The 110,685-nt window shown below is 70.3% G+C and carries 114 protein-coding genes, 1 tRNA gene and 1 pseudogene (1 of these 116 only partly in view); 59 read left to right on the top strand and 57 right to left on the bottom strand.

Annotated features, from left to right (window positions below; all coding sequences use genetic code 11):
- The 9 genes from C470_RS03285 to C470_RS03245 all read left to right on the top strand — a co-directional run.
- A protein-coding gene (locus C470_RS03285) for a LeuA family protein (protein WP_449271927.1) crosses the window boundary here: on the top strand, nt 1-310 show its 3' end. Its footprint begins 872 nt before the window's first position; 310 of the gene's 1,182 nt are visible here — the last part of the coding sequence; its start codon lies off the left edge, out of view; it ends in the stop codon at nt 308-310.
- A gap of 388 nt (nt 311-698) precedes the next feature.
- Nucleotides 699-2,504, top strand: a complete 1,806-nt coding sequence (ilvB, locus tag C470_RS03280) for a biosynthetic-type acetolactate synthase large subunit (protein WP_008365251.1) — start codon at nt 699-701, stop codon at nt 2,502-2,504.
- A complete protein-coding gene (ilvN, locus tag C470_RS03275; protein WP_008365250.1) occupies nt 2,501-3,208 on the top strand; it encodes an acetolactate synthase small subunit in 708 nt (235 codons plus the stop codon). Before ilvB ends, ilvN begins: the two co-directional genes overlap by 4 nt.
- A 33-nt stretch (nt 3,209-3,241) precedes the next feature.
- Nucleotides 3,242-4,300: a ketol-acid reductoisomerase gene (gene ilvC / locus C470_RS03270; protein WP_008365249.1), complete on the top strand. Its 1,059-nt coding sequence runs from the start codon at nt 3,242-3,244 to the stop codon at nt 4,298-4,300.
- A 70-nt stretch (nt 4,301-4,370) separates the two neighbouring features.
- Complete coding sequence (gene leuC / locus C470_RS03265) at nt 4,371-5,792, top strand: 3-isopropylmalate dehydratase large subunit (protein WP_007344478.1); 1,422 nt, start codon at nt 4,371-4,373, stop codon at nt 5,790-5,792.
- Complete coding sequence (gene leuD / locus C470_RS03260; protein ID WP_004596284.1) at nt 5,789-6,445, top strand: 3-isopropylmalate dehydratase small subunit; 657 nt, start codon at nt 5,789-5,791, stop codon at nt 6,443-6,445. The genes leuC and leuD overlap by 4 nt, the downstream gene beginning before the upstream one ends.
- Nucleotides 6,442-7,440 (top strand): isocitrate/isopropylmalate family dehydrogenase, encoded by a 999-nt coding sequence (locus C470_RS03255; RefSeq protein ID WP_008365248.1) that lies wholly within the window; start codon nt 6,442-6,444, stop codon nt 7,438-7,440. Before leuD ends, C470_RS03255 begins: the two co-directional genes overlap by 4 nt.
- 94 nt (nt 7,441-7,534) lie before the next feature.
- On the top strand, nt 7,535-7,909 hold the full coding sequence (locus tag C470_RS03250) for a DUF555 domain-containing protein (RefSeq protein ID WP_004596280.1): 375 nt from the start codon (nt 7,535-7,537) through the stop codon (nt 7,907-7,909).
- Between the two features lie 69 nt (nt 7,910-7,978).
- Entirely contained in the window at nt 7,979-8,518 is a 540-nt protein-coding gene (locus C470_RS03245) for a CBS domain-containing protein (protein WP_004596278.1), read from the top strand.
- Nucleotides 8,519-8,552: 34 nt separating this feature from the next.
- On the opposite strand, the gene C470_RS15995 is transcribed toward C470_RS03245, so the two are convergent.
- The 4 genes from C470_RS15995 to C470_RS03230 all read right to left on the bottom strand — a co-directional run bounded on the left by C470_RS15995 (nt 8,553) and on the right by C470_RS03230 (nt 12,396).
- The gene (locus C470_RS15995; RefSeq protein ID WP_007344477.1) at nt 8,553-8,693 is read right to left on the bottom strand and encodes a hypothetical protein; all 141 of its coding nucleotides are present in this window, start codon (nt 8,691-8,693) and stop codon (nt 8,553-8,555) included.
- Nucleotides 8,694-8,798: 105 nt separating this feature from the next.
- Nucleotides 8,799-9,869, bottom strand: a complete 1,071-nt coding sequence (gene purM, locus C470_RS03240; RefSeq protein WP_008365247.1) for a phosphoribosylformylglycinamidine cyclo-ligase — start codon at nt 9,867-9,869, stop codon at nt 8,799-8,801.
- 80 nt (nt 9,870-9,949) lie between these two features.
- Complete coding sequence (locus C470_RS03235) at nt 9,950-10,624, bottom strand: peptidase M50 (RefSeq protein ID WP_008365246.1); 675 nt, start codon at nt 10,622-10,624, stop codon at nt 9,950-9,952.
- Nucleotides 10,621-12,396: a TraB/GumN family protein gene (locus tag C470_RS03230; RefSeq protein ID WP_008365243.1), complete on the bottom strand. Its 1,776-nt coding sequence runs from the start codon at nt 12,394-12,396 to the stop codon at nt 10,621-10,623. The genes C470_RS03235 and C470_RS03230 overlap by 4 nt, the downstream gene beginning before the upstream one ends.
- A 128-nt stretch (nt 12,397-12,524) precedes the next feature.
- On the opposite strand from C470_RS03230, the gene C470_RS03225 reads away from it, so the two are divergent.
- The 3 genes from C470_RS03225 to C470_RS03215 all read left to right on the top strand — a co-directional run bounded on the left by C470_RS03225 (nt 12,525) and on the right by C470_RS03215 (nt 14,334).
- Complete coding sequence (locus C470_RS03225) at nt 12,525-13,232, top strand: ArsR/SmtB family transcription factor (RefSeq protein ID WP_008365242.1); 708 nt, start codon at nt 12,525-12,527, stop codon at nt 13,230-13,232.
- Between the two features lie 67 nt (nt 13,233-13,299).
- Nucleotides 13,300-13,767 carry a bifunctional nuclease family protein gene (locus C470_RS03220; RefSeq protein ID WP_004596266.1) on the top strand — a complete coding sequence of 156 codons (468 nt, stop codon included), beginning with the start codon at nt 13,300-13,302 and terminating at the stop codon, nt 13,765-13,767.
- A gap of 84 nt (nt 13,768-13,851) precedes the next feature.
- Complete coding sequence (locus tag C470_RS03215) at nt 13,852-14,334, top strand: acyl-CoA thioesterase (protein WP_004596264.1); 483 nt, start codon at nt 13,852-13,854, stop codon at nt 14,332-14,334.
- 7 nt (nt 14,335-14,341) lie between these two features.
- Here the strand turns inward: C470_RS03215 and C470_RS03210 are convergent, their stop codons facing one another.
- From C470_RS03210 to glpA, 14 genes are all read right to left on the bottom strand, one after another.
- Nucleotides 14,342-14,857, bottom strand: coding sequence for a GIY-YIG nuclease family protein (locus C470_RS03210; protein ID WP_007993784.1), 516 nt, complete (start codon nt 14,855-14,857; stop codon nt 14,342-14,344).
- Between the two features lie 37 nt (nt 14,858-14,894).
- Nucleotides 14,895-15,338, bottom strand: a complete 444-nt coding sequence (locus C470_RS03205; RefSeq protein WP_004596261.1) for a hypothetical protein — start codon at nt 15,336-15,338, stop codon at nt 14,895-14,897.
- Between the two features lie 99 nt (nt 15,339-15,437).
- Nucleotides 15,438-15,722, bottom strand: coding sequence for a DUF7545 family protein (locus C470_RS03200; RefSeq protein WP_004596259.1), 285 nt, complete (start codon nt 15,720-15,722; stop codon nt 15,438-15,440).
- A 96-nt stretch (nt 15,723-15,818) separates the two neighbouring features.
- Nucleotides 15,819-16,877 carry a metal ABC transporter permease gene (locus C470_RS03195; protein WP_008365241.1) on the bottom strand — a complete coding sequence of 353 codons (1,059 nt, stop codon included), beginning with the start codon at nt 16,875-16,877 and terminating at the stop codon, nt 15,819-15,821.
- On the bottom strand, nt 16,877-17,617 hold the full coding sequence (locus C470_RS03190; RefSeq protein ID WP_004596255.1) for a metal ABC transporter ATP-binding protein: 741 nt from the start codon (nt 17,615-17,617) through the stop codon (nt 16,877-16,879). The genes C470_RS03195 and C470_RS03190 overlap by 1 nt, the downstream gene beginning before the upstream one ends.
- Before the next feature lie 103 nt (nt 17,618-17,720).
- Nucleotides 17,721-18,725 (bottom strand): metal ABC transporter substrate-binding protein, encoded by a 1,005-nt coding sequence (locus C470_RS03185; RefSeq protein ID WP_049908555.1) that lies wholly within the window; start codon nt 18,723-18,725, stop codon nt 17,721-17,723.
- Between the two features lie 127 nt (nt 18,726-18,852).
- Complete coding sequence (locus tag C470_RS03180) at nt 18,853-19,338, bottom strand: YbaK/EbsC family protein (protein WP_004596251.1); 486 nt, start codon at nt 19,336-19,338, stop codon at nt 18,853-18,855.
- A 118-nt stretch (nt 19,339-19,456) separates the two neighbouring features.
- Nucleotides 19,457-20,182, bottom strand: a complete 726-nt coding sequence (locus tag C470_RS03175) for a ribosome assembly factor SBDS (protein ID WP_004596249.1) — start codon at nt 20,180-20,182, stop codon at nt 19,457-19,459.
- A 96-nt stretch (nt 20,183-20,278) separates the two neighbouring features.
- A complete protein-coding gene (locus C470_RS03170; protein ID WP_007344466.1) occupies nt 20,279-20,479 on the bottom strand; it encodes a DUF7576 family protein in 201 nt (66 codons plus the stop codon).
- A 104-nt stretch (nt 20,480-20,583) separates the two neighbouring features.
- A complete protein-coding gene (locus tag C470_RS03165) occupies nt 20,584-21,990 on the bottom strand; it encodes a CRTAC1 family protein (protein ID WP_004596245.1) in 1,407 nt (468 codons plus the stop codon).
- An 81-nt stretch (nt 21,991-22,071) separates the two neighbouring features.
- Nucleotides 22,072-23,109 carry a hypothetical protein gene (locus tag C470_RS03160; protein ID WP_008365237.1) on the bottom strand — a complete coding sequence of 346 codons (1,038 nt, stop codon included), beginning with the start codon at nt 23,107-23,109 and terminating at the stop codon, nt 22,072-22,074.
- 118 nt (nt 23,110-23,227) lie between these two features.
- Nucleotides 23,228-24,817 carry an anaerobic glycerol-3-phosphate dehydrogenase subunit C gene (locus C470_RS03155; protein WP_008365235.1) on the bottom strand — a complete coding sequence of 530 codons (1,590 nt, stop codon included), beginning with the start codon at nt 24,815-24,817 and terminating at the stop codon, nt 23,228-23,230.
- On the bottom strand, nt 24,814-26,193 hold the full coding sequence (gene glpB, locus C470_RS03150; RefSeq protein WP_008365234.1) for a glycerol-3-phosphate dehydrogenase subunit GlpB: 1,380 nt from the start codon (nt 26,191-26,193) through the stop codon (nt 24,814-24,816). Before glpB ends, C470_RS03155 begins: the two co-directional genes overlap by 4 nt.
- On the bottom strand, nt 26,193-27,962 hold the full coding sequence (gene glpA, locus C470_RS03145; RefSeq protein WP_004596239.1) for an anaerobic glycerol-3-phosphate dehydrogenase subunit GlpA: 1,770 nt from the start codon (nt 27,960-27,962) through the stop codon (nt 26,193-26,195). Before glpA ends, glpB begins: the two co-directional genes overlap by 1 nt.
- Before the next feature lie 380 nt (nt 27,963-28,342).
- Here glpA and glpK point away from each other — a divergent pair, with 380 nt between their 5' ends.
- The 4 genes from glpK (at nt 28,343) to C470_RS03125 (ending at nt 33,725) form a co-directional block, all read left to right on the top strand.
- The gene (gene glpK / locus C470_RS03140) at nt 28,343-29,881 is read left to right on the top strand and encodes a glycerol kinase GlpK (protein ID WP_008365231.1); all 1,539 of its coding nucleotides are present in this window, start codon (nt 28,343-28,345) and stop codon (nt 29,879-29,881) included.
- Complete coding sequence (locus tag C470_RS03135; protein WP_004596236.1) at nt 29,882-30,973, top strand: hypothetical protein; 1,092 nt, start codon at nt 29,882-29,884, stop codon at nt 30,971-30,973.
- Nucleotides 30,974-31,245: 272 nt separating this feature from the next.
- On the top strand, nt 31,246-32,418 hold the full coding sequence (locus tag C470_RS03130) for a Cdc6/Cdc18 family protein (RefSeq protein ID WP_004596234.1): 1,173 nt from the start codon (nt 31,246-31,248) through the stop codon (nt 32,416-32,418).
- A gap of 626 nt (nt 32,419-33,044) precedes the next feature.
- On the top strand, nt 33,045-33,725 hold the full coding sequence (locus C470_RS03125; protein ID WP_008365229.1) for an HAD-IIB family hydrolase: 681 nt from the start codon (nt 33,045-33,047) through the stop codon (nt 33,723-33,725).
- A 114-nt stretch (nt 33,726-33,839) separates the two neighbouring features.
- Here the strand turns inward: C470_RS03125 and C470_RS03120 are convergent, their stop codons facing one another.
- Both C470_RS03120 and C470_RS03115 read right to left on the bottom strand, forming a co-directional pair.
- Nucleotides 33,840-34,502: an HAD family hydrolase gene (locus tag C470_RS03120; RefSeq protein WP_008365228.1), complete on the bottom strand. Its 663-nt coding sequence runs from the start codon at nt 34,500-34,502 to the stop codon at nt 33,840-33,842.
- A 108-nt stretch (nt 34,503-34,610) separates the two neighbouring features.
- Nucleotides 34,611-34,895 (bottom strand): ribonuclease P protein component 4, encoded by a 285-nt coding sequence (locus C470_RS03115; RefSeq protein WP_004596228.1) that lies wholly within the window; start codon nt 34,893-34,895, stop codon nt 34,611-34,613.
- A gap of 144 nt (nt 34,896-35,039) precedes the next feature.
- Between C470_RS03115 and C470_RS03110 the strand changes: the two genes are divergently transcribed.
- From C470_RS03110 to C470_RS03090, 5 genes are all read left to right on the top strand, one after another.
- On the top strand, nt 35,040-35,234 hold the full coding sequence (locus C470_RS03110) for a methytransferase partner Trm112 (RefSeq protein ID WP_193365826.1): 195 nt from the start codon (nt 35,040-35,042) through the stop codon (nt 35,232-35,234).
- Nucleotides 35,235-35,362: 128 nt separating this feature from the next.
- Complete coding sequence (locus C470_RS03105) at nt 35,363-35,944, top strand: DUF7524 family protein (protein ID WP_004596223.1); 582 nt, start codon at nt 35,363-35,365, stop codon at nt 35,942-35,944.
- Between the two features lie 109 nt (nt 35,945-36,053).
- Nucleotides 36,054-36,242, top strand: coding sequence for a hypothetical protein (locus tag C470_RS03100; RefSeq protein ID WP_004050211.1), 189 nt, complete (start codon nt 36,054-36,056; stop codon nt 36,240-36,242).
- A gap of 21 nt (nt 36,243-36,263) precedes the next feature.
- Entirely contained in the window at nt 36,264-36,701 is a 438-nt protein-coding gene (locus tag C470_RS03095) for an RNA-binding protein (protein ID WP_004596217.1), read from the top strand.
- 124 nt (nt 36,702-36,825) lie between these two features.
- Nucleotides 36,826-38,274 (top strand): FAD-dependent oxidoreductase, encoded by a 1,449-nt coding sequence (locus tag C470_RS03090; protein ID WP_008365223.1) that lies wholly within the window; start codon nt 36,826-36,828, stop codon nt 38,272-38,274.
- Nucleotides 38,275-38,298: 24 nt separating this feature from the next.
- On the opposite strand, the gene C470_RS03085 is transcribed toward C470_RS03090, so the two are convergent.
- The 4 genes from C470_RS03085 to C470_RS03070 all read right to left on the bottom strand — a co-directional run bounded on the left by C470_RS03085 (nt 38,299) and on the right by C470_RS03070 (nt 41,134).
- Nucleotides 38,299-38,757 carry a hypothetical protein gene (locus tag C470_RS03085; RefSeq protein ID WP_008365221.1) on the bottom strand — a complete coding sequence of 153 codons (459 nt, stop codon included), beginning with the start codon at nt 38,755-38,757 and terminating at the stop codon, nt 38,299-38,301.
- Complete coding sequence (locus C470_RS03080) at nt 38,754-39,248, bottom strand: phosphopantetheine adenylyltransferase (RefSeq protein WP_004596212.1); 495 nt, start codon at nt 39,246-39,248, stop codon at nt 38,754-38,756. The genes C470_RS03085 and C470_RS03080 overlap by 4 nt, the downstream gene beginning before the upstream one ends.
- A gap of 75 nt (nt 39,249-39,323) precedes the next feature.
- Nucleotides 39,324-39,959 (bottom strand): winged helix-turn-helix domain-containing protein, encoded by a 636-nt coding sequence (locus tag C470_RS03075; protein ID WP_008365220.1) that lies wholly within the window; start codon nt 39,957-39,959, stop codon nt 39,324-39,326.
- Nucleotides 39,960-40,054: 95 nt separating this feature from the next.
- Nucleotides 40,055-41,134, bottom strand: a complete 1,080-nt coding sequence (locus tag C470_RS03070; protein WP_007344454.1) for a glutamate--cysteine ligase — start codon at nt 41,132-41,134, stop codon at nt 40,055-40,057.
- Between the two features lie 420 nt (nt 41,135-41,554).
- Between C470_RS03070 and C470_RS03065 the strand changes: the two genes are divergently transcribed.
- Nucleotides 41,555-42,658 (top strand): sulfite exporter TauE/SafE family protein, encoded by a 1,104-nt coding sequence (locus C470_RS03065; RefSeq protein ID WP_008365219.1) that lies wholly within the window; start codon nt 41,555-41,557, stop codon nt 42,656-42,658.
- Between the two features lie 26 nt (nt 42,659-42,684).
- Nucleotides 42,685-43,122: a universal stress protein gene (locus C470_RS03060; protein ID WP_008365218.1), complete on the top strand. Its 438-nt coding sequence runs from the start codon at nt 42,685-42,687 to the stop codon at nt 43,120-43,122.
- 158 nt (nt 43,123-43,280) lie between these two features.
- Here C470_RS03060 and C470_RS03055 read toward each other — a convergent pair whose 3' ends face one another.
- Both C470_RS03055 and nth read right to left on the bottom strand, forming a co-directional pair.
- Nucleotides 43,281-43,835, bottom strand: coding sequence for a DoxX family protein (locus C470_RS03055; RefSeq protein ID WP_004596207.1), 555 nt, complete (start codon nt 43,833-43,835; stop codon nt 43,281-43,283).
- A 157-nt stretch (nt 43,836-43,992) separates the two neighbouring features.
- The gene (nth, locus tag C470_RS03050; protein WP_008365217.1) at nt 43,993-44,676 is read right to left on the bottom strand and encodes an endonuclease III; all 684 of its coding nucleotides are present in this window, start codon (nt 44,674-44,676) and stop codon (nt 43,993-43,995) included.
- A gap of 145 nt (nt 44,677-44,821) precedes the next feature.
- Between nth and C470_RS03045 the strand changes: the two genes are divergently transcribed.
- From C470_RS03045 to trpG, 6 genes are all read left to right on the top strand, one after another.
- Nucleotides 44,822-46,105, top strand: a complete 1,284-nt coding sequence (locus C470_RS03045; protein ID WP_008365216.1) for a tRNA pseudouridine(54/55) synthase Pus10 — start codon at nt 44,822-44,824, stop codon at nt 46,103-46,105.
- A gap of 112 nt (nt 46,106-46,217) precedes the next feature.
- The gene (locus C470_RS03040; protein ID WP_008365215.1) at nt 46,218-46,919 is read left to right on the top strand and encodes a universal stress protein; all 702 of its coding nucleotides are present in this window, start codon (nt 46,218-46,220) and stop codon (nt 46,917-46,919) included.
- A 149-nt stretch (nt 46,920-47,068) separates the two neighbouring features.
- Nucleotides 47,069-48,121, top strand: coding sequence for an anthranilate phosphoribosyltransferase (gene trpD / locus C470_RS03035; protein ID WP_008365214.1), 1,053 nt, complete (start codon nt 47,069-47,071; stop codon nt 48,119-48,121).
- Nucleotides 48,121-48,765: a phosphoribosylanthranilate isomerase gene (locus C470_RS03030; RefSeq protein WP_008365212.1), complete on the top strand. Its 645-nt coding sequence runs from the start codon at nt 48,121-48,123 to the stop codon at nt 48,763-48,765. The genes trpD and C470_RS03030 overlap by 1 nt, the downstream gene beginning before the upstream one ends.
- Nucleotides 48,762-50,495: an anthranilate synthase component I gene (gene trpE / locus C470_RS03025; protein WP_008365210.1), complete on the top strand. Its 1,734-nt coding sequence runs from the start codon at nt 48,762-48,764 to the stop codon at nt 50,493-50,495. The genes C470_RS03030 and trpE overlap by 4 nt, the downstream gene beginning before the upstream one ends.
- Nucleotides 50,492-51,085 carry an anthranilate synthase component II gene (trpG, locus tag C470_RS03020; RefSeq protein ID WP_004596186.1) on the top strand — a complete coding sequence of 198 codons (594 nt, stop codon included), beginning with the start codon at nt 50,492-50,494 and terminating at the stop codon, nt 51,083-51,085. Before trpE ends, trpG begins: the two co-directional genes overlap by 4 nt.
- Nucleotides 51,086-51,097: 12 nt before the next feature.
- Here the strand turns inward: trpG and C470_RS03015 are convergent, their stop codons facing one another.
- From C470_RS03015 to C470_RS02990, 6 genes are all read right to left on the bottom strand, one after another.
- Nucleotides 51,098-51,730: a MogA/MoaB family molybdenum cofactor biosynthesis protein gene (locus tag C470_RS03015; RefSeq protein ID WP_008365209.1), complete on the bottom strand. Its 633-nt coding sequence runs from the start codon at nt 51,728-51,730 to the stop codon at nt 51,098-51,100.
- 43 nt (nt 51,731-51,773) lie between these two features.
- Nucleotides 51,774-52,190 (bottom strand): DUF7124 domain-containing protein, encoded by a 417-nt coding sequence (locus tag C470_RS03010; protein ID WP_008365207.1) that lies wholly within the window; start codon nt 52,188-52,190, stop codon nt 51,774-51,776.
- Between the two features lie 113 nt (nt 52,191-52,303).
- Nucleotides 52,304-52,519 (bottom strand): hypothetical protein, encoded by a 216-nt coding sequence (locus C470_RS03005; protein ID WP_049897510.1) that lies wholly within the window; start codon nt 52,517-52,519, stop codon nt 52,304-52,306.
- Between the two features lie 92 nt (nt 52,520-52,611).
- Nucleotides 52,612-54,807 (bottom strand): PAS domain S-box protein, encoded by a 2,196-nt coding sequence (locus tag C470_RS03000; protein ID WP_007344445.1) that lies wholly within the window; start codon nt 54,805-54,807, stop codon nt 52,612-52,614.
- 105 nt (nt 54,808-54,912) lie between these two features.
- On the bottom strand, nt 54,913-56,151 hold the full coding sequence (locus tag C470_RS02995; RefSeq protein ID WP_004596180.1) for an NAD(P)/FAD-dependent oxidoreductase: 1,239 nt from the start codon (nt 56,149-56,151) through the stop codon (nt 54,913-54,915).
- Between the two features lie 142 nt (nt 56,152-56,293).
- The gene (locus C470_RS02990) at nt 56,294-56,872 is read right to left on the bottom strand and encodes a DUF1684 domain-containing protein (RefSeq protein ID WP_004596177.1); all 579 of its coding nucleotides are present in this window, start codon (nt 56,870-56,872) and stop codon (nt 56,294-56,296) included.
- Nucleotides 56,873-57,032: 160 nt separating this feature from the next.
- Between C470_RS02990 and C470_RS02985 the strand changes: the two genes are divergently transcribed.
- The 3 genes from C470_RS02985 to C470_RS02975 all read left to right on the top strand — a co-directional run bounded on the left by C470_RS02985 (nt 57,033) and on the right by C470_RS02975 (nt 59,318).
- A complete protein-coding gene (locus C470_RS02985; protein ID WP_004596175.1) occupies nt 57,033-57,629 on the top strand; it encodes a DUF6149 family protein in 597 nt (198 codons plus the stop codon).
- Between the two features lie 123 nt (nt 57,630-57,752).
- Complete coding sequence (locus tag C470_RS02980; protein ID WP_004596174.1) at nt 57,753-58,769, top strand: AI-2E family transporter; 1,017 nt, start codon at nt 57,753-57,755, stop codon at nt 58,767-58,769.
- Between the two features lie 36 nt (nt 58,770-58,805).
- Complete coding sequence (locus C470_RS02975) at nt 58,806-59,318, top strand: TspO/MBR family protein (RefSeq protein WP_008365205.1); 513 nt, start codon at nt 58,806-58,808, stop codon at nt 59,316-59,318.
- Here the strand turns inward: C470_RS02975 and C470_RS02970 are convergent.
- Nucleotides 59,315-59,944, bottom strand: coding sequence for a GNAT family N-acetyltransferase (locus tag C470_RS02970; RefSeq protein WP_004596172.1), 630 nt, complete (start codon nt 59,942-59,944; stop codon nt 59,315-59,317). The two genes, C470_RS02975 and C470_RS02970, sit on opposite strands and share 4 nt — an antisense overlap.
- A 72-nt stretch (nt 59,945-60,016) precedes the next feature.
- Here C470_RS02970 and C470_RS02965 point away from each other — a divergent pair, with 72 nt between their 5' ends.
- Entirely contained in the window at nt 60,017-60,592 is a 576-nt protein-coding gene (locus C470_RS02965) for a class I SAM-dependent methyltransferase (protein WP_008365202.1), read from the top strand.
- 452 nt (nt 60,593-61,044) lie between these two features.
- On the opposite strand, the gene C470_RS02960 is transcribed toward C470_RS02965, so the two are convergent.
- Nucleotides 61,045-62,505, bottom strand: a complete 1,461-nt coding sequence (locus C470_RS02960; RefSeq protein WP_049908561.1) for an ATP-binding protein — start codon at nt 62,503-62,505, stop codon at nt 61,045-61,047.
- A 226-nt stretch (nt 62,506-62,731) separates the two neighbouring features.
- On the opposite strand from C470_RS02960, the gene idi reads away from it, so the two are divergent.
- Both idi and C470_RS02950 read left to right on the top strand, forming a co-directional pair.
- Nucleotides 62,732-63,346: an isopentenyl-diphosphate Delta-isomerase gene (gene idi, locus C470_RS02955; protein WP_008365199.1), complete on the top strand. Its 615-nt coding sequence runs from the start codon at nt 62,732-62,734 to the stop codon at nt 63,344-63,346.
- 100 nt (nt 63,347-63,446) lie between these two features.
- Complete coding sequence (locus C470_RS02950) at nt 63,447-64,202, top strand: DUF2064 domain-containing protein (protein ID WP_008365197.1); 756 nt, start codon at nt 63,447-63,449, stop codon at nt 64,200-64,202.
- 44 nt (nt 64,203-64,246) lie between these two features.
- Here C470_RS02950 and C470_RS02945 read toward each other — a convergent pair whose 3' ends face one another.
- Nucleotides 64,247-65,473: a type I restriction enzyme HsdR N-terminal domain-containing protein gene (locus C470_RS02945; RefSeq protein ID WP_008365195.1), complete on the bottom strand. Its 1,227-nt coding sequence runs from the start codon at nt 65,471-65,473 to the stop codon at nt 64,247-64,249.
- 97 nt (nt 65,474-65,570) lie between these two features.
- On the opposite strand from C470_RS02945, the gene C470_RS02940 reads away from it, so the two are divergent.
- The 4 genes and pseudogenes from C470_RS02940 to C470_RS02925 all read left to right on the top strand — a co-directional run bounded on the left by C470_RS02940 (nt 65,571) and on the right by C470_RS02925 (nt 68,456).
- A tRNA-Ser gene (locus C470_RS02940) sits at nt 65,571-65,654 on the top strand.
- 446 nt (nt 65,655-66,100) lie between these two features.
- Nucleotides 66,101-66,764 (top strand): annotated as a pseudogene (gene sod, locus C470_RS02935) (superoxide dismutase).
- Between the two features lie 433 nt (nt 66,765-67,197).
- Nucleotides 67,198-67,545: a DUF5827 family protein gene (locus C470_RS02930; RefSeq protein ID WP_008365191.1), complete on the top strand. Its 348-nt coding sequence runs from the start codon at nt 67,198-67,200 to the stop codon at nt 67,543-67,545.
- Nucleotides 67,542-68,456, top strand: coding sequence for a hypothetical protein (locus C470_RS02925; protein ID WP_008365189.1), 915 nt, complete (start codon nt 67,542-67,544; stop codon nt 68,454-68,456). Before C470_RS02930 ends, C470_RS02925 begins: the two co-directional genes overlap by 4 nt.
- Before the next feature lie 22 nt (nt 68,457-68,478).
- Here C470_RS02925 and C470_RS02920 read toward each other — a convergent pair whose 3' ends face one another.
- The 3 genes from C470_RS02920 to C470_RS02910 form a co-directional block, all read right to left on the bottom strand.
- Nucleotides 68,479-68,961: a hypothetical protein gene (locus C470_RS02920; RefSeq protein ID WP_007344434.1), complete on the bottom strand. Its 483-nt coding sequence runs from the start codon at nt 68,959-68,961 to the stop codon at nt 68,479-68,481.
- A 66-nt stretch (nt 68,962-69,027) separates the two neighbouring features.
- Complete coding sequence (locus tag C470_RS02915; protein ID WP_004596162.1) at nt 69,028-69,375, bottom strand: 4a-hydroxytetrahydrobiopterin dehydratase; 348 nt, start codon at nt 69,373-69,375, stop codon at nt 69,028-69,030.
- Between the two features lie 77 nt (nt 69,376-69,452).
- The gene (locus C470_RS02910) at nt 69,453-69,917 is read right to left on the bottom strand and encodes a DUF7124 domain-containing protein (RefSeq protein ID WP_008365187.1); all 465 of its coding nucleotides are present in this window, start codon (nt 69,915-69,917) and stop codon (nt 69,453-69,455) included.
- A 76-nt stretch (nt 69,918-69,993) separates the two neighbouring features.
- Here C470_RS02910 and C470_RS02905 point away from each other — a divergent pair, with 76 nt between their 5' ends.
- Entirely contained in the window at nt 69,994-70,821 is an 828-nt protein-coding gene (locus C470_RS02905) for a BtpA/SgcQ family protein (protein WP_008365186.1), read from the top strand.
- A gap of 29 nt (nt 70,822-70,850) precedes the next feature.
- On the opposite strand, the gene C470_RS02900 is transcribed toward C470_RS02905, so the two are convergent.
- Genes C470_RS02900 through C470_RS15990 form a run of 5 tightly spaced genes read right to left on the bottom strand, consistent with a single transcriptional unit; the run spans nt 70,851 to nt 73,813 of the window.
- Nucleotides 70,851-71,963 (bottom strand): carbohydrate kinase family protein, encoded by a 1,113-nt coding sequence (locus tag C470_RS02900; protein ID WP_008365184.1) that lies wholly within the window; start codon nt 71,961-71,963, stop codon nt 70,851-70,853.
- Nucleotides 71,960-72,481 carry a nucleoside deaminase gene (locus tag C470_RS02895; protein WP_008365182.1) on the bottom strand — a complete coding sequence of 174 codons (522 nt, stop codon included), beginning with the start codon at nt 72,479-72,481 and terminating at the stop codon, nt 71,960-71,962. The genes C470_RS02900 and C470_RS02895 overlap by 4 nt, the downstream gene beginning before the upstream one ends.
- 24 nt (nt 72,482-72,505) lie before the next feature.
- Nucleotides 72,506-72,832 (bottom strand): hypothetical protein, encoded by a 327-nt coding sequence (locus C470_RS02890; RefSeq protein ID WP_008365180.1) that lies wholly within the window; start codon nt 72,830-72,832, stop codon nt 72,506-72,508.
- Nucleotides 72,833-72,850: 18 nt separating this feature from the next.
- On the bottom strand, nt 72,851-73,597 hold the full coding sequence (locus tag C470_RS02885; protein WP_008365179.1) for a hypothetical protein: 747 nt from the start codon (nt 73,595-73,597) through the stop codon (nt 72,851-72,853).
- 39 nt (nt 73,598-73,636) lie between these two features.
- Entirely contained in the window at nt 73,637-73,813 is a 177-nt protein-coding gene (locus C470_RS15990) for a hypothetical protein (protein ID WP_004596155.1), read from the bottom strand.
- 145 nt (nt 73,814-73,958) lie between these two features.
- Here C470_RS15990 and C470_RS02880 point away from each other — a divergent pair, with 145 nt between their 5' ends.
- The 4 genes from C470_RS02880 (at nt 73,959) to C470_RS02865 (ending at nt 79,637) form a co-directional block, all read left to right on the top strand.
- Nucleotides 73,959-74,912 (top strand): DUF7139 domain-containing protein, encoded by a 954-nt coding sequence (locus C470_RS02880; RefSeq protein WP_008365177.1) that lies wholly within the window; start codon nt 73,959-73,961, stop codon nt 74,910-74,912.
- A gap of 456 nt (nt 74,913-75,368) precedes the next feature.
- Nucleotides 75,369-76,289, top strand: coding sequence for a CehA/McbA family metallohydrolase (locus C470_RS02875; RefSeq protein ID WP_008365175.1), 921 nt, complete (start codon nt 75,369-75,371; stop codon nt 76,287-76,289).
- Nucleotides 76,290-76,356: 67 nt separating this feature from the next.
- Entirely contained in the window at nt 76,357-77,622 is a 1,266-nt protein-coding gene (locus C470_RS02870; RefSeq protein ID WP_008365173.1) for a molybdopterin molybdotransferase MoeA, read from the top strand.
- Nucleotides 77,619-79,637 carry a molybdopterin biosynthesis protein gene (locus tag C470_RS02865; protein WP_008365172.1) on the top strand — a complete coding sequence of 673 codons (2,019 nt, stop codon included), beginning with the start codon at nt 77,619-77,621 and terminating at the stop codon, nt 79,635-79,637. Before C470_RS02870 ends, C470_RS02865 begins: the two co-directional genes overlap by 4 nt.
- Here the strand turns inward: C470_RS02865 and C470_RS02860 are convergent.
- From C470_RS02860 to C470_RS02850, 3 genes are all read right to left on the bottom strand, one after another.
- Nucleotides 79,607-80,104, bottom strand: a complete 498-nt coding sequence (locus tag C470_RS02860) for a PaaI family thioesterase (RefSeq protein WP_007344423.1) — start codon at nt 80,102-80,104, stop codon at nt 79,607-79,609. The genes C470_RS02865 and C470_RS02860 overlap by 31 nt on opposite strands.
- 75 nt (nt 80,105-80,179) lie before the next feature.
- On the bottom strand, nt 80,180-81,154 hold the full coding sequence (locus C470_RS02855) for a hypothetical protein (RefSeq protein ID WP_008365170.1): 975 nt from the start codon (nt 81,152-81,154) through the stop codon (nt 80,180-80,182).
- On the bottom strand, nt 81,151-82,827 hold the full coding sequence (locus tag C470_RS02850) for a sensor histidine kinase (protein WP_049908548.1): 1,677 nt from the start codon (nt 82,825-82,827) through the stop codon (nt 81,151-81,153). The genes C470_RS02855 and C470_RS02850 overlap by 4 nt, the downstream gene beginning before the upstream one ends.
- 145 nt (nt 82,828-82,972) lie before the next feature.
- Between C470_RS02850 and C470_RS02845 the strand changes: the two genes are divergently transcribed.
- The 8 genes from C470_RS02845 to tgtA all read left to right on the top strand — a co-directional run bounded on the left by C470_RS02845 (nt 82,973) and on the right by tgtA (nt 90,767).
- Complete coding sequence (locus C470_RS02845) at nt 82,973-83,716, top strand: lipoyl protein ligase domain-containing protein (RefSeq protein ID WP_008365165.1); 744 nt, start codon at nt 82,973-82,975, stop codon at nt 83,714-83,716.
- A gap of 66 nt (nt 83,717-83,782) precedes the next feature.
- The gene (locus tag C470_RS02840; RefSeq protein ID WP_004596146.1) at nt 83,783-84,187 is read left to right on the top strand and encodes a 30S ribosomal protein S6e; all 405 of its coding nucleotides are present in this window, start codon (nt 83,783-83,785) and stop codon (nt 84,185-84,187) included.
- A gap of 10 nt (nt 84,188-84,197) precedes the next feature.
- A complete protein-coding gene (locus C470_RS02835) occupies nt 84,198-84,665 on the top strand; it encodes a DUF7112 family protein (RefSeq protein ID WP_004599787.1) in 468 nt (155 codons plus the stop codon).
- A gap of 75 nt (nt 84,666-84,740) precedes the next feature.
- On the top strand, nt 84,741-85,826 hold the full coding sequence (gene ahbB, locus C470_RS02830) for a siroheme decarboxylase subunit beta (protein WP_008365162.1): 1,086 nt from the start codon (nt 84,741-84,743) through the stop codon (nt 85,824-85,826).
- 31 nt (nt 85,827-85,857) lie between these two features.
- Entirely contained in the window at nt 85,858-86,529 is a 672-nt protein-coding gene (locus C470_RS02825) for a precorrin-2 dehydrogenase/sirohydrochlorin ferrochelatase family protein (RefSeq protein ID WP_008365160.1), read from the top strand.
- Nucleotides 86,526-87,866 (top strand): glutamyl-tRNA reductase, encoded by a 1,341-nt coding sequence (hemA, locus tag C470_RS02820; RefSeq protein WP_007344417.1) that lies wholly within the window; start codon nt 86,526-86,528, stop codon nt 87,864-87,866. Before C470_RS02825 ends, hemA begins: the two co-directional genes overlap by 4 nt.
- A 526-nt stretch (nt 87,867-88,392) precedes the next feature.
- On the top strand, nt 88,393-89,169 hold the full coding sequence (locus tag C470_RS02815; protein WP_007344416.1) for a Nif3-like dinuclear metal center hexameric protein: 777 nt from the start codon (nt 88,393-88,395) through the stop codon (nt 89,167-89,169).
- A 119-nt stretch (nt 89,170-89,288) separates the two neighbouring features.
- The gene (gene tgtA, locus C470_RS02810; RefSeq protein WP_008365157.1) at nt 89,289-90,767 is read left to right on the top strand and encodes a tRNA guanosine(15) transglycosylase TgtA; all 1,479 of its coding nucleotides are present in this window, start codon (nt 89,289-89,291) and stop codon (nt 90,765-90,767) included.
- A gap of 89 nt (nt 90,768-90,856) precedes the next feature.
- Here the strand turns inward: tgtA and C470_RS02805 are convergent, their stop codons facing one another.
- Nucleotides 90,857-91,189, bottom strand: a complete 333-nt coding sequence (locus C470_RS02805) for an uS10/mL48 family ribosomal protein (RefSeq protein ID WP_004596139.1) — start codon at nt 91,187-91,189, stop codon at nt 90,857-90,859.
- A gap of 172 nt (nt 91,190-91,361) precedes the next feature.
- Here C470_RS02805 and C470_RS02800 point away from each other — a divergent pair, with 172 nt between their 5' ends.
- From C470_RS02800 to C470_RS02790, 3 genes are all read left to right on the top strand, one after another.
- Nucleotides 91,362-91,808 carry a bis(5'-nucleosyl)-tetraphosphatase gene (locus C470_RS02800; protein WP_007344414.1) on the top strand — a complete coding sequence of 149 codons (447 nt, stop codon included), beginning with the start codon at nt 91,362-91,364 and terminating at the stop codon, nt 91,806-91,808.
- Nucleotides 91,809-91,890: 82 nt separating this feature from the next.
- Nucleotides 91,891-92,886: a DUF5787 family protein gene (locus C470_RS02795; protein WP_008365155.1), complete on the top strand. Its 996-nt coding sequence runs from the start codon at nt 91,891-91,893 to the stop codon at nt 92,884-92,886.
- A gap of 20 nt (nt 92,887-92,906) precedes the next feature.
- Nucleotides 92,907-93,116: a hypothetical protein gene (locus tag C470_RS02790; RefSeq protein ID WP_008365153.1), complete on the top strand. Its 210-nt coding sequence runs from the start codon at nt 92,907-92,909 to the stop codon at nt 93,114-93,116.
- Nucleotides 93,117-93,167: 51 nt separating this feature from the next.
- Here C470_RS02790 and C470_RS02785 read toward each other — a convergent pair whose 3' ends face one another.
- Nucleotides 93,168-96,260 (bottom strand): FAD-binding and (Fe-S)-binding domain-containing protein, encoded by a 3,093-nt coding sequence (locus tag C470_RS02785; protein WP_008365152.1) that lies wholly within the window; start codon nt 96,258-96,260, stop codon nt 93,168-93,170.
- 159 nt (nt 96,261-96,419) lie between these two features.
- On the opposite strand from C470_RS02785, the gene C470_RS02780 reads away from it, so the two are divergent.
- The 3 genes from C470_RS02780 (at nt 96,420) to C470_RS02770 (ending at nt 99,679) form a co-directional block, all read left to right on the top strand.
- Nucleotides 96,420-96,998, top strand: coding sequence for an LUD domain-containing protein (locus C470_RS02780; RefSeq protein ID WP_004596134.1), 579 nt, complete (start codon nt 96,420-96,422; stop codon nt 96,996-96,998).
- Nucleotides 96,995-99,274: an LUD domain-containing protein gene (locus C470_RS02775; RefSeq protein WP_008365147.1), complete on the top strand. Its 2,280-nt coding sequence runs from the start codon at nt 96,995-96,997 to the stop codon at nt 99,272-99,274. The genes C470_RS02780 and C470_RS02775 overlap by 4 nt, the downstream gene beginning before the upstream one ends.
- Nucleotides 99,275-99,364: 90 nt before the next feature.
- Nucleotides 99,365-99,679, top strand: a complete 315-nt coding sequence (locus C470_RS02770; RefSeq protein ID WP_004596132.1) for a PRC-barrel domain-containing protein — start codon at nt 99,365-99,367, stop codon at nt 99,677-99,679.
- Nucleotides 99,680-99,711: 32 nt separating this feature from the next.
- Here the strand turns inward: C470_RS02770 and C470_RS02765 are convergent, their stop codons facing one another.
- The 6 genes from C470_RS02765 to C470_RS02740 all read right to left on the bottom strand — a co-directional run bounded on the left by C470_RS02765 (nt 99,712) and on the right by C470_RS02740 (nt 106,223).
- Complete coding sequence (locus C470_RS02765) at nt 99,712-100,038, bottom strand: DUF5789 family protein (protein ID WP_004596131.1); 327 nt, start codon at nt 100,036-100,038, stop codon at nt 99,712-99,714.
- 46 nt (nt 100,039-100,084) lie between these two features.
- Nucleotides 100,085-100,501 (bottom strand): hypothetical protein, encoded by a 417-nt coding sequence (locus tag C470_RS02760; protein ID WP_008365145.1) that lies wholly within the window; start codon nt 100,499-100,501, stop codon nt 100,085-100,087.
- A gap of 116 nt (nt 100,502-100,617) precedes the next feature.
- Nucleotides 100,618-101,313, bottom strand: a complete 696-nt coding sequence (locus C470_RS02755; protein ID WP_007344408.1) for a hypothetical protein — start codon at nt 101,311-101,313, stop codon at nt 100,618-100,620.
- Between the two features lie 85 nt (nt 101,314-101,398).
- Nucleotides 101,399-101,971 carry a thioredoxin family protein gene (locus C470_RS02750; RefSeq protein ID WP_049908547.1) on the bottom strand — a complete coding sequence of 191 codons (573 nt, stop codon included), beginning with the start codon at nt 101,969-101,971 and terminating at the stop codon, nt 101,399-101,401.
- Between the two features lie 78 nt (nt 101,972-102,049).
- Nucleotides 102,050-102,994 (bottom strand): DUF368 domain-containing protein, encoded by a 945-nt coding sequence (locus C470_RS02745; protein ID WP_008365138.1) that lies wholly within the window; start codon nt 102,992-102,994, stop codon nt 102,050-102,052.
- Between the two features lie 85 nt (nt 102,995-103,079).
- Entirely contained in the window at nt 103,080-106,223 is a 3,144-nt protein-coding gene (locus C470_RS02740) for an oligosaccharyl transferase, archaeosortase A system-associated (RefSeq protein ID WP_049908546.1), read from the bottom strand.
- Nucleotides 106,224-106,341: 118 nt separating this feature from the next.
- Between C470_RS02740 and C470_RS02735 the strand changes: the two genes are divergently transcribed.
- Nucleotides 106,342-107,685, top strand: coding sequence for a sulfatase-like hydrolase/transferase (locus C470_RS02735; RefSeq protein WP_049908543.1), 1,344 nt, complete (start codon nt 106,342-106,344; stop codon nt 107,683-107,685).
- An 83-nt stretch (nt 107,686-107,768) separates the two neighbouring features.
- On the opposite strand, the gene C470_RS02730 is transcribed toward C470_RS02735, so the two are convergent.
- From C470_RS02730 to C470_RS15540, 3 genes are all read right to left on the bottom strand, one after another.
- Nucleotides 107,769-108,842: a glycosyltransferase family 4 protein gene (locus tag C470_RS02730; RefSeq protein WP_343122407.1), complete on the bottom strand. Its 1,074-nt coding sequence runs from the start codon at nt 108,840-108,842 to the stop codon at nt 107,769-107,771.
- A 213-nt stretch (nt 108,843-109,055) separates the two neighbouring features.
- On the bottom strand, nt 109,056-109,952 hold the full coding sequence (locus tag C470_RS15205) for a glycosyltransferase (protein WP_082226634.1): 897 nt from the start codon (nt 109,950-109,952) through the stop codon (nt 109,056-109,058).
- Nucleotides 109,949-110,491, bottom strand: a complete 543-nt coding sequence (locus C470_RS15540) for a hypothetical protein (protein ID WP_152418625.1) — start codon at nt 110,489-110,491, stop codon at nt 109,949-109,951. The genes C470_RS15205 and C470_RS15540 overlap by 4 nt, the downstream gene beginning before the upstream one ends.
- Nucleotides 110,492-110,685 lie beyond the last annotated feature (194 nt).

Here is a 110,685-nt window from a genome sequence, read left to right as displayed (position 1 = left end):
CGCGTTCGCCCACGAGTCGGGCATCCACGCCGCCGGCGTCATCGAGAACAGCGACACGTTCGAGACCGGCGTGATGACCCCGGAGATGGTGGGCGCCGAGCGCGAGTTCGTGCTGGGCAAACACACCGGCACGCACAGCGTGCGCAAGCACCTGGTGGAGGCCGGCTTCGACCCGACGGACAGCGAGGTCCGGAAGATCACGAAGCGGGTCAAGGAGTACGGCGCCGGCAAGCGGCAGGTGACCGCCGGCGACGTCGAGCGGTTCGCCGAGGAGGCGGGCGTCGCGCGCGAGGAGGAGGTCCGGGTCTGATGGCCTCCTCCCCGACCGGATCGCACCCCGAGCGACCGCGTTCGCGGTCGCGGGAGCACTCTGACCGGGGGCCGCGTCGAGGCCGCAGCGCCCGTCGCCGCGCGCCGCGCCGCGTTGCCCGACAGGAATTTATACCCCGGTCGCGTTGCTCCGGGCGAGATGCGACGGCACACCACGGCCGCGGCGCGCGCGAGCGTCCCGGGAGCCGTCGCGCCGATCATTGTAGGGGTATAACCCCCTACACCACCCTTTCCTCACCGACGCGACGCACCGCCGAACGCCGGCGGCCGGGCCGTTCCCCACGCGTGGAGCGTTCGCCCGTTCGTCCCGCGTTCGCAGCGACCGACACGACAACCCGCCAGATGCCACACCGCACACCACCACGACAATGAGCGACACAGCAGCACAGCCGCGATCCGACGGCGACGAGTCCGACGACTCGTCGGCCGCGACGGACGAGCCGACCGACCCGGACGAGGGACAGACCGCGGGCGCCGTCTCGACCGGCGCCGAGTCGGTCGTCGCCGCCCTCGAGGCCGCGGGCGCGAAGACCGCCTTCGGCGTTCAGGGCGGCGCGATCATGCCCGTCTACGACGCCTTGTACGACTCCTCGATCCGGCACGTGACGATGGCCCACGAGCAGGGCGCCGCCCACGCCGCCGACGCGTACGGCGTCGTCGCCGGCGAGCCGGGGCTCTGTATGGCCACCTCCGGCCCGGGCGCGACGAACCTCGTCACCGGAATCGCCGACGCCGACATGGACTCGGACGCCATGCTGGCGCTGACCGGCCAGGTCCCGACCGAGTTCGTCGGCAACGACGCGTTCCAGGAGACCGACACGGTCGGCGTCACCCGCCCCATCACGAAGCACAACTACTTCGCGGGCGGCGCGGACACCGTCGGCGACACCGTCGGCGAGGCGTTCGAGCTGTCGCGGGCGGGGCGACCCGGCCCGACGCTCGTCGACCTCCCGAAAGACGTCACACAGGACGAGACGGACCGGACCCCCGGGCCGGCGACGCCGCCCGCGGGCACCGACCCCGACCCGAACGCCGACCCGGACGCGGTCGAGGAGGCGGCGCGCGCCATCGAGTCGGCCGAGCGGCCCGTCTGCCTGTTCGGCGGCGGCGTCATCAAGGCCGACGCGAGCGCCGAGGCGCGGACGTTCGCCCGGAGCTACGGGATCCCGGTGACGACGACGATGCCGGGCATCGGCTCGTTCCCCGAGGACGACGACCTCTGCCTCTCGTGGGCGGGGATGCACGGTACCGGCTACGCGAACCTCGCGATCACCCACACCGACTGCCTGATCGCGGTCGGCACGCGGTTCGACGACCGGCTCACCGGCGGGATCGACACGTTCGCGCCCGAGGCCGAGGTGATCCACGTCGACATCGACCCCGCGGAGATCTCGAAGAACGTCCACGCCGACTACCCGCTCATCGGCGACGCCGGGCGCGTGCTGGACCAGCTGACCGCGGCGGTCCGCGAGGCGCCCGACACCGAGGCGTGGCGCGACCGCTGTGCCGAGTGGCGGGAGACGTACCCGCTCACGTACGCGACGCCCGACGACGAGCCGCTGAAGCCGCAGTTCGTCGTCGAGGCGTTCGACGAGGCGACCGACGACGACACCGTCGTCACGACCGGCGTCGGCCAACACCAGATGTGGGCCTCGCAGTTCTGGACGTACACGGAGCCCCGGACGTGGGTCTCCTCGCACGGCCTCGGCACGATGGGGTACGGCGTGCCCGCAGCGGTCGGCGCGCGCGTCGCGGCCGACACGATGGGTGAAGAGGACCGCGACGTGGTGTGTTTCGACGGCGACGGCTCCTTCCTGATGACGATGCAGGAGCTGTCGGTCGCGGTCCGCGAGGAGCTGGACGTCACCATCGCCGTGCTCAACAACGAGTACATCGGGATGGTGCGCCAGTGGCAGGACGCCTTCTACGAGGGGCGCCACATGGCCTCCGACTACACGTGGATGCCCGAGTTCGACAAGCTCGCGGAGGCGTTCGGCGCGCTCGGCCTGCGCGTCGACGACTACGACGAGGTCGCGCCCGCGGTCGAGGAGGCGCTCGACTACGACGGGCCGGCCGTGGTCGACTTCCACGTCGACCCCGAGGAGAACGTCCTGCCGATGGTGCCGAGCGGCGGCGCGAACGGGAAGTTCGCGGCCGCGGAGGACCAGCTATGAGCGGCGACGCCTCGGACGACGCGGCCGCCGCGGACGACTCGCGCGTGACCCCCGACGCCGACTCACGGCCGCTCCCGGGCGAACAGCCCGGGCCGGACGAGCGCGACCACCCCGAGGGCCGCCGGAACCTCGAGGGGATCCGGATCGACCCCGTGGTCGAGGCCGAGCACGAGTCGCGGCGCGCGGTCATCTCGGCGCTCGTCGAGGACGAGCCCGGCGTGCTCGCGCGCGTCTCCGGGCTCGTCTCCCGCCGCCAGTTCAACATCGAGAGCCTCACGGTCGGCCCGACGACCGTCGACGGCCACTCGCGGATCACGATGGTGGTCGAGGAGACGGACCCGGGCATCGACCAGATCGAAAAGCAGATGGCGAAGCTGAAGCCGGTGATCTCGGTCGGCGAGGTCGCCGGCGACGCGGTCACCTCCGAGCTCGTCTTACTGAAGGTCGAGGCCGACGACCCCGCCGCGGTCCACGCCGTCTCCGAGATGTACGACGGCCGGACGGTCGACGCCGGCCCGGAGACGATCACCGTCGAGCTCACCGGCGACAAGGCGAGCATCGACAACGCGATCGGCGCCTTCGACCGGTTCGGCATCGTCGAGATCGCGCGGACCGGGCCGACCGCCCTCGCGCGCGGCGACACCCCCACGGCGCCAGGAGAGAAACCCGGAACGGCCGGCGAACCGACGACGCACGACGACTGACACGCGGACACACAGAAACCCTACACCATACACATGACCGAAGACGACACGCAGACGTTCAATTCGACGGTATACTACGACGACGACGCGGACGAGGAGGCGATCGCCCACAAGACGGTGGCCGTCCTCGGCTACGGCTCGCAGGGCCACGCGCACGCGCAGAACCTCTCCGAGAGCGGGGTCGACGTGATCGTCGGCCTCCGCGAGGACAGTTCCTCCCGGAGCGCCGCCGAGAGCGACGGGCTCCGCGTGGAGACCCCCGCGGACGCGGCCGCCGAGGCCGACGTGGTGAGCGTCCTCGTCCCCGACACCGTCCAGCCGGACGTGTACGAGAACGCGATCGAACCCAATCTCGACGCGGGCGACACGCTGCAGTTCGCCCACGGGTTCAACATCCACTACAACCAGATCCAGCCGCCCGAGGACGTGGACGTGACGATGGTCGCGCCGAAGTCGCCGGGCCACCTCGTCCGCCGGAACTACGAGAACGACCAGGGGACGCCCGGCCTGCTCGCGGTGTACCAGGACGCGACCGGCGACGCCCACGACGAGGGGCTCGCGTACGCGGCCGCGATCGGCTGTACCCGCGCCGGCGTCGTCGAGACGTCGTTCCGCGAGGAGACGGAGACCGACCTGTTCGGCGAGCAGGCCGTCCTCTGTGGCGGCGTCACCTCGCTCGTGAAGCAGGGGTACGAGACGCTGGTCGACGCCGGCTACTCCCCGGAGATGGCGTACTTCGAGTGTCTCAACGAGCTGAAGCTCATCGTCGACCTGATGTACGAGGGCGGGCTCGGCGAGATGTGGGACTCCGTCTCGGACACCGCCGAGTTCGGCGGGCTCACGCAGGGCGACGTCGTCGTCGACGAGCACGCCCGCGAGAACATGGAGGAAGTGCTCGAGAAGGTCCAGAACGGCCAGTTCGCCCGGGAGTGGATCGCGGAGAACCAGGCGGGACGCCCCTCCTACACCCAGCTCCGGAACGCCGAGAAGAACCACGAGATCGAGGCCGTCGGCGACGAGCTGCGCGGGCTGTTCGCGTGGGAGGAGTCGGGAGACGAGGAAGAGGAGGAGAGCGCCGAGGTGACCGCCTGATGGGCGTAGGCGGCGGCGCGAACCGAACCGACGAGACCGCTCGGTCTGCGTGCTACGCGGGTGAGTCCCGATGAGCGAGGGGACCCTGTACGACAAGGTGTGGGACCGCCACAAGGTGACGCGGCTGCCCACCGGACAGGACCAGCTGTTCGTCGGGCTCCATCTCGTCCACGAGGTGACCAGCCCGCAGGCGTTCGGCATGCTGAAAGAGCGCGGACAGGAGGTCGCGTTCCCGGAGCGCACCCACGCGACGGTCGACCACATCGTGCCAACGGGCAACCGCGACCGGCCCTACCGCGACGAGGCCGCCGAGAGCATGATGGCGGAGCTGGAAGCGAACGTCCGCGGCTCGGGCATCGACTTCTCCGACCCGGACTCCGGCGATCAGGGGATCGTCCACGTCATCGGGCCGGAACAGGGGCTCACCCAGCCGGGCATGACGATCGTCTGCGGCGACTCGCACACGTCGACGCACGGCGCGTTCGGCGCGCTGGCGTTCGGCATCGGTACCTCGCAGATCCGCGACGTGCTGGCGACGGGCTGTGTCGCCATGGAGAAACAGAAGGTCCGCAAAATCGAGGTCACGGGCGAGCTCGGCGAGGGCGTCACCGCGAAGGACATCATCCTCACGATCATCGGGAAGCTCGGGACCGACGGCGGCGTCGGCTACGTCTACGAGTACGCCGGCGAGGCCATCGAGGATCTCGGGATGGAGGGGCGGATGTCCATCTGTAACATGTCGATCGAGGGCGGCGCCCGCGCGGGGTACGTCAACCCCGACGAGACCACCTACGAGTGGCTGAAGGAGACGGACGCGTTCGCGGATAGCCCGGACGAGTTCGAGCGGCTGAAACCATACTGGGAGTCGATCCGGACCGACGACGACGCCGAGTACGACGACGTGGTCACCATCGACGGTTCGGCTATCGAGCCGACCGTCACGTGGGGGACCACGCCCGGACAGACCGCGGGCATCACGGAGCCGATTCCGGACCCCGACGACCTGCCCGAGGAGGACCGCGACACGGCGCGGCGCGCGCAGAAGCACATGCGCGTCGAGCCCGGCGACACGATGGAGGGGTACGACATCGACGTGGCGTTCCTCGGCTCGTGTACCAACGCGCGGCTGAAGGACCTCCGCGAGGCCGCGGCGTTCGTCGAGGGACGCGAGGTCGACGACGACGTGCGCGCGATGGTCGTCCCCGGCAGCCAGCGTGTCCGCGACGCCGCCGAAGCCGAGGGCCTCGACGAGGTCTTCACCGAGGCCGGCTTCGACTGGCGCGAGCCCGGCTGTTCGATGTGTCTCGGCATGAACGACGACCAGCTGGAGGGCGACGAGGCGAGCGCCTCCTCGTCGAACCGGAACTTCGTCGGCCGGCAGGGCTCGAAGGACGGGCGCACCGTGCTGATGAGTCCGATCATGGTCGCGGCCGCGGCGGTGACCGGCGAGGTCACCGACGTTCGCGAGATGGAGGAGGTGGCGACCGTATGAGCTCGCCCGAGTTCAGCGACGGCGAGGCGCCGGCGGAGAAGGTCACCGAGGTCACCGGCACCGGGATTCCGGTCCGGGGCAACGACATCGACACCGACCAGATCATCCCGGCGCGGTTCATGAAGGTCGTCACCTTCGACGGGCTGGGCCAGTTCTCCTTCTTCGACCAGCGGTTCGACGACGAGGACAACGAGAAGGACCACCCGTTCAACGAGGAGAAGTACAAAGGCGCGAACGTGTTGGTCGTCAACGCCAACTTCGGCTGCGGCTCCTCCCGTGAGCACGCCCCGCAGGCGCTGATGCGGTGGGGGATCGACGCGGTCGTCGGCGAGTCGTTCGCGGAGATCTTCGCGGGCAACTGCCTCGCGCTCGGGGTTCCGACGGTCACGGCCGACCAGGCCGACATCGAGGCGCTACAGGACTACGTCGAGGCCAACCCCGACGCCGAGATCGACATCGACGTGGCCGAGGAGACGGTCACCTACGGCGACACCGTGATCGACGCGGAGGTTCACGACGCGCAGCGGAAGGCGCTCGTCGAGGGCGTCTGGGACACCACGGCGCTGATGGGCGCGAACGCCGGCGCGGTCCGCGAGACCGCCCGGTCGCTGCCGTACGTTCCTGACGAGGACATCCCGGGGGACGACGCGTGAGCCACGAGGTCGTCGTCATCGAGGGCGACGGGATCGGCCGCGAGGTCGTCCCCGCCGCCGTCGAGGTGCTGGAGGCGCTTCCCGTCGACTTCGAGTTCGTCGAGGCGGACGCGGGCGACGCGACGAAGGAGGCGACCGGCGAGGCGCTCCCGGCGGAGACGTACGATCTCGCGGCCGACGCGGACGCGACGCTGTTCGGCGCGGCCGGCGAGACCGCCGCCGACGTCATCCTCCCGCTGCGCGAGGCGGTCGACTCGTTCGTCAACGTCCGGCCCGCGAGGGCGTACCCCGGCGTCGACGCGCTCCGGCCGGAGACGGACGTGGTCTTCCTCCGCGAGAACACCGAGGGCGTCTACGCCGGCCACGAGGACCGCCTGTCGGACGACCTCTCGACGCTGACCCGGGTCGTCACCTCGTCGGCCTCGCGCGAGCTGGCCGAGTACGCCTGCGAGTTCGTCGCGGACGGGCGCGGTCCCGCGGGCGACCCCGACGAGGGGTTCACCGTCGCGCACAAGGCGAACGTGATGCGCGAGACGGACGGTCGGTTCCGCGAGGAGGTGCTCGCGGTCGCCGAGGAGCGCGGCGTCGACGCCGACGAGGAGCTGATGGACGCGTTCGCGACGAAGCTCCCGCTCGACCCGACGCAGTACGGCGTGATCGTCTGCCCGAACCTCGCGGGCGACGTGCTCTCCGACCTGGCAGCCGGGCTGGTCGGCGGGCTCGGCCTGCTCCCGTCGGCGAACGTCGGCCACGACAACGCGCTGTTCGAGCCGGTCCACGGCACGGCGCCCGACATCGCGGGCGAGGGGGCCGCGAACCCGACGGCCGCGATCCTCTCGGCGGCCATGCTGCTGGAGTACCTCGGCCACGTCGAGGAGGGCCAGCGGGTGCGCGACGCGGTCGAGGGCGTGCTCTCCGACGGTCCGCGCACCGGCGACCTCGGCGGCTCGGCGACGACCGACGAGGTCACCGCGGCGATCGTCGACCGGCTGTAAGGCGCGTCTCGCCGCCGGTCGGCCAGCCGGAAGCGGCTCCGCCGACCGCGGGCGAACCACAAGACAAGAAACCCTGCGGCCCCTCCGCTCGGATATGAGCAACTACGAAGTCGCGATGGAAGCAGCCTGGTTGGTCCGTGACGTCGAGGAGACCGACGACGCCATCGGCGTCGCGGTCAGCGAGGCCGGCAAGCGACTCAACGAGACGGACAAGCAGTACGTCGAGGTCGAGCCCGGCGTCACCGGCTGTCCGGCCTGCGGCGAGCCGTTCGACGCCGCGTTCCTCGCGGCGAACACGGCGCTGGTCGGACTCCTCCTCGAGATCGACGTCTTCAACGCCGACAGCGAGGAGCACGCAGAGCGGATCGCGAAAAGCGAGGTCGGCGGCGCGCTCCGCGACGTCCCCCTCGAAGTCATCGACGTCTTCGAGACCGAGGCCGACGAGGACGAGGAGGAAGCGGCGCGATAGACGCGACTCGACGGCGAGAGTTGGCTCGGTGCCGAAAGCTTTTCTAATAACCTTAAGTAATTAGTCGGCATGGAACTGCCGACGCCACAGGACCTCCGCGAGCGCCGGACCGGACTGGAGCTGACCCAGAGCGAACTCGCCGACGCCGCGGACGTCTCGCAGCCCCTCATCGCGCGGATCGAAGGCGGCGACGTCGATCCCCGGCTCTCGACGCTCCGTCGTATCGTCAACGCCCTCCAAGAGGCCGAAGGCGAGGTCGTGCGCGCGACCGACCTGATGAACGAGACCGTCATCAGCGTCGCACCGGACGACGCCGTGAGCGGGGCGGTCGAGCTGATGGAGGCGGAGGCGTACTCGCAGCTCCCGGTCCTCCAGAACGGCGTGCCGGTCGGCTCGATCAGCCAGGGCGACGTCGTCCACGCCGGCGAGAACGTCGGCGACCACCCGGTCAGCGAGGTGATGAGCGAGTCGTTCCCGACGGTCGCGCCGTCTGCGACCGTCGACGAGGTCCGGAACCTGCTGGACCACTACAAGGCCGTGATGGTCACCGACGGCGGCGAGACGGTCGGGATCATCACGGAGGCAGACATCGCGGCGCAGCTGTCGTAGCGCTCCGCGCGCGCCGACCGCAGCGGACTGCGGCCTACTCCTCCCGTCGCTCCGAGAGGCGCTCCCAGATCTCCGTACAGCCCGCGCCGTCCGCCACGTCGTCGAGGTGGTTCGTATCGCCGTCGCTCACGTCGCCGTCCCCGCTCTCGCCGGCCGACTCCTCGTCGTCGCTCATCAACTGAACGGAGGTCGACGGCGCGGATAAGGGGCCACTCGACGGCACGTCACGCCGGGTCTCCCCGGTGACCGCGATTCTCTCCGCTACCCCGGAGACGGCGGCTTACAGTTCCAGTCCGCGGACCGCGACGGTCGCTTCGTCCTCGTCGCCGGCTTCGTCACTCGCCTCGGCGGCCTCGACGCGGCCGATCACGCGCCCGTCGGTCGCGTCGGCTAGGGCGTCCGCGTCGTCGGGGTCGAGGGCGGCCACGAAGCCGGTCCCCATGTTGAACGTGCGGTACATCTCCTCGTCGGAGACGTTCCCTTCCGACCGAACGAACTCGAAGACCGGCTGCGGCTCGAACGCGTCGTCGATGGCGTAGCGGACGCCGCCGAGGCGTTCGAGGTTCGTCCAGCCGCCGCCCGTCACGTGGGCCGCGCCGCGGACGCCGTGGGCGCGCATCGGGTCGAGCAGGTCGGTGTATATCGCGGTCGGTTCGAGCAGCGCGTCGCCGAGCGTCTCGTAGTCGCCGAACGGGCACGGATCGGTGTAGGCGTGGTCGCGCGTGACGGCCTCTCGGGCCAGCGTGAGCCCGTTCGAGTGGATCCCCGACGAGCGCCAGCCGACCAGGGCGTCGCCCGGCTCGGCCCGCCCGTCGAACACGCCGTCCTTCGCGGCGAGGCCCGCGCACGTGCCGGCCAGGTCGAGCCCGCGGACCACCTCCGGCATCACCGCGGTCTCGCCCCCGACGAGTTCCATGTCGGCGAGTTCGGCGCCGCGGGCGAGCCCCTCGCCGACCTGCTCGGCGAACCGCTCGTCCGGCTCGTCGACCGCGAGGTAGTCGACGAAGGCGACGGGCCGGACGCCGGCCGCGACGAGGTCGTTGACGTTCATCGCGATGCAGTCGATGCCGACCGTCGAGTAGTCGCCGAGCGCCTCCGCGACCAGCAGCTTCGTCCCGACGCCGTCCGTCGCGAGCGCGAGGTAGCGGTCCCCGATGTCGAGCAGGCCGGCGTACTCGCTCCCGGAACCCTCCGCCTCGGTGTCAGCCCCGACCGCGCCGATCAGGGCCGCGGTCGCGGCCTCGCTCGCGTCGATGTCGACGCCCGCGTCCGCGTAAGTGAGCTCGTCGCCGTCGTCCGGTCCCCCGTCGTCGCCCGCCGATCCGCCGTCGCCGCCGTTGCCCTCGGTCATGTGTGAGGGGGCACGCCCGCGGAGCAAAAACGCACCGTTCCGCCGGGCGGCGAGCGGTTGCCGGAGAGAACGGCGGGCGATCAGAACGGCCCGCCGAACCCGAGCCCGACGACGAAGACGAGCCCGAAGGCGAGCAGCACCGACGGGACGAAGACGGCCGCCCAGACCGGCTTGCTCCACCCCATCACCGTCTTCCCGTCGAGCGGACCGTACGGGACGAGGTTGAACGCCGCGAGGAACGCGTTGATCGCGATGCCGCGCGCGCCGAGGATGACGACGATCTCGCTGCCGAGGATTCCGCCGAGCGCGTACAGCGGGAAGAAGAGGACCATCAGCCCGAGGTTCACGACGGGGCCGGCCAGCGCGATGTGGCCGTGTTCGCGGGGGGTCAGCCGCCCGCGGTGATGGACGGCGCCGGGCGCGGCGAAGATGAATCCGAGGAGCGAGCTCATTACGGCCAAAAACAGCATGCTGTTGTCCGCGCGGAACTCCGCCACCTGGTCGTAGTGGACCGCGACGACCTTGTGCGCCACCTCGTGGAGCAGGAAGGCGACCCCCGCGGTCGAGAGGGCGACGAACAGCGGCGGGACCACGCCCGCCGCGAGTATCCGGCCGATGCCGCCCGACCCGCCGACGAAGAACAACATAAATGCCACGCCGAGCGCGAGCCACGCGACGAGCAGGTCGCGGAGCTCGGTCCCGCTGAAGTAGAGGCCCGCGATCCGCCGCCCGGAGACCGCGCTGCCGCCGCTCATGCGATCCCCCCCACGGCGCCGCGCACGAGGTCGGCGCCGTTGAGCGCGCCCTCGACGAGCAGCCGCCCGACGTCCTCGACGCCGCCGACCTCGGCGCCGAACATCGCCGGGATGACGTACGCCGCGAAGAGGAAGCTCGCGACGATGCTCCCGACGTTCGTCATCGCGACGACGACGATGAGCCGGAACAGCGGCACGTCCAGCATCGCGGAGACCAGCTCGGTCGCGGAGCGCGTCTCGTCGGCGAGCAGGTCGTTTAGCGCGCCGATGTCGGCGACGTTGACGGTCAGGCTGCGGAGCTCGACGTAGCCGGTGAACCAGCCGGGCGCGAGCAGCGGGTTGATCGAGGTCAGCCACGCCACGGCGCCGCCGACGCCGGCCGAGAGCCAGCGCGCGCCGGCGACCTTCGCGAAGGCGAACGCGAAGACGCCGTTGATCAGGAACCACGCGCCGAACAGGCGGAGCAGGAACGCGTTCCCGGCGCCGCCCAGCGCCAGCAGCAGGAAGAAGCCGACGAAGCCGACCGTGATCGCGTAGCCGACCGCCTTCTTCCACGGGAGCCCCCGTCCCGACTCCTGCCCGACCAGATCTTCCATCGGCGGGAGCGTCGCGGGGTCCCTGAGATACCCCTCGATCCCCGCGCGGTGGCCGGCGCCGACGACGGCGACCACGTCGTGGCCGGCCTCGCGGAGCGCGACGAGCCGGTGGGCGATGAACGCGTCGCGCTCGTCGATGAGCGCCTCCGCGCCGCCCGGGGAGAACTGCCGGAACTCCTCCATCATCATCGTCACCACGTCGGTGTCGGTGAGGTCGGCCTCGTCGAGCTCCTCGATCCCGCCGGCCTCGGCGTCGACGTCGCCGCCGGCGAACGCGCCGACCGCGAGCGCGAGGACGGCGCCGACGACCAAGCCGAGGCCGATGCCGATCCCGAAGCCGCCGATCGCCGTCACGGGGAACCCGCCGAGATACGTCGAGACGATCCCGTTCGCAACGCCCGTCACGCCGGCGGCGACGCCGGCGGCCAGCCCGGTGCCGACCGCGGCGTAGAGCCGCTGGTCCGGCGAGAGCGCGAGCGTGCCGACCTGATCGACGGCGATGCCGACGACGAGCGCGACGAGGACGCCCGCGGCGACGCTCGTCAGCACGGCCTGCGTGATCCCGACGGCGCCGCCGAAGAGGCCGATCGCCGGGCCGGCGAGGAGGCCGACGAGGAGCCCGCCGATCACGCCGGCGACGCGCGGGTCGCTGACGCCGAACGCGAGCCCGCCGACGAGCCGGAGCTTTTCGGTAACCGTCATCCGGGCCCAGAAGCGCTGGATCGTGGTCTGGATGTCGCGGTCGACCAGGGCCACGTCGATGCCGAGCGACTCGGCGACGTCGACGGCGGCCTTCATGTCCGCGCCGGGCTCGATGTCGAACCGCTCGCCCAGCTGCGTCTGGACGTACGAGAGCATCCAGTACGCGAGGAACTGGAACACGGTGTTCCCCCTGAGCAGGTCGCCGGCGTCGAGGTCGTCCGGGGTCTCGCCGTTGAGCTGGCGGTAGCGCCCCTCGTCGAGCTCGACGGCGACGACGTCTGGGCGCTCCCGGTCTATCGTCTCCTCGACCTCGTCGACGGAGCGCTCCGAGACGTGGGCGGTCCCGACGACCGTGACGCTCCCCTCGCCCGCAGCGTCGCCGCGCGGCTCCGCGTCGAGGTCGCCGCCGTCGGCCCGCGGGGATCGGTCGGTCGACGGGGGCGCCTCCTCGCTCCCCCGTGACGGCTGTGTCATCACCCGTCGTACTCGGTCACCGCGTTTAGGGTTTGTGAGTCGGTCGCTGGCTTCGGGACGCGCCCCGACGGTCCGCGCGTTCCCGACGATCCAACAAATTTGTATTCTCACGCGTCTCACGTGTTCGCATGTCCCGGCTGTTGCCCTCCCTGCCGGACGCGACCCCCGAGGAGCGCGAGCCGCGGGTCGTCGGCGTCGACGACGACGAGGCCGACGACCTCATCGCCGCCCTCGGCTCCGAGACGGCGCGGGCCATCCTCTCGACGCTCCACGACCGCCCGGCGACGAAGTCCGAGCTCGCCGACGAGGTCGACACCTCGCTCCAGAACGTCCAGTACCACCTCTCGCGGCTCGACGAGGCCGACCTCGTCGACGTCGTCGACACCGCCTACTCCGAGAAGGGCCGCGAGATGGACGTGTACGCCGCCGCGGACGAACCGCTCGTGCTGTTCTCGGGCGGCTCCGAGGAGTCGACCGGGATCAAGACCGCGCTGATGCGCCTGCTCGGCGGCTACGGGATCATCGGACTCGCCGCGCTCGCGGCCCAGCGGCTCCTCGCGGTCGGCTCGCTCGGCGGCGCGGGGTTCACCGCCCGCTCCGGCGGCGGCGACGCGGGCACCGCCACGGCCGACGGCGGGGACGGCGGCGGGCCGACGATAGAGAGCGTGCCGGACCAGAACACCGCCGCCGAGGGCACCGACGGGGCGATCGAACTCGTCGGCGACCCGCTCGCCGAGTACGCCGTCTCGCTCGTCGAGCCGGGCGTCGTCTTCTTCGTCGGCGCCGCGGTCGTGTTCACGCTCGCGTGGGCGTACTGGTACCGCGCCTCGAACTGACGAGATCGGGGACGCCCGGCGGTCGCGCGTGGGACAGCTATTCAAGCGGCCGCCACCACGTTCGCGTATGGAACACGAAGCCGAGGTCGTCGGGGTCGGCGCGGGCTCGGCGCCGAGCGGCGACGTCCCGGCGGTGATCCTCTCCGCGCGCGGCGAGTACGTCCCCATATTCGTCAGCGGGGACCAAGCCCGCTCGATCGGATTGGCGCTGGAGGGCGAACCGTTCGACCGACCGCTCACGCACGACCTGCTCGTCGACATCCTCACGGAGTTCGGCGGCGCCATCGACCGGGTTCGGGTCGACGACCTCCACGACGGCACCTTCTACGCGAAGGTCGACGCCGAGCGCTACGACGACGGCGAGCCGGAGCGGTTCGTCTTCGACGCCCGCCCCTCGGACGCCCTCGCGCTCGCGGTGCGCGTCGACTGTCCGATCGTCGTGACCGACGAGGTGATAGACGAGGCGGGCCGGCCGCGGGACTCGCTCCGATTCGGCGACGACGACCCCTCCGAGGACCCCTCTGGGGAGCGCTGAGGGGGCGCTCCGGCGCCGGCTTCGCTTTCCGCCCGGCCGCCGGCGAAGCCGGCCGTTCAAGTCGCCGGCCCTCACACGAGGGGCATGGACGAGACGGCCACGCTCGCCTCCTCGCACACCGAGATGACGGAGATGCTGCTCCCGAACGACACGAACAACCTCGGCCGCGCGCTCGGGGGCGCCGTGTTGCACTGGATGGACATCTGCGGCGCCATCGCGGGCATGCGCTTCGCGAACCGGCAGGTGGTCACCGCCTCGATGGACCACGTCGACTTCATCGCGCCCATCGAGATGGGCGAGGTCGCCATCATCGAGGGGTACGTGTTCAACACCGGCCGGACGAGCGTCGACGTGAAGGTCGACGTGCGCGCGGAGAACCCCCGAACGGACGAGACGCGCCGGACGACCACCTCCTACTTCACGTTCGTCGCGCTCGACGACGACGGCCGCCCGACGCCGGTCCCCGACCTGGAGTGTCCGACCGAGGACGAGGAAGCACTCCGCGAGGACGCCATGAGCGGCCGCGAGGAACAGCTGCGACAGGTCGTCGAGCGCTACGACCTCTGACGGGGACTCACTCCGCCGAACCCGAGACGACCTCGACGGTCGCGTCCGGGTCGTCGGTCTCGGCGACCGCCGCCTCGTGCGCCGCCAGCGCGCGCTCCGCGAGGGCGTCGAGCGCGCCGCCGGCGTCGCCGCCGCGCTCTCGCGCGCGCTCGCCATCATCTCCGCCTGCGAGGTGACTCGGACAGCCGCAGTCTGAGGCGCCGAACCCGTCGACCGGGCCGGCCGGGAGGCGCTCGGCGACCGCGCACTCGACGTCGACGCCGACGCTGCGCACGACGCGGTCGATCCGCGCCGCCGGGTGGCCGAGCAGGTAGTCGACGTGCCAGTGTCGGGTGTCGTTATCCCCGCGGGCGGTCCGCCGGTGTCTGTCGACCCGCGAGAACCCTCCTGCGCCGAGCGCGCTCCCCGTGTACGCGTACGCGCCGGCCGGGAGGCTATGCTCGCCGAGCGCGCCCGCCGACACCGTCGCGTCGTCCGCGAGGGCGACGACGAGCGTGTAGCTGCCGCCAGCGGCGTCGCTCATCGGTCGACCACCGCCGGAGCGGCGTTCGCGACCGCGCTCACGACAGCGCGGCCGGCGCCTCGTCGGCGGCCGCCCGGAGCGGTCCGACCAGATCGTTCGCCTCGTCGCCGAGTCGGTAGGTGTCGTGGAAGTCGGCCGGGTCGCGGTCGCGGCCGGAGAGCGTCCCGACGACGTCCGCGATGCGGTCGTAGTTGTCCCGGACGAGCCCGCCGACGATCCCGGGGGTTCCCGCGCGCTCCGCAAGCTCCTCGGCCGCCGACCGGCCGGCGTACACCCGGCGCTTCGCGGGGTCGACGAACACCATCGCGAACGGCCGGGAGCCGAACTGCGCGTCGAGGAACGGCCCGACGGGGTCGGCCTCCCACGGGACCGCGACGACGCCGTCGAGCCGGCGGAGCGCCACCGCCGCGACCGAGCAGTACGGGCAGTCGCCGTCGAAGATCAACACCGGCGCGTCCGCGCCGTCCGGGTCGGTAGGCATGTGAGAAGATAGGGTCTCGACCGGCTTAAGCGGCCGGACGGGCGAACTCGTTCGGGTGAAGCCCGGGCGGCTTCGGGCGCCGCGACGCGTCGAACCCGCTCAGTGCGAGTGGCCGAGCGCCTCTTCGAGCGGCTGCCCGAAGCGCTCCTCGAACAGCTCCGCGGCAGTCTCCTCCATCTCCGCGATGTCCTCGGGCACGTCGCCCTCGCTGTGGTGGACGATGACGTGCGCCTGCTGGGCCATCGCCTGGACGATCACGTCGGAGACGACGGCGGTCGCGGGCTCGCCCTGCTCGCTGAGCACGTCGACGAGGCCGGCGGGCAGTTCGAACGACTCTTCGTCACCGTCGGGGCCGGTGACCGTGTAGGTCTCGGTGTCTCCCATACACGTGGGTCGCGGCCGCGACATAAGGGTCTGTGGAAACCGGACGCGACCCGCGCACGACCGTCGCTCGCGGGGCGAGAACCGGGTCGGCCGAGCTCACCCGTGCGTCGAAATCGCCGTCGCGGCGGAGCCGGAGCCGACGACGCTCGCGAGGTACACCGCGATGGCCGTGACGACGATCGACCCCCCGGACGGGAGGCCGAACCCGATCGAGACGGCGAAGCCGCCGAGCACCGACAGCTGGCCGAAGATCACGCCGAGGTACATCGTCTCGCGGAAGCTCCGGGCGACCTGCGAGGCGGCCGCGACGGGGACGACCAACATCGCGGCGACGAGGATGACGCCGAGCACCTGCATCGCGCCGACGACGACGACCGCGGTCAACACCACGAGCAGGGTGTTGTAGCCGGTGACGTTCAGCTGCGCGACCCGCGCGGCCTGCTCGTCGAAGGTGATGAAGAGGAGCTGCTTGTACGTCATCGCCACGCCGGCGACGACGATCAAAGAGAGCGCGCCCATCAGCCGCGCGCCCTCCGGCGTGACCACCGCGAGGTTCCCGAACAGGAATCCCTCGACGTTGACCCCGGTGAGCCCGTCGCCGTAGCTGATGATCAGCGTGCCGACCGCGAAGCTCCCGCTGAGCATGATCGCGATGGGCACGTCGCCGTAGGCGTCGGTGCGCTCGGTGAGCCACTGGACCGCGAGCGCGCCGAGGATACCCACCGCGAGCGCGACGAGCAGCAGCGACCCGTTCCACCCGGTCGAGGAGGTGAGGAGGATGCCGACGGCGACGCCGGCGAACGCGGTGTGCGCGAGCGTCTCGCCGATCAGCGCCATCTCGCGGTGGACGAGGAAGGAGCCGACGAGCGGGGCGACCACCCCGACGAGCACGCCGACCGCCATCGACTGCCACATGATCGGGTGCCGGAACACGTTCGTGCCGAACGCGGCGTCCATCGCGCGGCCGAGCGAGCGGAACGCGGCGTAGAGGTCGCTCGCGACCGGGAGGTCCTGCGCCCAGTACAGCAGGAGGAACCCGAGCATGCCGACCGCGACGACGCCGGTGATCCCGATCCCGACGAGCTCCGCGGTCCGCCGGGGCCCCCGGTCGGGTCGGAGACGCTCCCGGTCGTCAGCAGGCGTTTCCCCGCTCATCAGTGGTGGTGGTGGACGACTTGTCCCGTCGTCCCGTACGCCTCGGCGAGGGCGTCGCTCTCGACGAACGACTCGGTGTCTCCGTGGTGGTACAGCTCGGTGTTGATACAGGCGATGCGGTCGGCGCGGTCGGTGACGACGCCGATGTCGTGCTCGATGAGGATGACCGTGATCCCCTCGTCGTTGAGGTCGTCGAGGAGGGCGTAAAAGGCGTCGCGCGACTCGGCGTCGACGCCGACCGTCGGCTCGTCGAGCGCGAGCAGGTCAGCGTCGCTCGCGAGGGCGCGAGCGATGTACGCCCGCTGTTTCTGCCCGCCGGATAGCTCCGAGACGAGCCGGTCGGTCAGGTCGCCGATCCCGACCGTCTCGATCGCGTCCGCGACGGCGGCGCGGTCGGCTTCGGAGAGGCGGCCCCGCCCGGCGTGCGCGAACCGGCCCATGGTGACGCACTCGCGGACGGTGACCGGCATCGCGCCGCCCCGGCTCGTCGCCTTCTGGGAGACGTAGCCGATCCGCCCGCCGTCGTCGAACTCCTCGATCGGTCGCCCGAACAGCTCGACCGACCCCTCGTCCGCCTCGTGGAGGCCGAGCATGAGGTGGAGGAGGGTGGTCTTCCCGGAGCCGTTCGGGCCGACGAGCCCGAGGAAGTCCCCCGCCTCGACGGTGAGGGAGACGTCTCTCACGGCCACGGTGTCGCCGTAGGCGAACGTCACGCCGTCGAGGTCGACGATTGCGCTCACTGCGTGTCTCCCATCTGGGTCGGCCGCACGTTTAGCTCTTTTAGTCCGGCGGCGGGGACGCCGTCACCGGACCGCTCGACCGCCGACGCGAGGTCGGATCGGCTCACTGCGCGCCGAACGCCCGCTCGAAGGCGGGGACGTTGATCTCGGTCATCTGTTCGAGGTAGCCGTACCCGGCGTCGTTCCACTCCCGCGTCGTCCCCCCGGCGGGCGTGACGGGGACTGCTTCGGTGGCGTCGCTGTTCTCGACGATCGACTCGGCGAGCCTGGGCGACTGGAAGCGGTCGTACAGCACGACGTCGATCCCCTCCGTGTCGACGAGGTCGATCGTGCCGGCGATCTCCGACTGCGTCGGCTCGTTCTGCGGCGAGACGCCGACCGGCGAGTGGAGCCGGAACCCGTAGCGCGCCTCCAAGTACTGGAAGGAGTTGTGGCCCGCCAACACCGCCACGTCGCGCGCGGCCTCGTCGGCGATCGCCTCGAACGCGTCGTCGACCGCGGCGAGCTCTTCCGCGTACGCCTCGGCGTTCGCGGCGTACGCGTCGGCGTTCTCCGGGTCCGCCTCGCCCAGCCCCGCGGCGATTGTCTCGACCATCTCGGCCGCGAGGACCGGGTCGACCCAGACGTGCGGGTCGTACCGCGTCTCGCTCTCGCCGTCGTGGTCACCGCCTTCCCCGTCGTGGTCGCCGCCTTCCCCGCCGTGACTGTGGTCCCAGTCGAGGAGGTCGTCCTCCAGTCCGTCGAGCACGTCGACCACGGCGACGGAGTCGTAGTCGGCCTCCAGCGTCGCGGCGAGGTCCTGCGCCCACGCGAACTCCGGGCTGTCGAGGTAGACGAACGCGTCCGTCGCGGCCACGTCGGCGGCGAGCGTCCCGTCCGGCGTCCACCCGTGGCCGAGCTGCCCCACGTCGACGGGGTCCTCGAAGCTCGCGCGCTCGCCCGCGACCTCGTTTGCCCAGTCTTTGAGGGTGAAGAAGGCGGCGTAGCCCGAGTCGAACCCCTCGGAGCCGCCGGTGCCCCCGCCCGAGCATCCCGCCAGCGACGCCGCCGCCCCCGCGGCCGCGAGGCCCGCGCCGCGCCGCAGCACCGACCGCCGTGAGTGAGTCATACCGATCCGTACCGTGGATTAATAGAAAAAGGTTATTATTTCACAAAGTAGAATTAATAACTCACCCGCCGAGCACACGCTCGCTTAACAACACGCCGCGGGCTCTGCGGATCGGAGGCGCCGCTCGTCACTCGGTGAGGTCGACGACGGTCGCGTCCGCGAGCTCGGCGAGCGTCTCGGGGGCGACCGCGAACACCGCGCTCGGCGTCCCGGCCGCGCCGTACACCGTGTCGTACCCGGTGAGCGTCGGATCGAAGGCGGTCGGGAGCGCGGCGTCGTGACCGATCGGCGGGACGCCCCCGATGCTCCAGCCGACGACCTCGCGGATCCGCTCCGGGTCGCCCATCTCGGCTGCGTCGGCGCCGAAGTGCTCGGCGACCGCGTCCAGGTCCAGCCGGTTCGCGCCGCTCGTGATCGCCGCGACGAGCGCTCCGTCCCGGTCGCCGCCCGAGAGCGAGACGACGATGGTCGACGCGATGGCGCCGGTCTCGCAGCCGACGGCGTCGGCGGCTGCCGCCGCGGTCTCCGTGCCACCGTCGAACTCCAGCACGTCGACGTCGACGCCGTACCGTTCCTCCGCCAGCTCCTCGAACTCCGCCGCGCGTGGATGCATGCGATCCGAGCCGCGGCCCGCCGGCATCAACCTCCCGGAGGCGGTGAAACTGCGGCCGCGATTCGGATAGGGCCGGGTCCGTATCGGCGTCAGCGGGTCCGGGGCTCGTCTGTATGCGTCAGCGGGTCCGGAGCTCGTCTTTGTCCTTGATCACGCGGGCGTCGCCCTCTCCCGAGGTGACCTCGTTGACGAGGTCGTAGAGGTCGTTCTGGAGCCCGGCGGGGAATGTGAGCACGCCGACCCACGAGCCGTCGTTCTGCCACTCCTCGCGCTCTAAGTCCCCGAACTCGCGGATCTGCGCCTGCCCGGACCCCGCGTAGTCGGCCGGGAGCTGAACCGCCATCGTCACCTCCTCGAACCGGATCGGGATCACGGGGCGGAGCGCGTCGAGCGCGTCGTCGACCTGGTTTTCCACCGGCTCCATCGGGTCGATCTGGAACCCGGCCTCCTCCAAGGCGCGCTCGATCCGCTCGGGCGGGTGCGGCGAGTCGTCCATCTGCGGGTTCACGGCGTTGCGCGTGATGGTGGTCACCAGCTGGTTGTGCTTCCGCTCTTGCATCTCCGCGCGCTGCTCGGCGGTGATCTGTATCTCCCCGCGATCGACGACCTCCGGGATGATTTCGAGCGCGTCCGTGGTGCCGAAGACGGTCTCTAAGTCCTCTTCGGCGGGGCGGTCCCCCCGCGAGGCGTTCTCGAAGACGTCCTCGGCGGCGATGACCTCCTCGAGGTCCCCCTCGAACTCCCCGCGCTTGATCGCGAGCGCGGCGTCGGGGTCGATCAGGACCTCGAAGCGCTCCCCGTGTGACTCCAGTCGGGCCGTCACGGCCTCGTCGAGCGATATCATACCGGACGCTACCACCCCCGCGGGCAAAAAGCCTCCCGCCGCCGGTCGTCGCGTCGAGTCGCCGCGTTCGGCCGTCCGGTTCCTCGCTCCCGGCGACTACCCGCCTGCCGCCGGTCGCTCGTCGTCCCAGTCCGCGCGGCACGGCTCCGAACAGAAGTGCCGGTGGACGACGTCGTCGCCGTCGACCCACGTGACCGTTCGATGTCCGGTCCCCAGCGCCGGCTCGCCGCACGTCGCGCAGCTCGGCGCGGACTCCTCGTCGACGTCCTCCTCGAGCTCCGAGGTCGGATCCACCATACCTCCCCGTACGCCCGGGGACACTTGAACCCGCGAAGCCCGGCAGTTCTGGCCACGGCGGTCGCCGCCGACTCGGGGCCCCCTCGCCCGGCGTCGCCCGCGCGCTATCGCCGCGTCCGCGCGTCTCGGTCGGTCGCCTTCAGCGACGGGTGTTTGACGGTTATCTCCCGGTCCGCGCTCGGGCCGACGACGGTCCGTTCGCGGCCGTCGGGCCAGCGCACGTCCGCGCGCAGCGGGTCCGCGCCCCCGAGCCCGAAGTGCGCGACCGGCTCCGTCTGACAGAGGCAGCCGCCGCCCGCGTCGATCGTCCGCCGCTGGACGCCGTCCGCGGTCTCCAAGGTGACGACGGCGCCGCGCGCCGGCGCGCCGTGTCGCGTCGTCGGGCGCACGCGGAGCCAGCCGGCGTCGGGGGCGTCGGGGTCGCCGTACGCCGTCACCGGCTGCGCGGCGACCTCGCCGTGGACGACGAGGAGCTCCAGCGCGCCGTCGCCGTCGAGGTCGGCCGCCACCGCGCCGGTGCCGAACCCGTCCGGCTCAGCCGCCGCGCCGAGGTCCGCGGACTCCCACGTCGGCGGCTTCCCGGGGCGATCCACGCGCTCGAACAGCCGGTTCTCCGCACCGCAGACGTTGAAGAACAGTTCCTCGCGCCCGTCGTTGTCGAAGTCGGCGGCGACGACCGTCCGGACCGCGCCGACGTCGCGCAGCGGGTCGGGGGCGACGTCGTCGTAGCCGCCGTCCGGCGAGCAGCGGAGGAGGCGGCTCGGCGCCGACTCGTTGCCGACCGCGAGCGCGAACGTCCCGCCCTCGTCGACGACCGCGGCGCCGCGCGTGTCGCCGCCGGGGTCGGAGAGGTCGGGCCCGCCGTCGGTCCGCGCGTAGTGGCCGTCGCGGTTGCTGAACAGCCGGTTCGGTCCCCCTTCGACGCCCGCGAACAGGTCGCCCTCGCGGGAGCGGTACGGGACCGCGAGCAGCGACCGGCAACCCCCGTCGACCTCCAGGCCGACCGCCTCGGCCATGTCCGTGACTTCGCCGTCGTCGCCGAGCTCGTAGAACGCGAGCGGGGCGGCGTAGCCCGAGACGGCGACGCCGTAGCGACCGGTCCCCAGCCGGTCGAGCGCGGCGACCGACCGGCCGGCGCGGACGTCGATGCGGTCGGCGTTCACCTCGCGGGCGAACACGTCGGTCCAGCGGTACCGGTCCGCTTCCAGTCGGCTCAAGAGGAGGTCGGGGTCGCCGCCGTCGACGCCGCGCGCGCAGTTGTGGACGTACACCTCCTCGCAGCCGTCGGCGTCGAGGTCGGCCGCGCACACCCCCATCCCGTGGCGCGTCCCGTCGGCGACGATGCCGCAGGCGGTGTCCGAGAAGCGGCCGTCATTCCGGGCGTACAGCCGGTTCGGCTCGCCGTAGCCGGCGGCGAAGACGAGCGGCCCGTCGCGGCCGGGCGTCACCGCGACGCCGTACCCCCGCATCGGGCGCGCGTCGTCGACGAGCGCGGACCGCTCCGTGAACATGGCCGCCCGTCACCGCTCCGAGAATATGAACGCACGGGTTGGATACGGCGACGTCCGACCGGGACGAAAGTGACGACCGAGCTAGAGGTTCCGTTCGATGTACCGGTTCACCCGGGAGACCCGGTCCGCGTCGAACGTCCAGAGGCCGCGCCAGACGCGGGGCTCCGCCTCGACAGCGAGGAGCCCGACGCCCCCCTCGATACCGCGGACGAGGTCGCTTTCCGGGTCGCTCTCGGCCGGGTGCGGCCCCTCCGGGGGACGATACACGACGAACCAGCTGTCGGTGAAGTCCGGGTCCTCGCCGGCGTGGATCACCGCGTCGAGGTCTTCCGGGAGGTCGTCCGGGACCCCGTAGAGGTGCGTGTCGACGCCGGTGTCGGCGATGCGCTCGTAGACGGCCCGCGTACCGACCTCGTCGTCGATGCGCGAGAGCCGCTGGAACGACGAGCGGAGCGTGCCGTCGCCGGCGGTCCACGCCGCCCGCTCGATGAACCGAGAGATGGTGATGAGGAGGAGCTTCTGGCGGTTGGACTCCGGATACCCGCGGAGCGTGAACGTCGCGTCGTTGAGGCCGCTTATCACCGACGGGAGGTCCACGTCGTCCAGCGACCGGCTCCCCGTGGTGTACAGGTCGGAGTTGACGAACAGTACCGCGTCGCCCAGTTCGCTGAGCGTCGAGCCGGCGACGACCTCCCCGTCTTCCATCAGCAGGACGAGATTCTCGATGTCGTCCGGAGTGCCGCCGTCGAAGGGGATGTCGTCGCGCCGGCGGAGCACCTCCACGTCGAGCGAGGGGACGGCCTCGTCGTCCCCGTCGACACCGGCGTAGCCGGTCAGATCCTCGGCCGTCAGGCCGACCTTCCGGCTCGCGTCGACGGGTCCGGCCCCGTCGGTCACGCGGCCGTCGCCCGCGCCGTCGGTTACGCGGCCGTCGCCCGCGCCGTCGGTCACGCGGCCGTCGCCCGCGCCGTCGGTCACGCGGCCGTCGACCACTCGCATTACGTCGTCGCCGAAGGTGTCCACGAGCATGTTCAAGACGGGGTCCGGGTCGGTTCGGTTGACGACGACCACGGAGCGCTCGGGTCCGTCGAAGCGATCGAGAAACTGTTCGAGAGTCACGTAATCCGTACTGAACGGGTTCGACGCATAAGGATTCCCGCGCAGTTATCGCGTCTGAGAACGCGTCCACCAGCCGACGGGGGCGCGGCGGCCGCCCGCCCGAACCGCTCGGTCTCGCCTACGCGCCCAGCGTGTCCTCCAGCAGCTGGAGGGGATGTTCGATCTCGTAGCCGGTGCCGTGTTCCATCTGCATCGCGCAGGTCGGACACTCCGTCATGCCCACCTCGCCCTCGGCGTCCTCCATGTGTTCGAACATCTCTTCGCCGATCTCCATCGACTTCTCGTACTTCTCCTCCTTCCAGCCGTACGTGCCGGAGATGCCGGAACAGGAGTCGCCCACGTCCTCCATCCGGACGCCGTCGACGTCGCGGAACGTCTCGACCGCCTGCCGGGAGAGCCCCTGGTTACGGGCGTGACACGGCGCGTGGTACGCGAACGCGCGCTCGTCGTCGAGCCCGCCGGCGGCGTCGAGTTCGCCCTCCAAGTCCTCGTGGATCCGGAGGTACTCCAGCGCCTCGAAGGTGTGCTCGGCGAGGTCCTCGATCCCGTGGAGGTCGAACAGCTCGGGGTACTCCTGCCGGAGTGACATCGAACAGGAGGTGCAGGAGGCGATCACGTCGGCGCCCTCGCCGATGGCCTCGACGAGGTTCTCGACGTTCGTCTCCGCGTGACGTCGGGCGTCCTTCAGCATCCCGTTCGCGAACATCGGCGTGCCCGAGCACTTCTGTGGCGGCACCATCACCTCGTAGCCGAAGTGCTCGTAGACGCGCACCATCGCCTTGCCGACCTCGGGGGTGTTGTAGTTGGAGTAGCAGCCGTGGAAGTACGCCACGCGCTTGTCGGGGTTCTCCACCTGCGCGCCGCCGCGCGCCTTCCACCACTCGCGGAACGTCTCCGTCGCGAACTCGGGGAAGTCGCGCTCCTTGGGGATACCCATCACCTTCTCCATCGCCCACCGCGCGGGCCCGAAGTTCATCGCGAACGACGCCGTCCGCGGGAACATGCTCGCGAGGCTCGCCGACGTGCGGTAGTTGGCTAAGATCCGGTTGCGAATGTACTCGACCGAGAGCTTCTCCATCTGCCGCTCGACGAACTGCCCGCGCGCCTCGTTGTGCATCTGCGAGAGCGGCACCGAGGAGGGGCAGGCGTCGTCACAGCGCATGCAGTTCGAACAGGAGGTGATCGACTCGTCGATGTCGTGGTCGTCCTTCCGCTTGAGCCGCCACTGTTCCGGGCCCTGGAACTTCGGTCCCGGGAACTCGTCGTCGACCTCCGCCACCGGACAGGAGGTGTCGCAGCTCGTGCACTTGTAACAGGAGTCGGCCCCCTCGCGGAGGTCGAGGTCGCCGCCGGGGAACACGTCCACGGGGTCGTAGGCGTCGGGGTCGAGTTCGGTCGAGTCGGTCCCGCCGGTCGCGCTCTCCGCCCCGCCCGAGGCGCTCTCGACGCCGCCGTCGGTGGCCGCGCGGTCCGCGTCGCGGTCGGCGTCGCCGGCGCTTGCCGCCTCGGCGTCGGGTACCTCCCCCTCGTCCGGGACGAAGATGGACGGCTGCTCGTCGCGGCCGGCCTCGGGGACGCCGGGAGTCGGCTCACCGCAGCCGCAGTCCCCGCAGCCGCCGCCCCCGCTTCCCTGGTCGCGCCCGCCGCTCCGTTCGTTCGCCCCGTTCGCGTCCCCCGCGTCGCCGTCGTCCTCGGTGTGTCGTGTCATTGGTTCGCCTCCGTCGCCGCCTGCCGTCCGGCCACGATGCCGGTCGCGAGCGACACCCCGCTCGCGGACTTCTCCCGCGCCGCGTCCGCGCCGCCGACGACCCCGCCGGCCGCGAACACGTTCTCGTACTGTACCGCTCCGTCGGCGTCAGTCGGCCGACAGCGCTCGTCGGGACGGACGCCGAACCGCGCGTACGGCTGGTCGCCGAACGCGTCGTCGACGAACCACTCGTACCGGTCGTCCGGCTGGTCGACGTACAGGTCGAAGACGGGTTCGCGGACGCCCTCGCGGTCCGAGTCGAGGCCTTTCCCGACGAGGCCGCCGGTCGCCAGCACGAACGCGTCGGCGCCGTACGGCGCCGTCCGCCCCTTCCGGTCGACCGCGACCGCCTCCACCCGCCCGTCGCTCGCGGAGTCGACGCCGACCACGGGATTCCCGGTCTCGAACCGGACGCCCTCGGCGTCGAGCGCGTCGAACAGCCGGTCCTCCAGGCGGAGGCCCGGGAGGCTCGGCGGCCCCATCGGGATCTCGAAGACGTCGGCGCCGAGCCGGTCGGCGAGCTCCGCGCGGACCTCGTCGCCCCGGTCGTCGCCGAGGAACGCCGGGAAGCCGACGCGCTCGACGCGGTCGACGCCCCCGTCCTCGTCGACGACGTCGTGGAGGTGCGGCGAGACCGCCTTCGCGAGCGCCTCGCGGGCCGGGACGCCGTCGATCGCCTCGTCGTGGTCGAGCGCCTTCGCGAGCCGGGTTATCTTCGCGTCGGCGCGGAACGCCTCGGCGAACTCCACCTCGGCGCCGGCGACGTCGAACGGGACGCCCGCCGCCTCCACCCGTCCGGCGAAGGCGCGCGCGTCGTACTCCGTGAGCGACCGGAACCCGACGACGAGCATCGGTCGGTCGTCGCTCGCGAGTCCGGCCTCCGCGGCGGCGGGGTACCGCGCCGTCGGCTTCACCGCGCCGCCGAAGGTGGGCACCAAGGCGTTGCGGTCGGTGTGGCCGCCGCGGTACGCGTCGCCGGCGAGGTCGTCGAACAGGTCCAGCCCGTCGCGGAGCGCGTCGCCGCCCACGATCCGGTACGGGTGCGACTCGGGGAGCCGGTCGATCCCCTCGAACGGGTCCGCGAGCGGCCCCTCCGGGTCGGGCCACTCGTCGGGGTCGAGCTCGCGCCCCGCGGTCGGCGGCCCGTCGCGCAGGGGCTTCGCCGGCTCCGTCGCGGGGACGTACCCGAGCGCGTCGATCAGCCCGGAGGCCTGCCGCAGCGTGCTCGCCTTGTGGGAGACGAGCCGCACGTCCGCGCCCTCGCGGGCCGCCGACACCGCCGCCGTGACCGCGGCGAGGCCGCCGCCGACCACGAGGACGTCGCTGGTTATCGCCATCAGCGACCCCCGTCTGCGGCCGCGTCGTCGTTTGCGCGGCCGCCGTCGGTGGCCGCAGTTCCGGCCGATCCGGCCCCGTCGGCGTCGGCCGCACCATCGTCGGCGCCCGCGTCGAACGCGCCGAAGTCGACTTCCTCGTCGAGGGTCGCGGGGTCGCCGTCGCGGTTCATCGTCGTCGCGTGGAGCATGTGGTTCAGCATCGCCTGCGAGAGCTGCTCGCCCCACAGCGCGTGGCGCTGGCCCTTCCAGCGCTCCTGATACAGCTCGTCTTCGGCGTCGCGGACGACGGGCTCGGGGTACTCCTCGGCGAGCTCCGCGGCGATCCGGTGCGTGCAGAAGCCGCCCTGGCAGTTCCCCATCGAGGCGCGGGTCCGGAGGCGGACCGCGTTGAGGTCGGAGCCGGCCTCGCCGATCGCGTCTTGGAGCTCCGCGCGCGTCACGCTCTCGCAGTTACAGACGATCGGGTTCGGGTCGTACTCGTCGAGCACGTCGTCGGCCCGCGAGCCGAGCCGCTGGCCCGAGCGCCGCGCGACCGGCGAGCGGAGGCCGAACTCGTCCATCAGCTCCTCCATGCGCGCCTCGCTCTCCGAGCCCGGTAGCGGCGCGTCGGCGGTGTCGCAGGTCGCCTCGTAGTCGAGCGTCTCGCAGACGTGGTCGGAGATGGACTCGGCCATCATCCGGTAGGTGGTGAGCTTTCCGCCGACGATTGTCGTCATCCCGGGGAGGTCGTCGCGGTCGCCGTGGTCGAGCAGGAAGTAGTCGCGCGTGATGTCCGTCGGGTCCTCCGTGCCCGTTCCCGGGGGCTCGTACAGCGGGCGGACGCCCCAGAAGGAGCGGAGCGTCCGGGCGTCTTCGAGCGCGGGCACGAGCTCCGAGAGCGTCTCGATCATCAGGTCGACCTCCCAGTCCTCCTCGGGGTAGTCCTCGGGGTCGTCGACCTCCTCGTCGGTCGTGCCGAGGATGCAGGCGGTCTCGTGGGGGACGATGATGTCAGCGTCGCCCTTCGGTCGACACCGGTTGATCACGGTGTCGACCTGCCGGGTGTTCATCACCGTCATCACGCCCTTCGAGGGGCGGACCTCCACGTCGACGCCGGCCATCTCGCCGACGTTGCCCGCCCACGCGCCGGTCGCGTTGACCACGTGGCGCGCGCGGATCTCCTCGGTCGTCCCGGGCTCGTGATGGACGCGCTTCCCGGGGCCGGTCTCGTGTTCGATCTCGACGCCGACGACCTCGCCGTCCTCGACGAGCACGTCGGTCACCGGGGCGTGCGTCTCGACCCGTGCGCCGTGTTCCCGGGCGTCGGCCGCGTTGGAGACGCAGAGTCGGAACGGGTCGACCGCGCCGTCCGGCAGGGCGATCGCCTTCTCGACGTCGCGCGCGAGGTAGGGCTCGCGGCGGCGGGCCTCCTCGCCGTCGAGCACCTCGACGGGGATGTCGCACGCCCGACACCCCTCCAGCTTCTCCTGGAAGTACTCCTCGGAGTCCTCCGGGCGCTTGACGAACAGCCCGCCGGTCTCCTCGACGCAGTGCGACGCGATGTCGCGGAGGACCATGTTCTCCTCGATGCACTCCTTCGCGCTCTTCTGGTCCGAGACCGCGTAGCGGCCCCCGCTGTGGAGGAGGCCGTGCATCCGTCCGGTCGTGCCGTGCGTCAGGTTCCCCTTCTCGACGAGGACCGTATCGAGCCCGCGCCGCGCCAGGTCTCTGACGACGCCGCACCCCGTCGACCCCCCACCGACGACGACGACGTCCACTTGTCTGTCCATGCGGGGCCCTTGGACCACGACCACTTTACTTTACCTCCCGAGGCGCCCTACGCATAACTATCAGGGTCATTCAAGTAGTGTAATCGACGCCGCTGTCGATGTATTTATATACTACACTTTTTCACTCTCGCCGAAGTCCGGATTTCAACAGGAAGATTATTATGGTAGTACATTATGTTCACGACCGGCGTGGTAGCTTCCGTGAAGATATGTCGCGACGGCGTTGATACGCCTCGCGGCCGCTTCGGGCCGGCTCCGGACGGGCCTGACCGAGCGGACGCGCGACGCGACGGCGAACGCGGCGCCGGGTTCGCCCTCGACGACGAGGGCGGCCAGGTCACCGCCGCGCACGGACCAGCGCCACAGGAGGGATCCACAACATGACACAGTACGTCGGTGCGATAGACCAGGGGACGACCGGCACCCGATTCATGGTGTTCGACCACGCGGGGCAGGTCGTCGCGAACGCCTACGAACAGCACGAACAGATCTACCCGAACCCGGGCTGGGTCGAACACGACCCGATGGAGATCTGGGAGAACACCCAGCAGGTCGTCCTCGACGGCCTCGCGGACGCGGGGCTCGACGCCGACCAGCTCGAAGCGATCGGCATCACCAACCAGCGCGAGACGACGATCGTCTGGGACAAAGACTCCGGCCGACCGGTCCACAACGCGCTCGTGTGGCAGGACCGGCGGACGACCGACCGCGTCGAGGAGCTTCAGGAGGCGGACAAGGTCGAGGAGATCCGGGAGAAGACCGGTCTCGAGGCCGACGCGTACTTCTCCGCGACGAAGACGGAGTGGATCCTCGACAACGCCGAGCCGCTCAAGATGCAGAGCTCCCGCGGCGGCGACCTGCGCGACCGGGCCCGCGCCGGCGAGCTCGTGATGGGCACCATCGACTCGTGGCTCATCTACAACCTGACGGGCAACCACATCACTGACGTCACCAACGCCTCCCGGACGATGCTGTACAACATCCGGGATCTGGAGTGGGACGACGAGCTCCTTGAGGAGTTCAACGTACCGAAGGAGATGGTGCCCGAGGTACGCCCCTCCTCCGACGAGGACTACTACGGACACACGGACCCCGACGGGTTCCTCGGCGAGGAGGTCCCCGTCGCCGGCGCGCTCGGCGACCAGCAGGCCGCGCTGTTCGGCCAGACCTGCTTCGACGAGGGCGACGCGAAGAACACCTACGGCACCGGCTCGTTCTACCTGATGAACACGGGGACCGACGCCGTCGAGTCCGACCACGGGCTGCTGACGACGATCGGGTTCCAGATGTCCGGCGAGCCCGTCCAGTACGCCCTGGAGGGGTCCATCTTCATCACCGGCGCCGCGATCGAGTGGCTCGAGGACGTCGACCTGATCAACAACGCGGCCCAGACCGCGGAGCTGGCGCGCTCGGTCGACTCGACCGACGGCGTCTACATGGTCCCGGCGTTCACCGGGCTCGGCGCCCCGCACTGGGACGGCCGCGCCCGCGGCACCATCGTCGGGATGACGCGCGGGACGAGCAAGGAGCACATCGTCCGGGCGACGCTCGAGTCGATCGCCTACCAGACCCGCGACATCGCCGAGGCCATGGAGGCCGACTCCGGCGTGGAGACGACGAGCCTCCGCGTCGACGGCGGCGCGGTGAAGAACAACTTCCTCTGTCAGCTCCAGTCCGACATCATCCAGACCGAGATCGCGCGACCGGAGGTCGACGAGACGACCGCGCTCGGCTCGGCGTACGCCGCCGGGCTCGCGGTCGGCTACTGGGACACCGTCGACGAGCTGCGCGACAACTGGCAGGTCGACCGCGATTTCACGCCCGAGAAGTCCCAGGGCGAGGTCGACAAGCTGTACAGCCGCTGGGACGACGCGGTCGAGCGCTCGAAGGACTGGGCGATCGACGAGGAGGACGAGTAGATGAGCGGACTCCTGCTCCAGGTCCCGGTCATCGGGATGGAGGTCGAGCAGTTCCTGCTGCTGTTCATCACCGCGCTGGCGGGCGGGGCGTTCGGCGCCGCGCTCGGCGCGCTGCCGTCGTTCATCTTCACCGGGTTTGTCGTCTTCCTCGGTGAGGGGATCGGCATCCTCCAGCGACAGATCGGCGCGGTCGAGGGCATCCCCGCGGGCGAGCTCGCGGCGGGCATCACCGGCGTCATCGGCTTCGGGGCGATCACCGGGCCGCACATCGCGTTCGCGGGCGGCGTGGCCGCCTCGGCGTACGCCGGCAAGAAGTATCCCGATATGAACCCCGCGGACGGCGGGTACCACTTCGGGAAAGACATCACGTACGCGTTCGGGACGAAGCCCGACATCCTCGCCGTGGGAGCGATCTTCGGCGTCGTCGGGATGCTGTTCACCCGGATCGCCAACGGCGTCTTTATCAACGTGCTGGAGATGACGCCCCCGACGGACTTCATCGCCGTGTCGGTGTTCGCGACCGCGTTCCTCGCGCGCCCCGTCTTCGGCTACCCGATCGTCGGGAAGCCAGCCGGGAAGGGACTGTTCGACATGTCCCCGTTCGAGCGCGGCGACATGCACCCGCAGGCCGACGGCGGCCCCGAGGAACACGCCGGCCGCCCGGCGACCGAGCCGTGGCTCCCCCACCAGTACAAGTGGGCGGGGGTCACGACGATCGGGCTCGTCGGCGGCATCCTCGGCGGGTACATCTGGCTCCAGACGGGGAGCATCTTCCTCGGCTACGGCATCTCGGCGATGAGCCTGCTGTTCCTCAACCTCGGCGTCGAGAAGATCCCGGTAACGCACCACATCACGCTGCTCGGCGCGGTCGGCGCGGTCGTCATCGACCCCGTCGCCGGGGGCGTCGTCGCGCTGCTGGCCGCCGGCGTCTTCGGCGCGCTGAGCGGCCTCCTCGGCGAGGTCACCCAGCGGATGTTCTACTCGCACTCCGGGACCCACGTGGACCCGCCGGCGATGGCGATCGCGATCATGATGCTCCTCGTGGGCATTCTCGCCATCCTCGGCGTCCTGCCGAACGCCGGGTACCTCTGAGCCCGCTCGCGGGGGCCGACGCCGCGTCGGCCCCCTCGTAGCGGGCGGGGACCGCTCCGCGAGCGAAGCACCCTCCAACCAAGTCGCCGGACACCAATGAGACCAGCCTGGACACGCGAACGCCGACGCACTCGGTTCGAGAGCGACGGCCGTCGCCCGGCCGGCGTCGCCGCCGCCCGGGGGGCCCTCGCCGACGCCCGTCCCGACCGCGACCGGCCCCGCGCCGACTCCGCTTCGTGCCAGTTTTGTTCGCCTACCTCGGAGGGTCGGCCGTGAACATCGACGACCGGATCGAGCGACGGCTCGGCTACGACGCCGGCATGAGCGTCCTCGCCGACTTCGAGGCCGTCTCCCCGGTCCGACACGTCGACTCGCCGGTCGGCCGCGGGCCGGCGATAGAGCGGCTCCTCGACGTGTTCGAGCCCGCCTTCTCCGGCTCGCTCCCGCCGAGCGTCTACGTGTACGGGCCGAAGGGGAGCGGCAAGTCGGCGGTCGTCTCCGCGCTGTTCGACCGGCTCGCGAGCCACAGCGGGCCGCGCCGCGCGATCCAGACGACGACGCGGGCGGTCGAGCCGACGATCCCCGGGTTCGTCTACGTCGACGCGCGGAACGCGTCGACCCGCTTCCGACTGTACCACGCGATGCTGACCGCGATGAGCGACGAGCCCGTCCCGGACCACGGGATCGGGACCGAGGAGCTGGCCGACTCGCTGCGCGACGCGATGCGCACGGGTCCCGACCTCGTCGTCGCGGTCGACCACACGAACGAGACCGAGACGCCGACGGCGGCGACGCTGATCGACTGGCTGAACGACGTGGGCGAGCGGGTCACGCCGGCCTGTCTCGGCCGCGACCCGCCGGACGCGATCGACTGGGAGCCGGAGACCACCGTCGAGTTCGCGAAGTACCGCCGGCACGTGCTCGTCGAGCTGCTGACGAGCCGGTGTTCGACCGGGCTCGGCCGCGACGCGCTCTCCCACGACCAGATCCGCGAGATCGTCGAGTGGGCCGCGGGCGACGCCCACGACGCGCTCGCCGCCGTGATGGGCGCGGCGGCCAACGCGGAGCGGGCGGGCGCGTCGACGGTCCGCTCCGGCGACGTCGACGCCGGCATCGACGGCGTCCCTCGCCCCTGCGTGGCGCTGGGGCGGGTGCTGGCGCTCCCCGAGAGCCGCCAGCGGCTCCTCTACGAGCTCGCCGGGCTCTCCGAGGACGAGCGGTCGACGGTCGGCGTGGCGACTGAGGCCATCGCCGCCCGCCCCGGCGTCGATCTCTCGGCGTCGACGGTGCGGCGCGTCCTCTACGAGCTGGCCGACGCCGGCCTGCTCGAACGCGTCACCGTCACCCGAAGCGACGGCAAGGGTCGCCCCCCGAGCCGGCTCGTGCCGCTGTTCCCGACGGTCGTCTTCCGCGAGCTGTTCGACCGACGCGTCCGGACGGGATAGCGGCCAAAGGGGGGACCCAACCGGATCAACAAAGCGATACGGTTTTTTAAGATGTAAGTGACAGCGGCAATTGTTTATAAATGGACGCGGTGGCGTGTGCCTCCGAGCGCCCAGCGGGCGCGAGGAGCACGCGCGAGGGAGTCGCGAACGCCCGCAGGGCGTGAGCGACGAGGCTGGGGAGGNGCGCGAGGAGCACGCGCGAGGGAGTCGCGAACGCCCGCAGGGCGTGAGCGACGAGGCTGGGGAGGCGTGAGGTGCGGTTGCTGTGCGGGGCGGGACTCAAAGGGGCAGCCGTGAGGGCCGCGCAGGCGACGTTAGCACCGCAGGGAGCGAGCAGCGCGAGCGACCGAGGAGCGCAACGAGTGTGCGCGGCCCTCACGGCTGGGGCTTTGGCAGTGTTCGTCGCAGACCCCAAATCAACTATTTATAAGCGAGCGGCTGGGGCTTTGGCGGTGTTCGCCGCCGATCCGCCAGCAACTATTTATAAGTAAGAGACCGGAACGGTAGCGACGTTCGTCGCGACGTCGCAGACGACTTATAAATAACCGCCCGGTCGCTCCGCTCCCTCGACGTGCCAGAGCCGATCGAACGGAAGACAGTTGTCGCCGAGTCGCCGACCCGGAGGTATGGTTCCGCCCCTCGCGCTCGACATCGACGGCACGCTGACGACGCCGGACCACCGGATCGATCCGCGAGTCTTCGAACTGCTGCCCGCGTGGGACGCGCCGGTCGTGTTCGCCACCGGGAAGGCGTTCCCGTACCCGGTGGCGCTCGCGCACTTCCTCGGGCGCGAGGAGACGGTGATCGCGGAGAACGGCGGCGTCGCGTACGCGGACGGCGAGACGACGGTGGTCGGCGACCCGGACGCAGCTTGGGCCGTCGTCGAGGCGTTCCGCGAGCGCGGCGGGGAGATCGGGTGGGGCGACGGCGACACGGTGAACCGCTGGCGCGAGACGGAGGTCGCGGTCTCGCCCGACGCCGACGAGGCGCTCCTGCGCGAGGTCGCCGCGGCCGTCGACGACGTGGAGGTCGTCGACACCGGCTACGCCTACCACGTCAAGTCGACGGGCGTGAGCAAGGGACGCGCGCTCGGCGTCGTCGCCGACGCGCTCGACATTGACCCCGCCGCGTTCGTCGCGGTCGGCGACAGCGAGAACGACGTCTCGACGTTCGACGTCGCCGGCGAGTCGTACGCGGTCGCCAACGCGGACGCCGCCGCCCGCGAGGCGGCCGACGAGGTGGTCGACGAGGGGTTCATGGACGGGACGGTCTCGGTGCTCGAACGGCTGCGCGAGCGCGCCGAGTAGTCCGTATCCGACGGCGGAGCGCGTCCGCTCTGCTCAGCTCGTCCCGGCGACTCCGGGGACGCGTACGGATCATCAGTTCGATTCGGGGGCATCGCCCTCGGGGTCGGTCTCCGCTCACGCGTCCGTCACGGCCGCGAGTTCGCGGAGCGAGTCGATTTCGTGGGTGGGCGCGACGGAGAGGGTCGTGTCCCGGCAATGTGGCCGTCGGACGAACGCCGAGTCCAACCCGGCCCGGTGGGCCGCTCTCACGTCGCTCTCGCTGTCGCCGACGTAGAGCGCCGACTCGGCGCCGAGCTCCGCGAGCGCCCGGTCGAGATAGTGCGTGTTCGGCTTCTTCAGGTCCAGGCTCTCGACACTCTTCTCTCGGCCGTGATAGGTGTCGAACGCGTGCCGCAGGCCGAAGAAGTCCAACACGAACGCGACCGTGCTGTGGTGGTTGTTGCTCACGACGCCGCGGGGTCGATCGAGGTTCGTGACGCTCTGAACGTCGTCGAAGAGCGCCCGTGACCCCGACTCGAACTTCTCGAACTGAGACCGCTCGTCGAGCCGCTCTCGGGCTCGCCAGAACGCCTCCACGTCCACGTCGTAGACCGCGCACATCTCACGCAGTCTCTCGACGGTCGTCCCGCGTACGACGTCGTCGACGTGCGCTTGGTCCGGGTCTCGGACGCCTACCGCTTCGAACGCTTCCCGCGTCGCTTCGACCGCCGTCTCGTGGGCCGGCGGCTCGACCAAGACGCCGTCGTTGTCGAAGAGAACCGCGTCGTATCCGGTCACGCCTCCGTGTTTCCCGAAATTCGGATTAGTCGTTTCGGTGTTTCGGTTCGACCGGCCACGCGGCGACCGCGTCGAGAGGGCGGCGTCGTCGGCCAGCGACCGCTGCGATCACTCCTCTCCGTACGGGTACCGCGCCGTCGCCCCGCACTCCAGACACCGAACGACCACGCGCCCGGGTCGCGCCCGGACGCGGCTCGTCTTCCCGGGCCGAAGGTAGACGGCGCAGTCGTCGCAGGCGCGCCTGGAGAGCTCGGAGGGAACGCCGCAGCGGTTGCGCTCGGCGATCCGGCGGGCGCGGGCGACGTACCCGCGGGCGCGGTCGTACTCGTCGTCGACGACCGCCTCGCGGGCGAGGACGAACAGCCGCTCGATCCGCTCCGCCGGGATGCCCATGTCACGGAGGGGGGCGCGCGGCGGCAAAGAGGTTGTTATCCGGGTCGCTCGCGGCGGCCGGTTCCGGCCGCCCTCGACGCGCCGTTCTCTCCGGACCGGCCGCGACCCGCACGCTTTTTTATCGGTCCAACCCAACCGAGCGGTATGAAGGAATCCCTGATGGACGTGATCTGCTGTCCGCTCGACAAGGCGACCCTCGAACTCGACGTCGACGACGCGGACGACGGGGAGGTCCTCGCCGGGACGCTCACCTGCACGGAGTGCGGCGAGACGTACCCCATCGAGGACGGGATCCCGAACCTCCTGCCGCCGGACATGCGCGAAGAGGCCGCGGCTTAGGGCACCGGATCGGGCGTACCGCGGCGTAGGACCCTCCAACGCGGACGGGCCGCGACGGCGGCGACGCCCTCTCCCGAAACCCCTCGGTCGTGTGAATCTTTTTTTAGTACGGGGTCGTGGTCTCATCCGTGCCGACACTCGACGTCGAACTGAACGGGGAGACGGTCCACGACATCGACGCCCCGGACTCGTTCGTCACCGACGGACCGTTTCCGGTCGTGCTCGAGAACAGCGGTCGCTCGACGCACGTCCACCTCCACTTCGACGACGACCTCGACCGGGTGACCGCGGTCGACGAGGTCAACCACTACGTCGCCGACGAGGCCACCCGCCACGTCCACGTCTCGACGGCCGACGTCGACGAACCGGTCCGCGGCAAACTGAAGATCGTCACCGGCTACGGGTCGAACACGACGTACGTCGACGTGCGGGTCGACCCCTCGCCCGAGACCCCGGACCGGTCGGTCGCCGTCGACGAGGAGCTCTCCGCGCCCCCGGAGCGCACGCCGGAGCCGCCGGCCCGACAGCGCGCGGTGAACGCGCTCGACCGCCTGGTACAGCGCGGCGGGGTCGCGGGCGCGGTCTTCGGGCTGGTCGCGGTCGGCGTCGCGGTCGGCGTCGCGATGGCCGTCGACAGCGCCGTCGTCTGGCTCGCGGTGGGGATCGCGCTGATGGTCGCGTTCGGCGCGGCGCTGCTCTCGGTGACGTGAGGGACGGACCGCTCTCCTTCCGACTCGGCCGGCTCGACTCCGCCGGCTCGCTCCCGTCGTCTCGCTCCGGATCCGCGCGCTTTTAAGCGTCCCACCGGAACGAGACGCCATGAGCTTCGAGAAGGAAGACGAGGTCGTGCTCCACGACAAACACAGCGAGTACGACGGCGAGACGGGGACGATCACGCAGGTGATGGAGACGATGTTCGGCGACGCGACGTACACGGTCAGCTTCGAGGACGGCCAGGAGACGGGCGTCCCGGAGGACGCGCTCGACGCCGTCGAGAGCGAGGAGTAACGCCGCCCCCACCCGTACCGCATGCCGAAAGTCCCCTTCCACTACGTCGACCTCCGCGCGTTCTCGTACGCCACGGAGGACGTGAAACGCGTCGAGCAGGCGCTGTACTCACTGTTGCCCGAGGACGTCGAGCTCGAACGCGTCGAGAACGTGGGCCATCACGGGGACCGGATCGTCGTCCTCTCGGCGCGCGTCGAGCGCGCCGACGAGATGCGACACGTGCTCGACCGGCTCGCGGAGCTGGAGGACCTCGACCGGGTCCTCGACGAGCTCGACGAGCGCGTCGACGACAACTGCGCGCTGTTCCTCCGCCTCGACAAGCAGGCGGCGTTCCGCGACGAGGTCCGGCTCGGTCCCGGGATCACCGTCCGCACGAAGGTCGAGGCGTACCCGGCGAAAAAGGAGAAGGCCGTCGCGAACGCCCGCGAGACGCTCTCGCGGCTGGCGGACGAGGACTGAGCCCGACCGAGGCCGGTCGAGGTCACGGCCCACGGTCAACGCCGGTCGATGTCGCGGCCGACGGCCGCGCGCCCGCCCCGCACCCACGGCGTGACTTTTTCACCCGGCCAGTCGATGTCCAGCTATGAGCGATCCGTTCGTGGTCGTCGGGGCCGACGCGGCTGGGTTGAGCGCGGCCAGCAAGTTCCGGCGCGAGGCGCCCGACCGCGAGGTCGTCGTCTTCGAGAAGGGCCGCTGGATCTCGTACGCCTACTGCGGGATGCCCTACTTCATCGCCGGCTACGTCGACCGCATGTCGGACCTCCTCTCGCTGTCGCCGAGCGACGTCGACGAGCGGGGGATCGACCTCCGACGCGGGTCCGAAGTCGTCGCCGTCGACCCCGACGCGAAGCGCGTCACCGTCGAGACGGCCGACGGCGACCGGTTCGAGCAGGCGTACGACGACCTGCTCGTCGCCACCGGCGCCCGCGCGACCACCGGCCCCTTCGACGTCCGCGGCGTCGACGGCGCGTTCACGCTGCACAACATGGACGCGGCCGCCGCCATCGACGCGTACGTCGCCGAGCCGGACGCCTACGACCCCGAACGCGCCGACGTGAGCGCGGTCGACCGCGAGCGCGTGGACCGCAACGCGGCGATGCCGGCCCCCGAGACCGCCGCGGTCGTCGGCGGCGGCTACGTCGGCGTCGAGGTCGCCGAGGCGCTCTCGGAGCGCGGACTGGACGTCCACGTGTTCCACCGCTCCGGCCACCTCCTCTCGCCGTTCGGTGAGACCGTCGGGAACCGCGTCGAAGAGGCGCTCGAAGCCGAGGGTGTCGCGGTTCACACGGACGCACCGGTCGAGGCGCTCGTCGGAGACGACCGGATCGCGGCGATCGAGGTCGCGGGCGAAGGCGACGGAGCGTCCACCGACCGCGTCCCCGTCGACATGGCGGTCGTCGGCGTCGGGATCCGACCGAACACCGATCTCCTCGACGGCACCGGCGTCGACCTCGGGACGGGCGACGCGATCCGCGTCGACGACCGCGGGCGCACCAGCCTGCCGGACGTGTACGCCGCGGGCGACTGCGCCACCGCGCGCCACGCGGTGACCGGCGAGCCCGACTGGGTCCCGCTCGGCCTCACCGCGAACCGCGCCGGGCGGGCCATCGGCGCGACGGTCGCGGGCGACCCGACGCCCGTCGGCGACATCGCGGGCACCGCGGCCGTGAAGGCGTTCGACGCCGAGGCCGCCCGCGTCGGGATTCTGGACCGAGAGAAGGCGGAGGAAGCCGGCTTCGACCCGGTGAGCGAGACGGTGACCGCGGGGTCGCGCTCGGGCTACTACCCCGGCGCGGCCGAGACGGACGTGACGCTCGTCGCCGACCGCGACACGGGGCGCCTCCTCGGCGGGAGCATCGTCGGCACCGACCGCGCGGCGATACGGATCGACACGCTCGCGACCGCGATCGAGGCGGACATGACGGTCCCCGAAATCGAGCGGCTGGACCTCGCGTACGCGCCGCCGTTCAGCCCGGTGTGGGACCCGATACTCGTCGCCGCGAAGGTGCTGAACGGGACGCTGGAGGACTGAGGTGGTTCGGGTCCCGGCGGGGCGCTACCGCGAGGCCGCGATCCGGGAGAAGAGGAAGCCGACGACCGCCGACGCGGCGCCGACCGCGACCGCGACCGCGCCGGCGAGGGCGAGCGGAGCGGTGAACGCGGTCGCGGCCGGACCGCCGACCGCGAAGGGCGACACGTAGGGCTCCGGTCCGACCGCCCGAAGCAGCGTCCCCGCGAACGGTCCGTAGGCGAGCAGTATCGCGGGGAACGCGCCGCCACCGGTCGCGGCGAACGCGACCGCACCGAGCGCCGTCACCGCGGCGAGTGACCCCGTGGTCGTCGCGCTTCCGACGCCGACTGCGGCGGTCGCGTCGAACGCGACGTACGCCAGCGCGAAGCCGACCGCGCTCCACACCGTCGCCCGTTCGAAGCCGGATTCACCGAGGGCGATCCGTCGGAGCGTCGCGCGGCGGGACTCGGCCGCGTCCCCCTCCCCCCCGTCGTCGCCAGTCATTCCGGTCGCGTCGCGCCCCGCCCCTCGCGGTCGGGGGTGAGGTTGCCGTGTTCGTCGATCTCGCCCGCGACGATCCGCGTCGAGGAGATGCGCTCGCCGTCCTCGGCGCTCACGTGGTCGACGACGACCAGGTCGAGCGGGTCGCGGCCGCGCTCGGCGCGGATCTCGTTGATCCGCTCGCCGCCGCCCTTCGTCTCGGGGGAGACGATCAGCGCGTCGAACTCCGGCTCGACCGCGATGCCGGTCGGCTCCGTCAGCTCGCGGATCTCGTACTCGCGCCCGTGCGCCTCGGCCCGCGGGGCCAACTCTTCTTCCAGGTCGCGCTCGCGCCGGTCGTAGGGGCGGACGTACCGCTCGACGTGTCGGGTCTCCGGCGCCAAGTCGTCGGAGGTGAGCCCGACGGTGACGTCACCCAGCTCGAACGCCCGTTCGAACAGCTTGCGGTGGCCGTCGTGAACGGGATCGAACGTACCCCCCAGCGCGACGTTCATGCGTCTCCGTTGCGCGGGTCGAACTTAAAACGTCCCGAACCGCGGTCGGACGAGTGGAAGTCGGTGCCGGTCGGCTCAGTTCGCCCGCTCGTCGTCGTCCGCGTCGTCGTCGTCCGCGTCGTCGTCGTCCGCGTCGTCGCCGTCGGCGTCCTCGCCGATTCCGTCTTCATCACCGTCAGGTGCCTCGTCGTCGCCGTCACCGTCCTCGCTGTCGACGGAGATCTGGACCGGCTCGGTGTCGCCGTCGGGAGACTCCCCGCCGAGCCGGCGGTCGAGGTTGAAGACGGCGTTCAGCTCCGCTTGGACGTCGCCGACGACGGTGCGGACCAGCTCGCTCGGCGCGATGGCCTCGTACTCGTAGGGGTTGTTGCCGGCGCCCTCCGCCTTCCGCTTGCCGCGCTCGACGGTGCCCTCGTCGTGGAGCTCCGCGAGCGCCTCGCGGACGGTGCTGGGGTACAGCCCCGTGCCGTCCGCGACCTCGTCGCTCGTGCTGTGGGGGTTGTCGCGGAGGTAGACGTAGATGCGCGCGCGGGTCTCGGTGTCGAGCAGCCACGCGAGCAGGTCGACGACGTTATCGTCGAACCCCTTGACGGCTCTGTCCGCGCCCTCGCCGAGCCGCTCTTTCGTCTTCCGGAGCTCCTCGCGGGTCCGGTCCGTCGGCGACTCCTCCGGGTCGTCTCCCGGATCGCTCGGTGAATCGTCCGTGGTCATGCCGGAAACTGGGGGCTACGCGGGCAAAAGCGTTTCTCGTCGCTTTTGTTCCGACGGAACTTCCGGAAGCGCCCCCGAGGCGTTCGATTCCGGGGTTAGGGGCTCACGAGGAGGTCCGTACGCAGCGCGTCGGCGCCCGACTCCTCGCGGATCCGGCGCTGCCGCGCGGCGCCGCTCTCGGCCTCGTACACCTCGCGGATGCCGTCGACGCCGAGTCGGTCGCACTCCGCCTCGACGATTTTGCCGAGCGCGGTCGTCCCCTCGCCGTCGCGGTCGACGAACGCGGCGTCGTGGCCGTGCCGGATCGCGCGCCACTTGTTCTCGTCGAGCAGCTCGCGGCGCAGCGACGCGGGCGACTCGCCGTCCTCGTACCGCTCGGCGTAGTCGACGACCAGCGCGCGGACGTACTCGGCGAGCGCCAAGGTCACTTCGGGGTCGCGCTGGGCGTCGGGCGCGCGCACCTCCACGGTGCCGTGGCCGGTGTGGGGGCGCACGTCGAACCACAGCTCGCCGCGATCCGCGATTGAGTCCGTCTCGACCATCCGGCGCTCGTACCGCTGGAAGGCGTCGAAGTCGTCGAACGCCGAGGGGACACCGGTGTTCGGGAGGTTCTCGAACACCTTCGCGCGGGCCGACGCGAGCCCGGTGTCGAACCCGTTCCAGAACGGCGAGTTCGCGGACAGCGCGAGCAGCACCGGACAGTGCCACCGGAGGCGGTTCGCGACCCAGACGGCCTTGTCCGCGTCGTCGACGCCGACGTGGACGTGGAGCCCCGCGGTCGTGTTCCGGTGTTGTGGATACTGGATCCGGTCCAACTGCGCTTGGTACCGCGGCTTCTGGACGTGGTCGAGCTCGCGCCACTTCGCCGCCGGGTGGAGGCCCGCGGCCGCGATCCGATACCCGTCCGCGGCGGCGTGGTCGACGAGCGCCTCGCGGACCGTCGCGAGCGCGTCCGCCGCGTTCGCCGGGTCGTCGATCGTCTCGGTCTGGGCCTCTATCGTACACTCGAACAGCTCGTGGTCGAACCCCTCCGGCACCGACGCTGGCGGGTCGCGGCCGTACACGAGGTCGTCGGTCCCGGACGTGGGGTAGCCGTCGGCATCGACGATGTAGAACTCCTCCTCGATGCCGAGCGTCCCCATCCGGGAGAACGCGTCCCGCGAACCGAGTTCCATTACGCCTCCGTTCCGCCCGCGCGGTCTTATATGGATTGGAACCCGAAACGCAGCGCCGGTGTCGCCTTCCGCCCGTTCGAGTCCCGGTCGGTTCGAGGATCGCTCGGACGGCCGTACGGGATTCACTGCGCGCATCGGGGCAGAACCGGGCATCTTGGGGAAACACCAGATACTCTCCGAATTATCCGGCTTTTTGATTACAAACGCCCTGAAACGGAGATTCTTTACACGCGGATTCACGAAACGCGGGTCGACACGTGACCTCACGATCGAACCGGTACCGCGACGGATTTTCGAGACCGCGCTCCGAGCGGGAGGGTCCGTCCGGATGTCGGCCCTCTCATCGCTCACCGGCGGACTCCCACCGCTCACCCCTGACCGCCTTCGCCCGCACAACACCGCTTTGAAACACTACTACCGATGAGCGCAACCCGATCGCAACGGCTCCAGAAGTCGTTCCTGAAGTATCAGCACATATTCGTCTTCGCGGCGCCTGCGGTGTTCGTGGCGCTCGTGCTGTTCGCCGCACCGACCGGCGGCAGCGGCGGGGTGGACTACTGGCTGGAGTACTGGTGGCTGTTCCCCTTCTTCCTGCTCGGGGCGACGACCGTCAACACGGTCGGAATCAGCGGCTCGGCGCTTTTCGTACCGTTTCTGATCTTCATCTTCCCGCTGCTGGCGGGGGAGACGCTCACGCCGGAGACGCTCGTGAAGGTGGGGCTGATCAGCGAGTCGTTCGGCCTCTCGGCCTCGTCGATCGCGTTCATCCAGTACGGGCTGGTCGACCGGCGGCTGGCGCTGACGATCGTCGCCGGGAGCGTCCCGTTCGTCATCGCCGGGGCGCTGCTGTCCTTCTTCATTCCGGAGCCATTGTTCCACGCGGCCCTCGGCGCGGCGCTGCTCGTCGCCGGCTACCTGATGCTCAACGCCGACATCGGTCACGGTGAGCCGGACGAGAGCGACGACGCCGTCGCGGCCGACGGCGGCGCGCCGGCGGAGCTCCCCGACGACGACGGGAAGCTCGGCCCCGCGGGCGTCGACGCGACGGAGGAGGGCGAAGTGACCCGGGTCGACCGCGAGGGCGACACGTACGAGTACTCCTGGTCCGGGTACCTCGAACGGTTCGCTAACTACAGCGTGGGCGGGACCTTTCAGGGGCTGGCCGGCTTCGGAAGCGGCGAGCTCGGGATCATCTCCCAGCTCCGGACCGGCGTCCCCACCCGAGTCGCCATCGGGACTAACCACATCATCGTCGCGACGACGGCGATCCTCGCCTCGCTCGTCCACGTCTTCGGCGGGGCGATCCTCGGCGCGTTCGGCGTCGGCGGGGTCCACTCGCTGAGCCTCGCCTCGACGCCCTGGAACATGGTCGTGTTCACGGTCCCCGCGACGGTCACCGGCGGGCAGATCGCTCCGTACGTCTCGAACGCGCTCGACACCGGAACCATCCAGAAGGGCGTCGCCGGTCTCTTCGCCGCCATCTCGGCCGCGCTGTTCCTGATGGCCGGCGGGGCCGGGATCTGATACGGCCAGCCACGAAACACCCACACATGTACGACAATCTGCTCTTACCGACCGACGGAAGCGACGGAACGGCAACGGTCGCCGCGCACATCGGCTCGCTCGCCCAGCGGTACGACGCGACGGTTCACGCGCTGTCGGTCGTCGACACGCGGAACCGATTCGAGGGCCCGAGCATGGGCTTCGGAAACCAGACCTGGGAAGACGCCGAGCGCGAACGCGCCGAGCGAGCCGTCGACGACGCCGTCGGTGCGCTCCCGGACGACGTCGCCATCGAGCGTCACGTCGAGTCGGGCGTGCCTCACGCCGAAATCCTCGACTACGCGGACGCCGCCGGCGTCGACGTCATCGTGATGGGAACTCACGGCAGGACGGGGATCGACCGCTACCTGATCGGTTCCATCGCGGAACGGGTCGTCCGGCAGTCTCCGGTCCCGGTGCTGACGGTTCGCATCCCTGCGGAGTGAGGGCCTCTCCGTCGCGGTCGCAACCGTCGACGGAACGCTGATACCTCGAACGCGAAAAGCGGACTCTATCGCACCGAACGCCGGTACGTCGAAAACGAGTCGGCGGCGCGCCGTCGCGCGCCGCTGCTCCGATATTCCCCGCATCGCCGTGCCCCCGTTCAGCCGAGGACGTACCGGAGCGCCGGGAACTTCTCGACGAGCGCCTGCCCGCCGACCTCGATGTTCTCGATGTAGGCGTCGAGCCCGAGGACGCGGCCCGCGCCGAACGCGGCGACCGTGAGGAACACGATCGCGTACACCAGCGTCGAGCCGAACAGCGACAGGAACTCACCGCTCCACCCGCCGAGGTAGAACAGCATCATCTGCGCGGCGCCGCCGAACGCGGCCAGGCGGACGAACGCGCCGGTGATGAGCGCGGCGCCGATGAGCAGCTGCGTCACGGGCACGAACACGTTGACGAACTCCATCAGCGCGGCGTTCGACGCCATCGCGGCGTACAGTCCGCTGACCGGGCTCGCGGGGTCGATGTTCGCGAGGTACCCGGCCGCGTCGAACGGCCACTCGGAGACCTTCCCGAGGCCCGCGAACAGGATCATCCCGCCGATGGTCGCCCGGAGCAGGACGATGAACAGCGCCGACAGCGAGTGCGCCTTCCCCAACAGCGTGACGCCGCCGATCTCTCCGCCGAACTCGTTTGTGGTTTTGGTGGACATAGTGTCTCTCCTCACTTACGGATACGCCGGATACCCGTATAAACCGAGAAGCGAGTTCCCCCTCGGCGGGACGGATCCGACCGACACCCCGCATCTGCCGGGTCTTTAAATACTACAGCCCGAACGCTATCGGTTCGCCCCGCCTCCCACGCGTCGCCTACCACGCCTCGCCGCTCGCGAGGTCCACCTCGCTGTCGCCCTTCTCCGAGGGACAGACGTCGGCGAGCGCGCAGTCGGCGCAGTCGGGGTTGATCGCGGTGCACGTCGCGCGGCCGTGGTCGATCATGAGGTGCGTGAACTGTTGCCAGTCGCTCTCGGGGACGACCTCCAGCAGGTCCTGCTCTATCGCCTCCGGGTGCTCCTCCTCCGTAATCCCGAGCCGTCGCGTGAGCCGCTGGACGTGGGTGTCGACGACGATCCCCTCGACCACGTCGTGGCCGTGCTGGAGGACGACGTTCGCCGTCTTCCGTCCCACGCCGGCCAGATCGGTCAGCTCCGACATCGTGTCGGGGACCTCGCCGTCGTGCGTCTCCGCGATGTCCGCGCACGCCGAGCGGATGTACTTCGCCTTGTTGTTGTAGTAGGTGATCGAGTTGATCGCCTCCGCCAGCTCCTCTTGGGACGCGTTCGCGTAGTCTTCGGGACCGTGGTACGTCTCGAACAGGTCGGCGCACACCTTGTTCACGCGCTCGTCCGTACACTGCGCAGAGAGGATCACGGCGATGAGCAGCTCCAGGCGGTTCGAGTAGTTGAGCGAGATGGTCGAGTCGGGGTACTCCTCGTACAGTCGGTCGAGGACCTCGGCGACCTGTTCCTCCCGCGGATCGAGTGGCGTTCCCATACGGATCTCCTCCGGGCGGGCGACATTGAACGATCCGACTGCGGGCGTCCCGCCCGGCGCGCGGTTCCCCGGCCGGCGCGACGCGCCCTCGACGCGGTCTCGACCGAGTAGTAAGACAGTTACCACGCGCCGCGTTTGAGGGCGTATGGACGTACTCGACGTCGCGGCGCGCGCGACCGAGACCGGGCCGGTGTGCGACGCCTGTCTCGGCCGGCTCGTCGCCGACCGGAGCTTCGGGCTGTCGAACGCCGACCGCGGCTCGGCGCTCCGGGTGTCGCTCGCGCTGCGCGACGACGAGGACCACGAGCCGGTCGAGATCGCGGACTGCTGGGTGTGCGAGGGGCGCTGCGCCGAGTTCGACGCGTGGGCCGAGCGGGCGGCCGACGCGGTCGAGGGGATCGAGTTCGCCACGTACAACGTCGGGACGCGCCCGCCGCCGCTGATCGAGGAGAACGAGGCCTTGCTGCGCGCGGACATCGGCCTCGACGAGGACGCGGGCGAGCCGTTCAAGTCGGAGTTCAACCGCGAGGTCGGCAAGCGGTTCGGGCGGCTCACCGACACCGAGGTCTCCTTCGACCGCCCGGACGTCCAGTTCACGATCGACTTGGCCGAAGACGAGGTCGACGCGAAGGTGAACTCGACGTTCGTCTACGGGCGGTATCGGAAACTGGAGCGGGACATCCCGCAGACGGAGTGGCCCTGTCGCGAGTGTAAGGGGTCGGGGCGGCAGGGCGCGGACCCCTGCGACCACTGCGGCGGCTCGGGCTACCTCTACGACGACAGCGTCGAGGAGTACACCGCGCCGGTCGTCGAGGACGTGATGGACGGGACGGAGGCGACGTTCCACGGCGCGGGCCGCGAGGACGTCGACGCCCTCATGCTCGGCACCGGTCGCCCGTTCGTGATCGAGGTCGAGGAGCCGCGCCGGCGACGGGTCGACACCGACCGACTCCAGTCGGACATCAACGCGTTCGCCGACGGCGCCGTCGAGGTCGAGGGGCTCCGGCTCGCGACGTACGACATGGTCGAGCGCGTGAAGGAACACGACGCCGCGAAGCGCTACCGCGCGCGGGTGACCTTCGACGCGGACGTCGACGCCGACGCCCTCGCCGAGGCGGTCGAGGAGCTGACGGGCGCGACCGTCGAGCAGTACACGCCCAACCGGGTCGACCACCGCCGGGCGAGCATCACCCGCGAGCGCGACGTGTACGAGGCGACCGCCGAGCTCGACGACTCCCGTCACGCGACCGTCGAGATCCGCGGCGAGGGCGGCCTCTACATCAAGGAGCTGATATCGAGCGACGAGGGCCGCACCGAGCCGAGCCTCGCCGGCCTGCTCGGGGTCGGCGCCGAGGTGACCGCGCTCGACGTGCTCGCGGTCGAGGGCGAGGACGAGGCGTTCGAGCGCGACGAGTTCTTCCGCGAGTAGCGGGCTCCGGGCCCGTGTCCGGCGGCCCGCTCCTCCCCACGAAGCGCCGTCCGGAACCGGTACCGAGCCGGGAACCAACGGGATTTATCTGACGAGCGTCAGACGTTTGCGTATGAACGGGAGCGACGCCGACGGCGGAAACGTCCGAGAGGGCGGGACGCGAAACGGCGGCGCCCGCGGGGAGTCGGGCGGTTCGGTCGGGACCGGGGGCGCCGGTCACGCCGGCTCGCCCGCGGTCGGTGACACCGTGATCCGCCCCGCGGTCGACGACGCGGCCGAGGTTCCGGCCGCCGCCGACGTGTCGCTGAACGGCGCCGACCGCGCGGAGCGCCCCGACCGCGTCTCCTCGGTCCTCGTCGCCGTCGGTCCCGGCCCCCACTCGGGGGCGACCGTCGACGTCGCGCGGGAGATCGCGGCGGCGACCGACGCGTGGCTCGAACTGTTCCACGTCGTCCCCTCGGACGCGGCGCTCGCCGACGCCGGCCCCGACGCGGACGCCTCGGGGACCGCCGTCGACGCGGGCGACCCGGACGCGACCGACTACGCCGCGGCCGGGGAGCGGCTCCTCGACGCGGCCGAGGAGCGGCTCGGCAGGTTCGACCGCGCGGACCGCTGGCTCGTCGAGGACCGGACCGCGGCGGGCGCGGTCGTCGAGCAGTCGGCGTACTACGACCTGGTCGTCGTCGGCGCGCCGACGACCGGGACCGTCGGTCGCTTCGTCTTCGGCTCCACGACCGACACGGTCGTCGGCGACGCCGAGGTGCCGGTCGTCGTCGTCGAGGCCGACGGGTCGACCGCGCTCGACGCGGAATAGGCTCGGTCACCGCTCTCTTCGCAGTCCGGACTCTCTTCACCGTTCTCGTCCGCGGCCACTGCGCGTCACCGTCTACCGCCCCGGCGACAGCGTTAAATTAGTGTACACACTTGTACATCACAACGCGGAATACTACATCGGTGGACACAATGAATCTCAACGACACGGTCGAGCGCGTGACGGACGGGACGGATCTGAGCGTCGAGGAGGCGCGCGAGGCCGCGCGGCTCGTCTTCGAGGAGGCGACGGAGGCCCAGATCGGGGCGCTGCTCGCCGCGCTCCGGACGAAGGGCGAGACCGAGGCCGAGATCGCCGGGTTCGCCCAGGGGATGCGCGACGCGGCGCGCACGATCGAGCCCGAGCGCGAGCCGCTCGTCGACACCTGCGGCACCGGCGGCGACGACTACGACACGATCAACGTGTCGACGACCGCGGCCATCGTCGCCGCGGGCGCCGGGGTCCCGATCGCCAAGCACGGCAACTACTCGGTCTCCTCCTCGTCGGGCAGCGCGGACGTGCTGGAGGTCGCGGGCGCCGACGTGGAGGCCGAGCCCCCGGCCGTCGAGGACGCGATCGAGGAAGACGGGATCGGCTTCATGCTCGCGCCCGTCTTCCACCCGGCGATGAAGGCCGTCATCGGCCCGCGCAAGGAGCTGGGGATGCGGACCATCTTCAACGTCCTCGGCCCGCTCACCAACCCGGCGGGCGCCGACGCGCAGGTGCTCGGCGTCTACGACCCCGACCTCGTGCCCGTCATCGCGCGGTCGCTCGCGTACATGCCCGTCGAGCGCGCCCTCGTCGTCCACGGCGCCGGCATGGACGAGATCGGGATCCATTCGGAGACCGTCGCCGCCGAGGTCGACGGGGAGGAGGTGACGGAGTTCACGATTGAGCCCGATGACCTCGGGCTCGACCGCGCGCCGATCGAAGCCGTCTCGGGCGGGACGCCCGAGGAGAACGCCGCCGACCTGCGGGGGATCGTCGACGGCTCCGTGACGGGGGCGAAGCGAGACCTCATCCTCGCGAACGCGGGCGCGGCGATCTACGTCGCGGGCGAGGCCGACACCCTCGCTGCGGGCGTCGAGCGCGCCGCCGAGGCGATCGACTCCGGCGCGGCCGCCGAGAAGTTCGCGGCGCTCTGCGGCGACGGGGAGTCGCTCGGCGACGCCCCCGAGGCCGCGACCGCGGAGGACGACGACTGATGGCGCGGGTGAAGATCTGCGGGATCACCGGGGAGGCCGACCTCCGCGCCGCGGTCGACGCGGGCGCCGACGCGGTCGGCGTCATCACCGAGGTCCCCGTCGACTCGCCGCGCGAGGTCGACCCCGCCGAGGCGGCGGAGCTGCTCGCGGACGTGCCCCCCTTCGTCACCGCGACGCTCGTGACGATGCCCGACTCGGCCGAGCGCGCGGTCGCTCTCGCCCGGACGGTCGCGCCCGACGCGATCCAGCTCCACGGCGAGTGGACCGTCGACGAGCTCCGGTACGTCCGCGCGGAGACCGAGCGGAAGGTGCTGCTCACGGTCGACGCGGACGACCCGGCACGCGCCGAGGAGGTCGACGGCGCGGTCGACGCACTGGTCGTCGACTCGACCGACGATTCCGGGGCGGGCGGCACCGGCGAGACGCACGACTGGCGCGCGACCGCCGAGCTCGCCGAGCGACTCACCACCCCGGTCGTGCTGGCGGGCGGGCTCACGGCCGACAACGTCGCCGAGGCGGTCCGGGTCGCCGACCCCTTCGCCGTCGACGTCGCCTCGGGCGTCGAGATCGAGGGCGGGCGGAAGGACCACAACGCGGTGGCCCGCTTCGTCGCCAACGCGGGCCGGGAGATGGAGCTGGCATGAGCGACGACGGCGCTGGCGACGACGCCGAGACGTCGGCGGGCGGCCCCTCGCTCGACCGCTCGAAGGCCGAGTTCGTCGAGCTCGCGGCCGACGCGGAGCGGCCGGTCGTGGTCCGCGCGTCGGCCTCTATCGACGCCGACGTCACCCCGCTCGGCGCGTACGCGACCCTCGTCGGCGAGGGGCCGTACGGCTTCCTGCTGGAGTCCGGCGAGAAGGTCGCCTCCAGCGACCCCGACGGCGCGTTCACGTCCGGCGGGAAGGCGGACCGGCACGCCCGTTACTCGTTCGTCGGCTACGACCCCGAGGCGATCGTCTCGGTCCACCCGGACCGCACCGAGGTGACCGAACTCGGGCCCGCCGCCGAGTTCGTCGGGGACGGGCTCGACGCCGAGGGCGCCGAGTCGGCCGCGCCCGGAATCGGACCCGACGCCGGCGACGCGGTCGACCGCGTCCGCGCGGCGTTCCCCGACGTGAGCCTGCGGGGCTTCCCCGACACCGACCGGCAGATCCTCTCGGGCGGGTTCGTCGGCTTCCTCGCGTACGAGGCCGTCTACGACCTCTGGCTGGAGGAGGTCGGCGTCGAGCGCCCGGAGACCGAGTTCCCGGACGCCGAGTTCGCGCTCACGACCCGGACCGTCGTCTTCGACGAGCGGGAGGGCGGCGCCGAACTCGTGTTCACGCCGGTGATCGGGGTCGACGACGACCCGGGCGCGGTCTACGACGACCTCGTCGCGGAGGCCGAGCGCGTCGCGGCCGAACTGGCGGCCGCGTCGCCGCCGGATCCGGACGGGGTCCGCGTGCGCGAGGAGTCCGCGGACCCGCGAGAGGAGTACGAGGAGGCCGTCAGGACCGCGAAGCGGCACGTCCTCGACGGCGACATCTACCAAGGCGTGATCTCGCGCAGCCGCGAGCTCCGCGGCGAGGTCGACTCGCTCGGGCTGTACGCGGCGCTCCGCGACGTGAACCCCTCGCCGTACATGTACGTGCTGCGCCACGACGACCGGAGCGTCGTCGGGGCCAGCCCGGAGACGCTCGTGTCGGTACAGGGCGACCGGGTCGTCTCGAATCCGATCGCGGGCACCTGCCCGCGCGGGACCAGCCCGGTCGAGGACCGCCGGCTCGCGGGCGAGATGCTCGCGGACGGCAAGGAGCGCGCCGAGCACACGATGCTCGTCGACCTCGCGCGAAACGACGTGCGGCGCGTCTCGGAGCCCGGCTCCGTCCGCGTCGAGGAGTTCATGAACGTGCTGAAGTACAGCCACGTCCAGCACATCGAGTCGACGGTGACGGGGACGCTCGCGGCCGACGCTGACGCGTTCGACGCGACGCGCGCGACGTTCCCCGCGGGGACGCTCACCGGCGCGCCGAAGGTGCGCGCGATGGAGATCATCGACGACCTGGAGACGACCCCGCGCGAGGCGTACGGCGGCGGCGTCGGCTACTACTCGTGGACCGGCGACGCCGACTTCGCGATCGTGATCCGGACCGCGACGCTCGACGAGTCGGGCGAGGAGTCGGTCGTCGGCGTCCGGGCGGGCGCGGGCCTCGTCGCCGACTCCGACCCGGCCGCGGAGTACGAGGAGACCGAACAGAAGATGGACGGCGTGTTGACCGCGATCGACCGCATTCGGGAGGACGCGGAGGGCGAGGACGCGGACGGTGAGGGCGGGGGCGGCGATGCCGAGCGCGGTGACGAGCCGCTCGCCACCGGCACGGAGGCCGAGCGATGAGGGTCGTCGTCGTCGACAACTTCGACTCGTTCACCTACAACCTCGTCGAGTACGTCTCCGACCAGACGATCGACGGGGAGCCGGTCGCCGTCGACGTGTTCAAAAACACCGCCTCGCTCGCGGAGATCGAGGCCGCGGAGCCGGACGCGGTGATCGTCAGTCCGGGCCCGGGCCACCCGAAGAACGAGCGCGACGTGGGCGTGACGATGCCCGTGTTACGCGACCTCTCGCCGACGGTGCCGACGCTCGGCGTGTGCCTCGGGCTGGAGGCCGCCGTCCACGAGTACGGCGGGACCGTCGGGCACGCCCCCGAACCCGTCCACGGCAAGGCGTTCCCCGTCGACCACGACGGGGAGGGCGTGTTCCGCGGGCTCGACCAGGGATTCCGCGCCGGGCGCTACCACTCGCTCGCGGCGACCGAGGTGCCCGAGGCGTTCGCCGTGACGGCCACCACGGACCACGAGGGCGAGTCGATCGTGATGGGGATCCGCCACCGGGAGCACCCGATCGAGGCGGTCCAGTTCCACCCGGAGAGCGTGTTGACCGGCTCGGGCCACGACCTGATCCGAAACTTCCTCACCGGGGTCTGAGGCGCCGGCGCGTCACTCGTCGCTCGTCGACTCGTCGTCGGCCGCCTCGTCTTTCGCCTCGTCGTTGGTCGCTTGGTTTTCGTCCTCCTCCGCCTCGTCGAGCCCTCTGCCGGCGAGCCCGGCGAGGTGCCCGACCTCGGGAAGAATTATCTCGTCGACGCCGAGCCGGACCGCGTTCTCGGAGCCTGGGAGACAGAACACCGGCGTGGCGGAGACGACTCCGGCCGTCGCGCGCGATCCGATGGTCCGCGTGCCCACCTCCTCGTAGGAGAGCCGGCGGAACAGCTCGCCGAACCCGGGAAGCGGCTTCGCGAGGACGCCGCGAACCGCCTCCGGCGTGACGTCGTCCGGCGTGACGCCCGTGCCGCCGGTCGTCACCACGGCGTCGGTGTCCTTCCGCCGGGCGAGCCGGTCGACGGTCCCCTGAACGCTGTCGTAGTCGTCGTCGATCAGCTCTCGGACGACGACCTCGTGACCCGCTTCCTCGAACGCGGCCGCGATGTAGTCACCGGCCGGGTCCTCGTCCGTGCCACGCGAGGATGACACCGTGACCACCGCGGCCGCGACCGAGTCGACGTCGTGGTGATGGTGACCGTCGTGGTCGTGCTGATGGTCGTGATCGTCTGCCGCGTCGTTGTCGGTCATGCTCTCGCCTTCGGCGCCACCGTCAAAACACCTCCCGGTCTCCCTACGGCCAGTCGTCGCGGGCCTGCTCCTCGGGCGCCTCCTCGTCCGGCTCGCCGGTCGCGAGGGTCCACCCCGCGGCCTCGGCGGCATCCTTGACGTCGAGGAACTCCCAGCCGGTCGCCTCGGCGACGGCCTCGTCTTCGTCGTCGACCCCCACGAACACGTGGCGGTCCGTGTCGAACTGCCCGCTGATGTTCTCGAGGCTCTCCTCGACGCCGCGCGGGCCGGAGAAGAAGTCCTGTCGCACGCGGTGTTTCCGCGTGAAGTTCGTGACGACGTAGGTGGGCTTCTCGCTGACGACCCCGACGTACTCGGTCCACTGCCGGGCGTTGTTGAACACCGCGTTGGGGTCCGCGAGCGCTTTCAGCGCCTCCAACTCGAACGCCAGCGTCATGTCTGTAGATCCGCCGCTGTCCATGCGATCCGCTTGCTCCCCACCGGCGAAAACAACTTCGCTTCCGGGTAGCCGCGCCCGCTCACCGCAGCGCGCCCGCCCACCGCCGTGTGATTACCCTCCTGACGCGACCGCCCTCACCGCGACCGAACCAGGTAGTAGTCGGTGAACTTCACCACGTCGCCGTCGTCGAGGTCGCCGGTCTCCGGCGCCGTCCACGGCACGTCCGCCAGCTCCCGGACGATCCCCTGCTCGTCGTCGTCCAGTTCGTCGTAGTGGCGCACGCGCGCGTCCGACGGGATGCGGCCGGTGCGGCGGAGCCGTACTCGTCGCCCGGTGTCTCTAAGTGACATGTGTTACCGTATAACATGATTAATAATAAGTGTTTCGCGGCGGGCGTCGCTCCGGTTCGGCTCGCTCGCCCCGCGAACGCGACGGCGGCGTTTCAGTCGTCGGCGCGGGGGAAGGTGAGGGTCACCACGGTGCCGCGGGGCGCCGCGTCCGCGACCGCCGCGGCGCCGCCCGACTGCTGGACGACCCAGTAGACGAGCCACAGCCCGAGACCGCTGCCGTGGTACAGCGCGTCGACCGCCGTCCCGTCGACGAGGACGTCTCGGTTCATGCCGGTCAGCCCCGGCCCGTCGTCCTCGACGCGGATCTCGATCGCGTCGGGGCGGGCTTCGACCGAGACCGCCACCGTCGGCCGGTCACGGTCGTGGTGTTCGACGGCGTTCCGGACCAGCTCGTCTATCGCCCGGGAGAGCCAGGTGGTCGCGGACGCCGTCGCGACCCCGTCGTCAGGCGTCGACGCCTCGATCGTCGCCCCGGGGAACTCCTCGGCCCGCGCGGCGACCACCTGTCCGGCGACGCGTCCGGCGTCGACGGGCTCGGTCTCCGGCGCGTCGCTCAGTATCTCGGTGATGTGGTGGGCCTTCTCGCTCGTCTCCAGGAGGCCGTCGGCCCGCGATACGATGTACCCGGCCGCGTCCGCGGGGTCGGCGGCGCCCGCGGCGATCTGCTCCGCCCGTCCCCGGACGACCGTCAGCGCGTTCCGGAGGTTGTGCTGGAGGACCCGGTCGACGACCCGAAGCTGTCGCGCGCGGTTCTCGCTGTCGGTCACGTCTCGAAGCACGCCGACGACCCCGGCGGGCTCCCCGTCGTCGGGGCTATCGAGCGGGTAGTACCGGACGTCGAACGTCCGCCTGCCCCGGGTCGGGTGCGTCCGCGTCGTCCGGTACTCCACCCGCTTCCCGCGGAGCGCGCGCTCCACCTGTCGCTCGACGTCCTCGTAGCCGTCCCCCGGGACGACGTCGGCGAGCGTCAGGTCCGTCACGTCGCGGTCGCCGAGCCCGTGGTACTCGCGGTACTGCGGGTTCGCGAACAGGAGCCGCCCGTCGCGGTCGACCGCGGCGATGAGGTCCGTCGCCCCGTTGATCGCGCGCTCGTACCGCTCCAACTCCCGTTCGCGCTCCTTCCGGTCGGAGACGTTCCGACAGATGGCGAAGGTGCCGGCCAGGTCGCCGTCGGCGTCGTAGTAGGGGTACCGCTGCGTGCTGAACGTCGCCTCCCGATCGCCCTCCGGAAACGTCGGTGAGACCTCGTACTCGGCCATCTCCTCGGCGTCGAGCACGCCTCGCCGGCGCTCGTCGACCTCGGTCGCCGTCTCCGCGTCCATGAACGCGAACTCGTCGGTGCCGTACAGCGCCTCCCGGTCGACGCCGGCGAACTCGCTTACGGCCTCGTTCAACAGCTCGAACTCCCCGTCGCGGTTCTGGAGGAGGACGGGGTCGTCGAGCCGCTCGACGATGTCCCGGTACTGTTTCAGCTGGCTTATCGCCGCCTTCCGTTCCGTCACGTCCGTCTGGATCGCGACGAACCGAGTCACCTCGCCGTCGTCGCCGATCACGGGTGCGATCGTCTGATGGGCGTGGTACGGCTCGCCGTCTCGCCGCCGGTCGATTATCTCCTCCTCCCACACCTCGCCGTCCAGCAGGGTCGACCACAGCGAGTCGAAGTACTCGTCCGGCATCTCGCCGGAGTTGAGCATCGCCGGGGTCTCGCCGAGGACCTCCTCCGGCTCGTAGCCGGTGTGGTCGGTGAACGCCGGGTTGACGTACTCGATCGTCCCGTCGACGTCGGTGACGTATATCGCGTGGCCGGCGTGTTCGACGAGGTTGCGGAACGTCTCCAACGTCTCTCCGCCGACTTCCTCGACCCCGTCTCGAAAGACACCGGTATACACGGCGTCGGTGTCGCCGGTCTCCGCGTCGGGGTCGCCGTCGCCTCCGCCGCCTCCGCGCTCCTCTCCCGCCGCGTGTTCGTGGAACCGGACGGAGAAGGTCACGGTGTGACCGTCCGCGTGTCTGATGGGGGCAGAGAAGCTCCCGCGGCCGTCGAGCCCCTCGACGCGTGTGAACCGCTCGCGGACCGACCGGGCGCGTCCGTCCGCCGCCTCCGAGGCGACGAGGGAGGCGAGGTCGCGGCCGCGGAGGGCAGCGGGATCGTAGCCGAGAACCGCCTCGGTGGCGGGATTCGCGTAGACGACCGTCCCCCTCCGGTCGACGGAGACGACCGGATCGGAACACGCCTCGACGAAGGAGGCGAAGAAGCCGGCCGGAGGCCCTTGCGATCCGGATGACATATAAATGAGAATGGGCGCCAACGGTGAAAAGCACCGTGGCACGTCGCTCGCAGCGAATCCGTCGCCGCGACCGGCGCCAGCCGATAATGGGGCGGGATCGGCGGGCTACTGCTCGGTCGGGGCCGCCAGGTCGTCGACGGAGAAGCCGGGTTCCATGAGGCGGTCCGTCTGGTCGCTCACGTCGCGCCCCTCGCGCATCAGCTGCTTGAACGCGGACTGCGGCGAGAGGTCACCGATGAGCACGCCGCCGACCACCTTGCCGTCCTTCAGCGCGACGCGGCGCCACTCGCCCTCGGCGGTGGTCGCCTCCACCGACTCGTCGCCGAGCGTCGGGTGCCCGAAGGAGAGGAACGGGAAGTCGAAGTGCGTGATCGAGTACGAGGAGACCCACTCGAACGCCTCGCTGCCGTACTCGACCATGTTGCGGGCCGCGATCGTTCCCTGCTCCTTGGCCGACCCCCACGAGCCGTTCTTCGCGCGCTCGCCGAGGATGAGGTCGTTGAACGTGGTGATGTCGCCCGCGGCGAACACGTTGTCGACGTTGGTGCGCATGAACTCGTCGACGACGATGCCGTCGTCGAGCTCCAGCGGCGTGTCCTCGACGAGCTCGGTGTTGAAGTTCAGCCCGATGGCGACGCCAGCGAAGTCGCACTCGTAGCGCTCGCCGTTCGGGTCGACCGCGGCCTCGACGTGGCCGTCGTCGTCGACCTCGAAGTGGTCCACGCCGGAGCCGAAGACGGGCTCGACGCCGCGCTCGCGCATCGCCTCGTGCATGATCTCCGCGCCCTCCTCCGAGAGCGCGTAGCGCCACCAGTTGTCGCCGCGCATCAGGTACTTCGCCTCGACGTCCTGCGCGCCGCAGATGGCCGCGAAGTCGATGCCGAGCAGCCCGGCGCCGACGATGACGCCCTTCTCCGCGCCCTCGACGCTCTCTTTGATCCGGCGGGCGTCCTGGAACGTCCAGAAGTGGTGGATCCCGTCGGCGTCCGCGTTCTCGACCGGGAGCTGCTGGGGCGTGCCGCCGATCGCGAGCAGGAGGGAGTCGTACTCGAACGTCTCGCCCTCGTGGGTGTGGACCGCGTCCGCCTCGACGTCGATGTCGACGACGACCGTGTTGAGCCGGAGGTCCACGTCGTGGTCGTCGTACCAGTCCTCTTGGTGGATCGAAATCGGGGCCTCGGGGAGCTTCCCCTTCGCGTACTCCTTGATCAGAATCCGGTTGTAGAGGGACTCACCCTCGTCCGTGAGAACCGTGATCTCGGCGTCGGGCGCTTGCTCGCGCAGCGTCTCGGCCGCGGACGCGCCCGCGATACCGTCACCGATGATCACGTACGAATCGCTCATAGCCGGCCGTTCGGATTCATGGTTAATGTGGGTTGTCATCCGCGTCTCGGGGCGTGAGAACCTCACTCACCCGCGACGGAACGCCTGTCCCGATCCGCCCCGCGCGGTGGATCTCTCCCCCCGATCAGCGATCCGTCCCCGGTCAGTGATCCGCACCCGCCGGCTCCGCGGGGAAGTCCTTCTCCCCCGCCTCGACGGCGACGTCGAGCCAGTTCTCCGTCGGGACGAGCGGGCACTCGTACGCGTGGTTGTACGCGCAGGTCGGGTTGTACGCCAGGTTGAAATCCACGATCCACTCGTCGTCGACGCGGTCGCGGTCGGGCTCCAAGTCGAGGTATCGGCCCGCGCCGTACGTCGCCTCGCCGCTGGTCGCGTCGCGGAACGGCACCCAGAAGCGGTCCGCGCCGTCGGCCGGTCGATACGCTTGGAGCGTCGCCGACTCGCCGTCGACCTCGAACCGGAACTCCCCCCACCGGCGGTACGTCTGCTCGCCGTCCGCGGTCGTCTCGACGGTCACGGTCTCCTTCTCGTCGTGTTCGCGGAGCGGGAGGACGAACCGGTACGCCGGGTCCGGATCGAAGTACGCCAGCCCGGGGAAGGCGTCGCCCCGCATCGAGGCCGGCAGCGGCGACCGCGCCGACTCGCGGAACTGCTGGATCTTGGCCTCACGCTGCGCCTCCACCTGCGCCGCCCAGTCGTCGTCTACCTCCTTCGATCCCATGTCTACCACAATATTGTTCGTTGAGCGCAATAACAGTTCCGCGGCGCGGTCGGCGTCGCGCACGAGCACGAGCACACGCCGCCCGCTGGTGGCGGAAGCCGCGGACGGGCGCGCGGTCGCGACGCCACACATTCAAGAGCGTCCCGGCCCAACGACGCGTATGAAAATCCGGCAGAACATCCGCCACTGGGCCGCGAAGAAGGCGTTGACCACGCCGGTGGTCGGCGACGTCGCCAACGACAAGCTCGTCGACCTCCACACGAGCATCTTCCTTAACAAGGCCGACGAGGACCGCCGCGAGGAGCGCCGCGACCACCTCGACAGCTTCTTCGACGCGACGATGGACACCTACGTCGCCGCCTTGGAGGCCGGGTTCCCGGAGGCCGAGGCCCGCGAGATCACCCACGTCCAGGCGAACTTCGACTTCTTCAACCGCGGGTGGACGGAGATGATGGAGATCCCCGGCGACGAGCTGGAGGCGCACTACCGCCGGTACGAGTCCTTCTTCTCGGAGTACGGGATCACCATCGACGACCCGCTGGGCGAGTTCCGCCCGCCCGGTGGCGTCGTCGAGGCGCCGGAGACGCCCGGGAAGCTCGACGAGCCCGAGTACGAGAACGCGCTGGCCGGCTTCGCCGACGACGTGTACGTCGAGACCGACGACGGGGAGACGGTCGTCGGCGGCGACACGGAGGAGCCGGACGAGGTCGACGCCGCGACCGCGCCCGGCCTCGACGAGGACGAGGCGAGCGCCTGAGCGCGGTCGAAACACCGGTCATCTGCCCTCCTCTCTGCCCCCGCCTGCCGCCGGTTCCCCGCGGGTCGGCGGTCGCGGCCGCTCGCCGACCACGTTTATACTCCGCCGGAGACACGGGGGCGTATGAACCGCGGGCAATCGTTCCTGCTCCTCCTCATGGGGTCGGTCGCGCTCTTGACCCTCTTCGTCATCCTCCCGTTCGTCGAGTACGTGATCGCCTCCGCGATTCTCGCCTTCATCCTCTACCCGTTCCACCGCCGGCTCACCAGCTGGCTCCGGAAGCGCGTCTCGAACCGGTTCGGCCAGATGCTGTCGGCGCTGATCCTCATCCTCTCGTCGATCGTCGCCGTCATCCTCCCGCTCGCGTACATCACCTGGGTGTTCGTCCGCGATCTCACCGCGATCGCGGCCGGCGAAACGGGGATAGACGTCGCCGCCATCGAGGCCGAGATCGCGGCGCTCACGGGACAGGACCCGGAGGTCGGCGACCTCCTCCAAACGATCGGCGAGCTCCTCGTCCAGACGCTGTTCGGCGGGTTCAGCGGCGTGTTGAACACGGCCATCCGCGCGTCGGTCGGGCTGTCGCTCGCGCTGTTCTTAGTGTACTACACGCTCATCGACGGGCCGGCGTTCGTCAAGTGGATCCGGGCGACGAGCCCGCTGCCGTCCGACGTGACCGCGGACCTCGTCGACCGCGTGAACGTGATGACCCGCGGCGTCGTCATCGGCCACATCTCCGTCGCGCTCCTCCAGGCGCTGGTCGCCGGGATCGGGCTGTGGGCCGCCGGGATCCCGAACGTGGTGTTCTGGACGTTCGTGATGGCGGTGTTGGCGCTGTTACCCCTCATCGGCGCCTTCTTCGTGTGGGGCCCGGCGGCCGCGTACCTCGTGATCGTCGACCAGGTCACCGCCGGGATCTTCCTCGCCGTCTACGGCGTCGCGGTGATCGCGATGGTGGACAACTACGCCCGGCCGCTCGTCATCGACCAGCAGGCGCATCTGAACCCGGCGATCATCCTGCTGGGCGTCTTCGGCGGAATCTACTCGGTCGGATTTACCGGCCTCTTCGTCGGCCCCATCGTGATCGGCGTGCTCGCGGCCACGCTGGAGACGTTCCGCGAGGACTACGACGCGATCTGAGCGGGATTTAAGCCCGCACACCGCGAACGGCCCCCTATGGCGACGACCGCGACCTCCCGACTCCCCGACCGACGGGACGCCCTCCTCATCGCCGGCGCGGCGATCGCGGTCAACCTGATCGGCGCGCTCGGCGTCCCCTTCACGACCACCCAGAGCGCCTGGTTCGCGGCGCTGGAACTGCCCTCCTTCTACCCGCCGGGGTGGGCGTTCGGCGTCGTCTGGCCGATCCTGTACGCGTTACTCGGTGCGGCGGCCCCGCTCGTCTACCTCGCCGGGCGCGACGGGGGAGCGCCGGCGGGTCGCGTCTGGACCGCGCTCGCGCTGTTCGGCGTCCAGCTCGCCGTCAACGTCGCGTGGTCGCCGATTTTCTGGGGGCTCGAACGCGCCGACCTCGGGCTCGCCGTCCTCGTCGTCCTCCTCCCCTTGGTCGTCGCGACGATCCGGGCGTTCGACCGCGTCGACCGGCGCGCCGCGGCGCTGCTCGTCCCCTACCTCGCGTGGGTCTGCTTCGCGACCGCGCTCAACTACGCGATCTGGACGCTCAATTAGCGCCCGTCGCGCGGGGACCGGTCGGGGTCGGGCGGCCCGCGCTCCAGCCGCGCCGCGACGAACCGGCGCTCCGCCCGGCTCAGCTCCCCGTCGGTCTCGCGGAACGCCGCGAGCCCCTCGCGGTACCGCTCGGGGTCGACGTCCGCGGGCGCCGCCGCGGGTCGCTCCAGTTCCAGCTCGGCGATCCCCGTGCGCTCGCCGGTGTACGCGAAGCCGCACTTGTGGCACGCCTCGTACGCGAACGGGTTGTTCACGGCGATCTTCACGCGCTCGAAGCCCGCGACGGCGAGGTCGGCGACGGTCTCGCCGATCAGCCGCGGGCCGATCCCCTCGCCGCGCCGCGCGGCGTGGACCGTGACGTACCGCAGCCGACAGGTGGCGGGGTCGGTCCGGTCGGGCGAGAAGGAGACGGCCGCGACCACGTCCTCGTCGAACGCCCCGGAGTCGACCGTGTCCGGCAGCGGCTCGTCCGGCTCCCAGTCCGGCGCGGCCGGGCGCCCGTCCGGCGTCCGGATCACCGACTTCCCCGGCGCGCCGACGACGAACTTGCCGGCGTACGCGAACGCTCGGTAGTCGAGCCGGAGGGTCTCGCCCTCGTCTGGCGGACACACGAGCGCGTACTCCATGCGGGTCCCTACGGCGGCGAGCGGCTAAATATGGTCGGTGGCTCTTTATCAGTCCCGGCGCTCGGTTCGCCCATGTACGGGATCGGCGACGTGGGCTTCTTCGACCGGGTGGCGCCGCTGTACGACCTCGCGATGCCGCCGGCGGACGGCGAGGCGCTGGCCGCCGGCCTCGACCACGCCGCGCGGCCGATCGAGCGCCTCCTCGACGTCGGCGGCGGCTCGGGGCGCGCGGCGGCCGCGCTGACCGGCCCGGAGATCACGGTCGTCGACGCCTCCGTCGGGATGCTCTCGCGGGCGCGTCGCGGCCGCGGGCTCGCGGGGCTCGCGGCCGACGCGGGCCGGCTCCCGTTCCGGGACGCGAGCGTCGACGCGGTCACGGTCGTCGACGCGTTCCATCACCTGCCGGACCAGGACGCCGCGCTCCCGGAGGCGGCGCGCGTGCTCGCGCCCGGCGGCGCGCTCGTCGTTCGGGATTTTAATCCGGACCACCCGCTCGGCCGGCTGCTCGTCGCCGGCGAGCACGCGATCGGGATGGACTCGCGGTTCCGGCCCCCCAGCGAGCTCGCGGCCGCGATGGACGACGCCGGGCTCGACCCGCGGATCGTCGACCGCGGATTCGGCTACACGGTCGTCGGCGTTCGACGATGATCGGTCGGTACAGAGAAAGAGACAGCCGATCGGCGGTGCCGTGGCGCGTGCCTGCGAGCGGCCGACAGGCCGCGAAGCCAGCACGCGCGAGGGAGTCGGCGGCGACCATCGGGAGCCGCCGACGAGGCTGGGGAGGGGTGAGGTGCTGGGCGGAGCGGTGCGGGGTGGGTTCCGAAGGGGCAGCCGCGAGGCGGGCGTAGACGACGCAAGGACCGCAGGAACGAGCGGAGCGAGTGACGAGGACCGCAGCGAGTGTACGCCCGCCTCGCGGCTGGGGCTTCGGCGGTGTTCGTGTCGATCGACCTCTTATAAATAGAGGTGTACTGCCGAGCGGTTGGGGCTTCGGCGGTGTTCGTGTCGATCGGCCTCTTATAAATAGAGATGTATCGCCGAGCGGCTGGGGCTTCGACGGTGTTCGCGTCGATCGATGTCGATGAATCCGGTCGTTTGCCTCAGTCCTGCGTCCGTCCCTGCGGCTCGGCGCCGCGGGTCGGGTCCGGGGAGTCTTCGTCGTGGTCGTGGCCGCCGCCGTGATCGTGATCGTCGTGGTCGTGACCTCCCTCTTCGCCGTGGTCGTGGGCGTCGTTCGAGCCCGTCTCGCCGAGGACCTCGGCGCCCTCCCCGTCGATCATGTCCATGTTCTTCAGGTTGTCGCGCTCCTCGAAGTCCTCGACCGCGTCCATCACGTCCGCCTGCGTGATCGTCATCCGGTCCTCTGTGAGCGCGCCGAGGACGGCCTCGCGGAGCACCATCCGGAGGTCGGAGCCGGTGAGGCCGGTCGTCCGGTCGGCCACCTCTTCGGGGTCGAAGTCGGCGATCTTCATCTCCTTCGTCACCACGCGGAGGATGTCCGCCCGCATGTCGCGGTCCGGCTTGGGGAAGTTGACGATCTCGTCGAAGCGGCGCCACGCGGCGGCGTCGAGCTGGTCCGGGTGGTTCGTCGCGCCGATCAGGAGGACCTCGTCGCGCACCAGCGACACCTCGTCGATCGACTTGAGGAGCGTGTTGACCGCGCGCTTCAGGGCGGCGTGCTCGTCCGATCGGCGGGTCTTCGCCACCGAGTCGAACTCGTCGATGAAGAGGATGCACGGCGAGAGCCGCTTGGCGACCTCGAAGCTCTTCTCGACGTTCTTCGACGTCTCGCCGAGGTACTGGCTCGTGATCATCGAGAGCTTCACCTCGACGAACGGGAGCCCGAGCTCGTGAGCGAGCGCGCGCGAGACGGTCGTCTTCCCGGTGCCCGGCGGGCCGACGAACAGCAGCTTGCCGATCTCGCGGAGGCCGATCTCCGCGAGGTACTCGCGGTGTTCGATCGCCTTGACGATCTTCTGGATCTCGCCCTCCTGGTCGCCGGTCAGGACGAGGTCGGCCAGCGTCGTCTCGATCTCCTCGGGCGCGCGGACGTTGACGAGGTCGAGCATCTCCCCGTCCTCGTCCTCGTCGAAGTACTCGGAGAGCAGCGCGTCGATCCAGACGCGGTCGGCCTGGACCGGCCGCACGTCGTCTCGGGCCTCCTCGCGGGTCACCGGCGGTTCGAGGTCCTCGGCGGCCTCCATCGCGGCGACGAGCGTCGGGTTCCCGGCGACGCGCTCGTCGTCCGCGCGGTCGCGGTACCACTCCAGCCCCATCGCGGGCTGGGTCAGGGAGATCTCGCCGGAGAACTCCGTGCGTTGGGTGAAGAGGAGGTCGGAGACCGCGTCCCACGGCCGCTCGACGCCCGTCGCGGTGCGGGTGGTCTCGTCGGTCGCCTTCAGCGGTCGCTCCACGCCGCCGGGGGCGTCCTCGGCGGCGTCGGCCGACCAGAACACCTGCCGGAAGCGCGGCGGCAGGTCGTTCTCGTCGAGGTCGCGGTCCTGCGTGTAGAAGTGCGTCGTCAACACGAACTCGACGACGTCGAGCGCCGGGTCACTCATCCGCGCGAAGTAGCGCCGGGACGCGGTTAAGAGCGTCGAAGCGCCGGCGGTCGCGGGCGGACCGTCGGTCGGCGGATGCGGAACGGCGGTCGGCGGGAGCGAAGCGCCGTCGGGGCGCGCGAACGGGAGCGCCGTCGGGGCGATCGGCGGGAGCGAAGCGTCGTCGGGGCGGGCGAACGCACGCCGTATCGAATCCTTATTAGCGCTGGTCCGCGACGTACCGCGCATGAGTTCCGAAGACGCGGCCGAGCCGGGCGACCCCGCCGGCACCGGCGCGAGCGGCACCGGCGGCGAGAGCGAGACGGACCACGAGAACGCGCTTCAGGACGTCATCGCCGTCGACCCCGACGACGTGGCGCAGGGTACGGTGAACCGGCTCGACGCGCACACCGGTGACGGGATCCGCCACCGCGCGTTCACCTGCCTCGTCTTCGACACCGACGGCCGGATCCTGCTGGCCCAGCGCGCGCCGACCAAGCGCCTGTGGGACGGCCACTGGGACGGGACGGTCGCCTCCCACCCCGTCGAGGGGCAGTCCCAGGAGGAGGCAACCGAGCAGCGCCTCGAGGAGGAGCTCGGCATCTCGCCCGACCAGTACGACGACCTCCGCGTGACTGACAAGTTCGAGTACAAGCGCTACTACCCCAACGAGGGCGTCGAGTGGGAGGTGTGCGCGGTGCTGAAGGTCACCCTCGACGACACCTCGCTCGACCCGGACGACGAGGAGATCGGCGGCATGCTGTGGGCCGACTACGACCACCTCCACGAGCACCCCGAACTGTACCGGCAGCTCCGCCTCTGCCCGTGGTTCGAGATCGCGATGCGGCGCGACTTCTCCTGAGCGGCCGGACCGGCGCGCCCCGGCCGAGCGGGTCCGCGCCGCCGTCGCCCTCTCCGGACCGAAGCAGCGAGTTGAAGGCGCTCCCGCGCCGCGATCCGGTATGACCGTCGTCGCCCTGCTGGCGAACCCGCCCCGAGAGGGGCTCGTCGGAACCGCGATCGCCGAGTCGACGCCGCTGTCGCCCGCCGAGGCGGCCGACCTCTACGAGGCGCAGTTCCGGGACGCCGTCCTCGCGGTCGACCGCTCGGGCGGCGAGCTCCTCGTCAACTACCCCGACGAGGAGGACCTCCCCGCCGACTACCGGACCGAGACGAGCCCTGAGGCGGAGCTGCGGACGCTCGTCGCGGACACCCTCGGCGGCACCGAGGAGGTCCGCTTCGAGCGGCAGGTCGGCTCCTCGTTCGGCGCGCGCGCCGGCAACACCGTCACGCACCTGCTGCGCGAGGAGGGCGCCGACTCCGTCGCGGTCGTCACCCCGACCGCGCCGCTGCTCTCGCGGACCGTCGTCGACTCCGCGGCGATGAAGCTCCGGACGACGGAGGTCGTCCTCGGGCCCTCGTCGAACGGGCGGGCGTACTACGCGGGCTTCACCGAGCCGATCGACTTCGACGGCGCGTTCGAAGCGCCGGCGCTGCCGACGCTCGCGGAGCGCGGCCGCGACGCGGACCGCTCGGTGGACTTCGTGGAGCCGTCGCCCTCGCTGGAGACCGGCGAGGACCTGCTCGACGTGATCCCGATGCTGCGGGCGCGGTTCGCCGCGGATCGCGTGGTGCCGGACTACACGGCCGCGTTCGTCCACGAGAAGGGGCTCGACGTGGTCGTCGAGGACGGCGAGCAGCGGTTGGTTCGGGATTAAAAAGCAGCACACCGTTTGGTCACCAGTCGCCGCACCGACCCCGATTACAACATATCGTCAGTCGTCTCCGCCGTCCGGAGCTCGCCTAAGGTCGTGTACCGCAGCGCTTGTGGATAGCGCGTCTCGTAGGGGACCGGATCTTCGAGTTCGTACAGCGAGCCCGGTTTGAAGATGATGACTTTCTTATCATCTGCGATTGCGCCCCGATTCTTGTACTCTAACGGCTCACGCATCAGGTCCGCCTGCTCAGGCGACACGACTCGCTCGACTTCGGCGATATATTTCACCTGTCGAACGCCACCAGTGACGTACATCGCCACGTAATCGAACTCGCGTCCGACCCGAACGAACCCCCACGCCTCGTTCTCTTTTAAAAAGGACAGCCCGGATTCCCTCGTCGGGAATACGGCCACCGTTGAGTCCGGATCTCCGTCGATGTCTCCGCGGCGGATCGTTCCAGCGATGTGATTTTTGATCGGTTCGAGACGGCGGTTGTCTGGACCATCCGTAGAACCGGTTTCACCACTGACGTCGATCTCGTCGTCAGTCGTTGGCGGGCTGTCGGCGGCGGCGAGCTCACTTTCCGTTTCTCCGACGAATTGGCGCTGTTCACGTAGCAGAGACACGAGCCCCTGAACGAACTCTCTCGACTGCGCATGAAGGTCGATCGGTAACTCGCCGACCTCGTCGGTAACCGCGCTCGCGACGGAATCGGTGACCGTCGATTCATTCTCGCTTAAATATCGGATCGTACGATTCGTTTCCGCGACTTGTTCGGCGATCTCCGCCGATTTTCCCGATCGGATCGACTCTTTCGTGAGGAGTTCGAGAACGCCCGGACGCTCGTTGAGATCTTCGAGGCTGAACTGAAGGACCGACATCTCTTCGCCGCCGTTACGGCGGCGATCCTTCGTTAGGACCTCGAACGATTTTCCGTTGGTTAAGATTCCCCAATCGACGTCTAACTCTTGCCGCATGTAACTTCGCAACTGACGGACTTCGTCGTCTGACAGCGTCGATCGGACGGGTTTTGCTTCGACGAAGACGACTGGTGAATCACCGACAAGGAGAGCGTAGTCGACGTGTGTGCTGCCCGACGCCATCGGAACGTTGTACTCCAGTGCGACCTCCGTCGAGTAGAGGTCCCACCCGAGGAGTTCGAGGAAGGGCTGGATCAGCTTCACCTTCGTGTTCTCCTCGTCCATCTGCGGCGATGCTTCGATGAGTCCCCGACATCGGTCGACGTACTCATCGATTTCGTCCCGGTCCATTGACGTGTGATTTATGGCGAGGCCTTTTAAAATACCGCTGGGTCGGACATTCCCGATCCGATACCACTTAGTCGGCCGACGCCGAGCGGTCACGTGTGGTGGGATGGCAGAGTGGCCCATTGCGCCTGCCTTGAAAGCAGGTAGCCTCACGGCTTCCTGGGTTCGAATCCCAGTCCCACCGTGTCGAGCGCGGCGCATCCCGCGCCGCGCGAAGACCGTGCGCGGATTCGAAGCCTGCGAGTCGCAGCGCCCGAGCGGTGCGAGGTGTGAGCAACGCGAACACCTCGAAAGCGAGCGGCGAAGCCGCGAGCAGCGAGGGCGACCGTCTCGCATCGGTTCGAATCCCAGTCCCACCGTTTCTCCGAGAACAGCAGTGAGCGGAGAGCGGTTGCTGGGATCCGAACCGGAGACCGACCGGGTTGACGTGAAACTGAATTCGGTTACTCCCTCGTCTCGTACGTCGATCACGAGCGACCCTCGTTCTCGAGGCCCTACTTCCTCGAACCGCTACCACACCGCTGATAGCCCGAAGCGGCCGGTAACACTCGCGTCAGGTGCCCCGTGGTACCGCGTGCCGCATTATCTTTAACAGGTTTCCGGCACATGTTCGTAACAGGTGATACACGCATGAGCTACGAACTCGATCCGCTTCCGTACGATTACGACGCGCTGGAACCGCACATCTCCGAGCAGGTGCTCGAATGGCATCACGACACCCACCATCAGGGGTACGTCAACGGCTGGAACGCCGCCGAAGAGACGCTCGAAGAGAACCGTGAGTCCCACGACTTCTCTTCGTCCGGCGGGGCCATCCGCAACGTGACCCACAACTCCTCGGGTCACATCCTCCACGACCTGTTCTGGCAGAACATGTCGCCGGAGGGCGGCGACGAGCCCGAGGGGGCGCTGGCCGACCGCATCGAGGAGGACTTCGGCTCGTACGAGGCCTGGAAGGGCGAGTTCGAGGCGGCGGCCTCCGCGGCCAGCGGCTGGGCGCTCTTGGTGTACGACACGTTCTCGAATCAGCTTCGTAACGTCGTGGTCGACAAGCACGACCAGGGTGCGATCTGGGGCGGTCACCCGATCCTCGCGCTGGACGTCTGGGAGCACTCCTACTACCACGACTACGGCCCGGCTCGCGGCGAGTTCGTCGACAACTTCTTCNTGGGAGCACTCCTACTACCACGACTACGGCCCGGCTCGCGGCGAGTTCGTCGACAACTTCTTCGAGGTCGTCGACTGGGAGGAGCCGTCGGATCGCTACGAGCAGGCCGTCGAGCTGTTCGAGTAAGCGCGTTCGAGAGGGCGCGTTACGCGCGTCGAGATCCGCATTTTTTCGCAGGACACTACGGGGTTAGTGACGGATCCGTTCAGGCCGATTGATTTACCGGGAACTTTTGACGGGTGCCGGGACTGCCCCATAGCCCCACCCGCGAGGACTCGCGTGACTCGCTGCGCTCCTCGGTCGCTCACTCCGTTCGCTCCCTGCGGTGCTTGCGTCGTCAGGCTTCGTCCTCGCGGGTGCCCCTTTGAGTCCCACCCGACCGCAACCGCATCGCACCTCTCACCTCCCCAGCCTCGTCGGCCTCCCTCCGCTACGCTCCGGTCGGCCGACTCCCTCGCGCGTGCTGGCTCGCGGCCTGTCGGCCGCTCGCAGGCACGCGCCACCGCACCGGTGAATCCGTATCGGCAGCGTTTACGGACGCGGTCGCGTACCCTCGCGCATGCCCGAACCGAAGTCGGCGTTCGACGCCACCTACCCGTGCGACTTCTACGAGCCCGCGGAGCTGTTCGAGCCGGACCAGATGTACACCGTCCCCGAGATCGGTCGCCTCCTTCAGGGGCTGGAGCCTGACGCCGAGGTCGACCCCGACACCGAGGCCGTGCTGGTCGACTGGGCGGTCCCGTGGGTGATGGTCCACTCTGAAGACATGGTCGTCGCCGAACCCTTGCGCGAGGACGGTCCGGGGTACTACGGGCTGGCGACCGAGGGCGACTCGGACGCGGAGTCCGACGCCGAATCCGAACCGGACGCCGACGGCGACGAGGCCGGCACCGACGAGTCGGCGTGACCGGGGAGCCCTCGGACGCGCCGACCTATCTCGTCGCCGGCGGCGCGCGCGTCGACGCCGGCAAGACCACCTTCTCGGCGGGGCTGGTCGCGTACCTCGCCGGGCGCGCGGGCGACGCGGTCGGCGTCAAACCGCGCGCGGGCAACGATCACTGGTTCGACCACGACGACTACCGAGTCGCGACCGACGCGGGCCGGCTCTACGGGAAGGACGCGCGCACCCTCGCGGCCGCGACTACCCGCGCGCTGGCGACGGTCGACGACGATTCGCCGTCGCCGTCGGCGGTCACCCCGGAGTCGATCAATCCGGTCCACCGCCTCTGGAAGCCGACGCCAGGCCGGACCGGAATGTTGGGCGACGCCGACCGGACGTTCCTCTGTGACCGCGTGACGACCGACTCCGGAACGCGGTTCGTCGTCAACGGCGCAGCGGAGGACGCTGGGCTGCTTCCAGACGGCCTCACCGAGCGCCTCCCGCTCGCGGACGCGACCCGCGTGAACGATGTCCCCGAGTTCAACGAAGTGATGGCCGAGGCGCACCTCCCCGCGATCGAACGCCTCGCGGAGCGCGTCGCGCGGACCCCGGTCCCGCGGGTCGTCGAGTCGTACGCCGACGTCGCCGGGACGCTGCCCCGCGACGGGCCGGTCGCGCCCGACGCGGTCGCGGTCGTCGACCCCGGCCGCGCGCGGATCTACGCGGGCGACCGCTACGCGAAGGCCCGCGCCGTCGCCGCCGGCAGCCCGCGCGAGGGCGCCCGCGAGGAGCACGTCGACGCGGTGACGGAGATGATCGAGCCGCTCGCGACCGAGCCGCTGCCGGCGCTGTCCGGCGAGGTTCGGGGGGACCCGGATCGGATCGCGTCACGGTACGAATCGGCGTACGCGGCGCTCACCGACGGTATCGACAGTTGAGAAGAGGTCCGGCGACCCGCGTTCAGGCGTTCCGCTTGGTGTAGTGTTCCAGCGCGGACTCGATCGACGAGAGGTCCGCGTTCACGCGGCTGTCGGCGACGCGCATGAAGCCGGGCGTGTACGACGACGAGTAGTCGAAGATGCGATTGACGGCGCGCTTGGGGGCGGAGACGGCGCTGAAGTCTGTGACCGTGTACACCCGCGTGGTCGGGAAGGCGGTCCAGAACGTGCCGCTCGCCCACCGGTCCTCGTCCGCGAACGCCTCGCCGACGCGGCCGGTCGCGACGTACTCGTCGTCCGCGTAGAACAGCAGGAGGTCGCCCCCGCTCATCTTCTCGAACGTCGAGCCGTTGCCGCTGTCGTCGTCGACGGCCCACAGGCGGGCCTCGTCGAGGTCCGCGAGGGGTTCGGGGCGATCCGGGTAGTCGGTGAGGTCGACCGGGGACCGGACCGTTCGGTCGAAGTTCTCCGGGTCGATCGGGACCAGGAAGACGTTCGCGCTCATTACCCGTCGTTTCGCCGGCAGGGGTTTAAAGCCGTTTGTTGCTGTTCCAGGACCGGAGTCGTTCGGTCACTCGTCGTAGTCGGCGTACAGGCGGTCCATCCGCGCCGCCATCACGAAGTCGGCGCGGGTGAGGCCGCCGACTTCGTGGCTCCACATCTCGACGCCGACCTCGCCCCACGACAGCGCGATGTCCGGGTGGTGCCACTCCCGCTCGGCGAGCTCGCCCACGTCGTTCGTGAACGCCAGCGCCGTCTCGAAGTCGGGGAACTCGTAGCTCGCCTCGAGGTGGTGGTCGTCGACGACCTCCCAGGCGTCGCCGAGCTCGGCGACGTAGTCGGCGCACTCGTCTGCGTCGAGCGGTTCCGCGTCGTCGCCGGCCGGTTCGACAGGCTCGTCCGCGAGCGGTGAGGACATACCCCACGTTGGGCGACGAGCGGTTTGTACCTTCCGCGGCCGAGACCCGTCGCTCCCGACGAGCGAGAGTCCGGGGCTCACCGGAGCCGCGAGAGCGCGTCGCGGACCGTACGGCGGAGCCGGGCGAGTGGTCCGCCGTCGCCGTCCGCGTCAGGCCCCCTCGCGCCCGGCTCCGAGAGTTCCCAGCCGGCCTTCTCGGCCGCTTCGTCGACTCGCAGGAACTCGTAGCCCGTCTCGGTCGCGACGCGCTCGTCCGCGCGGGTGGTGCCGACGAACACGCGGCGCGGGGCGGCGCTCTCGTCGCGCACGTCCGCGAGCGTTCCCCACTTGTCCCAGTTCGCGAGTTCGTAGTCGTTGTCGACTCCGTGGTCGCGGGCGAACGCCGCGACCTGCTCCGCCTCGTTCGCGACGATACCGACGTGGCGGCTCCACCGGCGCGCGTCGGCGAACGCCGCGGCGGGGTCGGCGAGCGACCGCGCGGCGCCGAGCGAGAAGACGAGCGTCACGTCGCCGTCGCCGGGGTCCGTCGCGTCGATTCCCATCTCGTTCGGCCGGAGGCGACCCGCGGCCTAAACGCTGTGGGGAGGCTTTTGTCCGGGCGTCTCCTCGGCCCCGACGATGGAGTTCGAATCCACCTTCGGCACGGGCGCGCCGCTCCTCGGCATGGTCCACCTCCCGCCGCTCCCCGGGGCCCCCCGAGCGCCGGACGACGGGCGCGAGGCGATGCGCGCGGCGGTCGACCGGGCCGCGAGCGACGCGCGGGCGCTCGACCGCGGCGGCGTCGACGGGATCGTGATCGAGAACTTCGGTGACGCCCCTTTCTACCCGGACGAGGTCCCGCCACACGTCGTCGCGGCCGTCACCCGCGCCGCGACCGCGGTCGCCGACGAGACGGACCTCCCGCTCGGGATCAACGTCCTCCGGAACGACGCCGAGGCCGCCCTCTCGGTCGCCGCCGCGGTCGGCGCCGACTTCGTCCGCGTGAACGTCCACACCGGCGCCCGAGTGACGGATCAGGGGATCGTTCAGGGGCGCGCCCACGAGACCCTCCGCCTGCGAGACCGGCTCGGCGTCGACGTGGGCGTCTTCGCCGACACCGACGTGAAACACTCCGCGCCGCTGACGCCGGCGGGCTACACCGCCGAGTCGTTCGCCGACACCGCCGAGCGCGGCCTCGCCGACGCCGTCATCGCCTCCGGGTCCGGGACCGGCGAGGCGGTCGACGCCGAAGCCTTGGAAGCGGTCGTCGCAGAGCGCGACCGCCACGGCCTCGACACGCCGGTCCTCGTCGGCAGCGGCGTCACGTCGGAGACGGTCGCCGACCTGCTCGGCGTCGCGGACGGCGCCATCGTCGGCACCGCGCTCAAGGAGGGCGGCGAGACGACCGCGCCGGTCGACGCCGACCGCGTCGCCGACCTCGTCGGGGCCGCCGACGCGGTTCGGTGACCTCGTCAGTTCCGGTACTTTCGCCGATCTCAGTCGCCGTCGTACCCGCGCTCCGCGAGGAACGACTCGACCTCGCTCCGCGTCGGGAGTCCGGGCTGCGTGAACCGGCTCGTGCAGTTGATCGCGGCGACCGCGGCGGCGAACCTGACGCCGGAGGCGACGCCGTCGCGGGCGGCAGATGAATCCGCGGACGCTTCCGCCGATTCCCCCGCGATCCACCGGTCGATAAGCCCGGCGGTGAACGCGTCGCCGGCCCCGGTCGTGTCGACCGTCTCGACGTCGAACGCGTCGAACTCGGTCGCCTCGCCCCCGGCGACCGCCGTCATCCCGTCCGCGCCGTGCGTGAGGACCGCGCGGGGCCACGTCGGGCCGCCTCGCGACCGCGATGCGGACGCCGCGTCGGATTCTCCCTCGGACGCGACCAGTCGGCGCTGCGCGTCCGCGACCCGTTCGACCGCCGCCTCCGCGGAGCCGAAGAACGCGGGCGCGGCGACCCCGTCGGCGACGAACAGGTCGGCCCGGTGGAGGAACCGGTGGATCGTCGCCGGTTCCGTCCCGCGTCCGACCAGCTCCTCGACGGACCCGGAGAGGTCGAAGATCAGCGCGGGCGGGCTCCCGCCCGAGTCGCCCGCGCTCTCCCGGAGCGACTCGACCCGGTCGAGGATCCGCCGCGCCGCGCGGTCGGGGGCGTAGGCGGTGAGGAAGACGGCGTCCGCGTCGGCCATCGCCGCGAGCGCGTCGTCGTCGGGACGGAGGCCGCGGAAGCTCTCGCCCGCCGTGACGATGGCGCGCTCCCCGTCCGGGTCGCGGAGGATGAGCGACCTAGTGTGGGCGTCGTCGCCGACCGCGACGTGGGTCCCGTCGACGCCGGTCTCGGCGAGGTACGCCAGCGCGCGGCGCCCGTACTCGTCGTCGCCGACGCGGCTGACGAGCCCCGCGTCGCGGCCGAGTCGGTCGAGCGCGACCGCGACGTTGGCGCCGACGCCGCCGAACGCGGACGTGACTTCGCCGGCGAACGCGCCGCCGTCCGGCTGGGGGAGGTTGCTGACCGCGTACCACTCGTCGATGGCCGCGGCGCCGACCGAGAGAATCGCCGGTGAACCCCCCTCCGCGGCGTCGCCGGCGTCCGACTCCGGCGTCACGGCTCGCGGAAGAAGTCGTCGTGGACCGCCATCGCGGCCTCGACCGCGATCGGCCCCTCGACGGTCGTGTCGCCGTCGGCGCGCCGGACCACTTCTTCGAGGGGGATCGGCACCACGTCCGCGGAGAGCTCGCCGAGCGTCTCGCCGTCGACGCCGAAGACGACCCGGCCGATCCCCGCGTAGTGGATCGCCGTCGCGCACATGGGGCACGGCTCCGTGCTGGCGTACATCGTACAGGCCTCCAGCTCGTCGGCGTCGAGCTCGCGCGCGGCCCAACGCGCGAGGGTCAGCTCCGGGTGCGCCGCCACGTCGCCCTCGGTCCGCGTCTCGTTTCGCGCCTCGCCGACGACCTCGCCGTCGACCACGAGCAGCGCGCCGAACGGGGTGTTGCCGGCCTCTACCGCCTCCTCCGAGAGCCGGATCGTTCGCTCGACGTACTCCCGGTCGGTGGGGTCGTCGGGGAGGTCCTCGAGGTCCTGAAACTCGCCGGCGTCGCCGGCCGCGTCCGCGTCTGTCATACGCCCCCGTACGCCTCCGGATACCTAACGGTTGGTACCGCCGTCGTCGGACGACTTCGGGCGGTCGTCGTCCGGCGGCCGCCCGCTGCCCTCGTCCGAGTCGGTGGGGGCCGCCGCGTCCTGCGACTCCCGCACGTCGCGGAGCGCGTCGACCGCGTCGTCGGTGGCGCTCGCGGTCCGGGTCTCGGTGGCGGCCGCTGGGTCGAGCCCGTCGGGTTGGTCATCGTACGTCGCGCTTTCGTCGGCCTCGTCGGCGTCGCTCGCGCCCGTCTCGTCGCCCGATTCGCCCGCGCCGTCGGCCTCGTCGTCCGCGCCGAAGAGCCACGCGCGGACCGCGTCGATGAATCCCATGGATCTGTGTGGTCGTCGTCAGTAGTTCCTGAACAGCAGCGCGCGCACGTCGTCTTTCGTCCGCGCCGTCTCGACGCTCCCGTCGGGGAGGTCGACCTCGTACCGCGCGTCGCCGTCCCCCTCTCGCCACTTGTCGGCGTGGGTGTCGAGGAGGCTCATCATCGCGTCCAGCTGGCCGGCGCCGCCGTCGTCGCTTCCGGTAGCGTCTCCACCGGCGTCGTCTTCGCTTGCTTCGTCCTCGACCGAGTCGTTTTCGTCGGCGGCGTCCTCCACTGGCCCATCCGCGGACTCGGCCGCGTCGAGGTCGACATCGACGCGCGCGAAGGGGTCGGCGGCGAGCGCCTCGGCGGCGTCGAGGATCGCGTCGACGAGCTCGTCCTTCGTCATCCCGCTGCGCCCGGTGACGTCGAAGGCGGCGGCGATGTCGGACAGGTCCATCGGATCGTCCGGGTCGGGGTCGCTGTCCCGTCGGTTCCGCGCCGAGAGGAGTTCGCGCGCGCGGTCGCGGTCGAACGGGACCGCGTCGGCCGCCGCCGCTTCGCCCACGGCGTCGGTCGGCTCGTCGCCGGTGTCGTCGCCTCCCCCGTCGCCCGTCGGCGCCGCGACGCGTTCCGGGTCGTCGACGGCGTCCGCGAGGTCGAGCAGGTACGAGAGCGCGTCCTCGCGGTCGACGGAGGCGTAGGGGCCGGCGTGGGCCGCTTCCAGCTCCTCGCGGAGCGCTTCGATCCGGTCGGCGTGGTCGTCGGTGATGTCGAGCGTGGGCATAGTGTGGGTCCGGAGCTACTGGTTCTGTGGCTCGGGCGGCTACTGGTTCTCCTCGAAGCGCGCGAGCGCGTCCGCCCAGCTCTCGGCGAACTCCGGCTCGCCGGAGTGGTCGGCCTCCACGTCGGCGTAGCCGCAGTCGTCGCAGGCGACGGCGGTGGCGGCGCCGAGCGAGAGCGACGACAGCTCGGCGCCGCAGCGGGGGCACTCGTGCGACACGGATGCTCGCGTGGAACCTCGTCGCCCGCGGTGAAAAACGCACGGGTCGGGTGGGTGCGTCGACGGACGGGAACGCGATCGGAGCGGCGGGCGGACGGTGCGCCGCCGGGGTAACAGTCATTACACTCGGCGGAAACGTTCGGATATGAGCGAAGCGGACGCCGAGAACGTCCTCATCGAGTACTACCGTCGCTACGTCGGCGACCCGGACCGGACGATCGACGTGTACGCCGGCTTCGGGCTGTTCTCCGCCGGCATCGCGCTCGGGGTGATCGGGGTCGTCGTGTTCCTCTACAGCGCCACGCTCGACCCGACCGCGGCCTCGACGTTCGCGGTCCGCGAGGTCGCCGCGGTCGCGGGCGCCGTGGGGCTCCCCGCGCTGCTGTTCGGCATCGTCGTCCTCCTGCCGGTCGACCGCCGGATGCTGTACCTCGCGGGCGCCGGGATCGCGGTCACGCTCGCCGCCACGGGCGCGTTCACCTGGGCGTATCCCCACAACTGGAACGTCGTCGTCAACACGGACTACAGCGCGCAGATCGTCGCCGTCTACGCGCTCGGACTGGTGGCGGTCATCGGCGCCACGGGCGGCGCCCTGGTCGCGCACCGCGTCGAGCGCGTCGCGGGCGGCGCGGGCGCGGCTGGCGCGGCGGGCGGTGCGGCCACCGAGGGCGGCGTCGCGGACGCGAGCGGCGGGTCGGGGTCGGAAGCGGCCGGCTCCGGCGGCGAGGCGGTCACCGAGGAGTCGGTTCGCGCGGACATCGAGCGCGAGCTGGAGGACGCGGAGCTGACGTGGGGCGGCGTCGAGCGCTCCGAGACGCGCCGGCTGGAGCTGAACACGAGCGCCGTCGACGAGGCCGACGTCGACGCCGAGAAGCTCGCGGGGTCGGCGACCGAGACCCGGACGACCTCCGGCACGGTCAACGACGCGGTCTCCGAGTTGAAGGGGCTTCAGGGCGGGGACGTGAAGACCGACAGCGGGCAGGGCACCGACGACCAGGCCGCGAAGCTCCGCGAGCTGCGCGAGCAACAGCGGAAGGAGGCCGAAGAGGACGACGAGGACGGCTCCGTCGTCGACAGGATCAAGGGCCTGTTCGGCTGAATCGGGCTGGCTACGTTCGATAGTATTTATAAAAGGTGGTTCGGCTGAGGGCGTCGCCGCGTTCTCAGCCGGTTATTTATAAGAGATAGATGCGCGGTTGGCGACGAACACCGCAAAGCCCCAGTCGCGAGGGCGGCGCACGCTCGCCACGCGCCTCACTCGGTCGCTCGCGCTGCTCGCTCTCTCGTTGCGGTGCTTACGTCGCCTGCGCCGCCCTCGCGACTGCCCCTTTGAGTCCCGCCCCGCACTGCTCCGCACAGCACCTCTCACCTCCCCAGCCTCGCCGCTCACGCCCTGCGGGCGTTCGCGGCGTCCCTCGCGCGTGCTCCTCGCGGCCGCCTCCGGCGGCCACTCGCAGGCACGCGCCACCGCGAATCGATTTATGAATGCCTGCGGGCTAATCGTCCGACGGCCGTCGCTCGCCCATTTATATACCTCCCGCCGCGTAGTTCGGGCGTGTCCCGCGTCACCGTCAGCATCGACCCGCACGTCCACTCCGAGGGGAGCTACGACGGCCACGAGCCGGTCGAGCTGATTCTCGAACACGCGGCCGAAATCGGGCTCGACGCGGTCGTCATCACCGACCACGACGTGATCCGGGAGTCGAAACGCGCGGCCGAGATCGCCCCCGAGTACGGGCTGATCGGCATTCCCGGCGTGGAGGTGTCGACCGCGCACGGCCACCTGCTCGCGGTCGGCGTCGAGCGGATGCCGCCCCGCGGGCGCTCGTACGCCGAGACGGTCCGCTGGATCCGCGACCGCGGCGGGGTCGCCATCGTCCCGCACCCGTTCCAGCGCTCGCGCCACGGCGTCCGCCAGCGCAACATCCCGACGCCCGGGTCGGCCGAGGACGCGGACGAGCCCGTCGCGGCGGACGGCGCCCCCGAAGCCGGAGCCGTCGGGGCGGACCCCGAGCCGGAGCCCGCCGCGGCGGTCGCCGAGGTGGACGCGATCGAGGTGTTCAACGCGTGGCTGTTCACCGGGTACCGCAACCGTCGCGCGCGCCGGTTCGCGGCCGAACACGGCTATCCCGGCGTCGCCGCGAGCGACGCGCACCACCTCCAGTACGTCGGCCGGGCGTTCACGGAGCTGACGGTCGAGGGCGTCGAGTCCGTTCACGACGTCACGGCCGACGACGTGCTGGCGGCGATCCGCCGCGGCACGACGACCGTCGAGGGGCGGCGCGCGCCGATCCGGATGGCGGCGAAACACTACGTCGGCGCGGCCGGGCGCCGCTCGGCGTACTACGCGCGGACCGGCGCCGCCCGGGGCGCGCGCGCCACCAAGCGGACCGCGGTGGACGGGGCGGTGGCCGCGAAGGTCGCCGCGCTCCAGTCGATCCACCGCACGCGGCGGTTCCTCTCCTGGTTCGCCTGAGAACGAGACCCGGCGAGCCGGCGCCCGCGGAGAACGGGTTTTTGCCCGCGGCCGCGAATGTACTCCCATGAGCCACGACAGACGCGAGTCCGGGTTCAAGCGGCGGACCCGGGTCGCGGACGCGAGGGCGACGCTGCTCGACGCCGTCACGCCCCACGACCGGACGGAGTCGGTCCCGGTCGAGGCGGCGGACGGGCGGGTCGTCGCCGAACCGATCGACGCGCCCGCGCCGGTGCCGGGGTACGACCGCGCCGCGGTGGACGGGTACGCGGTCCGCGCGAGCGACACCTTCGGCGCGGGCGACCGCTCGCCCGCGGTCCTCGCGTCGAAGCCAGCCGAATCGGACGCGGTCGCGCCCGGCGAGGCCGCGCGCGTCCACACCGGCAGCGCGGTCCCCGAGGGCGCGGACGCCGTCGTGATGGTCGAACAAGCGGAGGAGGTCGGCGACGAGGTGGAGGTGTTCGACGCGGTCGCGACCGGCGAGAACGTCGGCGAGGCCGGCGAGGACGTCGCCGACGGCCAACGCCTCTATGAGCCCGGGCACGTCCTGCGGCCGTCCGATATCGGCCTCCTGCGGTCGGTCGGTCTCGACACCGCGCCGGTCCGCGAGCCGCCCGAGGTCGCCGTCATTCCGACCGGCGAGGAGCTGGTCGAGTCCGACCCCGACCCCGGCGAGGTGATCGAGACGAACGGGCTCACGGTCTCCCGGCTCGTCGAGCGCTGGGGCGGCGAAGCGCGCTACCGCGACGTGGTCACCGACGACCCGGACGCGCTGCGCGAGGCGGTGGTGTCCGACCTCGACGCCGACGTGGTCGTCACCACCGGCGGCTCCTCCGTCGGCGAGCGCGACCTGATCCCCGAGGTCGTCGACGGCCTCGGCGAGGTGCTCGTCCACGGCGTCGCACTGAAGCCCGGCCACCCGGTGTGCCTCGGGACCGCCGAGGGGACGCCGATCGTGTCGCTCCCGGGTTACCCGGTCGCGTGCATCGTCAACGCGGCGCAGTTCCTCCGGCCCGCGACGAAGCGGGCGGGCGGGACCGACGCCGAGCCGTTCCCGACGCGGCGCGCGACGCTCGACCGGAAGATCGCGAGCGAGCCCGGCGTGCGGACGTTCGCGCGGGTGACGCTCTCGGAGCCGGTCGACGGTGCCGATTCGACTGACGGCGACGACGCCGACGACGCGCTCCCGACCGCGACGCCGACGCGCGCCAGCGGCTCCGGCATCCTCTCCAGCGTCGCGCTCGCCGACGGCTGGGTCGTCGTCCCCGAGCCGCGGGAGGGACTCGACGCCGGCGAGGCCGTCGACGTCGAGCTCTGGGAGGTGACCGAATGAGCGACCGCAAGGAGTTCCGCGACCTCGCGACCCCCGAGGCCGCCCGCGAGGCGATCGCGTCGCTCGACCTCTCGCCGGCGCCGGAGACGGTCCCGCTGCGGGAGGCCCGCGGGCGCGTCCTCGCCGAGCGCGTCGACGCCGCGATCGACGTGCCGGGGTTCGACCGCGCCTCGATGGACGGGTACGCCGTGCGGGCGCGCGACACCTTCGGCGCCGACGAGGCCGACCCCGCGGAGCTCGAACTCGTCGGTGCGGTCCACGCGGGCGCGGCGCCCGACGTGACCGTCGAGCCCGGCACCTGCGCGGAGATATCGACGGGCGCGGTGATGCCCGACGGCGCGGACGCGGTCGTGATGGTCGAGCGGACCGACGAGGTCGACGGGGGCGATTCCGGGGGCGGCCGGATCGCGATCCGAACCTCGGTCGCGCCGGGCGACCACGTGATGACCGCGGGGACGGACATCGCCGCCGGCGCCCGCGCACTCGGACCCGGAACGCGGCTCACGCCCCGCGAGATCGGGCTGCTGTCGGCGCTCGGCGTCGACGAGGTCCCGGTCGGGGGGCGGCCGCGCGTCGGCATCGTCTCGACGGGCGACGAGCTCGTGCGGCCGGGCGACGAGCTCGACCCGGACCGCGGCGAGATATACGACGTGAACTCGACGACGATCGCGGCGGGCGTCGAGGAGGCGGGCGGCGAGCCGGTGCTGTACCCGCACGCCGGCGACGACTACGACGAGATGGAGCGGCTGCTCCGCCGCGCGGCCGACGAGTGCGACCTGGTGCTCTCGTCGGGGTCGACCTCGGCGAGCGCCGTCGACGTCATCTACCGCGTGATCGAGGCCCGCGGCGAGCTGCTGCTCCACGGCGTCGCCGTCAAGCCCGGCAAGCCGATGCTCGTCGGGCGGCTCGACCGTACCGAAGAGGCGGACGACTCCCGGGGAAGCGAGTCCGCCTACATCGGCCTCCCCGGCTACCCGGTGTCCGCGTTCACCATCTTCCGGACGTTCGTCGCACCCGCGATCCGCGAGGCCGCCGGCCAGCCCGAGCCGGCGACGGCGACCGTCGAGGGCCGGATGGGCGTCGGCGAGCGCTACGGCGAGGGGCGCCTGCGGCTGATGCCGGTCGGCCTGCTCGACTTGGAAGCCGGCGACCGCCCGCTCGTCTACCCGGTCGACAAGGGGTCGGGCGCGACGACGAGCCTCGTCGAGGCGGACGGCGTCGTCGCGGTCGACCCGGACACCGAGTACCTCGACGTCGGCGAATCGGTCTCAGTTGACCTGTTCTCGCCGGACGTGCGCCCGCCGACGCTGCTGGGGGTCGGGGAGGACGACCCCGCGCTCAACCGCTTACTCGACCGGCTCGACAACCCCCGGTACCTCGCCGTGGGGTCGCGCGAGGGGCTCCGGCGCCTCCGCGACGGCGTCCCCGACGTGGCCGTGACCGCGGGGCCGACCGAGCGCGACGTCGACGCCGAGGCTGTCGGCGGCTGGACCCGCGAGTGGGGGCTCGTCGTTCCCGACGGGAACCCCGACGACGTGACCGGGATCGCGGACCTGATCGACCGCGACCTCCGGTTCCGGAACCGACCGACCGTCTCGGGGCTCCGACGGAGCCTCGACGCGGTCCTCGACGACCTGGCGGACGGGCGCGACGCCGACCGCCGCGACCTCGCCGAGGAGATCGACGGCTACGAGCGGACCGCGAAGGCGTTCGAGAGCCCGGTCCGCGCCGTCGCCGCCGGCGACGCGGACGCCGGCCTCGGTCTCCGCGAGACGGCGGACCGACTGGGCTGCGGGTTCGTCTCGCTGGGCGAGCAGTCGGTCGTCGTGCGCGCCGCCTCCGACCGTCTCGACCGCGAGCCGGTCGCGGCGCTGGCGGCGGAACTCGGCGGTGGCGCCGACGACGGCGCCGAGACGCCGGGCGCGGGCGCTGACGCGGCCGAGGATCGTCCCGACCTCGACGCGATCCTCGCCGACCTCCCGGGCTACTCGCGGAACAGCCGGAACGACCCCTGACCGACGACGACCTCCGACCGGTCCCCGTCGCGCTCGCCGTCTTCCTCGGCCCCCTCGCCCCCGTTTCCGGCGGTGGTGACGGTCATTTCGCTGACGCCGATCGAACCGCCAGCCCGCACCACCTCGGCCTCCGCGCGGAGGTCGCCGTTCGCGGGCCGGAGGTAGTTCGCGTTGAGGTTCACCGTCGCCACGCCGCCGTCGAGCGGGTCCTCGAACGTCGTGCGCTGGGCGACGCCGCCGGCCGTGTCGATCAGCGTCGCCGCGACGCCGCCGTGGATCGTCCGGCCGTCCGCGTTCGTGAGCTTGTCGTCGAACGGGATCGAGAGCACGACGCGGCCGCGTTCGATCGTCTCTACCTCCGTGTTCAGCCACGAGAGGTAGCCGTGATCGTCTTCCAGCTTCCGCCTGACGAACTCCGTCGCCCCGTCCGGGAGCGAGTCCATCTCCGCGATCTCCGTGCGGTCCATGTTCCGGAGAATACCCCGGGAGGGTTTGTACCCCCCGGAAACGCGCGACAACCGGCCGCCGATTGACGGTCTCGCTCAGCCGACGCCGAGCCGGATCGGGTCGTCGCTCGCGACGACGTCGAGCGTCACCGACTCGCCGATCTCGAACTCGCGGCCCGGGCAGACCACCTTGACGCCGAACCGGTCGCCGCGCGCGGCGAACAGCGACAGCCCGGTCACGCGCTCGCCGTTCGCGAGGACGTCGACCGGCGCCCACTCGACGCCGGGCGCTCCGGCGTCGGCGTCGCCGGCCCGGAGACTCCCGATTTCGGTACCGAAGAGGGATAGCGTCGTCCCGTCCGGCACGGTGGACCCCACCTTCCCTCGGAACGTCCCGCCGCCCGCGTAGTGCGTCAGCCCGCCGTCGAGCGGGACTCCCTCGTCGCTCGCGAGCGCGGCGAACGCCGGTCCGGAACCGGAGCGCCGCGGGCCGTCGAGGACGACGTGCGTCGGGCCGCGCTCGACGACGGTCCCGGTCCCGCCCCACGCGACCGGCTCCGCGTGGAGATCCGCGGCGACCGGCAGCGACCCGCTCGCTCGGAGGGGATTCGCGTCCGGCGGGCGGAAGCCGAGGTGGACGTGGTCGTCGACCCACTGGCCGAAGAAGCCCGAGCGCGTCGTCGGGCCGAGCGCGTCGCCGACAGCGACCCGGTCGCCGGGGTCGACCTCGGGGATCACGTGGAGGACCCGAGCGACGGTTCCGGACGGAGCGCCGGCGCGGGCGCACCACTCGTCGGCGAGGTCGACGACGATCAGGTGGTCCTCGGCGGCCGCGTACGAGCGGTCCGGGCAGCCGACGGTGCGGACCTCGCGGACGACGCCGGCGACCGGCGACCGGCCGACGCCGTCGCCCGGGTACAGGTCGACCGCGCGGCCGTGGTCGTGGGCGGGGTACGGGGAGTTGAACCGCGAGAACTTCTCGTACCGCTCGACGACGTCGGCGGGGAGGGTGACCGTCGCTTCCGGCGCGTCGGAATCGGCGGCGCCGTCGTCTGCCGGGGGCCCCGTCACGAGTCGGCCGCCTCCATCCCCTCGATCACGAACCGCGCGCCGCCGGCGTCGGACTCGGCGACCGAGAGCGTCCAGCCGTGCGCCTCGACGATGTCGCCGACGATGGCGAGTCCAAGCCCGGTGCCGCCGCCGAGCGACACGCCGCGCTCGGTGACGCGTTCGCGCTCCTCGGGCGGTATCCCGGGGCCGTCGTCGCCGACCGCCAGCGCGACGCCCTCGCCGTCAGCCGAGACGGTGACGGTGACGGCGACGTCCTCGCCCGCGTGATCGATCGCGTTGCGGAACAGGTTCGAGACCAGCTGTTCGAGGCGGTCGCGGTCGGCCAGCGCGGTCGCGTCGCCCTCGACGGTCAGCGTCGCGTCCGCGGTCTCCAGCCGCGACCAGACCCGCCGAACCGTCGCGTCCAGCGAGACGCGGTCGAGGTCGTCGACCGTCTCCCCCGCCGTCGCCAGCGCGAGCAGCCCCTCGATCATGTCGTCCATCCGCTCGTGGGCGTTCGCCGCCCGCTCTAAGGCGCCGTCCGGGTCCTCGCCGCGCTGGCGGGCCAGTTCGACGGCCGCGGACGCGGCGGCGAGGGGGTTCCGCAGGTCGTGCGAGACGACGCCGGCGAACTCCTCGAGCCGCTCGTTCTGTCGTTCGAGCTCGGCCTCGCGCCGTTCGAGCTCGGTCTGTCGCCGCTCTCGCGCGGTCACGTCGCGCAGCAGGAACACGTGCCCGCGGTCCGTCCCGCGCGGGTCGGTTATCGGGTTCTCCTGGATGTCGAACTGGCGGTCGCCGATGGCGATCGGGTGCTCGTCGCCGCCCTCCAGGCGCGGGAACGCCTCAGACAGCGACGATCCCACCGCGTCCGGCGGGAGGATCGCCTCGGCCGCGGGGTTCAGGTCGCGGATGCGGCCGTCGGAACCGGAGACGATGACGGGGTCTTGCATCACCTCGACGGCGGTGTCGCGCGCGACGACCGCGGCGTCGAGGGTGCCGAGCCAGAAGACGGTGCCGTAGAGGAACACGCCGTGTATCACGAACGCCGTCGGCAGCCACGAGAGGTGCGCGTAGCTCCCCACGTCGACGAAGGTGGCGATACCCGCCAGGAACGGGAACAGGGTGCCGAGCAGCACGACGAACGTCTGGAGCCGGTAGCGGTTCCCGGTCCGCTCGTAGAGGTCGACGACGAGGAGCACGCCGGCGACGCACAGCCCGTACGCGAGGAGGACGAACGCGCCCCCGACGGGGCCGAGCCCGTACCCGAGCAGCGTGAACGGGCCGTCGACGACGGGGATCACCGAGCGGCGGGCGAGCCCGTGGGTGCCGCTCGACCACGCGAGGAGGACCCAGACGAACGCGGGCGTCGCGAGCGCGACGATCCGGTTCTCGGTTCGCCAGCGGTCGTGCCCGGTGAACGCGAAGGCGAAGAGGATCCAGAGGACGGGTAACGCGCCCATGAGCGGCGTCGCCAGGTTGAGCGCGACCGTCATCGCGACCTCGCCGGTCGCGGCGACGCGGAGCGCGTACAGGAGGGAGACGCCGCCCCCGCACAGCAGGTAGAGCGCGACCTCGATCCCGCCGGGCTCGTCGCGCTCGCGCCACGCGACCCGGCCGAGCCAGAGCCCGATGCCCCCCGCCAACAGGCAGGCGGTCAGGTACGCTTGGACCGGCAGCGCGCCGAGGTCGCTCATCGATACCTGAACCACTTCCAGGGCCGACAAAACTGTTGTGTCACACGGCGGCCGACGGGCCGCCTCCTCACCGGGGCTCGGGGCGCGCCGACGGGCGACCGCGCCCGGCGCAAAGGGCTTGTGCGCTCCCGTCGTCGGATTCGGTATGCGCGTGTACAGGGGCGAGTTCGCGACGCCCGCCGCGGACCGCGAGCCGACGGCGGAGCTGCTCGCGTCCGCCGCGGACGGCGTCCCAGCCGTGCGCGTGGCCGCGCCGCCGCGGCAGGTCGCGTTCGGTCGGCGTGACGCCCGCGAGTCCGGGTTCGAGGCGGCGAAGCGGGCGGCCGAGGAGGCGGGGTTCCCGCCCGTCGAACGCGACGTCGGCGGGCGCGCGGTCGCGTACACCGGGTCGACGCTCTCGTTCGGCGTTGCGGTGCCGGCCGGCGGCGGGCGGGGCTCGATCGACTCGCGGTACGAGACCGCGACCGAGACGCTCCGCGACGCGCTCCGCGACGTGGGCGCCGACGTGGTCCGGGGAGAGCCGCCGGCCGCCTTCTGTCCGGGGGACCACTCGCTCCGGGTCGCGGGCGGGAAGCGCGCTCCGAACGCTCCGGAGGACGACGGCGGAAAGGTCGCGGGCCTCGCCCAGCGCGTCCGCGCCGACGCGGCGCTCGTCGCGGGCGTCCTCGTCGTCTCGGCCGCGGACCCCGACCCGATCGCGCGGGTCACCGAACCGATCTACGACGCGCTCGGGGTGCCGTTCGATCCGGAGTCGGTCGGGAGCGTCGCCGACGCCGGCGGCCCGGACGACCCGGACGCCGTCGCCCGCGCGGTCGAGGGCGCGTTCGTCGACGGCCCGTGGGGGGACGGCGAGCGAGAAGTCGTGCGCGTGGACGGGGGAGACGCCTGAGCGCGGCGCGGCCCCCGGTTCCGACGTTTCGACGTGCTTTTTATGCGCGGGGGACTGGGTTCGCGCATGGCCGAATTCAAAGTCGTCGTCGCCGACCCCGAGACCGGCGAGACGTTCCAGCGAGAGGTCGACGGACAGGACGCCAACCGATTCCTCGGTCGCGAACTCGGCGACGAGATCGGCGGCGACGCCGTCGGGCTCTCCGACCACACGATCGAACTCACCGGGGGATCCGACGAGACCGGGCGCCCGATGCGCGAGGACGTCTCCGGCACGCGCCTGAAGGAGCTCCTCCTGGAGGGCGGCGTCGGCTTCGAGCCGTCCCGCGAGGGCGAGCGCAAGCGCATCACCGTCCGCGGTCGGGAGATCGACGACGATATCGCGCAGATCAACGCGAGCGTCGTCGACGGCGACGGCGACGTTGCGGCCGCGCTCGGCGAGGGCGACGCGGACGACGACGCCGACGAGTAACGACGCGGCGATGCCTCGCGTCCCCTCCGACGGCGAGGACGTCTCTTCGATCCGCGTCTCGCTCGCCCGGAGCGGCGGCACTCGCCGCCCCTGCGTCAGGCTCCCCGACGACGACGCGCTCGACGGCCGCGTCGAGTCCGGACGCTGCGACGCGCTCGGCGTGAGTCAGGGCGACCTGATCCGCGTCGCGATCGACCGCGAGGAGTACCACGCGCGGGTCGCAGGCGACTCGACGGGACGGCTCCTCCGCGGCGCGTTCGACAACCGGCGGCTCGCGCGCGAGGCCGGCGAGGGCACGAACCGATTGGTCGAGTGGCTCGACGCGAACGGCCGGGGGCCGGGCGACAGCGTCGTCCTCGACGTCGTGGTGCCCGGCGAGCTGTACGGCCTCCGGATCCCCGGCGAACGGACCGTGTACGACGCGAACCGCGGGCCGCGCTCGTCGCTCGCGGACATCGCGCAAGACGTGGACGAATAGCCCCGCGGCGTCAGGCCAGAAGCCCCGCGGCGTCAGGCCGGATCCCTTATTCTCGCTCGGTTCCGAGGTCGGTCCATGCAGGAGGTCGACGCGGACCTGACGGCGCTCGACCGCGCGATCATCAACGCGTTCCAGGGCGGGTTCCCGGTCGCGGAGCGCCCCTTCGACGCGGCGGCGGCCGCGCTCCGCGAGCGCGGCGTCGACGTGACCGGCCCGGAGCTGTGCGAGCGCGTCCGCGAGCTCGACGAGGAGGGAATCCTCTCGCGGTTCGGCGCGCTCGTCAACGCCGAGGAGATCGGCGGGGCGGCGTCGCTCGTCGCGATGCACGCGCCCGAGGACCGCTACGAGGAGATCGCGGAGACGGTCAACGAGTTCACCGCGGTCGCGCACAACTACGAGCGCGAGCACCCCCACCTCAACATGTGGTTCGTGGTGAGCGTCGCGGACCACCCGGACCCGGACAAGGACGGGAGCGACCGGGTCGAAGAAGTCCTCTCCGAGATCGAGGCCGCCACGGGCCAGGAGACGTACAACCTCCCGAAGCTCCGGGAGTTCCACGTCGGCGCGAAGTTCCTCGTCGACGGGCCGGTCCCCGAGGGCGACGTCGACCTCTCGGAGCTGGGCCCCGAGGTCGCGCCGAGCGACCGCGGGACGCTCACCCCCGACGAGCGCGACCTCGTGGTCGAGATCCAGGGCGGGCTCCCGGTGACGGAGACCCCGTACGCCGACGTGGCGGCCGCGACCGGCGCCGACGTCGACTGGGTGATCGAGACGATCAAGCGGTTCGAGCGGGAGGGGAAGGTGCGCCGCGTCGGCGTCATCCCGAACCACTACGCGCTCGGCTACACGGAGAACGGGATGACGGTCTGGAACGTGCCCGAGGAGGTCTTAGACGAGGTCGGTCCCGCCGTCGCGGCGCTGGACTTCGTCACGCACTGCTACGAGCGGCCGCGCCACGCCGGCGTCTGGGAGTACAACTTCTTCGCGATGACGCACGGGCGCACGGAGGCGGAGAGCGAGCGCCGGATCGCGGAGGTGCGGGAGCTGATGGACGAGCACTGGGACGTCGGCGCCGACGACTGGGACACCCTGTTCTCGACGCGCATCCTGAAGAAGACCGGCATCCGCATCGCGGACCGGGCGGACAGCAACACGGCGTGACCCGCCGAACCGCGCGGCTCGGAGGCCGAGCGTGACGCCGCTGTACCACGACCTCGCGGGCGAGACGGTCGTCGTCTTTGGCGGCGGCGCCGTCGGCTCGCGGAAGGCGAGGGGGTTCGACGAGGCGGGCCGGATCGTCGTCGTCAGCCCCGAGTTCGCAGAGCGGCTGCGCCCGACCGAGGACGAGACGACCGACACCGACGGACCGATCGAACTGGTCCGCGCCGCGCCTGACGCCGACGCCGTCGCGGAGTGGATCGACCGCCTCGATCCGGCGCTCGCGGTCGCCGCGACCGACGACGCCGCGGTCAACGCCGCCGTGGAGTCGGCCGCACTCGACCGGGGAATCCTCGTCAACCGGACGGACGTCTCCGGGGGGCGGGACCCCGGGAGCGTCGTCGTGCCCGCGACGGTCGAGGACGATCCGGTGACCGTGGCGCTCTCGACGGGGGGGACGAGCCCCGCGCTCGCGAAGGCGCTGCGGGAGCGGATCGAGGCCGAGATCGCGGGCGCCGGCGAGATGGCGGCGCTCTCGGGCGAGATCCGCGAGGAGCTGAAAGCGGCGGGCGTCGCCCCCGAAAAGCGGCGGGAAGCGGTCCGGCGCGTTGTCAGATCCCGGGGGGTTTGGAAGGGTTTACAAAAGGGGAGATCCAACGGACGGCAAGAGGCCGACACCGTGATTGAGGAGGTACTCGACCGATGAGAGAGACGGGTGCGATCGCCGGCGTGAGCGTCGCCCACGCCGACGCGACCGTCGACGAGATCGAGGCCGCCGGCGGCGACGGCGTCCGCGCGACCGTCTCCGACCTGCTCGCTCGCGAAGGGGTCGAGGAGGCGTTCGCGGTCCAGACGTGTAACCGCTCGGAGGCGTACGTCGTCACCGACCGGACCGTCGACGGGACGACGGCGCTGTCGACGTTCGCGCCGGACGTTCGCGGCGGCGCGGTCCGCCGCCTCGACCACGAGGAGAGCCTGGAACACCTGATGCGCGTCGCCTCCGGGCTGGAGTCGCTCGTGCTCGGCGAGGACCAGATCATCGGCCAGCTGCGCGAGGCCTACGAGGAGTCGAAGTCGGCGGGCGGGATCGGCCCCGTCCTCAAGGACGCCGTGACGAAGGCGCTCCACGTCGGCGAGCGCGCGCGGACGGAGACCGAGATCAACGAGGGCGTCGTCTCGCTCGGCTCCGCGGCCGTCCGGCTGGCGGCCGGCGAGATCGACCTGACGGACGGGACGGCGGTCGTCGTCGGCGCCGGCGAGATGGGAACGCTCGCGGCCCGCACGCTCGACGACACCGCGGTCTCGGAGATCGTCGTCGCGAACCGCACCGTGCCGCACGCGGAGTTCGTCGTCGAGGAGGTCGACACCCCCGCCGAGGCGGTGTCGCTCGCGGACCTCCCCGCGATCATCCCCGACGCCGACCTCGTCGTCACCGCGACCGGGAGCCCGGATCTGGTCGTTCACCCCTCGTACGTCGACGGCGCGGGTCGCGTCGTCTGTATCGACATCGCGCAGCCGCGCGACGTCGACCCCGCGGCCGGCGCCCGCGAGGGCGTCACCGTCTACGACATCGACGACCTCGAAGACGTCACCCGGCGGACCCGCGAGAGCCGCGCCGAGGAGGCCCGAAAGGTCGAGTCGATTATCGACGAGGAGCTCGACCGCATCCTCCGGGCGTACAAGCGCAAGCGCGCGGACGACGCCATCTCGGCGATGTACGCCGGCGCGGACCAGGTGAAGGCGCGCGAGCTCGACCGCGCGATGTCGAAGCTGGAGGCGCAGGGCGGGCTGACCGACGAGCAGCGCGAGACGGTCGAAGACCTGGCCGACGCGCTCGTCGGCCAACTGCTCGCGGCCCCGACGCGCTCGCTCCGGGACGCCGCCGGCGAGGACGACTGGGAGACGATCCGCACCGCGCTCCGGCTGTTCGACCCCGAGTTCACGGCGGAGGCCGACGGGCCGGAGGAGGCGGACATCGCCGACGCCGCGGCCGGCGGTCCGGACGCGCTCCCGGACTCCGTCGCCGAGGAACTCGACGACTAAGTTTGTCGTTTATAAGTGATCGACCGCGGGTCGGCGGCCAACGACTCCGGCGGCCCGGCCGCTCGTTTTTAAATAGTTGATATCGAAGCGACCGCGAACACTGCCAACGACCCAGCCGCTTATTTATAAGCCGTTGCTGGCGGATCGGCGGCGCACACCTCCAAAGGCCCAGTCGCTCGCTTATAAATAGTACCTGGGAGATCGACGGCGAATGGCTCCAAAGCCCCTTTGAGTCCCACCCGACCGCCCCGCACAGCACCTCACGCCTCCCCAACCTCGTCGGCCTCCCTTCGGTCGGCCGACTCCAGCGAGGGACCGAAGGTCCCTCTGGCAGCCGGGACGTAGCGCCGGCGACCTCGCGCGTGTCGTCTCGCGGCCGCCGGGGGCGGCCGCTCGCAGGCACGCGCCACCGTCGTGTTTATTTATAAATCGTTGTCTGCGGAGGCCAGGGCTTGACGGGGACTGCGCTTGGATCCAATCCCGACGGACCGCCGCGCTTTATTCCCCGCCCGCACCACAGGCCGGTATGAAGCTCTCCGAGTACGTCGAGCGACTCGACGACGAACTCGACACGGCCGCGTACGCCGACGTCGACGCGAGCGCGAACGGGCTCCAGGTCGGCCCGGACGACGCCGAGGTGGAGCGCGTCGCGTTCGCGGTCGACGCCGCGGCGGCGACCATCGAGGCCGCCGCGGACGCGGGCGCGGACGTTCTCGTCGTCCACCACGGCCTCTCGTGGGGCGGCATCGAGCGCGTCACGGGGCGCGTCCACGACCGGATCGCGGCGCTCGTCGAGAACGACCTCGCGCTGTACGTCTCCCATCTCCCGCTCGACGGGCATCAGGAACTGGGCAACGCCGCCGGCGTCGCCGAGGAGGTCGGGCTCTCCGACCGCGACCCCTTCGGGGAGATGGGCCCGGTCACGATCGGGACGATCGGCGAGGCGGCCGAGCCGCGGTCGGCGGCCGCGATCCGTGAGACGCTCGACGGATTCGAGGGCCAGCCCGCTGGCGAGGCGTCGCCCACGCGGGTCCTCGACTTCGGGCCCGACGAAATCGAGCGCGTCGCGGTCGTCACCGGGTCCGGCGTCGACTGGCTGGACGAGGCGGTCGCGGCCGACGCGGACGCGCTGATCACCGGCGAGGGGAAACAGCAGGTCTACCACGACGCGCGGGAGGCCGGAATTTCCGTGTTCCTCGCCGGCCACTACGCCACGGAGACGTTCGGCGTCCGCGCGCTCCAATCGCTGACCGACGACTGGGGCGTCGAGACGACGTACCTCCCACATCCGACCGGTCTGTGAGTCGACCGTCGAGGTGACCGCGCGCCGGCGGGACTCCGCGGCCGACGGGGCGACTCCGATCGGGGGCGCGCTCGCCGCCGAACGCAACCCTTACCGCTCGCGTCCGCGCAGTCGGAGATATGCGCGATCACTTCGAGATCCGGGACCACGACGCCGCCGGGCGGATCGGCCGGCTGGAGGTCCCGCGCGCCGACGTCACGGTCGAGACGCCGGCGCTCCTGCCCGTGGTCAACCCCAACGTGCTCACGATCGAGCCCGAGCGGCTCCGCGGGGAGTTCGGCGCGGAGATGCTGATCACGAACTCCTACATCATCCGCAGCACCGACCGCATCCGCGACCGCGTCCTCGACGAGGGGCTCCACGACTTCCTCGGCTTCGACGGCGCGATCATGACCGACTCCGGCTCCTTCCAGCTGGCGGAGTACGGCGACATCGACGTGACGACCGCGGAGATCATCGAGTTCCAGCGGCGGATCGGCAGCGACGTGGCGACCCCCGTCGACGTGCCCACGCCGCCCGACGCCGACCGCGACCAGGCGGAGCGAGAGCTGGCGACGACGAAGCAGGCGCTCGCGGACGCCGAGGACGCCGAGACCGGCGAGATGCTGGTCAACGCGCCGGTCCAGGGGTCGACGTACGCCGACCTCCGCGAGGAGGCGGGTCGGCACGCGGCCGCGACCGACCTCGACGTGTTCCCGGTCGGCGCGATGGTCCCCCTCCTGAACTCCTACCGCTACGCCGAGGTGGTCGAGGCGGTGCGCGCGGCGAAGCGGGGCCTCGGGCCGGGCGCGCCGGTCCACCTGTTCGGCGCCGGCCACCCGATGATGCTGGCGCTCGCGGTGGCGGCCGGCTGCGACCTGTTCGACTCGGCCGCCTACGCGCTGATGGCGCGCGACGGCCGCTACCTCACCGTCTCCGGGACGGAACACCTCGAAGACCTCGACTACTTCCCCTGCTCGTGTCCCGTCTGCGCGGACCACACGCCCGCCGACCTCCGCGGGTTCGACGACGGCGAGACGGAGCGGCTGCTCGCGGCGCACAACCTCCACGTCACCTTCGAGGAGCTGCGCCGGGTGAAGGAGGCGATCCGGTCCGGGAACCTTCTCGACCTGGTCGACCGCCGCGCCCGCGGCCACCCGGCGATGCTCGACGGCTACCGCGCGCTGCTCGACCACGCCGACGAGCTGGAGCGCACCGACCCCGGCTCGAAGGACGCGTTCTTCTACACCTCTCACGAGGCGGCGCGCCGGCCGGAAGTCGAACGGCACCAGGACCGGCTCGCCCGGCTGGCGGCGCCCGACGACCTCCTCCTCACCGAGTCGAAGGCGCCCTCGAACCACGAGTACGACGAGGTATGGCGCGTGAAGCCGCCGTTCGGCCCGTACCCGCCCGCGCTCTCGGAGACGTACCCGCTCACCGCGGAGGTGCCCGAGCGGACCGACGACGCGGCGCAGGTCGCGGCCGCGGCGGGCGTGGCCGCGCTCGCGGCGGCGAACCCCGGGACGGCGCTCACGCTCGGCCACGACGCGTGGTGCGACCGCGCGCTCGACCGGCTGCCCGAGCGCGTCGAGACGGAGAACCTCCGGACGCTCGGCTGACGAGCGGGACGCTCGTTCGGGAGGGAACCACCGCGCCGAAAAGCGCAGCCGTGACCGCGTCGCCCGTCGGTTCGGAGACGTCGCGCGGCTCAGTCCCGGCGGTGGCCGGCCGGCTTCTTCCGGTCGACCTCGACCTCGACGTGGATCGAGTCGGGGAAGTCGCGGCCGACGACGTCGCGCGCGATGTCGTCGGCGCCGTGGATCTCCATCGAGCGGCGGTACACGTCGTAGCGCCACGGCGAGAACTCGTCGCCCGGCGAGAGGTTCTTGTACAGCGGGACGGTGACGTTCTCCGAGGGGCTCGCGTGCGGGCCCTTACACTCGGCGCCTTTCCGTTCGAGCGTCTCCTTGAGTTCCTGGACGGTCTCGACGAGCACGTCGCGGTCGCCGGACGCGAAGTCGAGCTTCGTGACGAAGGTCATGGCTGGGGGTCGTTCCTGAATGACCGCCCGAGCGGTAAAAACGCATCTACCCGTGCTGGACGCGCGCGACCCCGCGCGAATCCCGCCGGGAAACCGGTCGACGCCGCCGAGTCGCTTCTCTCTGTTCGGGAGTCCGACACGCTCTTTAGGGGTGATCGCTTACCTGCGGCCAATGACGGTCGAAGCGACCAGTGCCGGAGCCATCCTCTTCCGCGACACCCGCGGCGAACGGGAGTACCTGCTCCTGAAGAGCCGACCGGGGGACTGGGAGTTCCCCAAAGGCGGGGTCGAGGGGGACGAGGAGCTCCAGCAGACGGCGATACGAGAAGTCGGCGAGGAGGCCGGTATCGAGGATTTCCGGCTGATCGACGGGTTCCGAAGGGAGTACGACTACGTGTTCGAGGCGAACGGGAAGACCATCCACAAGACGGTCCACCTGTTCATCGCCCGCTCGTTCGAGGCGAGCGCGGAGCTCTCGAAGGAACACCGCGACCTCCAGTGGCGCGACTACGACCAGGCGCTCAACACGATCACGCAGGACGGCCCGCGCGAGATCTTAGAGGAGGCGCACGACTACCTCGACGAGCGGAAGGACGAGGAGAACGGGAAGTACGTCTGATCGGGACGCGGGGGCGGCGCGGGCGACGACCGCCCCGCCCCGAGCGGTCCGCTTTTGTCCGCCGCGCTCGACGGTCCGACCAGTGACGCCCGACGCCGAGTTCGGCTACGAGCTTCTGGTCTGCCGGTACGCCGAGCTGGCCTGGCACCCGAGCGAGGGGTCCCGTCCCGCGTTGGTCTCCCGCCAGCTCGGCACCAAGGACCGGCGGTGGGACACCGTCGTTATCGAGCTCGACCCGGAAGCGTTCGAACGGCGGCGCGAGTTCGGCGACCGGACCATCGACTCCGACCTCCTCCACGTCGTCCGGGGCGCGCCCGCCGAGTGGGCGTTCTACCGCGACGCGCTGCCGCACCCCGGCTACCCGTGGCGCTACGTCCGGCAGGCGGTCCACCGCGCCGCGGGCCGGGACCTGATCGAGAAGCGCCGCGACGGCAACCGAATCGAGATCCGCCGGAAGCGACCGTACCCGGACTGGGTCGAGCGGATCGTCGCGGTCGAGAACAAGCCGGACCTGGACCGCTCCGCGGCCGACCGGCTCGCCGACCAGCTCGACCACGACATCGAGACCGCGCTCGCCGACGAGGCGTGGCTCGCGACCGAGACGACCGGCGAGCGCGTCGAGCCGGCCCTCCTCCGCGAGATGCCCGTCGAGGCCGGGATCCTCGCGACCGACTTCTCGGCCGGCCTCGACGCTGACGCGGCCGGCGTGGCGTGGCACCCCAGCGACCTCTCCCCGGGAGAAGGCCAGCGCCGCGACCCCGAGACCGAGACGCTGCGGCTGGAGATCGCCGAGCGCGCCTACGGCAAGGGGTGGCGCTCGTACCACGACACGATGCGCCCCGACTGCCGGCACTTCGAACTCCGGCGCGAGGGGCGCGCGCTCGTCCCGCACTGCGCGGCGAAGGGGAAAGTCCCGACAGCGCGGGAGTGTTCCGGCTCCTGCCCGGAGTTCTCGCCGGAGCCGCCACAGTGGCGCACGAAGGGGTGGCCCATCGAGGGCGGGCCCGGGAAGGGGTTCGAGCGGCTACTGCGGAGACGGCGGGAACGCGAGCGGGACCGGGCCGAAAGGGTTGAGTGAGCGGCGGCGCCAGCGAGCGTATGCGGTTCCCGAGCCCGTCGCCCTCCGAGTACGCGCTCAACACGGCGCTCGTGGTCCTCACGCTCGCGGTCCTCCAGTACACCGGCTGGCTTTGGGCCGACCCCGCGGGCCTTGACCCGGCGTTCCTCGTCGCGGTCGCGGTGATGTTCCCCGCGTTCACGTACCTGATCGCGCTCGTCGGGGCGAACGTCCGGTCGAACCCCAAGTGAGCGACTCACCGGAACCGACCGGGCCGTAGCGGCCGCCACATCGGCCGCCGCCTACGCCAGCGCGGCCGCCAGCTTCTCGATCGGATGCGACGGCTCCGGCACCTCGCCGGGGCCCTCCTCCAGTTGCGTTCGGCAGGAGGTGCCGGGAGCGACGAGTTCGTCGCCGTCGCTGGCGTCCACCTGCTCGAACAGGTTCTCGCCGATCGCCTTGCTCATGGAGTAGTGCTCGGCCTCGTAGCCGAACGAGCCCGCCATCCCGCAACAGGAGGAGTCGAGGGGGTCGACGCCGTAGCCGGCCCGGCGGAGCACGCCGACCGCGTGGTGGTCCTTCTTCGTCGCCTTCTGGTGGCAGTGACCGTGGTAGGTGAGCGACTCGGTGGGCGCGTCGAGCGCGAGCGACTCGTCGAGCCGGTGGGCGTCGACGTACTCCATGACGCCGTAGGCGTGCTCCGAGACGGCCGCCACGTCGGCGTCGGGCACGCCGCTGGCGTCGCCGTCGAGCAGGTCGTGGTAGTCCGACTGGAGCATCACGGCGTCGGAGGGCTCGACGACGACCACGTCCCACCCGTCGCGGACGTCGGGCGCGAGCGTCTCCACGGCGTCTTTCGCCGTCGCGCGCGAGACGTCGAGCATCCCCTTCGAGTGGGGCGGGCGCCCGCTGCCGTCCACGTCCGGAATCTCGACGTGGCAGTCCGCGGCCTCCAGCACGCGCACCGCGGCCTTCCCCGCGCCGGGGTTCGTGTAGGTGGTGTACACGTCGGGGAATAAGAGAACGTCGCGGGCGGCCTCCTCGCGCGGGACGCCCGCGCCGCCGCGCGCCTCGAACCAGTCGACGAGCGTCTCCGAGCGGAACTCGGGGAGGTCCCGTTCTTTCGCGATCCCGAGCGCCTTCTCCGCGACGAGGCCGCTCCCGGGGATCTTGTTCGGCAGGTTAGAGAGCGGGGCGAACTTCGAGGCGAGCGGCGCGAGCGACTCGAAGCGGCCGAGCAGCCGCGTCCGGAGGTCGATCCCGTGCTCCTCGTGGTGGGCGTGCTCGACCTCGGCCTTCAGCTTCGCCATGTCGACGCCGCTCGGGCAGTCGACCTTACAGCCTTTACAGCCGACGCACAGGTCCATCACCTCGGTGACGAACTCGTCGTCGGTCGGGTCGTCGGGGAGCTCGCCGGAGATGGCCCCGCGGAGCATGTTCGCCCGGCCGCGGGTCGCCTGGATCTCCTCCTCCGACGCGCGGTAGGTCGGGCACATCACGCCGCCGGTCGTCTCCTGCGGGCCGCGGCAGCCGCCGCAGCCGTGACACAGCTCGACCATCCCCTGCATCCCGTTGTCGACCGCCCACTCCATCGCGGGGTCGAAGCCGGCGTCGTACTCGTAGTCGGCGTCGAACCGCAGGTTCTCGCTCATGTCGGAGTCGCCGCAGACGTTCCCGGGGTTGAGCAGCCAGTCGGGGTCGAACGCGGTCTTGAGATCGCGGAACGCCTCCCAGAGGTCGTCGCCGTACAGCTTCCGGTTCCACTGGGTGCGCGCGCGGCCGTCGCCGTGTTCGCCGGACACCGACCCGCCGAGCCGGACCACCGCGTCGGTGACGCGGTCAGCGATGTCGACCATCGCGTCGACGTCGTCGACCTCCTTCGTGTTGATCAGCGGGCGGATGTGTAACACGCCCGGCCCGGCGTGCGCGTAGAAGGTGGCGAACGTGTCGTTGTCCGCCAAGATCTCCTGGAACTCGCGGGTGTACTCGGGGAGGTGTTCCGGCGGGATGGCGCAGTCCTCGATGAAGGAGATGTGCTTCTCGTCGGTGGTGCGCGAGAGCAGGATCGGGAGGCCCGCCTTGCGCATCTTCCAGAACCGGTCGCGCTGCTCCGGGTCGTGCGCCTCCATCGCGTGGGCCGCCCGCCGGGGGTGGCTCGTCGTCTCGGCGGCGCCCGCACTCGGGTCGGCCGCGGTGTCGACGGCGGCGCCGGACCCGTCGGCGGCCCCGCCGTTGGCGGCGGCGCCCACCCGGTCCGCGATCAGGTCAGCGACCTTCTGTTTCCCCTCCGCGTCGTTCTCCGCGTAGAACTCGACGAGGAGGACGGAGTCGGTGCCGTCGGGCAACATGCCGACCACGTCCTCGAACTCGGGCGTGTCGGCGGCGAGGCCCAAGAGCACGTCGTCCATCACCTCGACGGCGGCGGGGTCGTGTTCGAGACACGCCGCCACGTCCTCCATCGCGTCGAGGAGGTCGTCGTAGGTGAGCAGCGCCACCGCCTTCGTCGCGGGGATCTCGACGAGCGAGACGGTCGCCTCCGTCACCGTCGCGAGCGTCCCCTCGCTGCCGGCCATGAGGCGGCCGAGGTTGACGACGCCCTCCTCGCCGTGCTCGCCGCGGTACTCGGCGAGCAGGCGGTCGAGGTTGTAGCCGGAGACGTTCCGCTTCAGCTCCGGGAACCGCTCGTCGATCCGGTCGGCCTCCTCGTCGAGGATCCGCACGACCTCGGCGTGGATTCGGGGCAGGAGGTCGTCGGCGTCGGGGTCCGCGGACTCCCGAAGTTCCTCGACCGCGACCTCGCCGAACGTCGTCACGGTGCCGTCGGCGAGGACGACCTCCAGCTCCTCGACGTAGTGGTCGGTCTTCCCGTACTTCAGGGAGTGCGAGCCGGTGGAGTTGTTGCCGATCGCGCCGCCGACGGCGGACTTGTCGCGCCACGCCGGGTCGGGCGCGAACTTCAGCCCGTCGCCCTCGACCGCGGCGTTGAGGTCGCCGACGTACGCGCCCGCCTGAACGCGGGCCCGCTTGGCGTCGGGATCGGTCGAGAGCACGTCGTCCATCTCGCCGGTCAGGTCGAGGACGACCGCCTCGTTGACGGTCTGCCCGGCCAGCGAGGTGCCGCCGCCCCGCGGGAGGACGGGGATCCCCTCCGCGTAGCAGTACTCGTGGACGGCCGCGACGTCCGCGGTCGACTCCGGGACCACGACGCCGATCGGGGTGACCTCGTACGCCGACGCGTCGGTCGCGTACAGCCGCTTCGAGTAGTCGTCGAACCGCACGTCGCCCGCGACGCGGCGATCGAGCGCGTCGACGAGGTCCGGTCGCTCCACCGCGCCGCCGGTGTAGTCGAAGTCCCCGCCGTCCGTCGGGTCGGGACCCGGGGTGTTTGTCGCCATGCGAACCCCTCGCAGTCGAACCGTGAAAAACTTCCTGCCGTCTGCGCGTCGGGGGAATTCGATCGCCCGCGCGGCGGGCGAGACCGCCGCGTGCCGGCCGCGCTATCGCCGCCCGGGAGCCGTCGCAAAAGCCATATGCCGGCCGGCGAAGGCACGATCATGTCACTCGCAGACACGTCGACGTTCACCCGGCGGCTCGACGACCTCGGCGTCGCGGTCGCTGCGGGTCCGCCTGAGGAGTGCGCGACCATGGTCGAGGCGGCCGCGGGCGAGCCCGCGGTCGGCGTGCCGCTCGGTCGCTCGGGGCCCGACGGGCTCGCCGACTCGCCCGCGACGCTCCCGGACCGCGTCGAGACGGAGCCGACGACCGCCGACCTGCGCGCGGCGCACACCGGCATAACCGCCGCGTCGCTCGGCGTCGCCGAGTACGGGAGCGTCGCGCTCGAGGCGGACCCGGCCGGGACGGAGCCGGTGAGCCTCTTCGTCGACCGCCACGTCGTCGTCCTCCGGGAGGCCGACATCGTCCCCGACATGCCCGACGCCTTCGACTGGCTCGGGCCGCGGGCGCGCGACGAGTCGGCCGACGTGGTGTTCGCGACCGGTCCGAGCGCCACCGCGGACATGGGCGGGCTCGTCCACGGCGCGCACGGACCGAAGGAGGTCCACGTGGTCCTGCTTCGCGACGACGGCGCGACGGACGGCTCGGACGCCGCCGACGCGGCGGAGGGAATCCAATGAGCAGCGACGCCGAGGCCGGCGCGAGCGACGCCGCTGGCGCGGGCGACCCCGACCGCGAGGCGAAGGCCGAGCGGATCCGCGAGCTGTTGGCGACCGAGGGCGACGCGGTCGCCGAGAACACCCGCGGGTTCAACGACGGGCGCTACGAGTCGACCGGTCGCCTCGACGACTACGAGGCGCTGAAAGACGAGGCGCGCGCCATCAAGGAGGACGCGATCGAGCGGCTCCCCGAGCTCATCGACGAGGTGCGAGAGACCGTCGAGGCGAACGGCGGGACCGTCTACCTCGCCGACGACGCGGCCGACGCGAACCGGTATATCCGCGAGGTCGCGGCCGACCGTGGCGCCGAGCGCGCGGTGAAATCGAAGTCGATGACCTCCGAGGAGATCGAGGTGAACGACGCGCTCGCCGCGGACGGCGTCGACGTCGTCGAGACGGACCTCGGCGAGTGGGTGCTCCAGCTGGCCGACGAGGAGCCCTCCCACATCGTCGCGCCGGCGATCCACAAGTCGCGCGAGGCGATCGCGGAGCTGTTCGCCGAGCGGTTCGACCCCGACGACCCGCCCGAGACCGCCGAGGAGCTCACGATGTTCGCCCGCGAGCGGCTCGGCGAGCTGATCGAGGGCGCCGACCTCGGGATGACCGGCGCGAACTTCGTCGCGGCCGACTCGGGCACCATGCTCCTCGTCACCAGCGAGGGGAACGCCCGGAAGACGGTGACGGCGACCGACACGCACGTCGCGGTCGCGGGCGTCGAGAAGCTCGTCCCGACCGTGGAGGAGTTCTCTCCCTTCGTCGAGCTGATCGGACGGTCGGGGACGGGGCAGGACGTGACCTCCTACATCTCGACGCTGACTCCCCCGGTCGACTCGCCGGTGCCGGACTTCGAGGACGACGAGACGCCGCTCGCCGACGGCTCCGACGCCGACCGCGACTTCCACCTCGTCTTGATCGACAACGGCCGACTGGCGATGCGGGACGACCCGGAGCTGAAGGAGACGCTGTACTGCATCCGCTGTTCGGCCTGCTCGAACGCCTGCGGGAACTTCCAGAGCGTCGGCGGCCACGCGTTCGGCGGCGAGACGTACTCCGGCGGGATCGCGACGGGCTGGGAGGCCGGCATCGAGGGGCTCGACACCGCGGCCGAGTTCAACGACCTCTGTACCGGCTGCTCGCGCTGCGTGCCGGCCTGCCCGGTCGGCATCGACATCCCGTGGATCAACACCGCGGTCCGCGACCGGATCAACCGCGGCGAGGCCGACCCGAGCCAGCTCGACTGGGCGTTCGAGGAGCTCGTCCCCGACGAGGAGCCCGGCGGGCTCGATCTCGGCACGCGGCTCGTCGGCAACTACGCGACGCTGGCGAAGTGGGGCCACCGGACCGCCCCGATCGCCAACCGCCTCGCGAACGCCGGCCCGGTGCGCGCGCTCGCCGAGCGGGTGGCCGGGATCGACCGCCGCCGCGAGCTCTCCGAGTTCGCGCGCGAGTCGCTCGTCGAGTGGTTCGACGCCCGCGGGGGCCCCGCGGTCCCGGCCGACGAGGCGACCCGCGAGGCCGTCGTCTACCCGGACACCGCGACGAACTACGTCGACGTCGAGCGCGGGAAGGCGACCGTCAGGGCGCTGGAGGCGCTCGGCGTTCACGTCCGCGTGCCGGACCTGCCCGGGAGCGGTCGCCCGCCGCTCTCGCAGGGGATGGTCGCGACCGCCGAGGCCGCCGCCGAGGACCTCTACGCCGGGGTGGCGCCGCACCTCGACGCCGGGCGCGACGTGGTCGTGATCGAGCCGAGCGACCTCGCGACGTTCCGCCGGGAGTACGAGCGGTTCCTCCCGGTCGACTCCTACGAGCGGCTCGCGGACGCGAGCTACGACGCGATGGAGTACGTCTTCGGTCTGCTGGAGAACGGCGCCGACCCGGCGGGGCTGCGCGCGCCGAGCGAGGGGACCGGACCGGTCGCGTCGGGGAAACGGATCGCGTACCACCCGCACTGCCAGGCTCGAACGGTCGAGGTGGGCGAATACGCGACCGCGACCTTCGAGCGGCTCGGCTACGACGTGCGCGTCTCCGACACGGAGTGTTGCGGGATGGCCGGCTCGTTCGGCTACAAGACGGACTACTACGAGCTGAGCGTGGACGTCGGCGAGCCCCTCGTCGAGCAGTTCGGCGACACCGACCGCACCGTCGTCGCCCCCGGCACGTCCTGTACCGAGCAGCTCGACGCCCTGCTCGACGCCGCCCCGAGGCATCCGATCGAAGTGATCGCGCCGCGAGGGTGACCGGGTCCCGAGCGCCGGGAACCCGCCGGCGTCCGACGCGCGTCGTTCGACAACGAACGCTTATTAGGCGCGCTCGTGTCCGTGTCGTGTATGAACGCAGCCCCCGAAGAGATCACGGCGCTCGTCGGTCGCGAGGTGTACTCGAGCAACGGCGTTTTCGTCGGTGAGATCGAAGACATCCAGCTGGACTTAGACGCGCGCGCCGTCACCGGACTCGCGCTCGCCGAACTCAACCACGAGCTGTTCGCCGGACAGGTGGACGGCTCGACCGGGGTCGTCGTCCCGTACCGCTGGGTCCGCGCGGTCGGCGACGTCGTCCTGATCAACGACGTCATCGAGCGGTACGACGCCGGCGAGGCCGACGAGGAAGGGAGCGAAGTCGAGGCCCGCCCGGACGCCCGTTAAGCGAGACCGAGCGGCGGCCGTCCGTCGCGACCTCAGAACGGAAGCGCGTCGCGGAGGCTGGCGATCACGCCGCGCTCCTCGCGGCGGGCCTCGTCGAACACCGGGTATAAGGCGTCGAGAAACGCCGTCTCGTTTTCGAACTCTTGCTGCGGCACGCGGTCGAGCGCGTCCGCGAGCGCGATCGACCGTCCCTGCGCGTCGTAGGGAACCTCCTGGTCGCCGAGCGCGTCCCGGAGCTCCGCGGCCGTCGCGGGAAACGACACGTCAGCCTCGTCGAGCCGGGCGTCGAGCGCGGCGATGCCGAACTCGATCGCCTCCGGCTCCTTCGTATCGCCGCCGCCGGGTGGCCGTGCTGCCATTACGACCGGATATTCCCTCCGACGGCTTGAAACCCCTGCTCTCGGCTCACTCGGGGACCGTTTCGGTCGGCGGTTCGGCGTCGACGACGGCGAGTTCGACCCCCTCCCCGGACCGATCGAAGGCGGCGACCGAGTCCTCGTCGTACGGCGGGACGGCGACGATCACCACGCCCGCGAGGTCGTCGGTCCGCGACACCCCGAGGAACCCGTCCGGGTGCGAGACGAACCGCGCGCCGCCCTCGCCCGCCGGCGTGCCGAGGTCGACGCCGAACACGGAGCTGACGGACCCCCCCACTGACGGGAGCGTGAAGTGGGTCACCACCGGCGTCGCCGGGTCGATCCCGAGATCGGTCTCGAACTCGCCGGCCGGCGTCGCCGAGAGGCGGAGGTTCGCCTCGTCGGGGTCCTCGCTCGCCGCGCGCTCGCGAAGCACCGTCAACAGGTCGCGGGTGACGTAGATCACTGGTCGGCCGTCGCTACGGGACCCATTGACAAAAGGTCACGCACAGTGCGATCGGGTGGGTCAGCTGGCGGGGTCGGCCGGCGGAGTCGGCCTCCGCCGCCGGCCGCTGTCCGCGTTCAGAACGGCAGCGCCGACTTGAGCGTCTTCGCGTACAGCCCGGGGGCCTTCGACCGTGAATCGGAGAGCGCGTCCTCGAGGGCGACTGCGGCGCGCTCGTGGACGCCCACGCCGTGGCCGACGAGGACGCGCTCGGGGTCGAGCCCGGAGAGCGCGCCAGTCGGCGGCGTGAGTCGTAACATGGGGTGAACGCCGAGGCGCTCGCGGTCGCCGCGGAAGTACGAGGCGTTGCCGAGCGACTCGGGAACGATCAGCGTCTCCCCGTCGAAGAGCCCGACCTCCTGCCACGGCGGCAGGGAGGAGTCGCGGATCTCGATCGCCTCGAAGCCGGTGTCCGCGAGCCGCGAGCCGAACCGCTCGACCTCGACGTCCGGGTCGAGCTCTTCGGCGACGCCAGTCATCCACTCGGGGACGTACACCGGGACGTCGTGGCGCGCGGCGAGTTCGCCGCTGTCGCGCACGTGGCGGTCGAGTCCGACCACGACGCCGGCGACAGTGCCGAGGTCGTCAAGCAAGTCGTCGACGCCGGGCGCGTCGACTGGGTCGACCACCCACACGTCGTCGCCACCCGTCTCCTCGTTCGCGACCGCGAACGCGTGGCTCGCGCGCTCCATCGTCTCGTCGGGGTACGCGATCCAGCCGACCCCGCCGTCGTAGCGATCGATCTCGTGGAGGTCCGGCTCGTCGCTTTTCATTCCCATACCCGCCGTTCGGCCCGGACCCTTGTTAAGCCGTCTCCGTCGGAACGCCGTTCCGGCACCGGCCCGCGCGTCCGCGAGCCTACTCGTCGGCCGCCTCGTCCGGCCACTTAATCGAGCAGCCGCGCGAGGGGCGGTCCGGAATCTCCACGTCTTCGCCCGCGAGGACGGCGTCGACCGCGTCGCGGACGTAGAACTCGGTCGCTTCGTCGTCCGGGTTGAGCGCGTCGTCGAGGCGGCCGTGGTAGCGGAGCCGCCACGCACCGTCCTCGCGGCCGAAGAGGAACGGGTCCGGCGTACAGACGGCGTCGTACGCGGCCGCGACCGCGCCGGTCTCGTCGCGGAGGTACGCGTCGTACGCGACCGTGCCGTCCGCGACCGCCTCGCGCATCGCCTCGAAGGAGTCGTCGGGGTACTCCTCGGCGTCGTTGGGATTGATCCCGACGACGGCGAGGTCGTCGTACTCGGCCGCGAGCTCGTTCAACAGCCCGATCTTCGCCTTCGCGTACGGGCAGTGGTTACAAGTAAAGATGACGAGCAGCGCGTCCGTCTCGAAGTCGTCGAGCGCGTACGTCTCCCCGTCCGCGCCGGGCAGTTCGAAGTCGGGCGCGGCGTCGCCGCGGTCGAGCGCCGAGTCGGATTCCATCTGAACCATGTGTAATCATACGGACGGGAGCGGAAAAGGCGTTGCGCGGGCGAGACGAGTCCGCCATCCGGACACCGCACCGTCGACTCAGTACTCGATGGTCGCGGAGTACCGATTCAGAACGGCCACGAGCCCGGCGCCGACGAGCGCGGCCAGCGCGAACCGCGGCGCGGCCGCGCGCCAGGACTCGCCGCTTTCGGCCAGCCGCGCGGACACCTCCACCAGCGGCGCGCGAAGCGCCCCGACGACCAGGCTCACGAGGAACGCGAGCGTGGCGGCCCGCGCCCGCGACAGGGCGTAGCGGACCGCGTGCGCGATGGTGAAGAGCCCGACGACGCCGCCGAGCAGGAACGTCGCCACCGGCGGCAGCGTCTCGACGAGCGCGTCCGCGCCGTCGCCGAGCGCGAGCACGCCCGCCCCGTCGACGAACCGCGCGACGACGCCGGACATGTACTCGTACTGGCCGAGGACGATGAGCAGGAGCGAGCCCGAGATCCCGGGTAACACCATCGCGCTGACGGCGAGGCCGCCCGCGACGAAGACGACCGGCAGCGGGCTGCCCAGCGCGGTCGCGGCGACGCCCGACGCGAGGAAGGCCAGTGCGAAGCCCGCGACCGCGGCGGTCTTCCGCCGGAGCGTCGAGAGGTCGACGTCGCCGAGCAACACCGCGGCGCTGGCCGCGATCAGCCCGAAAAAGAAGCCGTACGTCGCGACCGGGCGGGTCGAAAGCAGGTAGTTCACGCCGCTTAACACCGTGACGACGGCGGTGCCGATCCCGGCGCCCAACATGAGGAGGAACGCGCCGTCGACCTCTCGGAACGCGGCCCGCGCGTCGGCCCGGCTACCGGGTCGTACGCCGGCGAGCACGCGCCGCACCCGAGCGGGGTCGATCGCGGTGACCGCCGCGATCAGGCGCTCGTAGATTCCGACGATCAGCGCGATGGTGCCGCCGGAGACGCCCGGCACGGCGTCGGCGCTCCCCATCGCGATCCCCTTCAGGTAGATCGTCGCCCACTCGCGGAGGTCGGCCATCTGCTCGCACGAAGCGCAGCCGAAGTAAAGAAGGGTGGGATCGAACGACCGCGTCGCCCGCGCTGCGCGCGAGTCGGCGTCCGCGTCAGTTCGGTGCGGTCGTCACGGTCGTCGTCGCGGTCGTCGCCGCCGGCTCGACGCCGATCAGCGACCCCGCGTCCGTCGAGTTCGTCGTGTTACCGCCGTCGCTTCCGCTCTCGTCGTCGACCGGACACTCCGAGTCGCCGCTCGGACAGTCGATGATCTGTTCTTCGAGTTCGACCGTCGCGGCCGAGTCGTCTTCTCCGACGACCTGCCCTTCGGTCACCTCGACCTGCCCGACGCGCTGGGTGGTGTACAGGTCGTCGCCGGTCGTCCGCTCGGTGGTGACGTTGTACGGTCCGGTCGCGCGGACGCTCGTGTTCGTGTACCCGTTCTCGGGGCCGAACTCCTCGTAGCCTGTCGTCGAGTACGGGAGCGTGAACTCGAAGCTTCCGTCGTCGTCGGCGGTCGCGTACTGTGTGTACTCGAACGTCTGGCCGTTCGGCTTCTCCATCTCGACGGTCGCTTTGACCTCCTGACCGGGTTCGGCGCCCGAGCCCTCGACGGTCGCGCCCGGCACGCGTTCGAACGTCTTGACGAAGTCGTCGCGGAACGCGCCGAGGAACGACTCGCCGAACGTCGCCTGGAGGTCGACGCCGAACCGTTGCGCGAGGATGCTCGCCTGCTGTGCGTACGGCGAGCGACCCGGCGCCTCCGTGGCGTGAACGAGCCGGTAGTGTTCGAGCGCGTCGAGCCGCTCGGAGGGGACGCCCATCACGCCGCCGACCTGCGCCGAGCCGTCCTCCTCGACGTACGACCGCGCCGCGGAGAGGTTATCGAACCGCTGGATCGGCTGGCCCTCGCTCGGGAGGACCCTGATGTCGACCTGCTCGCCGGACCGGGTCTGTGCCGTCTGCGGCTCCCAGTCGAGGACGACCGGCTGCGGCTCGACCGCGCTCCCGTAGTGCTGGTAGAGCCGGATCATCTGGCTCTCGTGGTAGCGCTGGGTGCGCGTCTGGAGCGCGGCCCGGAGCCCGCCCTGCTGGCCGTTCTGTCCTTCGGTCCGCTGGTAGAGCAGTTCGTTGAAGTCGCGCACCGTCTCGTTACCGCTGTAGAAGGTGACCGGGGCGTTGAACTTGGAGTTCGGCGACGCCATCTGCCAGTCGACCATCACGTAGCGGGTGTTGTTCCCCTCGGTGCTCTGGCTCGCGAGCACCTCCGCGGCCTCCTCCTCGCTCGGCGCGAGCAGGTAGTCGGCCGCTTCGCCCGCGTTCTGTTGGAACGGGTTGGCGTTCGGGATGCGCTCGGCGCGCGTGGTGATCCAGTGGCCGTAGTCCCACCACGACTGGACGCCGTAGGCGCCCTCCGGATACTCAAAGTCGCCGTCGGCGGGGCGCTCGTAGGTACCGTACAGTTCCATCGGGTTGTCCGCACCTTCGAGCTCGCCCGGCTGGGGCGTCTCGTCGTTCATCCACTGGAGGCTCTCGTCCCACTGGACGACGCTGCCCGGCTGGCTGGAGTTGCCCGCCTGCCAGACCGGCGTGGCGACGCCGACGAGCGGGACGATAAGAATTGCGAGGACGGCGGCGACGGTGAGTATCTGCCAGCCCTCAATCTCGCGGAGCGCGTCGAGCGAGGTGAGCTCCAGGGCGTCGAGCGCGACTTGGAGGAAGTACGCCGTGCCGACCGCGACGACGACGGCGAGGTAGTAGTTGAAGCGGACCTGCGTGAACGCGGCGCTCCCGATGAACGCCGCCCACACGACGAAGTACAGCTCCTCGGCGTCGTACTCGACCAGGAAGGTCGCGCCGACGAGGAAGGCGGCGGCGATGAGCAGGCCGATCACCTGCCAGTCGACGCCAACGAGGCCGCCGATGGCGCCGTACGCCTGCGGGACGGCGTAGACGGAGCCGATGACTGCGAGCGCGGCCGGGATGTACAGCGTGTGGTTGGTGTCGTCGGAGCGGTAGAGCGGGCGCGCGAGGATGTAGATGACTGCGGCGAGTGCGAGGAAGAAGGCGAGCCCGTACTGCGAGAGGACAAAGTTCGAGAACGAGGCCCCTTGGAGCGGGGGTTGCGCCTCGCCGATGGTGCGGAACTGTGCGGTGGCGCTGAACCCGACGGTTCTGAGTAGGTTGCTCACAAGTGTAGACCATAATGAAGGAATCACCAGCCATATGATCCCAGCGGAGGCAAGAATAAGTCCGCCGACAGTTGCGGGATAGGTTTCAGTATCGAGGTCGCGCCCTTCCCACTCCCGGGCAAGCCATACGAGGAACACGGCGCCGAACGCGACGCCAAGTGGGAGGATAATTTGAAGAAGCGAGTACTCAGATGGTGCGAATGAAAAGGTATCAAGCGGAATAATCTGCATCAGCCCCGCAACGGCCATCGCCACCACACCGACGAACGCGACCGGCTCGGGGCTTTTCCCGTGGTAGGTGTCACTCGTGAGTTTGACCGCGAGGAAAATCCCGGTAAAACCGACCATCAGAATCCCCGGCTGCCACGTCCAGATGTAAAAGCCGAGTGCGACACCGGCCGCTACGGCGTAGACGATGGGCTTGCGGAGAGCGTCCCAGTCTTGATCGACCACGAGCTCCCACACCGGCTTCTCACGTTCAGCGACACCGAACGCGGCGAGGAATGCGAGGATAGCGGTGCTCTGGAAGAACACCTCGGCCACGCTGTGGTCGGGGAACCCGACGAGGGTGTACCGGAGGAAGGTGCCCGAGAAGAGCGCAAGCGTCGCTGCTCCAGCGAGCGCGGGAACGCGGTCAACAAACCGCCGCGCGATGAAGTACGTCGGAACCGCGACGAGCGCCCCCACGAGCGGTGCCATGACGAGCATAACTTCTTCTGGACTCCCCATGATCGGTTCGGCGATCCAGATGCCGACCGCCATGATGTAGTCCCAGAGAGTGCCGAACTGACCGGCGTTGTTCCCAATTGGGAACCCAGTCCAGACGTCGTACGGGAGTGTATTCGGCCAGTTCTCAAAGAGGTAGCTCGTCGTCCGGAGGTGGTACCACGGGTCGTTGCCGCGGAAGTACACCTCTCCGTCAACGACGAAATTTCCGTATGACTGGAGGCGGGTCCAGAGCATGAAAACCAGTACGCTAAGGAGGGCCGGAACGTGGAACCATCGTTTAAACAGATCGGCTGGGGACCGATCCGATCCAGTCGATGGGTCGCTCGCTTCGCTCATTACGTCATGACGACTCCCAAAACGCGCATAAGGCTTGCCATCTCCTCTTTCGTTTGCGTCATTCGTGGTTTCGAACGCTTCCCGAAGAGTCAAAGTAAAACCGTGTGTCCCTGTCTATATGGATCTCAAACGGAAGCTCATCACTTCCCTTCCACAGTCAGCCAAGCGAGTTCTGGCTGTCCCCTACGATTATTATCAAACCTCAAAAGCCGACCGTCAATTTTCAAACAGAGATTTCCCCTCTAAGCAGCGTTCGGAATCCGCCCCAGATCACATCATCTGTGTCGTCGTTGACGCGTTACGCGCCGATCACGTCAATTCCGATCTGACCCCATATTTATCGGGGCTTACCGGAACAACGGCAGTTTCTCCCGGTACGTGGACGTTCCCAACGGTCTCATCTCTTCTTTCAGGGTTATATCCCCACGAACACGGAGCGATGCGACAAACTGACGACCTCGATGACACCGAAGGAATTACGCTCCCTCCTCGGATGGATGAGGATCAACTCACCATTACGGATGCGCTCGCGGGAGCCGGCTATGATTCGTATGGGGGATTTGGACATGACACCCCGTTCGTGGCGCTTTCCGGGAGATTTCAGACACACGAATTGTATCACACGATCACCGCCGGTGCCGACGAACTACTCGACGATTATCTCGACTGGGTCGAGGGACGGGACCAAACTTTCGCGTTCCTCCACCTAGCGGATCCGCACGCTCCGGTCGACCCGCCCTCAAAGTACAAACGCAAACACAACGTCGACGATTCGATCCCGGAACTGGAAAACTGGCGGTACCAAACCGATGTCGACTGTGAGAGCGACTGTCAGCGCTATCGAGAACATCGCCGCCGGCTCTACCGATCATCTGTCGACTACGTCGATGACGCGCTCGAGCGGTTCGACACGCGGCTGAACGAAATCATAGACGAGCCGCTCCTCGTCGTTACGTCTGATCACGGAGAAGCCCACTGGGAACACCTTGAGTTCGACATCGAACACTTCGGTGGCTCCGGCTGCGTCGACCACGGTGGGGCGCCGTACGAAGAGATCGCACGCGTGCCGTTGCTGACGAATGCGGACTGGGCCATGGACGGTCTCACATCGCTAATCGATTTACCCGCCACGTTCACGGACGTCACCGGTATCGAGTTCACGAACACGTCTGGCCGATCGCTTTGCGAGAGTCACGGGTCGGATCGGTTCGCACTCATTGAGGGGAGCCTCAGCGGACACGAGAAGAAAGCCGTCTACCACCGCAACTTCAAGCTCTTGGCATCCAAGGGCCACGGCGTAGAAGTAGGGTACTCACTTCCAGAGGAGACAATCACCGACCTACCAGATGATATCCACGAATCCCTTCGCGACCAGCTCCCCGCTTGGCCCGCCGAGAACGACTCCGAGACGGAGGTCTCCAGCGTCGTTGAAAATCGACTCGAAAAGTTGGGATACAAATAGTCGGATCGCTAGCGGAAACGGTGTTTTCCCCTGAGTCGGCCGTGGTGAGTTCAAGCGCTGCTTCGGGTGCCAGCTCAAAGGCGTTAAAACGGACCGAACAGTTCGCGAAATTGCGTCCGGACAGTCCGGGACGACGCTTCCCACGTATACCGCTCGGCGGCGAGTAATTGGCCGTTCTCTCCGATCTTCTCTCGAAGATCCGCACTTCGGGCCAGCTTCTCGATCGCGTCTGGCATCGCTTCAACCCCCGCGACGAGGATATTATCTCCGTCACGTACCTCGATTCCACGAACGCCGAACGGCGTCGATATCACGGGGAGGCTTCGGGCGAAGTACTCGATCTGTTTAATGTTGGTCCCACCGCCGGACAGCATCGGATTTAAGCCGATGTCGGCCGCGTCGAAGTGCGCTTCAAAATCCTCCTCAACGTATCCGGTCGTCGTGACGTTGGGAGGAAGTTCTCGGTCGTCGAGGGCGTTTCCGACATCTCCGAGTACGAGGAAGTGAAACCCGTCGTCTCGGCCGTGGAAGTCCCGAGCGATTTCGACCACCATATTGGCTGCCTCGACGTTCGGGCGGTAGTTGCTTCCCATGAACAGCGAGACGGTCGCATCCTGTGTGATATCGTATTTGCGTCGAACTTGCCGAGCGTCCTGTGAGCCAGGGCGATGTTCTCGAAGATCGTCTTCGTAAGCGCCATTCGGGGCGACAATAATGGGCCCACCCGGATCGTATCGATCTTGGTAGACGTTCGCGTCCCGCTCTCCAGTACAGATCGTCGCGTCCGTCTCTTCGACTGCTCTTCGTTCTAGGGCAGCTACGCGCTTCCGGACTCTGTCGGCGAACAGCGGTTGATCGATGTCGGCGAAGCGCTCAGTCTCTACGTTGTGGCTCGAATACACCACAGGAGCGTCCGGCTTCACGTGATCAAGGATGTACGGCAGCTGCCACGGTTCGCGTACCACGACGACATCAGCGTCCGCGAGCATCTCGTTGAGGCCGTTGCTCGCCACGCGGAGCGACCGACTGGCGAATAGGTTCGGGTAGCCGAGTAGCATGGGCGCTTTCGGCAGTTCGTGAATCGGATGGAGATGTCGTCGCTCCTCGTACCCGTCAGCGATCGTCACCCATCGTCGGAGATCGAACGATCGGTACATCGCGGGGGATCCCCCCTGACAGTAGCGGCACACGGAGTCGCCGAACTCTGGAAACTCCTTCATCAAGCCGTGTGTGCGATGATCGCCTCCCATTCGCGGCGGATACGTGACGTAGGGAGCGACTTGGCACACGTACATACAATAAAACAGATCTCTTCTGTGCTTAGTTGTATGGAGACAATTCCTATATAATAACTGCGGGAAATCCGTCGATCAATTATTGATCATTGTATTGGTTGGGAACAGAAATTCGGAGTAATATCCAAACCCTTTGATTGTAGTAAGAAATAAATCAATCAGCGTCCAGATTGGTCTTGTTTGTGTATCGAACTGATCACCACTAATTCCACTAGGTCGGGGTGGCAATCCAGGTTTCCCATATCGTGAAGGATGACGACGCTGTAATTGACAATGACCTCGACCAATTCGCATATTCCTATTGACTAATGAGCTAAATGATGTTCTAGCAGGATGGCAAATAGTTACACGATCGGTATAGTGAAGTTTATAGCCGCATTCCTTTACGCGATTCCCGAACTCCATGTCTCCGGTTGAAATCAGGTGCTCGTCAAACTGACCAATATCATCAATCAATTCTTTTGTCACAAATAGGCAAACAGTCGGAGCATAGCCATGCTTTTTAATTAGCTCCTCAATCATAAATGTTGTATGTTGATTGTATTTTGAGAATACGGTTTGCTCGTTACTATCATCAACGACTTTGACAGCACAACCCATATACTGCGCTCCGGCGGAACTCATTTCATCCACAGCATGAATGAGCCAACTCTCAGAAACAGTAACGTTCGCGTCTAAGAATACAATATAATCGCCTGTTGCACGCTCAATGCCGGTATTACGAGCTGCATACGATGTTTGAACTTCGGCCTCAGATGCATGATTAACTAAATCCGTATTTCTTGCGAATTTTTTTATTATTTCCCCAGTGTTGTCACTTGAGTTGTTGTCAACGACGATTATTTCATCTAAATCAGAGTATTGAGTATTATTTAGGATGGATTTAATCGTTCGAGAAATACCCTCAGGATCGTTGTATACAGGAATCACTATCGAAATACTTCCATCCGACTTAGTGTTTGATGTCGTCATTCGAGGTACCCGAGTTGTTTCAACCGCTTGTTGGTTCGCTCTTTAACAGAGCTAATATTTGAATATGGCTCAAGCGTCGGTTTGAAACTATTGTTATCGGTTGCTGAGGTAGTTATCCACGGTACCCTTCGGATGGAAGGGTGGAGTATACCAATCGGATGTTCGTAAATAAATCTGATTTCACCAAAACCTTCACGATGGTCGGCATTGATCACATCAGTGTCAGCACCTATATTATTAACTACGATCTCAACTTCATCAAGGACTTCTTTCAGTTGATGTATGTAGGCATTCCAAACAGGTTCGAAACCGTGTCGGTCCTTTAGATATTCAAACGGATTTTTTTCATAACCTTCGAGTTTTGTTCTCCCTTCCGCCCTTGTATTCGTTGCGTACGGGTGGTGGGGCTGAGAATAATGAAGGATCATCCGTTCGGAATTGGTATTCCGTGAAATATCAATACCTCTCTCAGTTACTGGTCGGGGCTCAGTAAGCCATTCCGAACAACGTTCAGTATATAAAAATGGTTGATCAAGCACCTGAAACAGATCACTGCTTACTGTCGGCCAGTTAGGATATGACCATCCTCTGTCGTCGTCAGGCCGCTCACATTGTTCAAATACACGCTGAGTGAATCTATTTACAGGGCTGTGTTGAATCGCTGTAAGGCGGAGGGATTCACTGTTTGACGAAGCGTTTGATGTTATAGACGACACACATCAGCGCGATTTCG

It is taken from the genome of Halorubrum distributum JCM 13561 (assembly GCF_000337395.1).
GTDB classification, from domain to species: domain Archaea; phylum Halobacteriota; class Halobacteria; order Halobacteriales; family Haloferacaceae; genus Halorubrum; species Halorubrum distributum.
The sequence above is the reverse complement of the archived record's forward strand: the minus strand, read 5'-3'. Positions and strand labels throughout refer to the sequence as shown.

What these genes read in the sequence shown, in the direction of transcription:
- ilvB (WP_008365251.1), top strand. Translation starts at nt 699, where the DNA reads ATGAGCGACACAGCAGCACAGCCGCGATCCGACGGCGACGAGTCCGAC.
- ilvN (WP_008365250.1), top strand. Translation starts at nt 2,501, where the DNA reads ATGAGCGGCGACGCCTCGGACGACGCGGCCGCCGCGGACGACTCGCGC.
- ilvC (WP_008365249.1), top strand. Translation starts at nt 3,242, where the DNA reads ATGACCGAAGACGACACGCAGACGTTCAATTCGACGGTATACTACGAC.
- leuC (WP_007344478.1), top strand. Translation starts at nt 4,371, where the DNA reads ATGAGCGAGGGGACCCTGTACGACAAGGTGTGGGACCGCCACAAGGTG.
- leuD (WP_004596284.1), top strand. Translation starts at nt 5,789, where the DNA reads ATGAGCTCGCCCGAGTTCAGCGACGGCGAGGCGCCGGCGGAGAAGGTC.
- C470_RS03250 (WP_004596280.1), top strand. Translation starts at nt 7,535, where the DNA reads ATGAGCAACTACGAAGTCGCGATGGAAGCAGCCTGGTTGGTCCGTGAC.
- C470_RS03245 (WP_004596278.1), top strand. Translation starts at nt 7,979, where the DNA reads ATGGAACTGCCGACGCCACAGGACCTCCGCGAGCGCCGGACCGGACTG.
- C470_RS15995 (WP_007344477.1), bottom strand. Translation starts at nt 8,693, where the DNA reads ATGAGCGACGACGAGGAGTCGGCCGGCGAGAGCGGGGACGGCGACGTG.
- purM (WP_008365247.1), bottom strand. Translation starts at nt 9,869, where the DNA reads ATGACCGAGGGCAACGGCGGCGACGGCGGATCGGCGGGCGACGACGGG.
- C470_RS03235 (WP_008365246.1), bottom strand. Translation starts at nt 10,624, where the DNA reads ATGAGCGGCGGCAGCGCGGTCTCCGGGCGGCGGATCGCGGGCCTCTAC.
- C470_RS03230 (WP_008365243.1), bottom strand. Translation starts at nt 12,396, where the DNA reads ATGACACAGCCGTCACGGGGGAGCGAGGAGGCGCCCCCGTCGACCGAC.
- C470_RS03225 (WP_008365242.1), top strand. Translation starts at nt 12,525, where the DNA reads ATGTCCCGGCTGTTGCCCTCCCTGCCGGACGCGACCCCCGAGGAGCGC.
- C470_RS03220 (WP_004596266.1), top strand. Translation starts at nt 13,300, where the DNA reads ATGGAACACGAAGCCGAGGTCGTCGGGGTCGGCGCGGGCTCGGCGCCG.
- C470_RS03215 (WP_004596264.1), top strand. Translation starts at nt 13,852, where the DNA reads ATGGACGAGACGGCCACGCTCGCCTCCTCGCACACCGAGATGACGGAG.
- C470_RS03210 (WP_007993784.1), bottom strand. Translation starts at nt 14,857, where the DNA reads ATGAGCGACGCCGCTGGCGGCAGCTACACGCTCGTCGTCGCCCTCGCG.
- C470_RS03205 (WP_004596261.1), bottom strand. Translation starts at nt 15,338, where the DNA reads ATGCCTACCGACCCGGACGGCGCGGACGCGCCGGTGTTGATCTTCGAC.
- C470_RS03200 (WP_004596259.1), bottom strand. Translation starts at nt 15,722, where the DNA reads ATGGGAGACACCGAGACCTACACGGTCACCGGCCCCGACGGTGACGAA.
- C470_RS03195 (WP_008365241.1), bottom strand. Translation starts at nt 16,877, where the DNA reads ATGAGCGGGGAAACGCCTGCTGACGACCGGGAGCGTCTCCGACCCGAC.
- C470_RS03185 (WP_049908555.1), bottom strand. Translation starts at nt 18,725, where the DNA reads ATGACTCACTCACGGCGGTCGGTGCTGCGGCGCGGCGCGGGCCTCGCG.
- C470_RS03180 (WP_004596251.1), bottom strand. Translation starts at nt 19,338, where the DNA reads ATGCATCCACGCGCGGCGGAGTTCGAGGAGCTGGCGGAGGAACGGTAC.
- C470_RS03175 (WP_004596249.1), bottom strand. Translation starts at nt 20,182, where the DNA reads ATGATATCGCTCGACGAGGCCGTGACGGCCCGACTGGAGTCACACGGG.
- C470_RS03170 (WP_007344466.1), bottom strand. Translation starts at nt 20,479, where the DNA reads ATGGTGGATCCGACCTCGGAGCTCGAGGAGGACGTCGACGAGGAGTCC.
- C470_RS03165 (WP_004596245.1), bottom strand. Translation starts at nt 21,990, where the DNA reads ATGTTCACGGAGCGGTCCGCGCTCGTCGACGACGCGCGCCCGATGCGG.
- C470_RS03155 (WP_008365235.1), bottom strand. Translation starts at nt 24,817, where the DNA reads ATGACACGACACACCGAGGACGACGGCGACGCGGGGGACGCGAACGGG.
- glpB (WP_008365234.1), bottom strand. Translation starts at nt 26,193, where the DNA reads ATGGCGATAACCAGCGACGTCCTCGTGGTCGGCGGCGGCCTCGCCGCG.
- glpA (WP_004596239.1), bottom strand. Translation starts at nt 27,962, where the DNA reads ATGGACAGACAAGTGGACGTCGTCGTCGTCGGTGGGGGGTCGACGGGG.
- glpK (WP_008365231.1), top strand. Translation starts at nt 28,343, where the DNA reads ATGACACAGTACGTCGGTGCGATAGACCAGGGGACGACCGGCACCCGA.
- C470_RS03135 (WP_004596236.1), top strand. Translation starts at nt 29,882, where the DNA reads ATGAGCGGACTCCTGCTCCAGGTCCCGGTCATCGGGATGGAGGTCGAG.
- C470_RS03125 (WP_008365229.1), top strand. Translation starts at nt 33,045, where the DNA reads ATGGTTCCGCCCCTCGCGCTCGACATCGACGGCACGCTGACGACGCCG.
- C470_RS03115 (WP_004596228.1), bottom strand. Translation starts at nt 34,895, where the DNA reads ATGGGCATCCCGGCGGAGCGGATCGAGCGGCTGTTCGTCCTCGCCCGC.
- C470_RS03110 (WP_193365826.1), top strand. Translation starts at nt 35,040, where the DNA reads ATGAAGGAATCCCTGATGGACGTGATCTGCTGTCCGCTCGACAAGGCG.
- C470_RS03100 (WP_004050211.1), top strand. Translation starts at nt 36,054, where the DNA reads ATGAGCTTCGAGAAGGAAGACGAGGTCGTGCTCCACGACAAACACAGC.
- C470_RS03095 (WP_004596217.1), top strand. Translation starts at nt 36,264, where the DNA reads ATGCCGAAAGTCCCCTTCCACTACGTCGACCTCCGCGCGTTCTCGTAC.
- C470_RS03090 (WP_008365223.1), top strand. Translation starts at nt 36,826, where the DNA reads ATGAGCGATCCGTTCGTGGTCGTCGGGGCCGACGCGGCTGGGTTGAGC.
- C470_RS03085 (WP_008365221.1), bottom strand. Translation starts at nt 38,757, where the DNA reads ATGACTGGCGACGACGGGGGGGAGGGGGACGCGGCCGAGTCCCGCCGC.
- C470_RS03080 (WP_004596212.1), bottom strand. Translation starts at nt 39,248, where the DNA reads ATGAACGTCGCGCTGGGGGGTACGTTCGATCCCGTTCACGACGGCCAC.
- C470_RS03075 (WP_008365220.1), bottom strand. Translation starts at nt 39,959, where the DNA reads ATGACCACGGACGATTCACCGAGCGATCCGGGAGACGACCCGGAGGAG.
- C470_RS03070 (WP_007344454.1), bottom strand. Translation starts at nt 41,134, where the DNA reads ATGGAACTCGGTTCGCGGGACGCGTTCTCCCGGATGGGGACGCTCGGC.
- C470_RS03065 (WP_008365219.1), top strand. Translation starts at nt 41,555, where the DNA reads ATGAGCGCAACCCGATCGCAACGGCTCCAGAAGTCGTTCCTGAAGTAT.
- C470_RS03060 (WP_008365218.1), top strand. Translation starts at nt 42,685, where the DNA reads ATGTACGACAATCTGCTCTTACCGACCGACGGAAGCGACGGAACGGCA.
- C470_RS03055 (WP_004596207.1), bottom strand. Translation starts at nt 43,835, where the DNA reads ATGTCCACCAAAACCACAAACGAGTTCGGCGGAGAGATCGGCGGCGTC.
- nth (WP_008365217.1), bottom strand. Translation starts at nt 44,676, where the DNA reads ATGGGAACGCCACTCGATCCGCGGGAGGAACAGGTCGCCGAGGTCCTC.
- C470_RS03045 (WP_008365216.1), top strand. Translation starts at nt 44,822, where the DNA reads ATGGACGTACTCGACGTCGCGGCGCGCGCGACCGAGACCGGGCCGGTG.
- C470_RS03040 (WP_008365215.1), top strand. Translation starts at nt 46,218, where the DNA reads ATGAACGGGAGCGACGCCGACGGCGGAAACGTCCGAGAGGGCGGGACG.
- trpD (WP_008365214.1), top strand. Translation starts at nt 47,069, where the DNA reads ATGAATCTCAACGACACGGTCGAGCGCGTGACGGACGGGACGGATCTG.
- C470_RS03030 (WP_008365212.1), top strand. Translation starts at nt 48,121, where the DNA reads ATGGCGCGGGTGAAGATCTGCGGGATCACCGGGGAGGCCGACCTCCGC.
- trpE (WP_008365210.1), top strand. Translation starts at nt 48,762, where the DNA reads ATGAGCGACGACGGCGCTGGCGACGACGCCGAGACGTCGGCGGGCGGC.
- trpG (WP_004596186.1), top strand. Translation starts at nt 50,492, where the DNA reads ATGAGGGTCGTCGTCGTCGACAACTTCGACTCGTTCACCTACAACCTC.
- C470_RS03015 (WP_008365209.1), bottom strand. Translation starts at nt 51,730, where the DNA reads ATGACCGACAACGACGCGGCAGACGATCACGACCATCAGCACGACCAC.
- C470_RS03010 (WP_008365207.1), bottom strand. Translation starts at nt 52,190, where the DNA reads ATGGACAGCGGCGGATCTACAGACATGACGCTGGCGTTCGAGTTGGAG.
- C470_RS03005 (WP_049897510.1), bottom strand. Translation starts at nt 52,519, where the DNA reads ATGTCACTTAGAGACACCGGGCGACGAGTACGGCTCCGCCGCACCGGC.
- C470_RS03000 (WP_007344445.1), bottom strand. Translation starts at nt 54,807, where the DNA reads ATGTCATCCGGATCGCAAGGGCCTCCGGCCGGCTTCTTCGCCTCCTTC.
- C470_RS02995 (WP_004596180.1), bottom strand. Translation starts at nt 56,151, where the DNA reads ATGAGCGATTCGTACGTGATCATCGGTGACGGTATCGCGGGCGCGTCC.
- C470_RS02990 (WP_004596177.1), bottom strand. Translation starts at nt 56,872, where the DNA reads ATGGGATCGAAGGAGGTAGACGACGACTGGGCGGCGCAGGTGGAGGCG.
- C470_RS02985 (WP_004596175.1), top strand. Translation starts at nt 57,033, where the DNA reads ATGAAAATCCGGCAGAACATCCGCCACTGGGCCGCGAAGAAGGCGTTG.
- C470_RS02980 (WP_004596174.1), top strand. Translation starts at nt 57,753, where the DNA reads ATGAACCGCGGGCAATCGTTCCTGCTCCTCCTCATGGGGTCGGTCGCG.
- C470_RS02975 (WP_008365205.1), top strand. Translation starts at nt 58,806, where the DNA reads ATGGCGACGACCGCGACCTCCCGACTCCCCGACCGACGGGACGCCCTC.
- C470_RS02970 (WP_004596172.1), bottom strand. Translation starts at nt 59,944, where the DNA reads ATGGAGTACGCGCTCGTGTGTCCGCCAGACGAGGGCGAGACCCTCCGG.
- C470_RS02965 (WP_008365202.1), top strand. Translation starts at nt 60,017, where the DNA reads ATGTACGGGATCGGCGACGTGGGCTTCTTCGACCGGGTGGCGCCGCTG.
- C470_RS02960 (WP_049908561.1), bottom strand. Translation starts at nt 62,505, where the DNA reads ATGAGTGACCCGGCGCTCGACGTCGTCGAGTTCGTGTTGACGACGCAC.
- idi (WP_008365199.1), top strand. Translation starts at nt 62,732, where the DNA reads ATGAGTTCCGAAGACGCGGCCGAGCCGGGCGACCCCGCCGGCACCGGC.
- C470_RS02950 (WP_008365197.1), top strand. Translation starts at nt 63,447, where the DNA reads ATGACCGTCGTCGCCCTGCTGGCGAACCCGCCCCGAGAGGGGCTCGTC.
- C470_RS02945 (WP_008365195.1), bottom strand. Translation starts at nt 65,473, where the DNA reads ATGGACCGGGACGAAATCGATGAGTACGTCGACCGATGTCGGGGACTC.
- C470_RS02930 (WP_008365191.1), top strand. Translation starts at nt 67,198, where the DNA reads ATGCCCGAACCGAAGTCGGCGTTCGACGCCACCTACCCGTGCGACTTC.
- C470_RS02920 (WP_007344434.1), bottom strand. Translation starts at nt 68,961, where the DNA reads ATGAGCGCGAACGTCTTCCTGGTCCCGATCGACCCGGAGAACTTCGAC.
- C470_RS02915 (WP_004596162.1), bottom strand. Translation starts at nt 69,375, where the DNA reads ATGTCCTCACCGCTCGCGGACGAGCCTGTCGAACCGGCCGGCGACGAC.
- C470_RS02910 (WP_008365187.1), bottom strand. Translation starts at nt 69,917, where the DNA reads ATGGGAATCGACGCGACGGACCCCGGCGACGGCGACGTGACGCTCGTC.
- C470_RS02905 (WP_008365186.1), top strand. Translation starts at nt 69,994, where the DNA reads ATGGAGTTCGAATCCACCTTCGGCACGGGCGCGCCGCTCCTCGGCATG.
- C470_RS02895 (WP_008365182.1), bottom strand. Translation starts at nt 72,481, where the DNA reads ATGACAGACGCGGACGCGGCCGGCGACGCCGGCGAGTTTCAGGACCTC.
- C470_RS02890 (WP_008365180.1), bottom strand. Translation starts at nt 72,832, where the DNA reads ATGGGATTCATCGACGCGGTCCGCGCGTGGCTCTTCGGCGCGGACGAC.
- C470_RS02885 (WP_008365179.1), bottom strand. Translation starts at nt 73,597, where the DNA reads ATGCCCACGCTCGACATCACCGACGACCACGCCGACCGGATCGAAGCG.
- C470_RS02880 (WP_008365177.1), top strand. Translation starts at nt 73,959, where the DNA reads ATGAGCGAAGCGGACGCCGAGAACGTCCTCATCGAGTACTACCGTCGC.
- C470_RS02870 (WP_008365173.1), top strand. Translation starts at nt 76,357, where the DNA reads ATGAGCCACGACAGACGCGAGTCCGGGTTCAAGCGGCGGACCCGGGTC.
- C470_RS02865 (WP_008365172.1), top strand. Translation starts at nt 77,619, where the DNA reads ATGAGCGACCGCAAGGAGTTCCGCGACCTCGCGACCCCCGAGGCCGCC.
- C470_RS02860 (WP_007344423.1), bottom strand. Translation starts at nt 80,104, where the DNA reads ATGGACCGCACGGAGATCGCGGAGATGGACTCGCTCCCGGACGGGGCG.
- C470_RS02850 (WP_049908548.1), bottom strand. Translation starts at nt 82,827, where the DNA reads ATGAGCGACCTCGGCGCGCTGCCGGTCCAAGCGTACCTGACCGCCTGC.
- C470_RS02845 (WP_008365165.1), top strand. Translation starts at nt 82,973, where the DNA reads ATGCGCGTGTACAGGGGCGAGTTCGCGACGCCCGCCGCGGACCGCGAG.
- C470_RS02840 (WP_004596146.1), top strand. Translation starts at nt 83,783, where the DNA reads ATGGCCGAATTCAAAGTCGTCGTCGCCGACCCCGAGACCGGCGAGACG.
- C470_RS02835 (WP_004599787.1), top strand. Translation starts at nt 84,198, where the DNA reads ATGCCTCGCGTCCCCTCCGACGGCGAGGACGTCTCTTCGATCCGCGTC.
- ahbB (WP_008365162.1), top strand. Translation starts at nt 84,741, where the DNA reads ATGCAGGAGGTCGACGCGGACCTGACGGCGCTCGACCGCGCGATCATC.
- hemA (WP_007344417.1), top strand. Translation starts at nt 86,526, where the DNA reads ATGAGAGAGACGGGTGCGATCGCCGGCGTGAGCGTCGCCCACGCCGAC.
- C470_RS02815 (WP_007344416.1), top strand. Translation starts at nt 88,393, where the DNA reads ATGAAGCTCTCCGAGTACGTCGAGCGACTCGACGACGAACTCGACACG.
- tgtA (WP_008365157.1), top strand. Translation starts at nt 89,289, where the DNA reads ATGCGCGATCACTTCGAGATCCGGGACCACGACGCCGCCGGGCGGATC.
- C470_RS02805 (WP_004596139.1), bottom strand. Translation starts at nt 91,189, where the DNA reads ATGACCTTCGTCACGAAGCTCGACTTCGCGTCCGGCGACCGCGACGTG.
- C470_RS02800 (WP_007344414.1), top strand. Translation starts at nt 91,362, where the DNA reads ATGACGGTCGAAGCGACCAGTGCCGGAGCCATCCTCTTCCGCGACACC.
- C470_RS02790 (WP_008365153.1), top strand. Translation starts at nt 92,907, where the DNA reads ATGCGGTTCCCGAGCCCGTCGCCCTCCGAGTACGCGCTCAACACGGCG.
- C470_RS02785 (WP_008365152.1), bottom strand. Translation starts at nt 96,260, where the DNA reads ATGGCGACAAACACCCCGGGTCCCGACCCGACGGACGGCGGGGACTTC.
- C470_RS02780 (WP_004596134.1), top strand. Translation starts at nt 96,420, where the DNA reads ATGTCACTCGCAGACACGTCGACGTTCACCCGGCGGCTCGACGACCTC.
- C470_RS02775 (WP_008365147.1), top strand. Translation starts at nt 96,995, where the DNA reads ATGAGCAGCGACGCCGAGGCCGGCGCGAGCGACGCCGCTGGCGCGGGC.
- C470_RS02770 (WP_004596132.1), top strand. Translation starts at nt 99,365, where the DNA reads ATGAACGCAGCCCCCGAAGAGATCACGGCGCTCGTCGGTCGCGAGGTG.
- C470_RS02765 (WP_004596131.1), bottom strand. Translation starts at nt 100,038, where the DNA reads ATGGCAGCACGGCCACCCGGCGGCGGCGATACGAAGGAGCCGGAGGCG.
- C470_RS02755 (WP_007344408.1), bottom strand. Translation starts at nt 101,313, where the DNA reads ATGAAAAGCGACGAGCCGGACCTCCACGAGATCGATCGCTACGACGGC.
- C470_RS02750 (WP_049908547.1), bottom strand. Translation starts at nt 101,971, where the DNA reads ATGGTTCAGATGGAATCCGACTCGGCGCTCGACCGCGGCGACGCCGCG.
- C470_RS02745 (WP_008365138.1), bottom strand. Translation starts at nt 102,994, where the DNA reads ATGGCCGACCTCCGCGAGTGGGCGACGATCTACCTGAAGGGGATCGCG.
- C470_RS02740 (WP_049908546.1), bottom strand. Translation starts at nt 106,223, where the DNA reads ATGAGCGAAGCGAGCGACCCATCGACTGGATCGGATCGGTCCCCAGCC.
- C470_RS02735 (WP_049908543.1), top strand. Translation starts at nt 106,342, where the DNA reads ATGGATCTCAAACGGAAGCTCATCACTTCCCTTCCACAGTCAGCCAAG.
- C470_RS02730 (WP_343122407.1), bottom strand. Translation starts at nt 108,842, where the DNA reads ATGTACCGATCGTTCGATCTCCGACGATGGGTGACGATCGCTGACGGG.
- C470_RS15205 (WP_082226634.1), bottom strand. Translation starts at nt 109,952, where the DNA reads ATGACGACATCAAACACTAAGTCGGATGGAAGTATTTCGATAGTGATT.